The following is a 115,343-nucleotide window of genomic DNA, read 5'->3' as shown; positions in this document are numbered from 1 at the left end:
GAAGACCGTCGCCGGCGTGCTCGTCGGCGCGCTGCTGGTCCTCGGCCTCGTGCCCGGCCCGGTGCTCGACTACGTGCGCGCGCCAGGGGAGAACGCCGTCGAGCTCGTCGGCGAGACCGACCCGCCGCCGGTGGTTGGGCCCGTCGAAACCCGGGCGATGGTCTCGACCCTTCGACAGGCTCAGGACGACGCACGCTCGACCGACGGAAGCATCACCGAGGGGAGCCTGCTGTGACCGAGTTCGTCGCCCCGCCCATCGACTGGGCGGCCGTCTCTCCGGTGCTGATCGTGCTGGCCGCGGGCGTGCTGGGGGTGCTGCTCGAGGCCTTCGTGCCTGCCCGGGCGCGCCGCGCCACGCAGATCACGCTCACCTTCGCGGCGCTCGCGGGCTCCCTCGTCGCGGTGGGGCTGCTGTGGGACCGCGTGCAGGACGGCGCGGTGTCCGTGGTCGGCGGCTCGTACCTGCTGACGCCGTTCGGGCTCGGCGTGCAGGCCGTGGTCGCGATCTGCGCGCTGCTGGGCGTGCTGGTCGTCGCGGAGCGCACCACCACCGGGCAGGACGCGTTCGCCCCGTCCGCCGCCGCGGTGCCAGGCACCGCCTATGAGGACGAGACCCGCCGGGCCGGGCTGGAGCAGACCGAGGTCTACCCGCTGCTGCTCTTCGCCACCGGCGGCATGCTCCTGTTCCCCGCCACGGACGACCTCATCGTCATGTTCGTGGCGCTCGAGGTGCTGTCGCTGCCGCTGTACGTGCTCTGCGCGACGGCGCGACGCCGGCGGCTGCTCAGCCAGGAAGCGGCGTTCAAGTACTTCGTGCTGGGCGCCTTCGCGTCGGCCCTGTTCGTCTTCGGCATCGCGCTGGTCTACGGGTTCGCGGGCACGGTGCGGCTGGAGGGCGTGGTCGCGGTGCTGGCCGACCCGTCGGTCTCGCCGCTGGGCAGCATGCCGTCGCTGGTCGTGGTCGGGCTGCTGCTGGTGCTGAGCGGACTGCTGTTCAAGGTCGGCGCCGCGCCGTTCCACGCCTGGACCCCCGACGTGTACCAGGGCGCGCCCACGCCCGTCACGGGCTTCATGGCGGCCTGCACCAAGGCGGCCGCGATCGGTGCGCTGGTCCGCGTGGTGTTCACGCTGGCGAACGGGCTGAACCCCGAGATCCGGCACGACGTCGAGGTCGCGCTGTGGGCCGTCGCGATCCTCACGATGCTGATCGGCACCGTCGCCGGTGCCGTGCAGACCGACATCAAGCGCATGCTCGCCTACTCCTCGATCGCGCACGCCGGGTTCCTGGTGGTCGGGCTCGTCGGGATGGACGAGGTCGGCTCGCAGGCCGTGCTGTTCTACCTGCTCGCGTACGGCCTGGCCACGGTCGGCGCGTTCGCGGTGGTCACCCTGGTGCGCGAGCGCACGGTCTCGCCGGTCGAGCCTGTCGAGACGCGGGCCTCGACCCATCGACAGGCTCAGGACGGCGCAGGCTCGACCGGCGAGGTGCCCGACGACGGCGTCGTGCTCGGCGAGGCCACCCGGCTGGCGCAGTGGGCCGGGCTGGGGCGGCGCGCCCCGTGGCTCACCGCCGCCTTCTCGCTGTTCCTGCTGTCCATGGCGGGCATCCCGCTCACGGCCGGGTTCGTCGCCAAGTTCGGGGTCTTCTCCGCCGCGGTCGAGGCGGGGGCGTGGCCGCTCGCGCTGCTCGGCGTGCTCGCCTCCGCGGTGGCGGTCTTCTTCTACGTGCGCGTCATCGTGCTCATGGTGCTCACGCCGCCTGCCGACGCCGCGGAGGAGACCGCGCCGTCGGGCCCCGCGTCGTCCGGCTCCGCGTCCGGTTCCGCGTCCGGCTCGGCGGAGGCAGGTGCTGACCCGACGTCCGCGGCGGCCGGCTCCGGCACGGCCACGCTCACCGGTGCCGCGACGCGGACGCTCGTGTCCCGCACGGTCGTGACGGTGGTCGGGTCTCGGGGCCCGGCAGCGTTCGCGATCGCCGTGTGCGCGGTGGGTGTGCTGCTGCTCGGGATCCTCCCCGCGGGGGCGCTGGACCTCGCCGGTCAGGCGGTGCAGTTCCGCCCGTGAGGGCGGGTCCTCACGGTGACGGCTTCACGCGATCAGGGTGATTCGGCGCGGGGCGCGCGGCGGTATTGATGGAGACCGGCGCGTCCGCACCCGTCGCCCGGACCGGGCGGTCGGCCCTCGCGCGCCGTGACGGAAGGATCGGACATGACTCAGCAACCCGCAGCGAGCCCCCGGGCCGACGTCCCGGTGGAGTCGCGCAGCTCCTGGGCGACCGGCTTCATCGTGTTCGCCGCCGTGATGATGATCCTGGCCGGAGGGTTCCAGATCATCGCCGGGCTCGTCGCCCTCTTCCAGGACGACCTCTACCTCGAGACGCCCAACTACGTGCTGCAGTTCGACACCACCACGTGGGGGTGGATCCACCTCGTCCTCGGCGTGCTCGTCCTGCTCGCGGGCTTCGCCGTCCTCACCGGCAAGATGTGGGGTCGCGCCGTCGGTGTGGTCCTGGCCGCCCTCAGCGCCCTGGCGAACTTCGTCTTCATCCCGTACTACCCGCTGTGGTCCATGGTGGTCATCGCCCTGGACGTGTTCGTCATCTGGGCACTCACCGCGCACGGACGCGACGTCGTCGTCAGGTGACGACGAGCGGTCATCGCGCTCACGGTCCTGGTCAGCGTCGACCTCCAGGGTTCACTGCCGGACCACTGGCGAACAGGTTCCCCGCCTCAGCTCACCACGAGGGGTTGCGTGCCACGAGCGTGCCGACGACGTCGGCGCCGCGCCGGTGCGCGCGCCACAGGGTGACGGCGGACTCGCCGAGGAGGCTCAGCCCGATGCTGAGCGTGATCGGCCGCGCCTCCTCGTGCATGCCCGCGGCCGCCCCGAGGAGGCCGAGCCCGGCGCTCGCGGCGAGCGAGACCACCCACACGACGAGCGTGCGCCAGGTGTAACGCTGCACGAGGGCGTGGGGCGGCCCGGTGAGGCGGGTCGTCGTGGCGCGCACGGCTCCCGACGCGACACCGACCACCCCGGTGATCGTGAGCCACAGGACGTCGACGGACGCCAGCTCGATCTCGACGAGGGTGCGACCGCCCAGGAACAGGAGGATCGCGGGGGCGACGACGGCGTCCTTGGGGTCGAGCGGCTCGCCGCGGAACCTGCGCACGACGACCACCACCACGGCCACGACGACGATCACGGGCCACCAGTTTTCTAGCATGCTCATGCTAAATAAAGTAGCAGGCTTGTGCTAGAAAGGCAGGATGCCGAAGATCGTCGACGCCGACCGCCGCCGCTCCGACGTCGTCGACGCCCTGTTCCGCGTGGTGCGGCGGTCCGGGCTGGACGGCGCGTCGCTGCGGAACGTCGCCGACGAGGCGGGCCTCGCAGTGGGCTCGGTGCGGCACTACTTCGACACCCACGACGCGCTGGTCGCGTTCGCGCTCGACGCGATGGTCGACCGCGTCTCGCAGCGGCTGCTCGCGCGGGTGGGCGCGTTCCTGCCGGCCCTGGAGCGGGGGGAGCTGGACGGGTCCGCCGCGCGGGGGGCCGTCGTCGATGTCCTCGCGGAGCTCCTGCCGCTCGACGACGCACGGCGCGACGAGGCCGCCGTGTGGCTGGCGTTCTCCGACGCCGCGCGTACCCGGCCGCCGCTGCGCGACAGGTCGGCGGCCGCGGCGGCGGGCACGTCAGAGCTCGTGCGGCGCGTCCTCGAGGGGGCAGGCGCTCGCGGTGTGCTGCGCGCCGACCTCGACGTCGAGCTGGAGGAGCACCGGCTGTCCGCTCTGCTCGACGGGCTGACGATGCGCGGCGTCCTGCACCCGGAGCTCCTCACCCCCGCGACGGCGCGGCGAGTGCTGGTGCACCACCTCGACGAGCTACGGGCGTGAGCGACCTGACGCGTCCGGAGCCGCTCTCGGTTCAGTGTTCGGTGCCCCGGCCGGATAGGTTCGGACAGTGACCCGCGCACCCTCGCCGACCTTCAGGTCGGCGCCCACGCAGCCTTCGCCGCCGTCGACGGCGATCCCGCTGTCCGACCCCGCGCTCGCCGAGCGGCTCGCGGAGCGGATGGTGCACGTCGACGCCGCGCTCGACGACGCCGTGACCTCGGCAGATGCCCTGGCCGACGACGCCTCGCGGCATCTGGTCGCCGCCGGGGGCAAGCGGTTCCGGCCGCTGATGACGCTGCTCGCGGGCGAGCTGGGCGACGGGACGCGGGCGGAGCTGATCGACGCCGCCGTCGTCGTGGAGCTCACGCAGGTCGCGTCGCTGTACCACGACGACGTGATGGATTCGGCGCCCGTGCGCCGCGGTGCGCCCGCCGCCCACATCGTGTGGGGCAACTCCGTCGCGATCCTCGTGGGCGACGTGCTGTTCGCGCGGGCGTCGGCGCTCGTGGCCGGGCTGGGCACGGAGGCCGTGGTGCTGCAGTCGCGCACGTTCGAGCGCATGTGCCTGGGCCAGCTGCACGAGACGCTCGGCCCGCGGGACGGCGACGACCCCGTGGAGCACTACCTCCAGGTGCTCAGCGACAAGACCGCCTCCCTGCTCGCGACGTCGACGCGCCTCGGGGCGATGCTCGCCGGCTGCGACGCGGCCGTGGTCGAGGCCGTGGCCGCGTACGGCGAGAAGGTGGGCGTCGCGTTCCAGCTCGCCGACGACGTGCTCGACATCGCCTCCACCGGGACCGAGTCCGGCAAGACGACCGGCACCGACCTGCGGGAGCACGTGCCGACGATGCCGGTGCTGCTGCTGCGCCAGCGGCTCGCCCGCGGGGAGGGCACCGCTCAGGACGCCGCGCTCGTCGACCGGCTCGACGGCGACCTCACGGGCGACGACGCGCTCGCCGCCGTCGTCGCCGACCTGCGCGCGCACGACGTGCTCGCCGAGACCCGCGCCCTCGCCGTCCGCTGGGCGCAGGAGGCCGCCGCCGAGCTCGCGCCGCTGCCCGAAGGCCCCGTGAAGCAGGCGTTCGGCGACTTCGCCGGCCTGCTGGCCGACCGGACGGTATAGGGAGACCGTCGGGCGTCGTCAGCTGGGCAGGATCAGCCGGGCAGGATCAGCCGGGCAGGAGCCGGGCGACGGTGAGGGCGATCCCGGCACCCGCGAGCATGTAGGGGCCGAACGCGAGCGCGGTGGTGCGCGACGCGCGCCGGGTGACGAGCAGGACCACGGCGACGAGGCCACCGAGCAGGAACGGCAGCAGCGCGGTCGCCCAGAGCACCGGCCAGCCGTACCAGGCGGTGACCAGGCCGAGCAGGACGGCGAGCTTCACGTCGCCGCGACCGAGCCCGGACGGGCTGACCAGGTGCAGCAGCAGGTAGGCGCCGCCGAGGACGAGCGCGCCGAGCAGCGCGCGGCCCGCGGTGCCCCACGACCTCTGGGCCAGGGCGGCGACCGCCAGCAGGACGGCGACCACGGCGGTGGTCGGGTACGTGAGGGCGTTCGGCAGGCGATGGGTGCGGGCGTCGACCACGAACAGGGCGGCCGCCGCGACCGCGGCGACGACGAGGGCCGGAGTGGACCAGCCGGGCCCGCTCGCCCAGATGGCCCAGACGGCCGCGGCGGAGCCGCCCCAGGCGACGGAGCGGCGGTACGGCGCGACCTCGCCGCGGGCGCGCTGGAGGATCGTGGGCACGTCCCGGATGCTATGCGCAGGCGTGCCGGCCCGCGGGCCGTGGTCCACAGCCGCAGCTCGCCGGCGGGCTCAGCGCGGGACGGCCACGGCGTCGGCCGCCAGCACGAGCTGCACGACGCACACCGCCGCGACCGCCATGCTCAGCGCGAACGGAGCGCGGCTGCGTGGCCGCGCCAGGCCCACGCCGCCGGCGGCGACGGCCAGCGCGACGGCACCCGCCGTCAGCCCTGCCATCAGCCCCGCGGACGCCGGCGCGGACGGGCCGGACGGGCCAGACAGGCCGGACGGGCCGAGGAGGATCACCACGCTCCCGGCCCCCAGCACCACGGGAGCCAGCACGCTCGACGCCCGGCGGCCCAGGCGGTGGGGCAGGCCGCGGATGCCGGTGGCGCGGTCGTCCTCGAGGTCGGGCAGCACGTTGGCGACGTGCGCGCCGACGCCGAGCAGCGCGGCCGCGGCGACGGTCCAGCCCGCGACGACCCGCCCGTCGTCGGCCGCCGCGACGACGAACGCCGGCAGCAGGCCGAACGAGACCGCATAGGGCAGCCACGACACGGGCGTCGCCTTGAGCCAGGCGTTGTACGACCAGGCGCTCGCGACGGCGGCGAGGTGCAGCAGGCCCGGCACGACCCCGGTCGCGAGGGACAGCACGACGCACACGCCGAGCGCGCCGAGGGCGGCCGTCCGCAGCATCCTGGGCGTGATGGCGCCGGTCACGGTCGGCTTGTCCGCGCGCCCCACGCGCCGGTCGCGCCCTGCGTCCAACCAGTCGTTGCTCCACCCCACGGAGAGCTGCCCGGCCGCGACCGCCGCTGTGACGAGCACGGCTCGGCCCGCCGGGAGCCCGACGCCGACGGCGAACACCAGCGCCAGCACCGTGACGACCGCCGCGGGGGCGGCGTGCGTCGCGACCAGCATCCCGCGCACCCGTGCGTCGTCGCCCATGCCAGGCAACCTACGCCGACACAGCGAGTGCCGAACAGGCGGTTGCTGTCGAAATGACCCCGCATTCACCCCGCAATACGGCGTCAACCGCCTGTTCGGCAGGGTGGCGCCCGCGCGGGGGAGCTCCCGCGGTGCCACGATGCGAAGCATGTCGCGCGTCCTCGCCGTCGCACCCGTCCTGCCAGGCCCGGCGCTTCCGCAAGGGCGGATCGCCGACGTCATCGCGCCCCTGCTCGCGGCCGGCCCGCGGCGCGAGCTGACGCGCAGGCTGCACGCGGCCTCCGGGGTGCGCACGCGGCACCTCGCGCTCCCGCTCGACGACTACGCCCACCTCGCGGGGTTCGCGGACGCCAACGCGCACTTCGCGACCCAGGGAACGGAGCTCGCCGAGCGTGCCTGCCGGGCGGCGCTCGCCGCGGCGGAGGTGGTGCCCGAGGACGTCGACCTCCTCTTCTTCACGTCCGTGACGGGCATCGGGGCGCCGTCGATCGACGCGGTGCTGGTGGGTCGCCTCGGCCTGCGGGCCGACGTGCGTCGGGTCCCGTCGTTCGGGCTCGGCTGCGCGGGCGGGGCCGCCGGTCTGGGGCACCTGCACGAGCACCTCGTCGGGCACCCGGACGGCGTCGCGCTGCTCGTCTCGGTCGAGCTGTGTTCGCTCACGTTCCAGCGGGACGACGACTCGACGGCGAACCTGGTCTCCTCCGGCCTGTTCGGCGACGGGGCGAGCGCCGTGGTCGTCGCCGGGGACGACGTCGCGCCCCCGGTGGGCCGGTCCGCGCCGCAGGTGGTGGGCACGCGCAGCCACCTGTACCCGGGCACGGCGCGGCACCTGGGGTGGGATGTGCGGGACACGGGGTTCGGCATCGTCCTGTCGCCCGAGCTGCCGCGGCTGCTGCGCGCCCACCTCGCCGGTGACGTCAAGGACCTGCTCGCGAGCCACGGGCTCGAGCCGGACGACGTCGGCACGTGGGTGGTGCACGCCGGTGGCCCGAAGATCGTCGACGCCGTCCGCGACGCGCTGGGCCTGCCCGAGGACGCCGTCGCCCGCTCCCGCGCGACCCTCGCCGCCGAGGGCAACCTGTCGTCGTCGTCGGTGCTCCACGTGCTCGCCGCGACGCTCGACGACGGCGCGCCGCCTCCCGGCGGGTGGGCGGTGCTCATGGCCTTCGGGCCGGGCGTCGCCGTCGAGCTGGTGCTGCTGCGGGGCACGCATAGGGGCATGCAAGGCGGCGTGCATGGCGGCATGCACGGGGGCACGCACGGGGGCATGGACGGGGGCGCGGCATGAGCGTGGCGCTCTACGTGGCCCTTGTGCTCGCGACGGGCCTGGAGCGGGTGGCCGAGCTGGTGGTCTCGACGCGCCACGCCCGCTGGTCGTTCGCGCGCGGTGGCGTCGAGTCGGGGCGCGGGCACTTCCCGGCGATGGTCGCGCTGCACACGGGGTTGCTCGTGGCGTGCGTGGTGGAGGTGGTCGCGGCGGACCGGCCGTTCCTGCCGTGGCTCGGATGGCCGATGCTCGCGCTCGTGCTCGCGAGCCAGGCGCTGCGCTGGTGGTGCATCGCCACGCTGGGCGAGCAGTGGAACACGCGCGTCATCGTGGTGCCGGGCCTGTCGCTGGTGCGCCGCGGGCCCTACCGGTGGATCCGGCACCCCAACTACGTGGCCGTCGTCGTGGAGGGCATCGCGCTGCCGCTGGTGCACACGGCCTGGATCACCGCGCTCGCGTTCACGGCGTTGAACGCGTGGCTGCTGCTCGGCTTCCGCATCCCCGCGGAGGAGCGCGCGCTCCGGCTCGCCGACGGCGCCCCCGCGGCCCCGTTGCGACGCCCGTGACGCCCGACGCCGACGTCCTCGTGGTGGGCGGCGGGCCGGTGGGGCTGGCCGCGGCGATCGAGGCGCGGCGCGCGGGCCTCGACGTCGTCGTCCTGGAGCCGCGCGGCGCGCCGATCGACAAGGCCTGCGGCGAGGGCCTCCTGCCCGGCGCGCTGGCGGCGGTGCGCCGCCTCGGCGTCGACCCGCCGGGGCACCCGCTGGCCGGGATCTCGTACCGCCAGGGCGACGTCGTGGCGGACCACCGGTTCGCCCGCGGGCCCGGCCGGGGCGTGCGCCGCACCACGCTGCACGCCGGCCTGCACGACGCCGCGCTGGCGGCCGGGGCGGTCCTGCTGCCTCGCCGCGCGTCGGCGGTCGAGCAGGACGACGAGCAGGTGGTCGCCGGCGGCGTGCGCGCGAGATGGCTCCTGGCCTGCGACGGGCTGCACTCCCGGGTGCGCAGGGAGCTCGGGCTGGAGCGGGGAAGCCGCGACCGACGAACGCGCCGGTTCGGGCTCCGCCGGCACTACCGGGTCGCCCCCTGGACCGACCTGGTCGAGGTGCACTGGGGCCCCCGCGTCGAGGCCTACGTGACCCCGGTGGCGGACGACCTCGTCGGCGTGGCGCTGCTGGGCCCGGCCGGCGCGGACTTCGACGCCGAGCTCGCGACGCTGCCCCGCCTGGCCGAGCGGCTCGCGGGGGCCGCGGCGGACGGCCCGGTGCGCGGGGCCGGGCCGCTGCGGGTGCGCTCCGCGGCCCGCACGGCCGGCCGGGTGCGGCTGGTGGGCGACGCGTCCGGCTACGTCGACGCCCTGACGGGCGAGGGGCTGCGGGTGGGGCTCGCGCAGGCGCGCGCCGCCGTCGAGCACCTGGACGACGCGGCCGCGTACGAGCGGGCGTGGGCGCGCGCGACGCGGGACTACCGGGTGCTGACGACCGGGCTCGTCGCGGCCGCGGCGTCCCCGCTGCGACGGCGGGTGGTCCCGGCCGCCGGCCGCGCTCCGCGCCTGTACGGGGCGGTCGTGGAGCGCCTCGCCCGCTGACGGAGGGGGCAGTCACCGTGCCGACGGGATGCCGACGGGATGCCGACGGGATGCCGACGGGTACCTCTCCCCATGACCCGAGGGGAGAAACCCTTGCCTCGGGCGGGTGTCGTCTCGGTATCCTGTCCGGGCGACCGACGGGGGCCGACGCAGCCCCGTGAGCAGCAGCGCTGCATGTCTCGTCGGTCGAACGAATCGAACTCGGGGGAGTCTTGGGCCTGTTCTCGCGCCTGCGCACCGACCGCCGCACGACCGTCTCGACGACGGTCGTGCTCGCGCTGTCCGCGGGGGTGGTCACCGCAGCCGTGCTCTATGACGGCGAGGCGACGGCCGACGTGGACCTCAACGACTCGGGCGTCTGGGTCACGAAGCAGTCGGCGGGGCTGGTCGGGCGCTTCAACACGGAGGCGAAGGCGCTCGACGGCACGCTGCTCGCGGGCAGCTCCGCGTTCGACGTCGACCAACAGGCCGGCCAGGTGCTCGTCGCGGACGACGGTAGCAGCGGGGCCAGCATGGTCGACGTCGCGCGCCTGAAGTTCGCGTCCACGACCAAGCTGCCGGCCGGCGCCGAGGTCTCCATGGGCGGCGACCGCGTCGCGGTGGTCGACGACGAGACGGGCTCCCTGTGGGTCACGACGGTGGAGAAGCTGCAGGGCCTCGACACGGAGAAGGTCGACCCGACGGCGGAGCTCGACGGGGCCGCGCAGGCGGTGGTGTCGCAGGGCGGCACCACGTACGCCGTCGTCCCCGGCCGGGACGTGCTGTGGACCGTGGAGCCGGGCTCCGAGCCCGAGACGTCCGAGCTGGGTGGGTTCCTCAAGGAGGGCGCCGACGTCGTGCTCACGACCGTCGGCGACGACGTCGTGCTCCTCGACCGCACGAGCGCGAAGCTGCGGCTGCCGGGCGGGGACGTCGTGGACGTCGCCGACGCCCAGGGTGCCCGGCTCCAGCAGCCGGGCGAGTCGAGCGACGCGGTCGCGTACGCGACGTCGTCGGCGCTGGTGCGCCAGCCCCTCGGCGGCGGGACGGCGGTGGAGCGGGAGGCGTCCGGGTCGCCTGCGGCGCCGGTGCAGCTCGGCGACTGCCTCTACGCGGCGTGGTCGGGCACGGGCCAGATCGTGCGCGACTGCGAGGGCACCGACCACGACGTGGACGAGACCCTCGAGGGCATCGACCAGACGACCAAGCTCGAGTACCGGCAGAACCGCAACAACGTGGTGCTCAACGACCTCACGGCCGGCACGCTGTGGATGGCCCTCGACGAGTACGAGAAGGTCGACGACTGGGACGTCCAGCTCCCGGAGCAGACCGAGGGTTCCGACGAGGACGCCGAGGATGCCAAGCCGGAGCTGGTGGACCAGACGGTGCTGGACCGCGAGAAGCAGGACCCGCCGGAGGCGAAGGACGACAAGTTCGGCGTCCGGCCGGGCCGCGCGACGGTGCTCGACGTGCTGGCGAACGACCTGGACCCGGACGGCGACGTCATCACCGCGTCGCTCGACGGCGACCAGCCGTCGCCGGTGCGGATCGAGCGGGTGCTGGGCGGCAAGGCGCTGCAGGCCGTCGTGCCCGCGGACGCCACGGGCTCCGTGACGTTCACGTACGACGTGTCGGACGGCCGCGGCGGCCACGACAAGGCCAAGGTCGACGTGCGGATTGCGCCGCCCGACGAGGAGAACCAGACCCCCGTGCAGTCCGGCGAGCCCGTGCTGCGGTTGGAGCAGGGCAAGAGCGCCCAGACCAGGGTGCTGCCCTACTTCAACGACCCGGACGGGGACGACGTCTACCTCGCGACGGCGGCGGCCACGGTGCAGGGCGACGAGGTGCGCGCCTACCCCGACGGCACGATCGAGTTCCGCGACGGAGGGTCCGCCACGGGGCGCAAGAAGGTCACGCTCACCGTCGGGGACGGCCAGGGCGAGGTCGTCGAGGGCACCCTGTGGGTCCAGGTCCTGGGCGACGGCCCGGAACCGCCGGTCGCGGTGGGGGACCACGTGGTCGTGACGGCGGGGCAGCCGATCACGGTCGAGCCGCTGGAGAACGACACCGACCCGAACGGCGACGACCTGCGCCTGGCCAACGTGGCCGAGGCCGCGCCCGCGGAGATCACGCCCAACCTCGACGCGGGCACCTTCACGTTCCTGGCGCAGGAGCCGAAGTCCTACGACGTGCTGTACCAGGTGACCGACGGGCCGAACGTGACCACGGGCGTGGTGCGGGTCGACGTGCAGGACCCGGAGGACGCGAAGGGAGCCCCGATCGCGGTGGCGGACACCGCGATGCTGCCGGCCGGCGGGTCGACCCTCGTGGACGCGCTCGCGAACGACACCGACCCCACGGGCGGCGTGCTCGTGGTGCAGTCGGTCAAGGTGCCCGACGACGCGGGCGTGAGCGTGGCCGTGCTGGGTCACCAGATGCTGCGCATCACCGAGACGCGCCGGCTGTCCGAGCCGATCGTGCTCGAGTACACCGTCTCGAACGGCAACGACACGTCGGTGGGCGAGGTGCGCGTGCTCCCGGTGCCGCCGCCGGACCGGCTGCAGCCGCCGAACGCCGCCCCGGACGAGGTCACGGTGCGCGTGGGCGACTACGTGAACATCGACGTGCTCGGCAACGACACGCACCCGGACGGGCTCGAGCTGACCCTGGACGAGGAGCTGGAGCAGTCCGTCGACCGCGAGCAGGGCGAGGTCTTCATCTCCGAGGACCGGCTGCGGTTCCGCGCCGGCTCGGAGCAGGGCACCGCGTACGCGATCTACAAGGTGCGCGACCCGAACGGGCAGGAGGACTCGGCCCAGGTGACGATCCACATCCGCGGCGGCAAGGAGAACGCCGCCCCCGTGCCGCACGACGTCGACGCCCGCGTCCTGTCTGGCGGTACCACCCGCATCCCGGTCCCGCTCGACGGCATCGACCCCGACGGCGACTCGGTGCAGCTCACGGGCCTGGCCACCGGGCCGGGGCAGGGGCGCGCCGAGGTCGTGGACGGGTACATCGACTACGAGGCGGCGGAGAGCTCCCGCGGCGTCGACTCCTTCCGGTACTCGGTCCAGGACGCCCGCGGCGAGGTCGCCACCGGGATCGTGCGGGTGGGCATCGCGCAGCCGCCGGAGACGAACCAGCCGCCGGTCGCCGCGGACGACGAGGTGACGGTGCGGCCCGACCGCCGGGTGTCGATCCCGGCCCTGCTCAACGACTCGGACCCCGACGGCGACCAGATCGGGCTCGTGCCCGGCTCGCTCGAGGGGGACGACGACCTCGACGCGAAGGTGGCGGAGGACCGGGTGGTGGTCCAGACCCCGGGCGACGAGGGCACCTACACGTTCTTCTACGCCATCGAGGACACGTTCGCGGCGCGCGCCTCCGCCTCGGTGAGCGTGACCGTGGCCGCGGACGCCCCGCTGCAGCGCCCGATCGCGCGCGACGACTCCGTGCCCGTCGCGGACCTGCTGGGCAAGACGTCGGTGACGGTCCCCGTGCTCGACAACGACGAGGACCCGGACGGTGCGGCCGACGATCTCACGGTCGAGACGTCGTCCGACACCGTGGTGGTGTCCCCGGAGGGGGAGGTCGAGGTGACCCTGACCGAGAACCGGCAGGTCATCACCTACACCGTGACGGACGTGGACGGGCTGGAAGCCAAGGCCTTCCTCGTGGTGCCGGGCCTCACCTCCATCGAACCGATCCTCAAGCCCGGCCAGGCACCGCTCGAGGTGCTGTCCGGGGAGTCGCTCGACGTCGACATCACCGACCACGTGCTGGTGGTCGAGGGCCGCACCCCGCGGCTGACGACCGAGGACCAGGTCACGGCGCTCGAGGGCGACGTCCAGGTCACCGGCGAGACGACCATGACCTACACGCCGCGCGGGGACTACGTCGGCCCCGCCGCCGTGACGTTCGAGGTCACCGACGGCGAGAGCCCGGACGACCCCGAGGGCCACAAGGCCGTGCTGACGCTGCCCGTCACGGTGCTGCCGCCGGACAACCTGCCGCCCGAGCCGGGCTCGCCGTCCGGCAAGGTCGCGGCGGGGGAGGAGAGCGTCGTCGACCTGGGGCGGTTCGCCACGGACCCCGACGAGGACGACCTGCGCTACGAGCTGGGCAGCCTGCCCGAGGGGGTCGGCGCCACGATCTCCGGCTCGAAGGTCGTGCTCGAGGCGTCGCCCGACGTGCCGAAGGGCACGATGCTCACCGTGCCGTTCACGGTCACGGACGACGAGCACCCGCCGGTCGACGGCGAGATGAAGGTCGAGGTCGTCGCCTCGACCCGCCCGCTCGCCCGTGCGGTGGACGACGTCGTCGACGACGCGCACCAGGGCGAGGCGGTGTCCGTGCCGGTGCTGGCCAACGACTCCAACCCGTTCGAGGACCGCGGGCCGCTCGAGCTCGTCGGCGACGCGGTCGTCGAGACGGGCCAGGGCGGCACCACGGTGGACGGCGACAAGGTCGTGGTCACGCCGGAGGCCGACTTCGTCGGCACGATGGTGGTGCGGTACACGATCCAGGACGCGACGCAGGATCCCGACCGCCAGGTCGAGGGCCGCATCACCGTCAACGTGCTGGGCGCGCCCGAGGCGCCGGTGACCCCGGTCGTCGAGGAGGTCCGCTCCGAGACGGTGGTGCTGTCGTGGACGCCGCCGTCCAACAACGGCGCGGAGATCACGGGGTACACCGTGACCTCCAGCCAGGGCGACACCTTCGACTGCAACACCACGACGTGCACCCTCAAGCCCCTCACCAACAACGTGACCTACACGTTCACCGTCGAGGCGATCAACGAGGTCGGCCCGTCGGAGAAGTCCCCGCCGTCGGCCGAGGCCCGGCCGGACGAGAAGCCCGACCCGCCGACGGCCCCGACCCTCGAGTTCGGCGACGGTGAGCTGACGGTGACGTGGAAGAACGCGTCCTACTCGGACCGGTCGGCCATCGAGTCGGTGAACCTCGAGATCTCGCCCGCGCCGGGCAACGGCGAGGTGCAGAAGGTCGGCGTCACGGGCAACCGCGTCGTGTGGGAGGGCCTGACCAACGGCGCGGCCTACAAGGTGCGGGTGCAGGCGATCAACCAGGCGCCCGACCCGTCGGAGTGGGGTGAGTGGTCGGCGAGCGAGATCCCGGCCGGCCCGCCGGCCGCGCCCGCGGCGCCGACTGCGTCCCGCGTCGACACCGCCCTGGGCGGCCAGGTGAACGTCTCGTGGACCCCGCCGGCATCCAACGGCGACGAGGTGAAGACGTACGACGTCGACGTCTTCAAGGGCGGCTCCTTGGTGGACACCCGCACGGCCACGAAGTCCTCGACGGTCATCGAGGGGCTGGACACCAAGTCGAGCTACTCGTTCGCCGTCCGGGGCGAGAACAAGGCCGGCGAGGGGAAGACCAGCCCGAAGTCGAACGCGGTGACCCCGTTCGGCACACCGGGCAAGCCGGGCAGCCCGTCCGCCAAGGTCAACGGCACGAGCGGCCAGGCGGACGTGAGCTGGGGCGCGGCCGACGACAACGGCAACGCCGTCATCTATACCGTCGCGAACGACAAGGGCGGCTCGACCACGGCCACCGGGACGTCGACGGCGTACGGCGGCCTGGCGAACGGGACGGCGTACAAGTTCCGGGTCCAGGCGTGCAACGCGGCGGGCTGCTCCGGCTGGACGTCGTACTCCGGCGCGGTCACGCCCTACGGCCCGGTGCCCGCGCCCAGCGTGACCGCGACCGGGCAGAGCAACGCCGTGAAGTTCGTCTGGTCGACGAAGAGCAACGGTCGGGACATCTCGGTGAAGGTGACGGGAGCGATCACAAAGTCGGCGGGCAGCGGGAACGAGTCGGTCTCCGCCAACCCCGGCGAGAACAAGCAGATCTGCGTGACGGCATCGGACACCGCGGGGCAGTCGAAGCAGACGTGCGACAGCGCGGCGGCGCTCGCCGCCAAGGCGTGGGTGACGCGTGGTTCGCAGAAGAACGTGGCCACCTGTGACACCTCGGACTGTCACCAGTTCAACGTGCACGTGGAGAACTTTAAGAAGGGCTCGCACAAGGTGGAGTGCTGGGGCGACGGGTCGAACGGCTGGGAGCCCGTGCTGAACGACGGCTCCGTGTACACCAAGAGCTTCGGCGGGACGACGTCGGTGGAGCTGCCCTGCGTCTTCGGCTATCCCGGCAAGGACGTGGCGGTCAAGATCGACGGCAAGATGTACGAGAAGCACACGTGGTGACCCACCGCTCGGGATCGGCGTGCTCGTTCTGAGTCCCGTCGGGCATGGGTACCTCTCCCCATGCCCGACGGGCGGGAATCGTTGCCCCGGACGGGCGAACTCTGGCTATCCTGTGCTGGCGATGCGCGGGCCCGACGACGGGCCTCGGCCGGCCGTCGCCATCACATCGGGGGAATCTTGAGCGTGCTCACGCGCCTGCGCGGCGACCGCCGCGCGACCCTTTCGACGGCGGTCGTGCTCGCGCTGTCCGCGGGCGTGGTCGCTGCCGCCGTCCTCTATCCGGGCGAGGCCACGGCCGACGTCGACCTCGACGACTCGGGCGTGTGGGTCACCAAGCAGTCCGCGGGGCTGGTCGGGCGCTTCAACACCGAGGCCAAGGCCCTCGACAGCACGCTGCTGGCGGGTAGCTCGGCCTTCGACGTCGACCAGCAGGCCGGCCAGGTGCTCGTGGCGGACGACGGGAACCACCAGGCCAGTGTCGTGGACGTCGCGATGTCGAAGTTCGAGTCCACCACCAAGCTGCCCGCCGGGGCCCAGGTCGCGATGGGCGGCGGCCGGGTGGCCGTCGTCGACGACGAGACGGGTTCGCTGTGGGTGACCACGGTGGAGAAGCTGCCGGGCCTCGACACCGAGAAGATCGACCCGACGGTGGAGCTCGACGGCTCCGGTGAGGTGGCCGTCTCGTCGGGCGGCACCACGTTCGTCGTCGTCCCGTCGCGCAACGTGCTGTACACCGTCGAGCGGGGCAAGGAGCCTGTCACGACGAAGCTCGAGGGGCTCGCCTCCGAGGACGACGTCGTCCTCACCACCGTGGGCGACGACCTCGTGCTCCTCGACCGCACCAGCGGCGACCTCCGGCTGCCGGGCGGCGACGTTCTGGAGGTGGCCGAGGCCCAGGGCGCCCGGCTGCAGCAGGCCGGCGCCGCGTCGGACGTCGTCGCGTATGCCACGTCGTCGGCGCTGGTGCGCCAGCCGCTCGACGGTGGCGCCGCCACCTCCCGCAAGGTGTCCGGGTCGCCCGCGGCGCCGGTGGAGCTCGGCGGCTGCCTGTACGGGGCATGGTCCGGCACGGGCCAGATCGTCCGCGACTGCGAGGGCACCGACCGGGACGTGGACAAGGTGCTCGAGGGCATCGACCAGACGACCAAGCTCGAGTACCGCCAGAACCGCAACAACGTCGTCCTGAACGACCTCACGGCCGGCATCCTGTGGATGGCGCTCGACGAGTACGAGAAGGTCGACGACTGGGACGTCCAGCTCCCCGAGCAGGAGAAGGGCGACGACGAGGACGCCGAGGACGCCAAGCCGGAGCTCGTCGACCAGACCGTCGTGGACCGCGAGAAGCAGGACCCGCCGGTCGCCGAGGACGACACGTTCGGCGTCCGGCCCGGCCGCACCACCGTGCTCGACGTGCTGGCGAACGACCTCGACCCGGACGGCGACGTCATCACCGCCACCTTCGAGGGCGACCAGCCGGAGGAGGTCGCCATCCAGCGGGTGCTGGGCGGCAAGGCGCTGCAGGCGGTGGTGCCGGCGGACGCGACCGGCACCGTGCGGTTCACGTACGACGTCACCGACGGCCGCGGCGGCCACGACCAGGCGAAGGTCACGGTGAAGGTGGTGCCGCCGGACCAGAACGAGGACCCGGAGCAGTCCGGGGAGCCGGTGCTGCGGGTGGAGCAGGGCAAGAGCGCGCAGATCAAGGTGCTGCCGTTCTTCCGCGACCCGGACGGGGACGACGTCTATCTCGCCACCGCGGCGCCGACCGTCCAGGGCGACGAGGTGCGGGCCTACCCGGACGGCACGGTCGAGTTCCGCGACAGTGGGTCCGGGACCGGGCGCAAGAAGGTCACGCTCACGGTCGGGGACGGCCTTGGCGGCGTCGTCGAGGGCACCCTCTGGGTGGACGTGAGCACCAGCCAGCAGCCGCCCGTGGCGGTCGGCGACCACGTGGTCGTGACCGCCGGGCAGCCGATCACGGTCGAGCCGCTGAAGAACGACTCCGACCCGAACGGCGACGACCTGCGCCTGACGAAGGTGGCCGACGCGGCCCCGGCCGAGATCACCCGGAACTACGACGCGGGCAGCTTCACCTTCCTGGCGCAGGAGCCGAAGTCCTACGACGTGCTGTACCAGGTGACCGACGGCCCGTCGTCCACCACGGGTGTCGTGCGGGTCGACGTGCAGGACCCGGACGCCGTCACCGGAGCGCCGGTCGTCGTCTCCGACACGGCCCTGCTGCCCGCGGGCGGCTCGACCCTCGTGGACGTGCTGGCCAACGACACCGACCCGGCCGGGGGCGTGCTGGTGGTGCAGTCGGTCGACGTGCCGGACGACGCGGGGCTGAGCGTGGCCGTCCTCGGCCACCAGATGCTGCGCCTCACCGAGACGCGCCGCATGGCCGAAGCCGTGGTCCTCGAGTACACCGTCTCCAACGGCACCGAGACCGCCACCGGCGAGGTGCGGGTGCTGCCCGTGCCGCCGCCGGACCGGCTGCAGCCACCGAACGCCGCCGCCGACGAGGTCACGGTGCGCGTGGGCGACTACGTGAACATCGACGTGCTCGGCAACGACACGCACCCGGACGGGCTCGAGCTCACCCTCGACGAGGAGCTCGAGCAGACGGTGGACCCGGCGCAGGGCGACCTGTTCGTCTCCGAGGGCAGGCTGCGGTTCCGCGCCGGCGCGGAGCAGGGCACGGCCTACGCGATCTACAAGGTGCGCGACCCGAACAGGCAGGAGGACTCGGCCCAGGTCACGATCCACATCCGTGGCGGCAAGGAGAACGCGGCGCCCGTCCCGCAGGACGTGGACGCGCGCGTGCTGTCCGGCGGCACGGCCCGCATCCCGATCCCGCTGGACGGCATCGACCCCGACGGCGACTCCGTGCAGCTCACCGGGCTCGCGACCGGCCCCGCCCAGGGCCGCGCGGAGGTCGTGGACGGGTACATCGACTACGAGGCGGGCAAGAACGCCAAGGGCAGCGACACGTTCCGCTACACCGTGCAGGACGCCCGCGGCGAGGTCGCCACGGGGATCGTGCGGGTGGGCATCGCGCAGCCGCCGGAGACGAACCAGCCGCCGGTCGCCGCGGACGACGAGGTCACCGTCCGGCCGGAGCGCCGCGTCGCGGTGCCCGCGCTCGCCAACGACGCAGACCCCGATGGCGACGTCATCGGCCTCGTGCCGGGGGCCACCGAGGGCGGCGAGGAGCTCGACCCGAAGGTCGCCGAGGACCGCATCGTCGTGCAGACCCCGGGCGACGAGGGCACTTACACCTTCTTCTACTCGATCGAGGACACCTACGCCGCACGCGCCTCCGCCTCGGTGAGCGTGACCGTGGCCGCGGACGCCCCGCTGCAGCGCCCGATCGCGCGCGACGACTCCGTGCCCGTGGCCGACATCCTCGGCAAGACGGCGATCACCGTGCCGGTGCTCGCCAACGACGAGGACCCGGACGGTGCGGCGGACGACCTCACGGTCACCGTCGACTCCGAGGCCGTCACCGTCACGGAGGACGGCGAGCTCGAGATCCCGCTGGAGCGCTCACGCCAGGTGCATACCTACACGGTGACCGACGTGGACGGCCTCGCCGGCAAGGCGTTCGTCGTGGTGCCGGGCATGGAGTCCACCAAGCCGATCCTCAAGCCCGGCCAGGCGCCGCTCGAGGTACTGTCCGGCGAGACCCTCGACATCGACATCACCGACCACGTGCTCGTGGTCGAGGGCCGCAGCCCGCGCCTGACCACCGAGGACCAGGTCACGGCGACCGAGGGCACGGCGAAGGTCACGGGCGCGACCACCATGACCTACACCCCCCAGGCGGACTACGACGGACCCGCCGGCGTGACCTTCGAGGTCACCGACGGCACGTCCGTCGACGACCCCGAAGGCGCCGTCGCCCTCCTCACGCTGCCGATCACCGTGCTGCCGCCGGAGAACCTGCCGCCGGAGCCGGGCCGCCCGTCGGGCGAGGTCGCGGCGGGGGAAGAGAGCGTCGTCGACCTGGGCCGCTTCGCCACGGACCCCGACGAGGACGACCTGCGCTTCGAGCTGGGCAGCCTGCCCGGCGGGCTCGGTGCCACCCTCGCCGGCTCCCGGGTGACGCTCGAGGCGTCGCCGGACGTGCCGAAGGGCACGGTCCTCACCGTGCCGTACACCGTGTCGGACGACGAGCACCCGCCGGTGGACGGCGAGCTGACCGTCACCGTCGTGGCGTCCACGCGTCCGCTCGCGCGCGCCGTCGAGGACCGCGTGGACGACGCCCACCAGGGCAAGGCCGTCTCCGTGCCCGTGCTGGCGAACGACTCCAACCCGTTCTCCGACCGTGGACCGCTGAAGATCGTGGGGCAGCCGATCATCGAGACCGGCCAGGGCGGCACCGTCGTCGACGGCGACACCGTCGTGGTGACCCCGAAGGACGACTTCGTGGGCACGATGGTGGTGCGGTACACGATCCAGGACGCGACGCGGGACCCGGACCGCGAGGTCGAGGGCCGCATCACGATCAACGTGCTCGGCGTGCCCGAGGCACCGTCCACGCCGCAGGTCGAGGAGGTCCGCTCGGAGACCGTCGTGCTGTCGTGGACGCCGCCGCAGAACAACGGCGCGGAGATCACGGGCTACACCGTGACCTCCAGCCAGGGCGACACCTTCGACTGTTCCACGACCACCTGCACGCTCGCCCCGCTCACCAACAACGTCACGTACACCTTCACCGTGCAGGCCACGAACGTGGTCGGCGACTCCGAGCCGTCCGCGGCGTCCGAGGAGGCCCGCCCGGACCAGAAGCCGGACCCGCCGGCCGCGCCGACCCTCGAGTTCGGCGACGGTTCGCTGACCGTGACGTGGAAGAACGCGACCTACACGGACCGCTCGCCCATCGATTCGGTGAACCTCGAGATCTCGCCCGCGCCGGCGAACGGTGAGGTGCAGAAGGTGGGGCGCACCGGCAACCGCGTCGTGTGGGAGGGCCTCACCAACGGCGCGGCCTACAAGGTGCGGGTCCAGGCGATCAACCAGGCGCCCGACCCGTCCGAGTGGGGCGCGTGGTCTGCCAGCGAGATCCCGGCCGGCCCGCCGGACGCGCCCGTGTCACCCACGGCGACGCGCGCCAGCTCGGAGATCGCGCCCGACGGCGGACAGGTCGACGTGTCGTGGCCGGCCCCGAAGGACAACGGCGACGCGGTGAAGAAGTACCACGTCGACGTCTTCAAGGGCGGCTCGAATGTCGACGCCACCACGGTGTCGGGCACCTCGACCACCTTCGAGGGCCTCGACACCAAGTCGACGTACACGTTCGCCGTCACGGCGGAGAACAAGGCCGGTAAGGGCGACACCAGCGCCCAGTCCAACGCCGTGAAGCCCTACGGCAAGCCGACGAAGCCCGGCGCCGCGAGCGCGAGCGTGAGCGGTGCGAGCGGGCAGGCGAACGTGTCGTGGGGCGGCTCGGACGACAACGGCGACGCGGTCATGTACACGATCCAGACCGACAAGGGCGGCTCGAAGACCGCGACGGGGACGTCGACCACGTACTCGGGCCTGTCGAACGGGACGGCGTACAAGTTCCGGGTGCAGGCGTGCAACGCCGCGGGCTGCTCCGGCTGGACGTCGTACACCGGCGCGGTCACGCCCTACGGGCCGGTGCCGGCCCCGGCCGTGACCGCGACGGGCGGCGACCAGAAGGTCACGTTCGGGTGGTCCACCAGCGCCAATGGCCGGGACATCTCGGTGAAGGTCTCCGGCGCGATCTCGAGCACCGCCAAGTCCGCGAGCGCGCAGAGCGTGAGTGCGGGCTACTCCCAGTCCAAGGAGATCTGCGTGACGGCGACGGACAGCGAGGGCCAGACCAAGCAGACGTGCAAGAGCGCGACCTCGGCCGCCAAGCCCCAGCCCGTCTTCACGGTCGGCAAGGGCAGCAACGCCAACGGGGAGAAGGGCTGCGCCCACACGTCGTGCGCGTGGCTGACGCTCACCATCCGGGACGCGGCGCCGAACACCAGCTTCACGTACACCTGCCGCGACCAGGACGGTGACTTCTCGACGTACACGCAGACCAACATGCACAACGGCTCCCAGGCCAAGACGGACGGGAACGGCAACCTAGGCCCGGTGGAGGCCTGGTGCTACTACGGCCAGCCGGGCAACCCGGCCTATATCCAGACGAGCATCGGGTCGACCAACCGCATCACCTGGTGACACGCACGCAGAAACGACGACGACCGCGACCCTCGCGGTCAGGACAGGACGAGGACACCACTCATGAGCACGATGACCCCCGAGCAGGCGAGCTGGTTCGCCCAGACCTTCGACCGCATCGTCGGAAACGTCGCGCAGGCCGTGCTCGGCAAGGACGACCAGATCCGGCTGGCGCTGACGTGCATGCTGGCCGAGGGCCACCTGCTGCTGGAGGACGCCCCTGGCACCGGCAAGACGATGCTCGCCCGCGCGATGTCCGCGAGCGTGCAGGGCACGAACCACCGCATCCAGTTCACGCCGGACCTGCTGCCGTCGGACGTCACGGGCGTGACCATCTACGACCAGAAGACCGGGACCTTCGACTTCCACAAGGGCCCGATCTTCGCGAACATCGTCCTCGCCGACGAGATCAACCGTGCGTCGCCCAAGACGCAGTCGGCGCTGCTCGAGGTCATGGAGGAGGGCCGGGTCACGGTCGACGGCGTGTCCCACGAGGTGGGCAACCCGTTCATGGTCGTCGCCACGCAGAACCCCATCGAGCAGGCGGGCACGTACAAGCTCCCCGAGGCGCAGCTCGACCGCTTCCTCATGAAGACGTCGATCGGCTACCCCGACCTCGCGTCGACGGTGGAGATCCTCGCGGGCTCCGCGGTCCGCGACCGCAGCGCGGCGCTGCAGCCGGTCATCACCGGCCAGGCCGTGGTGGACATGGCGGCCCTCGCCGCGTCCACCCACGTGGACCCGGCCGTGCTCGAGTACATCTCCCGCCTGGCGGAGGAGTCGCGCGCGGCCGCGGACGTGCACGTCGGCGTCTCCGTGCGTGGCGCGCTGGCGCTGGTGCGCTGCATGAAGGTGTGGGCGTCGGCGCACGGGCGCAACTACGTGCTGCCGGACGACGTCAAGGACCTCGTGCAGCCGGTCTGGGCCCACCGCCTGGTACTGGACGCCGAGGCCGAGTTCGGCGGGGCCACGGCGGAGGGGACGATCGCCCGGCTGCTGACCGACGTCCCGGCGCCGCAGGAACGCCGGACCGCCTGACCGCCTGACCGCGAGACCAGGAGACTCATGACCACGACGACCGAGCGGGAGACCGCGGCCGAGGCCGCGACGCCCGAGCCTGCCCGCGAGCCTGCCCTGGAGCCCGAGGGCGGCCGCCGCCGTAGCGGCGCCACCCGGCGGGTCCGCGCCCGCGCGTCGGCCGCGCTCAGCGGGGTCGGCGGGCGGCTCGCCACGGCCTCGCGGGCGACCGGCCGCGCGACGGGCGGGGTGCTCGCGCGCGCCTGGGCGCGCGTCGCCCCGGTGCTCGGGGTGATCTCACCCTTCGGCTGGGTCGTGCTGGTCCTGGCCGCGGGGGCGTGGGTGGCCGCGCTCGTGCTGCGCTGGGAGGAGTGGGCGGTCCTGGCCGTGACGGTGTCCGTCGCGCTGCTCGCCGCGATCGCCTTCGTCCTGGGCCGGCTGCGCTACGCGGTCACGCTCGACGTCGCCTCGCGCCGCGTGGTCGTCGGGGACCGGGCCGTCGGGCGGCTCCTGGTCCGCAACGACTCGCCGCGGTCCATGCTGCCCGCGGTGATGGAGCTGCAGGTGGGGCAGGGCATCGCCTCGTTCCCTGTGCCGCGCCTGCGCTCCGGGGCGGAGCACGAGGAGATCTTCGCCGTCCCGACGCACCAGCGCGCCGTCATCCCCCTGGGCCCGGTGCGCTCCGTGCGCGCCGACCCGCTGGGTCTGCTGCGCCGCGAGCTGGTCTGGACCGAGCCCGAGGAGCTGTTCGTCCACCCGCGCACGCTGCCGCTGTCGGGCTCCGCCACGGGACTGCTGCACGACCTCGAGGGCCGCGTGACCCCCGACATCTCCGACTCCGACGTGTCGTTCCACGCGCTGCGCGACTACGTGCCCGGCGACGACCGCCGGCACATCCACTGGAAGTCCACGGCGCGCACGGGCCAGCTCATGGTGCGCCAGTTCGAGGAGACGCGCCGCTCCCGGCTCGCCGTGATCCTCTCGACGCGGGCCGAGGACTACGCCGACCCCGAGGAGTTCGAGCTCGCGGTCTCGGCCTGCGGCTCCCTCGGCCTACAGGCGATCCGCGAGGACGGCGGCCTCGCGGTCCTCGTCCCGCAAGGGCGGGTGCGCGGCGACCACCGCACGCGCCTGCTCGACGACCTGACCCGACTCCAGCTCGCCCCCGCCCGCACGAGCCTGTCCGAGATCGCCCGGGTCGCCTCGGCGACGGTCTCCGACGCGTCCGTGGTCGTGCTCGCCGTCGGCACCCGGGTGACGCCGACGGACCTGCGCGGCGCGGCGGTGCGGCTGCCGGTCGACGCGCGCCTCGTCGCGCTGCGGTGCGCCCCCGGCGCGTCCGTGAGCCGTGGGCGGGTCGCGGACATGCAGGTGCTGACCATCGGCGAGCTGGCCGACCTGCCCCACGCGCTGCGGAGGATGCATGACTGACGCGTCGAACCCGGCGCCCGAGGGCCACACGAGCGGCTCCGGCAGCACGGGCCGCACCGGGCGCACCGGCCGGACGGGTGGGACGTCGCGCACGTCGCTGCGCGCCGGCACCACCCGCGCCCGCCGGCGCCCGGGCGACGGCCCGCGCGCGCTGTCCTGGGCGGGCGCCGTCGACGGCGCCGTGCTCGTCGCGCTGCTCGCCGTGGTGGCGCTCGGTTTCGCCCCGGTGTGGGGCACGACGGGGTACCTCGTGCCGGCGCTCGGCGGCGCGGTCGTCGGCCTGGTCATCGCCTGGCTGGGAGCCTGGCGGCGGTGGCCCGTGCTGCTCGTGGCCGGGGCCACCGTGCTCGGCTACTTCCTGTTCGGCGGGGCGCTGGCCCTGCCCGGCGCCTCGATCGGCGGCGTCGTGCCCTCGCTCGAGACGCTGAACGAGCTGGCCGTCGGCGCCGTGCAGGGGTGGAAGGCGTTCGTCACCACCGTGCCGCCGCTGGCCTCGTTCCCGGAGCTGGCCCTCGTGCCGTACCTGCTCCTGCTGGTCGCGGGCGTGCTGGCGGGCACGATCGCCTGGCGTGCGCGCGTCGCCGCCTGGGCGCTGCTGCCGGTCGTGGTGGCGCTGGCCGGGGTCGCGCTCCTCGGGACGATCCTGGCGGCGCTGCCGCTGGTCCAGGGCCTCGTGGTCGCCGTCGTGGGCCTGCTCTGGGCGTCGTGGCGCGCGGCGGAGACCCGCATGGGCGCCAACACGCTGCTCTCCGACGCGAGTCGTTCCGCGACCCGGCGGCTGCGGGCGCAGCGCGTGCGCGGCGGCGCCGTGATGCTCGTGGTCGGCGGGGTCGCCGCCGTGCTCCTTGCCCCGATGATGGTGACGGACGGGCGGGTGGCGCTGCGTGAGATGGTCACGCCGCCCCTGGACCTGCACCAGTACACGAGCCCGCTGGTCGGGTTCCGCACCTACGCCAAGGACGAGACGGACACCGAGCTCTTCACCGTCGACGGGCTGCCCGAGAACGGCCGGGTGCGACTCGCGACGCTCGACACGTACGCGGGCACGGTCTACGACGCGTCGAGCGGCGGCGACGCCGGCGTCTTCAACCGCGCGGGCGAGGTCATCGACACCACGGCGGCGGGCACCCGCGCGCCGGTCGACGTGACCGTCACCGGCTACACGGGCTTCTGGCTGCCCGACGTGGGCCAGCTCGGGGGCGTCCGGTTCACGGGGGAGCGGGCGACCGAGCTCGCGGCGTCCACGTACTACAACGCCACCTCGGGCACGGGCCTGGTCACGTCCGGCCTGCGGCCGGGGGACTCGTACGAGCTGGACGCGATCGTCTCGCCGCGGCCGGACGACGAGGTGCTCGCGAAGACCCCGATCCTCGACGTCGACATGCCCAGCCCGAAGGACGTCGCCGACGCCGTGGACGCCAAGTCCTCGCAGTTCGCGGCCGACGCCACGGAGCCGTTCGAGAAGCTCACGAACATCCAGAACATGCTCATCGCCACGGGCGTCTACTCGAGCGGCCTGGACAACCAGCCCCCGTCGCGGCCCGGGCACTCGGCGGCACGGATCGACGCGCTGCTCGCGCAGGACGAGATGGTGGGCGACGACGAGCAGTTCGCCGTGGCCATGGCGCTCATGGCGCAGCAGGCCGGCGTCCCCGCGCGCGTGGTGATGGGCTTCTACCCGGAGGACGACACCTGGGAGGCCGGCACCCCCTACGTCGTCACCGGGGCGGACGTGCACGCCTGGGTCGAGGTGCCCTTCGAGGAGTACGGCTGGGTGCCGTTCGACGCCATCCCGGACGAGGATAACAAGGTGGAGCCGCTGCCACGCTCCAAGCAGGTGCCGAAGCCGCCGGTGCTCGAGGACCCGGAGTCCCCGGAGGAGCCGCCCCAGGCCGAGGCGGGAGACGTCGAGGACGAGGATGAGGACGACGAGGACGCGTTCGACATCGACTGGCGTCAGGTCGCGATCATCGTCATCACCGTCGTCGTCCCGCTGGCGATCCTCGCCGTGCCGGTGCTGCTCATCCTCGGGTTCAAGTCGCGCCGGCGCGGCCGCCGACGCGCGGCCGCCGAGGCCGTGGACCGGGTCAGCGGCGGCTGGCGCGAGGTCGTCGACGCCGCCACCGACCTCGGGGCCGGGGTGCCCCGCGGCGCGACGCGACGCGAGGGGGCCAAGCTGGTGTCCGAGCAGCTCCCCACGGCGGCGACTCCCGAGACCTCGACGCTCGCGCACCGCGCGGACGCCACCGTCTTCGGGACGGGCGAGCCGACCCTGGAGGAGGTCGACCAGTACTGGTCCGAGGTGGACTCGCTGGTCGGCTCCCTGCGAGAGGGACTGCCGTGGCGTAAGCGCGTGGCGGCCCGGCTCTCGTTGCGCTCGGTGCGCGGCGGCGACGCCCCACCGTTCCGTACGGTGATCCGGCGACGGGTTGCCGCCGTGCCGGCCACCCTGGGCCGGTGGGCGCGCGCCGCGTGGCGCGCGATCAGTGACAGGACGACCCGTGGCCGGCGGCGCGACCGCCGTGCCGGCGGTAGGAGGATCGAGAACCGATGACCACGACGTGCACCGCCTGTGGTGCCCCGCAGCAGTCCGGCGCGTTCTGCGCGGTGTGCGGCACGCCCACCGTGGCGTCCGCCTACGAGGCGCCCGACGGCGTGCGGGAGAGGCTCGAGGTCACGACCGAGCCAGAGATGCGGGAGAGCACCCGCCGCGCGTCCGCGCAGATGCTGCGCGCGGCGGCCGCCTCCGCGCAGTCGAGCGCGCCCGCCGAGCCGCCGCTGGCGGGCGTCGGCCGGCGCGCGGGGGCCTACGTGCTGGACGTGGTGACCGTCGCGCTCCTCGCGGGGGTCGTCGGCGTCGTCGTGGCGCTCGCCTCGGGGGTGCCCGGCAAGCTCGCGGGCGCCGGCGACGCCACGACGACGATGGGGTCGCGGGCGGCGGCCGCCGAGATCGCGGGCGCGCTCGCCACGGTCTACGGCGCGGTCGGGCTCGTGAGCCTGCTCGGCTGGGTCGGGCTCGCGGTCTGGGAGGGCCGGACCGGCCGGACGATCGGAAACAGCCTGCTCGGCATCCGCACGCTGGCCCTCGCGGACGGCGGCGCGATCGGCGTCGGGCGCGGCCTGCTGCGCTGGCTCGTGCTCGCCGCCTGCGGCATCCTGCCGCTGGTGGGCACAATCCTCGTGCTCGTCTCGCCCACCTTCGACGCCTCGGGCCGCCGGCAGGGCTGGCAGGACAAGGCCGCCCGCAGCGTCGTCCACGACGTGCGCGGGCTGCCGCCCCGCACCTTTGCCCCCGCCGGCGGGCCGGCCGGCGTCGCGTCACCCCAGGTCGCCGGTGTGCCGGCGGCGCCGGTCGTGGGCTCGGGCGCGCCGGCGCCCGGCGAGCCCGACCCGTGGGCGTTCCCCGCCGGCCAGCGCGACCGGGGCGGGATCATTACCGGGATCCCGGGCTCGGGTGCGCCCGCGGCGCACCCGTCGCCGACGGAGGAGCCTGCGGGCCCGCCGGTCGCCGACACCCAGCTGTCGGCCCCGCTGCCGCGGGCCACGCCGGCGCCCGCACCTGCGCCCGAGACGACGATGGTGCTGCCCACGCGGCCCACGGCGGTCGCGCCGACCCCGCCGGCGGTGCAGCCGGCGCCGGCGCCGCGGCCCGTGCCGCCATCGCAGCCGGTGAGCCGAGCGCCCGAGCCCGCGCCACAGGCGCCCGCGGGCCCGGGCTCCGACGTCGCGGCGGAGGCCGACGACGACATCGAGGCGACCCGGTTCAGCGTCTCCTCGCGGCGGAGCGCGGGCGACGGCACAGCCCCGTCGCGGATTGTCGTCGAGGTCGCCGCCGGCCGCCGGGTCACCGTCGCGTCGCGCACCCTCGTGGGGCGCAACCCGCAACAGGACGGCGGCGCGCCGGCGGTCCTGCTGAAGATCGACGACCCGAACCGTTCCGTGTCCAAGACGCACCTCGAGCTGTCCCCGTCGGCTGCGGGCCTGCGGGTCACGGACCTCGGCAGCACCAACGGCAGCGCTGCGATCACCCCCGGCGGGGCGGTGCAGGAGCTGACCGCCGGCGCATCGGTGACGGTGACCGCGGGGTGGGTCGTCCAGGCGGGGGCCCAGCGCCTCACGGTGGTCGGGCAGGACGTCAGCGCATGACCGTACCGGTCGCGCTCGGGCTGCTGTGGGGCGCGTCGACGCACCAGGGCGCCAGGCGCACGCTGAACGAGGACTCGTTCCTCGCGGGCGGCTCCGTGTTCTTCGTCGCCGACGGCATGGGCGGGCACGACGCCGGCGAGGTCGCCAGCGCGGCCGCGGTCGAGGCGCTGAGCGCGCTCGCGGTGTCCGACGTCGTCGGGGTGGACGCCGTGCGCTGCCGCGTGCGGGTGGCGCACGACGCGGTGCGGGCGATCGAGACGACGCCCGGCCGCGGCGCGGGCACCACGCTGTCCGGGGTCGCGCTGACGCACCAGGGCGGCGAGCCGTACTGGCTCGTGGTGAACATCGGCGACTCGCGCACGTACCGGCTCGCCGACGGCGAGCTGGAGCAGGTGAGCGTGGACCACTCCGAGGTGCAGGAGCTCGTGGAGGCGGGCGCCATCACGCCCCAGGAGGCGGCGACCCACCCGCGCCGGCACGTGGTGACGCGGGCGCTCGGCGCGCCCGAGGACCCCGAGGCGGACTTCTGGTTCCTGCCCGTGCACGCGGGCGACCGGCTGCTCGTCTGCTCGGACGGCCTGACGAACGAGCTGAAGGACGCCCGCATCGCCGAGGTCCTGCTCGTCGAGCCCGATCCGCAGGTCGCGGCGGACCGGCTGGTACGGGAGGCCCTGGTCGCGGGTGGTCGGGATAACATCACCGTCATCGTGGTGGACGCCACAGGGCTGACGGACGCCCTGGAGAGCACGGCACCCAGGGACGGGCGGTCGGGCCACGATGACAACGAGGACACGGTGCCCCGGCGGTCGCCGTGGAAAGGGGCCCTGACGTGACCGTGCGCTATGTGATCGGACCCGCCTACGCGGTGGTGCGTGGTGGCGCCGTCGTGGTGCTGCCGGAAAGGGTCAGCCCGGAGCTGGTCGACGAGCTGTGGAAGACGCTCGGGGAGCGTGCCGGCGTCGTGCCCGTGCTCGAGGTGCTCACGGGCGCCTTCGGCGCGAGCCTGGCGTCCCTGCCGCCCTTCGCGATGGCCGTCGCCGACGGCCGGCGCGTCCAGATCGCCGCCCGGGGCGCGACCTCGGTGACCGTGGCGCGCGCGGACGGCTGGGACCACGTGTCCGGCGAGGGCGTCACGACCTGGGCCGAGCGGACGTTCGAGGACGTGGTGGACCTCGCGGTGCAGGTCGGCGTGGCCGAGCCCGCCGGCGAGCTCGTGGATGCGCGGGCGCTGCCGCTGGACGCCGGCGTCGTGCTGGTCGCGTCCGTCGGGTCCCGGTTGACCGACGAGGCGGCCCCCGCGGCCCCGACGCACCGGCCCACCCCCGTGCCCGAGCCCTGGATGGCTGACGACGACGCCGACGACGCCGACGCCGACGACGCCGACGCCGACGACGCCGACGACGCGGTGCCTGCCGCCCGGGCCGTCGACCATGCCGTCGACCAGGCGCCCGTGGCATCCGGGATCGGCGTCGCGCGGCTCGGCGGCACCGGGCCGGCGGCCTCCTCCTTCGGGGCGACGTTCGCCCCCGAGGCCACCGTCGCCCCCGAAGCCACCATCGCGCCCGGGTCGACCGTCCTCCCGAGCCTGACGGTCACGGGGGACGACGTGCCGCGGGTCGCGCCGGACGGTGGCGACGACGCCGCGGGCGACGCGACGGGTGACGGTGCCGCGGGCGACGGCGCGGCCGACCTCCCCGTGGAGGAGACCACCGGCTTCGGCCACCTCTGGGGCTCGACCGTGCACCGCGCCGTCGAGGCGGCCGCCGTGCGCCCGCCGGAGGAGGACGAGGAGGACGGGGACGAGCCGGTTGCGGCCGCGCCGCCGCCGTCGTCCGCCCCCGCCCCGACGCCGGTCACCTTGCTTGGCGACCTGCCCGGCGACCTGCCCGGCGACCTGCCCGGCGACCCGCCCGGCGACCTGCCCGGCGACGACGACGGTTCGACGCAGCTGGAGCCGGGCGAACCGGAGGACGCGGCGGACGACGCCGGAGGCTTCGAGGACGAGGTCGAGGGCAGCACCGTGATGTCGTCGGCCATCGCCGACCTGCGTGCGGCCGCCGCGCCCTCGTCCGGCGGCGCGGCCTCCGTCGGTGGCGTCGCGGACGGTCCCGACCTGCCGCCGCCGCCCGGCCCCGCGTTCGCCCCCGGGGCGCTGCCCGGGCGGCCGACGATCCTGGCGCGCTCCTGCACGGCGGGCCACCCGAACCCGCCGCAGCGCGACGACTGCGCGACGTGCGGGCAGGCGCTCCTGGGCGAGGCCCGGCAGGTCCCGCGCCCGGCGCTGGGCGTCATGGCCGTCTCGGGCGGGCCGCGCGTCACGCTCGACCGGCCCGTCGTGGTGGGGCGTCGTCCCCGCTCGCCGCGCGCCGCGAGCGACGACCTGCCGCGGCTGGTGACGGTGCCGAGCCCGCAGCAGGACATCTCCCGCTCGCACGCCGAGGTCCGCCTCGAGGGCTGGCACGTGCTGGTCAGCGACATGAGCACCACGAACGGCACCACCCTGTTGCGCACCGGCCAGCCGCCGTTGCGCCTGCACCCGGGTGAGGCCGTGCTGGTCGTTGCGAAGGACGTCGTCGACCTGGGCGACGGCGTGACGCTCACGTTCGAAGGGATCCTCTGACCATATGAGTCGCAAGCGCCCGCCGTCGCCCCCACCGGAGATCGACGGGTTCGAGTACGTCTCGATCATCGGCTCCGGCGGCTTCTCCGACGTCTTCCTGTACCAGCAGCGCCGACCGCGCCGTCGCGTGGCGGTCAAGGTCCTCCTGCACGAGTGGACCGGCGAGGGCCAGCGCGAGGCCTTCGACGCCGAGGCCGACCTGATGGCGACCCTGTCGACCCACCCGTCGATCGTCACGATGTACGAGGCGGACGTCTCCGCCGACGGCCGCCCGTACCTCGCCATGGAGTTCTGCTCCCGGCCCAACCTCGGTGCCCGGTACCGCGCCGAGCGGCTCAGCGTGCCGGACGTGCTGCGGATCGCCGTCCAGATCGCCGGAGCCGTCGAGACCGCCCACCGGGCCGGCATCCTGCACCGCGACATCAAGCCCGCGAACATCCTCGTCACCGAGTACGGGCACCCGGCGCTGACGGACTTCGGCATCTCCTCCACGCTCGACGACGCGGGCCGGGCCGAGGGCATGTCGATCCCGTGGTCGCCGCCGGAGTCCTTCGCCGAGCCTCCGGGCACGAGCATCGGGACGGACGTGTGGGGGCTGGCCGCCACGACGTACTCGCTGCTCGCCTCCCGCACGCCGTTCGAGGTGCCGGGCGGCACGAACTCGAGCGCCGACCTCGTCGCGCGCATCGAGTCGGCCCCGCTGCAGCAGACCGGGCGCAACGACATCCCAGCCTCGCTCGAGCGCGTGCTGAGCACCGCGATGGCGAAGAACCCCCAGGCGCGGTACTCCACCTCCCTCGAGTTCGCCCGCGCGCTGCAGGCGGTCCAGACGGAGCTGTCGTTCGCCGTCACGCCCATCGACCTGCTCGACGACCGCGGGCAGGTGCGCGACGACGCGCAGGACGCCCCGGACGAGGACGAGGTCGGCACGCGGCTGCGCGAGGTCGTCTCCGTCGACCCGCGCGGCCCCGCCGCGACGGCACCGGCGCTGGCCGGAGCCGCGCCGGCGGCCCCTGCGCGCTCGTGGTCGACGTCCGCGCCGTCGCCCGCGACCACGGGAACGGCGCGACCCTCGACGCTCGCCGAGGACGACCTGGGCGACACGGTGCACCGCTCGCTGCCCGTGGCGGCACCGACGACGACGGCGCCGCCGACCTCGGGGGCCGAGGCGCCCTCGGCCGCGCCGCGCCGCGGGCTCGTCGGCGGGCTCGTGGCCGGGGTCGTGGTGCTCGTGGGGGTGCTGGCCTTCGTGCTCTGGCCCGACGGCGGGACCCCGGAGGACGACCCGACCACCCCGGCCGCGACGGGAGCCGTCAACGAGGGCGCGCCCCCGGCGGACAACCTCAGCGGCCTGGTGCCGTCGGTCACGGAGCTCGCGGGCAAGGCCACGGGCGACAAGGTCGTGTTCACGTGGGAGAACCCCGACCCCGAGGACGGCGACACGTACGGCTGGCGCGCCGCCGCGCAGCTCGAGGAGGGGGCCTACACGCAGGTGGAGCAGCCCTCGGTGACGGTGGACAAGGCCGACGGCGGGCAGACCTGCGTCGAGGTCGTCATCGTCCGCTCGGGCGCGTTCTCCGTCGACTCGAAGGGAGCGTGCGTCGGGTGAGCGAGCTGGCGATGGAGTTCGCGGGGGAGTGGTTCCGCGCCGACCCGGACGGGGTCTTCGAGATCGGGCGCGAGGGCGACCTCGCGCTCGACGACAACCCCTACCTGCACCGGCGCTTCCTGCAGGTCACGCACGCCTCGGGGCTGTGGTGGCTGGGCAACGTCGGCAACCGGCTCTCGGCGACCGTCTGCGACGCGGCGGGCGGGGTGCAGTCCTGGCTGTCGCCGGGCACGTCGCTGCCGATCGTCTTCCCGTCCACCTCGATCGTCTTCACCGCCGGGCCCACCACGTACGAGGTGCTCGCCCGGCTCAGCCCGGCCCCGTACGCGGAGATCCGCTCCGAGGAGCCGGAGGGCGGCGCCACCACGATCGGCCTGATCCCGTTCACGGTGAGCCAGCGGCAGCTCATCGTCGCGCTGTGCGAGCCGATGCTGCGCCGCGACGGCACGGGCCTGTCCGAGCTCCCGTCGTCCGCGGAGGCGGCGGCGCGCCTGGGGTGGACGACGACGCGGTTCAACCGCAAGCTCGACAACGTCTGCGAGAAGCTCGACCGCGTGGGCGTGAAGGGTCTGCGCGGCGGCGGCTCCGGCGGGCTCGCGACCAACCGGCGCGCGCGGCTCGTGGAGTACGCCGTCGCGTCGCGGCTCGTCGCCGCGGAGGACCTGCCGCTGCTCGACCTGACGGCTGCCGACGGGAAGGACGCGGAGTGACTCGTCGCCACCGCCCGGAGCTCTGGCAGCTCGTCGTGGTGGTCGCCGTCGGCGCCGCGGCGATCGCGTTCGTGATCCTCATGGCGGCGGGCGTGCTGCGCGACGGCGTGGGCACCGGGGACCCGCTCGACTACTGGCGGGCGATCGGCCGCGAGCTCACCGACGCCGGCAACTGGCGCGTGATCGCCCTGAGCGCGGCGGCGGGCGCCGCGATCACCGCCGTCGTCGGCGTCCTGGCACGCCGCGGTGCGAAGTAGCGCTACCGACCATCTGACCCAGACGAAACGAACCGAGGAGAGCGATGCGCGTCAAAGTGACGCTCCGACGCCCCGACACCACGCACGACGACGTCGTCGTCACCGCAGACGCGGGGGCGACCATCGGCGAGGTGGCGTCCACCCTGGCCCGCGTGGACCCGGGCGGGGCGGGCGCGGTCGGCGCCGGCAGGCGGACGATCGAGGCGCGGCTGCCCGGCCAGGACCGGCCCACCCGCCTGCCGGTCGACGCCGCGCTCGGCGAGGCGTGGATCGGCTCGGGCGCGGAGGTCGCGCTCGTCGAGCTCGACCGCCCGGGGTTCGACTACCAGCCCTCCCGGGACGTGCGCGCCACCCTCCGGTTCGCGGACGGCAGCGTGATCGACCTGCCCGAGGGCAGCTGGACGCTCGGGCGCGCGCCCGGCTGCGACGTCGTGCTGAGCGACTCGCTCGTGTCGAAGCAGCACCTGCGCCTCGACGTCTCGGACGTCGTCGACGTCATCGACCTGGGCTCGGCCAACGGCCTGCTGGTGGACGGCGACCACGTGCAGCGCCTGCGTGTCGAGGGCAGCCAGCGCGTCACCGTCGGCGACACCGTGATGACGATCGAGCGGCGCAAGCCGCAGACCCTGACGGGCGTGGCGCCCAAGGCGGGGCCCGTGCCGTTCACGCGCTCGCCGCGCGTCGAGGCCCGGTACAAGGGCCAGGAGTTCGAGTCGCCGGACGTCCCCACCGAGACCGAGCCGCAGCCGTTCCCGTTCCTCGCACTCCTGGCGCCGGCGCTCATGGGCGGATTCATGCTCGCCATGGGCCGCGGCCCCATGGGGATGATGTTCATCCTGCTGTCGCCGATCATGCTCGTCGGCAACTTCCTCACCCGCAACATGCAGAACCGCAAGCGCAAGGAGCGCGACATCGCGCGCTTCGAGGAGCGTCTCGACGCGCTGCGCGACGCGCTCGGGGGCGAGGAGGAGACGGAGCGCTCGGTGCGGCTGCGCGAGGCGCCGGCGACGCCGCACGTCTTCGCCGAGGCGATGCGGCACGGGCCGATGCTGTGGACACGCCGCCCGGAGCACTGGAGCTTCCTCAACGTGCGGTTCGGCATCGGCACGATGCCGTCGCGCAACTCGGTCAAGTCAGCGGGCAAGGGACAGCTCATCAAGGAGTACCAGGAGCGTCTGGACGCCGTCGTCGACAAGCACGAGAACATCCCGGGCGTGCCCGTGGTGGAGAACCTGTACGACGCGGGCGCGCTCGGCTTCGCCGGGCCGCCCGCGAAGGTGGCGGGCAGCCTCAACGCCACGCTGCTGCAGCTCACCGGCCTGCACTCGCCGGCGGAGCTGGTCGTCACGGGCATGGTCAGCCCGGTGTGGACCAAGCACCTGCAGTGGCTCACGTGGATCCCGCACACGTCGTCGCCGCAGAGCCCGATCGAGGGCCACCACCTGGCCGACTCGGCGAGCGGCGCGGCGCGTCTGGTCGCCGAGCTCGAGGAGCTCGTCACCACGCGCCTGCGCGTCGCGCGCGGCGGCACCCAGCGGCGCGGCGCGATCGACGACGACGACGCCGCCCTGGAGCGCGGCGGCGACGTCGGCGGCAAGAAGGCGGAGGCCGGGACGAAGTCCGCGGTGCCCGCCGTGGTGGTCGTCGTCTCCGACGACATCGACGTGGAGCGGGCCCGCCTGGTGCAGCTCGCCGAGCAGGGCCCCGACGCGGGCGTCTACGTGCTGTGGATCTCCCCCGACACGGCGTACCTCCCGGCGGCGTGCCGCACGTTCGTGGACCTCGGCGAGCACGGGCCGCGGGTCGGAATGGTGCGGCTGGGTCGCTGGGTGGACGACGTCGAGCTCGAGGAGATCGACGGCACGACGGCGCTCGACTACGGGCGGCGGCTCGCCCCCGTCTTCGACGCCGGCGCGATCGTCGCCGACTCGTCCGACCTGCCGCGCTCGGTGACGATGCCCGCGCTGCTCGGGCACGAGCTGTTCGAGGACCCGCATGCCGTGCTGGAGCGCTGGCGCCAGAACCTGTCGGTCTACGACCGCACGCAGGCGGTGCCGCGCAAGCGCGCCGGGTCCCTGCGCGCCATCGTCGGCTCGGCCGGCCTGGACGCCCAGCACCTCGACCTGCGCAGTCAGGGCCCGCACGCCCTGGTGGGCGGCACCACGGGTGCGGGCAAGTCGGAGTTCCTGCAGGCGTGGGTGCTCGCGATGGCGGCCGAGTACAGCCCGGACCGCGTCACGTTCCTGTTCGTGGACTACAAGGGCGGCTCCGCGTTCGCGGACTGTGTCCAGCTGCCGCACTGCGTCGGCCTGGTCACCGACCTCAGCCAGCACCTGGTGCTGCGCGCCCTCACGTCCCTGCGGGCCGAGCTGCACCACCGCGAGCACCTGTTCAATCGCAAGAAGGCCAAGGACCTGCTTGAGCTGGAGAAGCGCGGGGACCCGGAGACGCCGCCCGCGCTCGTCATCGTCATCGACGAGTTCGCGGCGCTGGTGGGCGACGTGCCCGAGTTCGTGGACGGCGTCGTCGACGTCGCGCAGCGCGGCCGGTCGCTCGGCATCCACCTCATCCTGGCGACCCAGCGCCCGGCGGGCGTCATCAAGGACAACCTGCGCGCCAACACGAACCTTCGCGTCGCGCTGCGGATGGCGGACGAGTCGGACTCCAGCGACGTCGTCGACATCAAGGACGCCGCGCACATCGACCCCGCGATCCCGGGCCGTGGCGTGGTCAAGACGGGTCCGGGCCGGCTGCAGGCCTTCCAGTCCGGGTACGCGGGCGCCTGGAGCACCCGCGCCCCCGAGAACACCGCGATCGAGGTCGCCGGGCTGCACTTCGGCCGCGAGGAGAAGTGGGAGGAGCCGATCGACCCGGCGGCCTCCGTCGACGACGACATGGACCTCGGACCCAACGACCAGCAGCGGCTCGTCGCCCGGGTCGGCGAGGCGTTCCAGGCAGGGCGTCTGCCCACGCCGCGTCGCCCGTGGCTCGACTCCATGGCCGACGCCTACGACCTCACCCGCCTGCACCAGCGCACGGACACCGAGCTGCTGATCGGCGTCGCGGACATCCCCGAGCAGCAGGCGCAGCGCCCGCTGTACTTCAACCCCGACACCGACGGCCACCTGGGCGTGTACGGCACGGGCGGCGCCGGCAAGAGCACCGCGCTGCGCACCATCGCCGCTGCGGCGGGCATCACCCCGCGCGGCGGCCCCGTGCACGTGTACGGCCTGGACTTCGCCGCCGGTGCCCTGCGGATGCTGTCCGCCCTGCCGCACGTGGGCACCATCGCGCGCGGGGACGATGTCGAGCGCGTCGTCGGGCTGATGCGGATGCTGCGCGACGAGCTGCAGCGGCGCGGGGAGGCGTTCGCCGCCGTCTCGGCGTCGAGCGTCAGCGAGTACCGCCAGCTCAGCGGCCGGGCCGACGTGCCGCGCATCCTGCTGCTGGTGGACGGGTTCCCCGGCTTCCGCGACGACTTCGAGGTCGGCGCGGGCCGCTCCGAGTGGTTCGATGTCTTCCGCGACATCCTGGGCGACGGCCGCGCACTCGGCATGCACGTCATCTTCACCGCCGACCGCTCGGGCGCCGTACCGACGTACGTGCGCTCGATGGTGCAGCGCAACCTGCTGCTGCGGATGACCGACGACGGGTACCTGGCGTTCAACGCGCCGCGCGACATCATCACGGCGGACTCGCCTAACGGGCGCGCGATCCTCGACGGGCTCGAGGTCCAGGTCGCCGTCATCGGCGGCACGACCTCCGTCTCGACGCAGGCGGCCGCGACCGAGAAGCTCGGCCAGTCGATGCTGCAGGCCGGGGTGCGTCCTGCGCCTGCGGTGCAGGTGCTGCCCACCGAGTACGGGGTCGACCAGCTCCCGACGCACGTCGACGGGCGGCCCGTGCTCGGCCTCGACGGCATCACCCTGGACGCGGTGCCCTTCGAGGCGTCGGGCACGCTGGTCGTGGCCGGCCCGCCCGGGTCGGGGCGCAGCAATGCGCTCGTCGCGATCGCCCGAGCGGTGCTGCGCGCCAACCCCGACGCGCGGATGTACCTGTTCGCGCAGGGGCGCTCGGCGATCGCCGACAAGCTGCCGTGGACGGAGGTGGCGACCGGGGCGGAGAAGGTCAAGGCGCTCGCGACCGACCTGCTCGCCGCCGTCCAGGACGAGGACGTCGACCCGGGCATCGTGGTCCTGATCGAGGGCATCAACGAGTACCTGCAGTCGCCCGCGGACAAGCCGATCCAGGACCTCACCAAGGCGATCCGCGGCAGCGACCACCTGCTCGTCGCCGAGGCGGAGACGGCGGGCTGGTCGGCGACCTGGCCCCTGCTCGGCGAGGTGAAGAACGGCCGCCGCGGCCTGATCTTGCAGCCGGAGAACCTCGACGGCGACACGATCCTCAAGACGTCGCTGCCGCGCTCGGGCAAGGGCGAGTTCCCCGTCGGCCGCGGCGTGTGGATCGCGCGGGGCAAGCAGGCGCGGGTGCAGCTGCCGCTGGTGCTGGAGGACTGAGCCGGAGCGCAGCGAAGGGTGAGGGCCGAGGAACGAGGCACTCGCCTGGAGCGGAGTGCGGTCTCGGTTCGACCGGGTGACTGGAGGACTGAGCCGGAGCGCAGCGAAGGGTGAGGGCCGAGGAACGAGGCACTCGCCTGGAGCGGAGTGCGGTCTCGGTTCGACCGGGTGACTGGAGGACTGAGCCGAGCGACGAGCCGACCAACCGAGACGGACGCCGATCGATGGGGAGGACTCCCCATCGACGTGTGCTCGGGGCGCCCGCTAGGGTCGTCGCGGACGACGGATCGGCCGCTAGGGGGCCGGCCGGACCACTGATGAGTCGAGGAGCTTTTCATGGCGAACATGAACGTCACGTACGACGAGCTGCGGTCGCAGGCGGGTCAGCTGCGCAACGGTCAGCAGCAGATGCAGGACATCCTGCACAACCTGCAGTCGCAGGTGGACAACCTGGTGTCGTCGGGCTTCGTGACCGATCAGGCGTCGGGTGCGTTCCAGACCTCGTACCAGGAGTTCACGACGGGTACCACGCAGGCCATCGAGGGCCTCGAGGGTATGGCGTCGTTCCTGGAGCAGGCTGCGCAGACGCTGTCCGACGCGGACTCGCAGCTGGCGCAGGGCATCCGCGGCTGACGTCGCACCGATGGGGACTAGTCCCCATCGACGGGTGTCGGCGCGCCCAGTAGGGTCCTCATCGAGGACGACGGATCGGCCGCAAGGGGGCCGGCCGATGGATCGAGAGCTGAGGAGCTTTTCATGGCGAACATGAACGTCACGTACGACGAGCTGCGGTCGCAGGCGGGTCAGCTGCGCAACGGTCAGCAGCAGATGCAGGACATCCTGCACAACCTGCAGTCGCAGGTGGACAACCTGGTGTCGTCGGGCTTCGTGACCGATCAGGCGTCGGGTGCGTTCCAGACCTCGTACCAGGAGTTCACGACGGGTACCACGCAGGCCATCGAGGGCCTCGAGGGTATGGCGTCGTTCCTGGAGCAGGCTGCGCAGACGCTGTCCGAGGCGGACTCGCAGCTGGCGCAGGGCATCCGCGGCTGACGTCGGTCAGCTGTGCCGGCCCTAGGGCTGGTGTCTCGAGGGGCGGTCCGGTTTCCGGGCCGCCCCTCGACGCTGTCGTGCTGTCCCTCCACCCCGACGTCCGGCCGGGAGGCTGACATGGAACCCCGTTCGCGCCGCAGGTTGTACCTCGGCATTCTCGTTGCCTTCTTCGTGATCTCCGTGGCGCGCCTGGTGATCACGGTCCAGCGCGACGGGTTCGAGGACGCCACGCTATGGATCGCGCTCCTGGTGGTCGCGCTGATCGTGGGGGTGACGCTCGCGGTGGTCGTGCGGCGCGCCGGTGCGGTCGCGGCGCACGTCGCGCGTCAGCGGCCCGGTGCCCGCGTCGTCCCGGTGTTCACGACGTCCGAGACGCTCGACGAGGCACGGTCCGTCGGTGCCCACGTGCAGGGGATCGCGGCGATGGGCGGGAGCCCGGCGGCCCTCGCGGTCGCGGGCGGTCAGGTCGAGGTGTGGGTACGCCGCGAGCAGTCTCCGCGCTGGGCGGTGCGCCGGGTGCCGGGCGGGGTGGCCGAGACGCGTGCCGTCTACGGATCCCGCGAGACGGCGGCGCTGCGGGTGGCCGACGACGTCGCGGCCGTCACCGTGGTGCCCGCGTACCGGCCCCTGCGCGCGACCGGTGGCATGGCCGACGAGGACGTCGCGCGCGCCGTGCAGGAGCTCACCCTCGCGCCTTGACCGATAGGCGAGACGGGCCGTTCGTTTGATGAGACGGTTGTGGCATTCTGGGTAAGGCTGGACCCTGAGTAGTGAGGTAACCCTCACCAGTTCGCAGGAGAATTCTCCTAGAATCGAACGCCACGCACCCCCGATCCGGAAGGCGTACCTCGCAGTGAGCAGCATCCGACCTCTGCGCGTCGCGATCGTCGGCGCAGGCCCCGCCGGCACCTACGCCGCGGACATCCTGTCGAAGACCGACCTCGACGTGAGCATCGACCTCTTCGAGCGTCTTCCCGCGCCGTTCGGCCTCGTGCGCTACGGCGTCGCGCCCGACCACCCGCGCATCAAGGGCATCGTCAGCGCCTTGCACAAGGTGCTGTCTCGCGGTGACGTCCGCCTGCTGGCCAACGTCGTCTACGGGATCGACCTCAAGCTCGACGACCTGCGCCAGTTCTACGACGCGGTGGTCTTCTCGACGGGCGCGATCAAGGACTCCGCGCTGACGGTGCCCGGCGTCGACCTGGACGGCTCGTACGGGGCTGCGGACTTCGTGTCTTGGTACGACGGGCACCCCGACGTGCCGCGCACCTGGCCGCTCGAGGCCAAGGAGGTCGCCGTGCTGGGCGCCGGGAACGTCGCCCTCGACGTGGCCCGGATCCTCGCCAAGCACGCCGACGACCTGCTGCCCACGGAGATCCCGGCCAACGTCTACGACATCCTCAAGGCCTCGCCGGTCACGGACGTGCACGTGTTCGCCCGCCGCGGCCCGGCGCAGGTGAAGTTCTCCCCGCTCGAGCTGCGCGAGCTCGGGCACGTGCCGGACGTCGACATCGTCGTCTACCCGGAGGACTACGACTTCGACGAGGGCTCGATGGCCGCCGTCGAGTCGTCCAACCAGACCAAGCAGGTCGTCAAGACGCTCACCGACTGGACGCTCGTCGACCCGTCGACGCAGTCCGCGTCCCGGCGCATCCACCTGCACTTCCTGCACTCGCCCGTGGAGATCACGGGCACCGACGGGAAGGTGACCGGGCTGCGCACGGAGCGCACCGCCTTGCAGGGCGACGGCACCGTCAAGGGCACGGGCGAATTCCACGACTGGCCGGTCCAGGCGGTCTACCGCGCGGTCGGCTACTTCGGGTCGCCCCTGTCGGAGATCCCGTTCGACGAGCGCAAGGGCGTCATTGCCAACCGCGAGGGCCGCGTCGTCGACCTGGACGGCGAGCACCTGCCGGGCGTGTACGCCACGGGCTGGATCAAGCGCGGCCCGGTGGGCCTCATCGGGCACACCAAGTCCGACGCCTCCGAGACGATCCGCCACCTGGTGGAGGACGTCACGGGCGTCGGCGACGCCGGTGACGTGTCCACGGGCGACCTCGGCGGCGGCCGCACCGCCCCGCAGGGGGACCCACAGGCCGTGCTCGACTTCCTCGCCGACCGCGGCGTGGACGTCGTCGAGTGGGCCGACTTCGAGGTGCTCGACGCGCACGAGCGCGCGCTCGGCGAGCCGCACGGCCGCGAGCGCATCAAGGTCGTGCCGCGCACCGAGATGCTGGACGTCGCCAAGCGTCGCGCCTCCTCCGCTGGTTGAGCCTGTCGAAACCCTGTCCGCTGGTTGAGCCTGTCGAAACCCTGTCCGACGGTTTCGACAGGCTCAACCAGCGTCGCGCGGGAACCGGGCGGGGCGCCGGTGCGTTCCACCCGTGGGATCCCGTCGGGCGCGCACGCGTCGGGGACGCGCGGAAGGAGACAGCAGGACACATGGGCCATCAGCACTTCAACGGTCTCAAGACGGCGGCACTCTTCGGTGTCATGTGGGCCGTCGTCCTCGGCCTGTGGGCGATCTTCTTCCGCGGCAGCCAGAGCATGCTGTTCATCTTCGTGGCGATCGGTCTGATCACGACGTTCGTCAGCTACTGGAACTCGGACAAGATCGCGATCCGCGCGATGCACGCGTATCCGGTCACTGAGCTCGAGGCGCCGGAGATGTACCGCATCGTGCGCGAGCTCTCCACCGCGGCACGCCAGCCCATGCCCCGGCTGTTCATCTCGCCCACCCAGGCGCCGAACGCCTTCGCGACCGGGCGCAACCCCAAGAACGCGGCCGTCTGCTGCACGGAGGGGATCCTGCGCCTGCTCGACGAGCGGGAACTGCGCGGCGTGCTCGGGCACGAGCTCATGCACGTGTACAACCGCGACATCCTCACGTCGTCGGTCGCCTCGGCGATGGCGGGCGTCATCACGTCGCTGGCCCAGTTCCTGCTGATCTTCGGCGGCGGCGACCGCCGCAACGGTGGCAACCCGCTCGCGGCGCTCGCGCTCGCGATCCTGGCGCCGTTCGCGGCGATGCTCATCCAGATGGCGATCACCCGGACCCGCGAGTACGACGCGGACGAGGACGGCGCCAAGCTCACCGGTGACCCGATGGCCCTCGCCTCGGCGCTGCGGAAGCTGGAGTCCGGCACGGCCAAGGCGCCGCTACCCCAGACCCGCGAGCTCGAGAACGTCTCGCACCTCATGCTCGCCAACCCGTTCCGCGGCGCGGGCATGGCCAAGCTGTTCTCCACCCACCCGCCGATGGCCGAACGCATCGCGCGCCTCGAGAAGATGGCCGGCGGCAGCGGCTTCGGCCCCGGGGGCATCACCCGGTACTGATGGCCCCGCCCGGCACCCGGCTCGGCACCCTTCGTCGGCACCGGTCGCAGCACGCGCGGGCGCGGGGCCGCTCTGGCAGGCTGACCAGCGATGTCCCAGCCGATGCCCGACGGCGCGCCTGCCGCGCCCGAGCGCCCGCCGTCCGCGTCGCCGGACCCGGACGCCGGCAGGGAGCGCCTGCGGCGCTGGCAGGCCGCGACGGAGTGGCCGCTGACCGCGATCGGGGTGCTGTTCCTGGTGGCCTACGGGGTGCCGATCGCCTTCCCCCAGGCGTCCGCGGGCGTGCGGGCGGCGTGCACCGCCGTCCTCGCGGTCACGTGGCTGGTGTTCGTCGTGGACTACGTGGTGCGCGCGCGGCTGGCCCCGCGCACCTGGGACTACGTGCGCCGGCACCCGCTCGAGCTGGCGGTCGTGGTGCTCCCCGTGCTGCGCCCGCTGCTGCTGATCTCGGTGGTGGCGCGCCTCAACCGCCTCAACGCGATGCGGCTGCGTGGCAAGGTGGTGCGCTTCGCCGTCGCGGGCACGGCGCTCCTCGTGCTCGTCGGGGCGCTGACCGTGACCCAGGCCGAGCGGGGGGCGCCCGGGGCGAGCATCGTGAACCTCGGCGACGGGTTCTGGTGGGCGATGGTGACCATCACGACCGTGGGCTACGGGGACATGGCCCCGGTGACGCCCGCGGGCCGGGTCATCGCGGTCGGCCTGATGCTCGGCGGGGTCGCGTTGCTCGGCGTCGTGACGGCGACCCTGGCGTCGGTGCTGGTCGAGCGGGTCACCAGGATCCCGGACGACGCCGATGACCCTGATGGCGCCGAGGACGCGGGCGCCGCGCTCGCGCCCGGGGACGTGCCGCTCGGCACGGTGGCGTCACCGCAGCAGGTGACGCTCCTGACCGCCGAGGTGCAGGCCCTGCGCGCGGAGCTCGTCGCCGCGCGGCGGCGCGAGGAGCGGCGTCAGCGGGGCGGTTCGACGGGCGCCTGAGGGCGCCGCGCGGCATCCTCGACCGCGTCCTCGGACCGGGGCTCGAGCGCGGCCTCGAGCACATGCTCCAGCGCCGCCGCCACGCCGTCCTCGTCGTTGCCGGGGACGACGGCGTCCGCGCACGCGAGCACGTCGGGGTGCGCGTTGGCGACGGCGTGCCCGCGCCCGGCCCAGCGCAGCATCGGCAGGTCGTTCGGCATGTCGCCGAACGTCCACACGTCGCGTGCGTCCACGCCGAGCCGCCCGCACCAGCGGGCGAGCGCGACGTCCTTCGTGACCCCGGGCGGCAGCAGCTCGGCCAGGCCGGCGGCGCCCGAGTAGTGCAGCTCGGCCCGGCCGTCCACGGCGGCGCGCACGCGGTCGAAGAAGGCGTCCTGTGCGGCGTCGCGCACGGCGCCGCGCTGCACGACGCCGAACCCCTGACGCGGGGTGTCCGGGCGTACGGCGAGGAGCTTGGCGGCGCGGTCGGCGGACGTCCGCAGGGACTCCTCGATCGGGGCCGCGCGCAGGTCCCGGCTCAGGTCCGGCTCGCCGTCGGGGAACCAGGGGTCGAAGGCGGGCCCCGCGACGGTCTCGACGGCGAGCGCGACGCCGGGCACCGCAGCGCGCAGGTCGGCGACCATGGCGTGCAGGACGTCGTCGTCGAACCCGCACACCTCCAGCGCTCCGTCGCCGGCGAGGTCCCAGACCGCCGCCCCGCCGAGGCAGATCACGCGCCCGTGCCCGCCGACGAGGTCCGCGAGGGCGTGCAGCCAGCGCGGTGGGCGCGCCGTGACGAACACGACCTCGACGCCGGCGGCCTCGGCGGCGGCCAGCGCGCGCCGGGTCCGGACGGAGACGGACCCGTCCGAGCGCAGCAGCGTGCCGTCGAGGTCCGTCGCCACCACGCGCGGCAGCGCGCCCGACGTGCGCGCCGCGCCGCCGTCGGTCACCGGTCCGTCACCGGCGGTTCGTGAACTGCAGCGCGATGTCGAGGTCCGCGGCCTTGAGGAGAGCCATCACGGCCTGCAGGTCGTCGCGGGACTTGCTCGTCACGCGCACCTCGTCGCCGGTGATCTGGGTCTTGACGCCCTTGGGCCCCTCCTCGCGGATCACCTTGGTGATCTTCTTCGCGTTCTCGCCGGCCAGGCCCTCCTTGACGGTGCCGGCCAGCCGGTAGAGCTTGCCGGACGCCTGCGGCTCGTTCTCGCCCGTGTCGAGGGCCTTGAGCGAGACGCCCCGCTTGATCAGCTTGGTCTGGAACACGTCCAGCGCCGCGAGCACGCGCTCGGCCGAGTTCGCCTGGATGACGACGGTGTCCTGCCCGCTCCAGGCGATCGAGGCGTCCACGCCCTTGAAGTCGTAGCGCTGGGAGATCTCCTTCGCTGCCTGGTTGAGGGCGTTGTCCATCTCCTGGCGGTCCGCCTTGCTCACGATGTCGAACGACGAGTCGGCCATGACGGTCTCCTTCGGCTCGGGTCAGGGTTCGGGAACCACCGTAGTGCGTGCGCGCGCGACGAGACGCGCGGCCCGCGCCTGCCGGGTGCCGTCGGCGGTGAGGATCACGAGGGCGACCCAGACCAGGGCGAAGCCGGCCCAGCGGGTCGGCGACATGTGCTCGCCGAAGACGAGCAGGCCGAGCAGGAACTGCAGCACCGGGGTCAGGTACTGCAGCATCCCTAGCACGGTCAGCGGTAGACGCCGCGCGGCGCCGGAGAAGAGCAGCAGGGGCAGGCCGGTCACCACCCCGCAGGTGGCGAGGAGCAGGGCGTGCCCGACGCCGTCGGTGGTGAACGTCCCGGCCCCGGTGGCGCTCAGCCAGCAGAGGTAGGCGAGCGCGAACGGCGTCGCCACCGCGGTCTCGGCGGCGAGGCCGGGCAGGGCGCCCACACCGCGGCCCACGCGGTTCTTCACCAGCGAGTAGAGGCCGAACGCCCCGGCGAGGACGAGGGCGATCCAGGGCAGCCCACCCACGCCGGTGGAGATCACGACGACGGCCGCGGCGCCGAAGCCGAGCGCGATCCACTGAGCAACGCGCAGCCGCTCGCGCAGCACGAGCACGCCGAGCAGCACGGTGAGCAGCGGGTTGATGAAGTAGCCGAGCGCGGCGTCCAGCACATGGTCGGCGAGCACCGCGTACACGTACGTGGTCCAGTTCACGACGATCAGCACGGATGCGAGGGCGAGGGCCGCCATCGTCCGGGCGTCTCGGAGCACGGCGACGAAGGAGCCGACGGTCCGGGTGACGACGAGCAGCAGCAGGCAGAACAACAGGCTCCACACGACCCGGTGCGCGATGATCTCCACCGGCCCCGCCGGTACGAGCAGCGGGAAGAACAGAGGCATCGCGCCCCACAGGACGAACGCGGAGAGCCCGAGCGGCAGGCCCCAGCGATCGGGAGAGGAAGGGGTCGTCACGGCCTCACTGTAGGTCGGCGGCGGGGCTCGGCTGCGGCGCCCGGCGGCCGTGACCGGGGCCACGCGGACTGGATTTCCCGGGAGGGTGTCCGGGGCGTTATTGTTCTACCCGCGAGCTCGTCCGCGAGCCCGCACGGCAGGTTGCCCGAGCGGCCAAAGGGATCTGACTGTAAATCAGACGGCACAGCCTTCGTGGGTTCGAATCCCTCACCTGCCACATCGACGGTCGGGGCACCATCTTTCGGATGGTGCCCCGCCCGACGTCTGGGGAAGGTCTTCACGACCCCGGTGCATGGCGCGATCGGGCGGGTATCCCGCTGATTTCGCCAGGTGTCGGGAGCCGTGTAGAGTCTTGCCCGCCGCCCCGATAGCTCAGACGGCAGAGCGTCTCCATGGTAAGGAGAAGGTCAAGGGTTCGATTCCCTTTCGGGGCTCTGTGACGCGACGCGGGAACGTTCTTCGTAGTTCGAAAGAACGGTCTCGTGTTCAGTCACGCGCGGCGGGGTAGCTCAGCTGGTCAGAGCGCACGACTCATAATCGTGAGGTCGCGGGTTCGAGCCCCGCCCTCGCTACCGACACCATCACGGTTCGACGGCCGGCGTCGGACCGGCCTGTTCCTTGACGCACGTTGCGCCTTCCGGGGGCGCGAGAGGTGACACACCATGGCTTCCAAGAGCGCGGACGTCCGCCCGAAGATCACGCTCGCCTGCGTGGACTGCAAGGAGCGGAACTACATCACCAAGAAGAACCGCCGCAACGACCCCGATCGGCTCGAGATGGCGAAGTTCTGCCCGCGCTGCGGCAAGCACACGGCGCACCGCGAGACCCGCTGACCGCGGCCGCTCGAGAGCTTCACACCGACGTGGCGAACGCCGACTTCGCGGGCCGGGAGTACCCGGCCACGGCTCCCTACAGCGTGGGCCGGGAGAAGATCCGTGAGTTCGCCGCCGCCGTCGGTGCCATGCACCCCGCCCACCACGACATCGTGGTGGCGCGGGGTTCTGGCTATCCGGACCTCGTCGCGCCCCCCACGTTCGCTGTCGTCGTGGCGCAGCGCGCCGAGGCGCAGTACGTGCAGGACCCGGAGGCCGGCATCGACTTCTCCCGCGTGGTGCACGCGGACGAGAAGTTCACCCACCACCGCCCGATCGTCGCCGGCGACGAGCTGGTCACGGTGCTGCACGTGGACTCGGTGACCGCGCGGGGGGGCATCGCCATGGTGACCACCCGCTGCGAGATCTTCGCGGTGCTCGACGACGGGTCCGACGAGAGTGCCCGCGAGCCGGTGTCCACCGTGACCTCCAGCCTCGTGATCCGCGGGGAGGGCTCCTGATGCCGCACGAGCAGACCCGGCCCGTTCTCGCGGAGCTGTCCGTCGGCGACGTCGTCGCCACGGGCACGGTGGAGCTCGACCGCGCCCGCCTCGTGCGATACGCCGGGGCAAGCGGCGACTTCAACCCGATCCACTGGGACGAGTCCTTCGCCACCGAGGTCGGCCTCCCGGGCGTCATCGCGCACGGCATGCTCACCATGGGTTCCGTCGTCGGCATCGTCGCCGACTGGGCGGGGGACCCGGGCGCGGTGGTGCAGTACCAGGCCCGCTTCACCAAGCCGGTCCCGGTGCCGTCCCGCGGGGCTGCGTCCGTCGAGGTCACGGCCACCGTCGGCGCGATCGACCCCGCCGCCGGCACGGCCCGCGTCGACCTCACGGTGACCCACGAGGGCGTGAAGGTGCTCGGCCGCGCCCAGGCCGTCGTCCGCATCTGACGGAGACTTTCGCTCTTCCACTTCCCCTGAAAGGGGATTTCACGGTTCGATGACGCTGTACGCCATGACGTACACCGTCCTCGAGAGGAGCACTCCCCGTGAGATCCGTACGACGACGCACCACCGGCCTGGCAGCAGCCGGCCTCCTCATCCCCCTGGTCACGGTCCCCGCCATCACCGCGGGCGCCGGGCCTTCCACCGCGCCCACGTCCGAGGTGGCCTGCGACACCGTCGTCGCGGCCCCCGACCGCGAGTCCGCGTTCACGGCCGCGAGCGAGGCCACCGGCGTGCCGGCGGACCTGCTCAAGGCCGTCTCCTACATGGAGTCCCGCTGGGACCAGCACGCCGGCGAGCCCAGCGCGGACGGAGGCTACGGGCTCTTCAACCTGCTCGACCACGCCCCCGAGACGCCCGACGGGGCCGGCAAGGACACCGGGTCGCGCACAGGCGTGAGCGAGCTGGACCGTGCCGCGGCGCTGACCGGGCTCACGGTCGCCGAGCTGAGGTCGGACGCCGCGGCCAACACGTGCGGCGGCGCCGCGCTCCTCGCCTCGTACCAGGAGGCGGCCGGGGGCGGCGCCGACGGCGCCCTCGTGACCTGGAGCACCGCGGTCGCCCGCATGAGCGACGCCCCGACGTTCGCCGACCGGGTGTTCACCACCCTGCGCCAGGGCGAGGCCAGCACCACCGACGACGGCGGGAGCGTCACCCTCGCCGCAAGGCCGGACGCCGTCCTGCCGGAGTCGACGACCCGGGCCGCGGGTGACTCCGCCGGCGACCCAGCGGCCGACTGCCCGCGCGGCCTCGGCTGCGAGTGGCTGCCCGCGCCGTACGAGAAGGCGAGCGCCGACCTGCCGGACGACACCGGCAGCTACGGCAACCACGACCAGGCCGACCGCACGGGCAAGGGCGGGCCGTCGATCGACTACATCGTCATCCACGACACGGAGACGGCGTACGAGCCGACGGTGAACCTGGTGCAGGACCCGACCTACCTGGCGTGGAACTACACGCTGCGCTCGTCCGACGGGCACGTCGCCAACCACCTCGAGCCGGCCGACGTCGGCTGGCACGCGGGCAACTGGTACGTGAACATGCACTCGATCGGCATCGAGCACGAGGGCTGGGCCGGCTCGTCGGGGTGGTTCACGGAGTCGATGTACCAGTCGTCGGCGGAGCTGGTGCGGTACCTGGGAAAGAAGTACGACGTCCCCCTCGACCGCGCCCACGTGATCGGGCACGACCAGGTTCCCGGCATCCTGCCCGGCTACACCAAGAGCGTGCACTGGGACCCGGGGCCCTACTGGGACTGGGAGCACTACTTCGAGCTGCTCGGCGAGCCGATCGGCGACGGCCTGGACCCGACGACGGACGTCGCACCCGGCGACGTCGTCGAGGTCGTGGCGGGCTACGACGGCAACGCCAACCCGGTCACCGGGTGCGAGCAGGCGTCGCCCGGCTCGGGCGAGTGCGTCGCGGGGGCGGGCACCAACTTCACGCTCGCCTACCAGGGGCCGTCGCTCGACGCGTCGTATGCCCGCGACCCCGGCTGGAAGCCCGACGGTGCCGACGGCACGACGTACGCGAGCGACGTCAGCGCACGCGTGCTGTCCGGACACAAGTTCGTCGTGGCGCAGGTCGAGGGCGAGTGGCTCGGCGTGTGGTGGGCCGGTTCCCTGGCCTGGATCCACAACCCGGCCTCGCGACCTGTCGTCGTGCCCAGCACCGGGCAGACGGTGACCGTGAGCGGGGACGAGGCGGCCGGCATCTACGGCCGGGCGTACCCCGAGGCCGCCGCGTACGAGCCCTACCCGGGCATCACCCCGCAGGCCGTCACACCGATCGAGTACACCGTCGGCGCCGACCAGAGCTACGTGGTGTCCGACGACGACGTGCAGGCGGACTACTACTACGCCACGTCGTTCGACGGCTCCGTCGCCGACGACCGGACCGACGTGCGCGGCGAGGACCCGTACTACCAGCTCTGGTACGCCCACCGGCAGGTGTTCGCCCGGGCCGCGGAGCTGACCCTGCACGACCCGGTGGTCACCGACGTCGAGGGGCCGACGATCGAGGGGAAGGCGAAGATCGGCCGCACACTCACCGTCGACCGGGGCGAGTACCTGCCCGACTCGCGCCGCCTCCACGTCGAGGTCCAGTGGCTGCGCGACGGTGAGCCCGTGCGCGGGGCGGACGGGAAGCGGTACCACCTCACCGGCCGCGACCGGGGTGCCGAGGTCTCGGTCGAGGTGACCGTCTCGGCCCGCGGGTACTCGTCGGCGACGTTCGTCTCCGACACCGTCGGCCCGGTGCGCTCGCACTGACGCCGAGGTAGTCCCAAAATCCGCGAGGTAGTTCCGAATTTGCCGAGGTAGTTCGAGAGTCAGCGAGGTAGTCCACTACCTCACCTGGGTCGAACTACCTCGGCAAATTCGGAACTACCTCGCGGATTTTGGGACTACCTCACCAGTTGGGGGTGGCGCCCGGGACGTTGCGGGGCAGCTTCACGTGGTGCGGGTGGACGACGTACGTGAGGCCGTCGGTGGAGGTCTGCCAGACGCGCTCGAAGTTCTCGCGGGTGTAGATGCTTCGCACGTCGGCGTCGGTGGCCTTGTTGGGGTCGTTGATGATCGGGTCGCCGTCGGCGGTGAAGCCCACGATGGTCACGAGGTGGCCGTCGGTGCCGTAGCCCGCCTCCGGCATCTCCTCCTCGGCGAAGTTGATCGACACGACCAGCGGGATGCCCGCCGCGACGAAGCGCTCCGCCTCGGCCAGCGACCGCAGCCGCGTCACGAACGACTCCAGCCCGAACCGGTGGGCGTACGCGGTGTTGAACGGCCAGTTGCCCGCGCCCTCGTACGTGTAGTCCCACGCGTTGATCGCGGCGTAGGCGACCTGCGGGTCGCCGTTCGGCGCCACGATGTCCGACAGCTCGCGCTGCGGCACCTGGAACCGGCGGCCGTAGGAGTACTGGATCATCGTGGTGGACGTCGGCGAGCACCACACCTGCCCGCCCCCGCCGAACTCGGGGTACTCGCCGATGTGGACCAGCTGCGAGTATCCCGGTACGTCGAGCTCCACATGCCGGCCGAGGGTGAAGGCGCTCGTGCCCTGGTATGCCGAGTCGGGCAGGTACTCGTTGGTCATGGTGGTCACGCCCTCGAGCCGCGGGGTCGCCCTTGACCCGGCCGGGCGCAACAGGGTGACGCGGGTCTGGAACGCCTCGGGTTCGTGGCCGGTCTTCGCCACGAAGGTGTCGGTGTACAGGGCGGCGTCGTCGTCGCCCTGGCCGTCCACCGACGTGCGGTGGATGTCGCCGACCGAGCCGTCGGCGGGCGCGAAGTCGTCCCCGGACGCCCACCTGCCCATGACGAACCACTTGGTCCACGCGCCGTCGGCCTTGCGGCCGCGGAACTCGATCTCCGCCCAGGTGCCGGTGGGCGTGGTCGCGTTCCACGACGTGACGGACTCGTCGAGGGCGTACCCGGTCTCGACCACCGGCGACGTCCATGTGCCCGTCTCGTACTCCACCGGGGTGCCGTCGCCGAACGGGTCGGTGTACTCGGTGGTCGGGCCGCCGTGCCCCCGCACGACGAGCGACCCGCCGGCGCCGGGGCGCAAGTTCTGCAGGTCGCCCTTGCGCAGGTCGGAGGCGCCCTCCCAGTGGGTGGCCGTGATCTTGTTGCCCGAGGGCGCCGGGTCGTCCGGGGGCGTGGCCCCCGCCGCGCCCGCGGTCGGGGCGATCACCGCCCCCGCTGCCAGGGCTGCCGTCGTCGCTCGCATCCAGCTCCCTCGCACCATGCCACTCGTCGTGCCTCTCATGGGTCCTCCCCACAGGCGGGGGCGGTGGACGGTCCCACCGCCCTGATGGCGACGACATTCCCAGATCCTGTGGTGCATGTCACGACTTTGCGGCATCTCGGCGCGCTCCGGGATCTCGTTTGAAGTCACGGATCCAGTCGGCGTCGGCCGCAGGCGGCTGCCCTACTCCTGCGGCCCGCTCGGCGGTGCCGGCCGGACGACGTCCGGCACCGCACCGGTGGTGGTGCCGGGCACGAGCTCGACGGGCAGCGTGGTGCGGGTGGGCTCGGCGCCGGCGAGCACGCCCAGCACGGCGCGGCCGAGCGCCGCGCCCTTGGCCTGGAGCGGCTGGTGGACGCTGGTGAGCACGTCGGGGGAGAGCCACGGCAGGTCGATCCCGTCGAACCCGGCGATCGACACGTCGTCGGGTACGCGCAGCCCGAGCTCGCGCGCGGCGATGACCGCGCCCGCGGCGAGCAGGTCGGAGTGGGCGATGATCGCCGTCGGCCGCTCCGTCTCCGGGACCCAGGCGCCGAGGATCTCGGTGGCGGCGTCCCGCCCGTGCTCCACCAGGGAGGCGGGCGTCTCCCACGAGATCACCGGCTCGATCTCGTCGCGCACGCCCTCGAGTCGGTGCCGCGTCGAGGTGCGGTCCGCCTGCGCGAGGCGGGCCGCGTCGATCGGGCCCGACCGCTCGGCCGCGTCGAGGGGGAGCGTGATCTCCGCGATGCGGGTGTGCCCGAGCTCGCGCAGGTGCCGCACGGCCTGCGCGGTGCCGGCCCGGTCGTCGAGCGCCACGAGCGGGGCGCCGTCGACCCGGCCGCCCTCGCCCACGACGACGGGCACGTCGCGCCGCTGCAGCGCGGCGAGGGTCGCGTCGTCGGTGAGCACGCCCCACACGAGGACGGCGACGTCCATGGCGGCCGACTCCAGCAGCGGGTCGACGGCGGGCACGGGCGCGAGGCGGGCGGCGTCGTCGTCGTGGGAGGTGGCGTCGGTCGTGAGGTGGGAGGCGTCGCCGGAGGCGGGCGGGACGGCGGACGCGGGCGGGACGGCGGCCGCCCGGACGCCCGGGATGAGCAGCACCCCGAGCCCCTCGGCGCCGAGCACGTCGACCAGCCCGTCGAGCAGCTTGACCGCCACGGGGTCGCGGAACGCGCGGCCCGGCTGGTCGCCGATGACGACCCCCACGATCCCGGACCGGCCGGAGCGCAGCTGGCGCCCCAGCGGGTTGGGGCCCGAGTAGCCGAGCTCCGCGGCCGCGGCGAGCACCTTGTCGCGGGTCTCGGCGGTGATCGGCCCGGCGCCGGAGAACGCCAGCGACGCGGTGGAGACCGAGACGCCGGCGAGCCCGGCCACCCGCGCGAGGGTCGGTCGGGTGCCGTGGCTGCGACCCATGGGGCTCCTTCCGGCGATGAGGGGCGCCAGCCTACCTGCGGGGCGAGGCGGTCGCCCGAAACGATTTGACCGGTGGGCCGGGAGCGGGAAGCGTCGGACCGTGACCCCCGCCCCGCGCCCGCCCGCGCCGCCGCACGCCGTGCGCGCCGCCTGGGCCGTCTTCCTCGTCTTCGTCGTGGCCGGGGTCGGCATGGCCACCTGGGCGTCGCGTATCCCCGCCGTCCGGGACGGGCTCGGCTACTCCGAGTCGCAGATGGGGGTGCTGCTGCTCACGGGTGCGATCGGGTCGCTGGTCGCGCTGCCGCTGTCCGGGATGATCGCCTCGCGCATCGGGGCGGCCCGCACCTGCGTGTCGTTCGCCGCGCTGGCGGCCGCCGGGTTCGCCGTCACGACCCTCGCCGTCGACGCCGACCACTCGCTGCTGGTGCGCGTCGGGCTGTTCCTCGGCGGCATGGGCGTGGGCATCTGGGACGCCGCGATGAACCTCGAGGGCGCGGTCGTCGAGCAGCGGCTCGGGCGCTCGATCATGCCGCGCTTCCACGCCGGGTTCTCGCTCGGCACGGTGGTGGGTGCAGGCATCGGCGCGCTCGCCGCCCATGCCGGGGCGTCGCTGTCGGGGCACGTCATCACCGTGATGGTGATCGACCTGCTGGTGGTCGTGGTCTGCGTGCGGTTCTTCGAGCCGACGGCGCACGGTGCCGGCGCGCCCGCGGAGGGCGCGCACGGCGCGGACACGCAGGCCGACCCGGCCACGGCGGTCGACGCCGGCACCGGGCACTCGCTGCGCGACACCCTGGCCACCTGGCGCGAGTCGCGGACGCTGCTCGTGGGGCTCGTCGTGCTCGCGGCCGCGCTCACCGAGGGCGCCGCGAACGACTGGGTGAGCCTCGCCGTCGTCGACGGGTTCGGCACCGGCGACGCCATGGGCGCGGTCGCCCTCGCCGTCTTCCTGTGCGCCATGACGCTCACCCGGCTGGCCGGGACCTCCCTGATCGACCGGTACGGGCGGGTGCCGATGCTGCGCGCGTGCGGGGTGGCCGCCCTCGTGGGCGTCGGCCTCTTCGCGCTCGTGCCGTCGTTGTGGGCGGCCCTGGTCGGCGTCGCGATCTGGGGCGCGGGCGCCGCGCTCGGCTTCCCGCTGGGCATGTCCGCCGCGTCGGACGAGCCGCGCAAGGCGGCCCTGCGCGTGTCCGTGGTCGCGACCATCGGCTACTCCGCCTTCTTCGTCGGCCCGGCCCTCATCGGCTTCCTCGCCGAGCACGTGGGCTACCGCGGCGCCCTGCTGGTGCTGGCCGTGCCCGTCGCGGTGGGGCTGCTGGTGGCCGGGGCCGCCCGCCCGCTGCCGGCCGCCCCTGACCCGGCGCGTACGCTGGGCGAGTGAGCCTGTCGACCCTGCCCACCTCGTCCGCCGACGACAACACCTCGTCGCCCCCAGCGTTCTCCGAGCTCACGACGCTGCGCGTCGGCGGCCCTGTCGACGCCTACGTGGAGGCCGAGTCGGAGGCCGAGCTGATCGACGCCGTGCGGGCCGCGGACGACGCCGGGCAGCCGGTGCTGGTGGTCGGCGGCGGCTCCAACCTGCTCGTCGCGGACGAGGGGTTCGCGGGGCTCGTCGTGCGGGACGCGCGCCAGGGTCTGGACGCCGACCTCGAGGACTCCTGCGGCACCGACGGGGCGTGCGGCGGCGCGAGCCTGAAGCTGCCCGCCGGGCAGGACTGGGACGCCTTCGTGGCCGAGGCCGTGGCCAACGAGTGGGTGGGCGTCGAGGCGCTGTCGGGTATCCCCGGCACCGTCGGTGCCGCCCCGGTGCAGAACATCGGCGCGTACGGCCAGGAGGTCGCCGGCGTCGTCGCGGCGGTGCGCACCTGGGACCGGGCCACGGGCGGCCGGCGCACCTTCCCGCTGAGCGAGCTCGGCTTCGGCTACCGCACGTCGTTGCTCAAGCGGACCATGCGGTCGGACGGCGGCGAGGGCGCACCCTGGTACCCGACGCCCCGGTTCGTCGTGCTCGAGGTGCACCTGCAGATGCGCCTCGGCAGCCTGTCGGCGCCCATCGGGTACGGCGAGCTGGCGCGGCGTCTGGGCGTCGAGGTGGGCGAGCGGGCGCCGTCCGCCGCGGTGCGGGAGGCCGTGCTGGAGCTGCGCGGGGGCAAGGGAATGCTGCTCGATGGCGTCGGCGTCGCCCCTGCCGCCGGCCAGGTGCCCGACCACGACCGGTGGTCCGCCGGGTCGTTCTTCACCAACCCGGTGCTGCCCGTCGAGGCGGCCGACGAGCTGCTGCCCCCGGACGCACCGCGCTTCCCCGTGCGCTCGCCCGCGCCCGAGACGACGACCGGCCCGAGCCTCGGCGTGGTCGACCCCGCGCTGGTCAAGACCAGCGCCGCATGGCTGATCGAGCACGCCGGGTTCACCAAGGGCTTCGGCCTCGCGGGCGAGCACAGCCCGGCTCGCCTGTCGACGCGTCACACCCTGGCGCTCACCAACCGCGGCGGCGCGACGGCGGCCGACCTCGTGGCGCTCGCCCGCGCCGTGCGCGACGGCGTGCGCGACACGTTCGGCATCGAGCTGGAGCCCGAGCCCGTGCTGGTCGGCACCGCCCTCTGACCCGTGTGAGCGCGCGGTCTCAGTAGAGGACGACGGGCGTGCCCGTCGGCATACCCCAGGTGTCCCACAGCCAGTCCATCGCTGCGTTGGACACGCGCACGCAGCCGTGCGACGCCGGGTACGGCGGGATCGACCCGGAGCCGTGCACCGCGAAGCCGCCGGTGAAGTACTTGGGCCGCCACATCTCGCCGAGCTCGAGCGTCGAGGAGTGCATGCCGTTGCGCTCCATGTACACGGCGTACGACCCGCGCGGCGTCGACGCGTGGTAGCTGCGGCCCTTCGCCTCGAACGTCTCGCCGTTGCCCGACGAGGCGTTGACGATCCGGGTGACCTTCCCGCCCTCGACCGTCATGAGGAGCTGCTTGTCGAGGTCGATCTCGATCGCCTTGCCCGACGACGACTGCGCCCGGGGCCGGATCCCGTCGTCCAGCGCGGCCTGCGTCTTCGGCCCGACGACGCCGTCGCGGTACTGCCCCGCCACCTTCTGCAGCGCCCACACGGCCTGCTGCGTCGCGGGCCCGAAGCTCCCGTCCGCGTCCTGGAGGAAGTACTCCAGCTCCTGCAGGCGCTCCTGCAGCGCGACGACCCGGTCACCCGCGTCGCCGTACTCGAGCATCTTGTCGCGCTCCTCGGCCGCCTTCTTCTCCGCGGCCTCCTGCTCGGCGGCTTCCTTCTGCGCCGCCTTCGCGGCGGCCTTCTTCTCGGCCTTCTCCTCGGCTTTCTCCTCGGCGGCCTTCTGCTCCGCCGCTTCCTTCTTCGCCTTCTTCGCGGCGGCCTTCTTCTCCGTGGCCTCCTGGTCGGCGCGCGCCTGGGCCTCGGTGTCGGAGTCCTCGGAGTCCGAGGCGGTCGACCCGGGCGAGGCGGTGGCCTCGTCGGACGTGTCCGGGGAGGACGCCGTGGGCGCGGCGCCGGGAGTGGGCTCGGTGTCGTCCGACAGCGGCGCGCACCCGGCGAGCAGCAGCGCGAGCGCCACCGGCACGGCGACGAGCGACGCCGCACGGCGTCGCGACGAGCTGGGAACCGTACGCATCGCGTCCCTTTCGCGCCGGCGGCAGCGTGCGGAGGGGCGCGCTGCGAGGTACCACCGTGCCCCGCTGTCGCCCCGACCGCGACCGCAGCACTCCGGTCGTGTCCTGATCGTCACCGTCTCGTGACCTGTCACGACTCCTGACGTGCGACGGCGCCGAATCGTTGGGTCAGCACCTTCGGGTCAGCACGGTCGAGAACGCGATCCGTCCCGCCAACCCGGAGGATGACGGGACGGATCGCGTTCTCGACGGGGTGCGTCAGCGCCGGTCCGCCTTCAGGACGGCGAGGCGCTGGCGGTACTCGGCCTCGTCGATCTCGCCGCGGGCGAAGCGCTCGCCCAGGACGTCGACGCCGCCGGCGCCCCCGCGAGCCCACGGCGGGCCGTACCGTCGGGCACGGCGGGCGATGAGGAACACGACGGTGGCGAAGAGCGCGAACCACAGGATCGGGAAGACGATCCACCAGCCCGGCCCCCCGCCGCCGGCGTACGGGTGCCCCATGGCGGCTGCAGAGGCGACCGCGGGGACGGCGATCGCGGTGGCGGTGGTGAGCATCGTGGACTCCTCGTGACGGTGGGTCCGCCCGGTGCGGGCCCTCGACCACCACGGTCGCCCGCCGGGGGCAGGCGCGTCGTCAGCCCGCCGTACCGACCTGTGTCGTCCCCTCGTACTGCACTCGTGCGCCTGTGCGGCGGGGTCAGGCGGACCAGCCCGGCCGCACGACGCCGCCCTCGTACGCGGCGACGACGAGCTGCGCCCGGTCGCGGGCGCCGAGCTTCGCCATCACGCGGGACACGTGAGTCTTGACGGTCGACTCCGACAGGTACAGCGTCCGCGCGATGTCGTCGTTGGACAGGCCGCCCGCGACCTCGACGAGCACCTCGCGCTCGCGGGCGGTCAGGTCGTCGAGGCCGGGCGGTGGCGGCACGTCGCGGGTGGCGTCGGCGACCCGGGCCAGCAGGCGCCGGGTGACGCCGGGGGAGAGCAGCGCGTCGCCCGCCGCGGCGACGCGCACAGCCCGGATGAGGTCGGCCGGCTCGGTGTCCTTCACGAGGAAGCCGGTGGCGCCGCCGCGGATGGCCTCGGCCACGTACTCGTCCAGCTCGAAGGTCGTCACGACCACGACGTGCACCCCGGCGGCGCGCGGCTCGGCCACGATGCGCCGCGTCGCCTCGAGCCCGTCGAGCCCGGGCATGCGCACGTCCATGAGCACGACGTCGGGCAGCAGCTCGAGCGCGAGCCGCACCGCCTCGTCCCCGGTCGCGGCCTCGCCCACGACCGTCATGTCGTCCTCGGCGTCCAGCAGTGCGCGGAACCCGCCGCGCACCAGGGCCTGGTCGTCGGCCAGCAGCACGCGGATCATGCGTGGTCTCCCTCGTCGTGGTGGCGGTCCGGTGCGTCGGGTGGGGTGGCAGCAGGCCCCGAGAGCGGGATGGTGGCGTCGACGACGAACCCGGGGGCGCCGGGCCCCACACGCAGCGTGCCGCCCGCTCCCTCGACCCGCTCGCGCATGCCACGCAGCCCGTACCCGGGGCCGTGCTCGTGGACGCCGGCGGCGAGCGTGCCGTCGTCGGTCACCCGCACGCGCAGGGCGGGCCCGTCGCGCCGCACCCGCACGACGACGGTGCGCGCGTCGGGCGCGTGCCGGCCCACGTTGGTCAGCGCCTCCTGCACCACCCGGTACGCGACGCCTGCCAGGTGGGCCGGCACCGCGCCGTCCGGCTCGAGCGCCGGGTCGACATCGAAACGCACGTCGACGTGGCGGGCGCGCAGCGGGTCCGCCAGGCGGGGGAGCGCGGCGAGGTCCCAGGTGGGCGTCCGCGGCTCACCCGTGGGACCGGAGCCGCCGGAGACGTCCTCTCCCCGCACGACGCCGAGCACCGCGCGCACCTCGTCGAGCGCGTCGCGGCTCGTGGTCTTGATCGACGCGAGCGCCGACCGGGCCTGCTCGGTGTCCCGGTCGAGCAGATGCAGCCCCACCCCGGCCTGCACGTTGATGGCGGACAGCGAGTGGGCGAGGACGTCGTGCAGCTCGCGCGCGATGCGCAGCCGCTCGGTCGCGACGGCCGTGCGCTCGCGCTCGGCGCGGGCGGCCCGCCACGCGGCCGAGCGGGCGAGGCGCTCGCGGATCCCGGTGGCGATCTGCAGCGCGACGGCGGTCCACGCTGCGCCGCCGATGAGCCCGGCGGGGCCCGGGGCGTCGTCCCGCAACGCCGCCGAGGCCAGGACGACCCCCCACATGAGGGCGGCGCCGGACCACGCGAGCACCCGCGCGCGCCCGGCGGGCCCGGTGAGCAGCACCATGACGAGCACGCCGCCCGGCCCCGCGAGGGCCGGCCCCCAGGCGTAGCCGAGCAGCAGGTACGTGCCGATCGCCCCGACGGCCAGCAGGACGGCGAGCACGGGGCGGCGCGGGAGGGTCGCGAGCACCACGGGCCCCACGAGGGCCAGGGCCAGCCCGAGGAGGTCGAGGTCGCGGGCGCCGGGCTGCCAGTGCGAGGCGCCGGCGGTGCCTACCAGGACCACGACGGCCAGCGTCGCGGCGAGGAACAGCCGGGGACGCCATCGGTCGAGGGGCCCGCGGTCCATGTCCGGCACGCTACGCCGCGCCGAGCGCGACCGCGTCCGCCCGTGGTGCCGTCGTGGGTGGTCCTGGGGGACCACGGCGCGCCACCGGCGCCGCACGTCCGATCAGCCTGACCCCATCATCCCGCGGGCGGATGAGACGCAGAGGAGAGGGACTCCGCGCCCGGCACCGGGTCCGGTGTCGCGAGCCAGGCCTCGACGTCGGCCAGCGCGCGGGCCTTGGTCGTGTCGGCCGCCCGGCTCGCCAGCACCGAGGAGCGCGCGAGGGAGGCGAGCTCGGGGTCGGTGAACCCGTGCACCTCGCGCGCGGCGACGTACTGGTCGAGCAGCCGTGAGGAGAACAGGAGCGGGTCGTCGGCGCCCAGCGCCACGCGCGCGCCCGCGTCGACCAGCGGGCGCAGCGGCACCGCGGCCGTGTCGGCGTACACGCCGAGCCCCACGTTGGACGCCGGGCACACCTCGAGGGCGACCTCGCGGTCCACGAGCTCGTGCAGCAGCGCCGGGTCCTCTCCGGCGCGCACCCCGTGGCCGAGGCGGTCCGGGTGGAGCGCGTCGACGACCTCCCGCACGTGCGCCGGTCCGAGGAGCTCGCCGCCGTGCGGCACCGACGCGAGGCCCGCGCGCCGCGCGATCCGGAAGGCGGGGGCGAACTCGGCGGTGTCGCCGCGCCGCTCGTCGTTGCTCAGCCCGAAGCCGACCACCTCGCCGGGGCCGTCCCCCGCGTACCGGGCGGCCAGGCGGGCGAGCGTGCGCGCGTCGAGCGGGTGGCGGGTGCGCGACGCGGCGACCACCACCGCCACCTCGACGTCGTGCGCGGCGCTCGCGGCCTTCGCCGCGTCGAGCACGATCTCGACGGCGGGCGTGATGCCGCCCACGAACGGGGCGTACGACGTGGGATCCACCTGGATCTCGAGGCGCCGCGACCCCTCCGCGGCGTCGTCCGCGGCCGCCTCGTCGACCAGGCGGCGCATGTCCGCCTCCGACCGCACGCAGGCGCGGGCCGCGTCGTACAGGCGCTGGAACCGGAACCAGCCCCGCTCGTCCGCGGGCACCCGCAGCGGGTCGCCGTCGGTGAGGGCGGAGGGCAGCCGCAGCCCGTGCTGCGTCGCCAGGTCGCGCAGCGTGGGCACCCGCATCGAGCCCGTGAAGTGCAGGTGCAGGTGTGCCTTGGGGAGCTTCGCCAGATCGCGCACGGCGCCAGTCTGCCCCGCCACGGCCGCCGACACCCCGGCAGCCGCCGAGGTGGTCCCAGATCTCGCGAGGTAGTGCGGATTTCCGCGAGGTAGTTCGGATCTGGCCGAGGTAGTGCCGAGATCGCCGAGGTAGTGCGGATTCTCGCGAGGTAGTTCGGGAGCGGAGGGCGTCAGGTCAGCCAGCCGCGCTCACGGGCGACGGTGACCGCGGCCGTGCGGTCGTCGACCCCCAGCTTGGCGAACGCCCGCAGCAGGTGGGTCTTGACGGTGGCCTCCGCGATGAACAGCTCCCGCCCGACGGCCGCGTTGGACAGCCCGCGGGCCACGAGCGCGAGTACCTGGGCCTCGCGCGCGGTGGGCCGGTCGGACGCCGTGCGCACGCTGCTCACGAGCCGCGTCGCGACGCCCGGGGCCAGCACGGTCTCGCCGCGTGCGGCGGCGCGCACCCCGGCCACGAGCTGGTCGCGCGGCGTGTCCTTGAGCAGGTACCCGGTGGCCCCCGCCTCGACGGCGCGCAGGATGTCCGCGTCGGTGTCATAGGTGGTGAGCACGACGACGGACGGGCCCGTCCCGACGATCCGGGCGGTCGCGCCCACCCCGTCGAGGCGCGGCATGCGCAGGTCCATGAGCACGACGTCGGGCGCGAGCTCCTCGGAGAGCGCCACCGCGGCCTCGCCGTCCGGGGCCTCGCCCACGACCTCGAGGTCCGGCTCGCCGTCGAGCATGCCGATGATCCCCGAGCGCACCACGGGATGGTCGTCGGCGACGAGCACCCGCACAGTGCCGCTCGCCGTGCCGTCCGCCGCCCGACCGGTCACGACGCGCTCCCGGCCGGCAGGTGCACCTCGACGCGGGTGCCGCCGCGATCGCCCGGCACGACGTCCAGGGTGCCGCCCGCCGCGGACACCCGCTCGCGCATGCCGGCCAGGCCGATGCCGTCGGTGTGGTCGGGCGGCAGGCCGCGTCCGTCGTCGGTCACCTCGAGCCGCACGTCCGCGGAACCCGCGCCGGCGCCCGTCCGCTCCAGCCGGATCGTCACCGCGCCGGCCCCCGCGTGCCTCCGCACGTTGGCCAGCGCCTCCTGCGCGGCGCGCAGCAGCACCACGTCGGCGGCCGCGTCGGTGGCCGCGTCGGTGGCCGCGACGCCGGTCGCCGCGGCGCCGGAGTCGGCCGGGTCGGTCACGCCGCTCACGTCGAGCAGCACCCGGGTGCCGGTCTCGGCGGTGAACCGCTGGGCGAGCCGGCGCAACGCCTCGGCCAGGGTCGAGCCCTGCAGCGGCACGGGGGCGAACGCGGCCACCAGGGCGCGCGCCTCGGCGAGGTTGTCCCGCGCCGTCTGCTCCACCAGCAGCAGGCGCTCGCGGGCACGGTCCTGCTCGCCGCGGTCGAGCGCGGCGGTCGCCGCCTGCGCCTGCGTCACGACGCTCGTGAAGCCCTGCGCCAGCGTGTCGTGGATCTCGCGGGCGATGCGCTCGCGCTCCGCGGCGACGCCGCCGGCGTGGTGCGACTCGGCGAGCTCCGCCTGCGCGTCGCGCAGCTCGCGCAGCAGCCGGGCGCGCTCGTCGGAGCGTCGCATCGTCGTGGCGACCCACATACCCAGCACGATCGCGAAGGCCAGCGCGACCGCCATCTGGGGCGCGGCCTCCAGGAGCGTCGGCAGGTCGAAGCCTTCCTGGAAGGCGATGCCGAAGGAGGTCGCGGCGGCGAGGACCACCGAGGCGACGATCGCCCGGCGCGACGGCTCGAGCAGCATCCACAGCTGCGTGAACGCGCCGAACAGCAGCAGCGTCGCGATGCCGTTCTGGGCAACCGTCACCGCGGTGCCCGCGATCAGGACGACCACGTACGCGGCGGCCTTGCGCTGGTCGCGCGACCGCGTCGCCGGGCCGCCCCAGACGGCGTACGCCAGCAGGATCGCCGCCATCGCGGCGTAGGCCACCCACAGCTCGGCGCCGCGCTGGCCCGCGAGCGGGAGGGCGACGGCCGTCAGCAGGACGATCGCGACGAACGTCCGGTCCCACCAGACCACCTGCCGGTCCCACGCGGCGACGTCCTCGGCGTCGTACGGCTCGCCGGGGTCGCCCGGGGCGTCCTCGCGGGCGCCATCAGCCGTCGTCACGGCGCCGCCAGCGGAAGGTCCGCACCCCGACGACCAGCCCGATCAGCAGCCATGCGACCAGTACACCAGCGGTGGCCGCCAGCTGCCACGACCCGCTCGGCTCCAGCACCACCATCTCCTCGGGCAGGAACACCGACCGCATGCCCTGCGCGATCCACTTCAGGGGGAAGACGGACGCGATCGACTGCATCCACGACGGCAGCGCGTAGAACGCGAAGAACACCCCGGAGATGAACTGCAGCACCAGCACCACCGGCGTCACGACGGCGCTCGCGGACCGGCCCGAGCGGGGCAGGGACGAGAACCCGACGCCGCACACCGTCCCGGTGGCGGTGCCGAGCACGAAGACCCAGGCGAACGTGGCCCAGTCCCCGACGTCCGACGGCATCGGCACGTCGAAGGCGAGCGCCGCGACGGCGAGCAGCAGCGCCGTCTGCACCAGGGAGGTAGTGAGCGTGAGCAGCACCTTGCCGCCGAAGTACGAGGTCGCGGGCAAGGGAGTGGCGCGCAGCCGGCGCAGCGTGCCGTCGTCCCGCTCCACCGCGATGGAGATGGCCAGCGACTGGAAGCTGGTGAGCATGATGCCGGTGGCGATCATGCCCGGCAGGAAGTACCGCGCGAAGTCCACCGAGGCGGCGGCGTCGCCCTGGTTCTCGCCGCTGAACACGGAGGAGAAGATCGCCAGCATGAGGATCGGGTAGGCGAAGACGAAGACGACCGCGTCCCGCTCCCGCCAGAACTGGCGCAGCTCCACCCCGGCGCGTACGAGGGCGAGCCGCACGATGCCGGGCAGGCGCCCGCCGGCTGAGCTCGTCCGTGCGCCGGTCGAGCCCGCCCCGCCGGTCGAGCCTGTCGAAACCTGTCCCGCCGTGGTTGCGCCGGTGGTGCTCATGCGTCGGCCCCCGTCCTGACGAGCCCGAGATAGACGTCCTCGAGGCTCGGGCGTGTGATGGTCAGGTCGGCGACCTCGCCGTCGGGCCCGGCGGCCGTCGCCATGAGGTGGGCCGCGAGCACGGTCGGGGCGTCGGTGTGCTCGGCGTGCCCGACGCCGTCCGCCGTCCAGCTCACCAGCGGCGTGCGCGCCTGGGTCCCGCCGAGCGTCTCGGGCGAGCCCTCGGCCACCACCAGCCCGTCGCGCACGACGACGACCCGGTCGGCCAGGTGGGCCGCCTCGGCGAGGTCGTGCGTGGTGAGCAGGATGGTCGTGCCCGCGTCGCGCAGGCCGAGGATCAGGTCCCAGAAGATGCGCCGTGCCTGCGGGTCGAAGCCCGTGGTGGGCTCGTCGAGGAAGAGCAGCTCGGGGTCGCCGACGACGCCGAGGGCGACGTCGAGCCGGCGCCGCTGGCCGCCGGACAGCGAGCGCACCCGGGCCCCGGCCTTGGCGGTCAGGTCCACCGCGGCGACGACCTCGTCCGGGTCGCGCGGGGCGGGGTAGTAGCGCGCGGTGGAGCGCACGGACTCCGCGACCGTGAGCTCGGCCTGGTCGCGCGAGTCCTGCGCGACGACGCCGATGCGCGACCGCCAGGCGCGCCCGCCACGCGCCGGGTCCTCGCCGAGCACGCTCACCTCGCCGCCGTCGCGGTCGCGGAACCCCTCGAGGATCTCGACGGTCGTGGTCTTGCCCGCGCCGTTCGGGCCGAGGACGGCGACGATCTCGCCCGTGGCGAGGTCGAGGTCGAGCCCGTCGACCGCCTGCTTGGGGCCGTACCGCTTGGTCAGTCCGCGCACGCGGACGGCGGCGGCGCCCGCTGTCCTGGTCGTCGTGCCGGTCCGTGCGTCGCCGGCGCGGGCCGCCGCGGGCGCGGACGGTGGGGAGGGGTTCGTCGTCGGGGTCATGCACCGAGCCTCGCCCCGGCGTGGGCGCCCGCGGGAGCCCCGGTCGGCGGGACCCGGGGTCCACCGTTCGGTGGACGGCTCGGCGGATGGCGAGTGCCGTCGGGCCGTCGCCGGCCGCCCGTCGGGGTCGTCTCCGTACGATGTCTGAGGTGGTTCGACCCACGCTTGCTCGTCGCGTACAGTTGTCCCTCGGTGGTTGATGCCCACCATGCTGGAACGCGCCCTTCCGGGCGGTTCGAGTACGGACGAAGCGGGCGTCGGGCACGTAGGGTAGTGGCGCAATTGGTAGCGCAGCGGTCTCCAAAACCGCAGGTTGCAGGTTCGAGTCCTGTCTACCCTGCCAGCGTGATCCCCCGTGGGGCCGCGCGCAGCGGGGCCAACGTCCGCGTGACCTCGGAACGCCAGGAGTCAGTGCCGTGGGTGCGTCGCCGGCAGGTGGCGTGGCCGCGGTGGGAACGCGAAACGGGGTAGAGCGAGTGAGCGAGTCACCGGCCGAGGCCGTGGGTACGCCCGGCGGCGCCAAGCCGGACACCGGCAAGCGCCCGCACCTGTTCGCGCGCATCGTGCAGTTCGTGCGGCAGGTCGTGGCGGAGCTGCGGAAGGTCGTCACCCCGACCCGCTCGGAGCTGGTCAACTACACGATCGTCGTCCTGGTGTTCGTCGTTGTGGTCATGCTGTTCGTGACGGCGCTCGACTACGTCATCGGACTGGGCGTGCTCGCCATCTTCGGCGACTGACCTGGGCCGACCGCCGGACGTCCGACCACCGAAGCAAGAAGATTCCAGAAAGCAGGTTCTTTCGTGTCCCAGGATCCGCTGGACCAGACGGAGAACGTCGACCCCACCCAGCCCGACGCCGACGGCGTCGCGGCGGACCTCGACGTGCCCGCGGACACCGCCACGGACCCGGCGACGGACGTCGAGCCTGAGGGCGACGCCGAGGTCGCCGAGGAAGCTGCTGCCGACGAGCCCGAGGTCGCAGAGGACGTCGCCGACGAGCCCGAGGTCGCAGAGGACGTCGCCGACGAGCCCGAGGTCGTAGAGGACGTCGCCGACGAGGCCGCTGCCGACGAGGCCGAGGCCACCGAGGCCGCTGCCGACGAGGAGCGTCCCTCGGACGCCGATGGCGACGTCGTCGAGGACCCGGCCGAGGAGTTCCGCCGCACCCTACGCACACAGCTCGGCGACTGGTACGTCATCCACTCGTACGCCGGGTACGAGAACCGCGTGAAGGCCAACCTGGAGAACCGCATCCAGAGCCTGAACATGGAGGACTACATCTTCCAGATCGAGGTCCCCATGGAAGAGGTGACCGAGATCAAGAACGCGCAGAAGAAGACCGTCCGCCGCGTGCGCATCCCCGGTTACGTCCTCGTGCGCATGGACCTCACCGACGAGTCGTGGGGCGCGGTGCGTCACACGCCGGGCGTCACCGGCTTCGTCGGCCACACGCACCAGCCCGTGCCGCTCACGCTCGACGAGGTCTACTCGATGTTGGCGCCGGTGTTCGTCGAGGCGACCCCCGAGTCGGGCAAGTCGGGCGCGGGTGCCGGTGGCGCGACGGCCAAGACCCCGGTCGAGGTCGACTTCGAGGTGGGCGAGTCCGTGACCGTCACCGACGGCCCGTTCGACACGCTGCCTGCCACGATCTCCGAGATCAACGCCGAGGCCCAGAAGCTCCAGGTCCTCGTCTCCATCTTCGGCCGGGAGACCCCGGTCGAGCTGTCGTTCAACCAGGTCGCCAAGATCTGATCGTCTTCGCCGGTTGAGCCTGTCGAAACCTCGCAGGCCTCCGCAAGGCACGACGGCACTGCAACCGGGTCATCGCCCACGGCGTCGGCCCACGAACAGAAAGCAAGGAACGCAACATGCCTCCCAAGTCCAAGAAGGTCTCGGGCCTCATCAAGCTCCAGATCAACGCCGGTGCGGCCACCCCCGCCCCGCCGATCGGCCCCGCGCTCGGTCAGCACGGCGTGAACATCATGGAGTTCTGCAAGGCCTACAACGCGGCCACCGAGTCGCAGCGCGGCAACGTCGTGCCGGTGGAGATCACGGTCTACGAGGACCGCTCCTTCACCTTCATCACGAAGACGCCGCCGGCCGCCGAGCTCATCAAGAAGGCCGCCGGTGTGGCCAAGGGTTCCGCGACGCCGCACACGGTCAAGGTCGCGCAGCTCACCCAGGACCAGGTCCGTGAGATCGCCCAGACGAAGCTCCAGGACCTCAACGCGAACGACGTCGACGCCGCGATGAAGATCGTCACCGGCACCGCTCGTTCGATGGGCATCACCGTCTCGGAGTGATCCGAGGACGCACCGCCCGGGCTGTGACCTGATCGCAGTCCGGGTGGTGCGTGCAAGTCCCGGCGATCGGCGTCGGGCACGTGGCAGGGCCCGCGCGGGCCCGCTCACCACGACTGCAGAAGGAGAAGCAGATGGCAACGCGCAGCAAGGCATACCGCGCCGCGGCGGAGAAGATCGACCGCGACGCCCTGTACGCCCCCCTCGAGGCGATCCGCCTCGCCAAGGAGACCGCGACGGTCAAGTACGACGCGACCATCGAGGTCGCGTTCCGCCTGGGCGTCGACCCCCGCAAGGCCGACCAGATGGTCCGCGGCACGGTCAACCTGCCCCACGGCACCGGCAAGACGGCCCGCGTGCTCGTCTTCGCCAACGCGGCCAAGGCCGAGGAGGCCATCGCGGCCGGCGCCGACGAGGTCGGTGGCGACGAGCTCATCGCGAAGGTGGCCGCCGGATACACCGACTTCGACGCCGCCGTCGCGACGCCGGACCTCATGGGCAAGGTCGGTCGACTGGGCAAGGTGCTGGGCCCCCGCGGTCTCATGCCGAACCCGAAGACCGGCACCGTGACGATGGACGTGGCCAAGGCCGTGACCGACATCAAGGGCGGCAAGATCGAGTTCCGGGTGGACAAGCACTCGAACCTGCACTTCATCATCGGCAAGGCGTCGTTCGACGAGAAGGCGCTGGTGGAGAACTACGCCGCTGCGCTCGACGAGGTCCTGCGTCTCAAGCCGACGTCCTCGAAGGGCCGGTACATCACCAAGGCCACGATGGCGACGACGATGGGCCCGGGCATCCCGCTCGACCAGTCGCGCACCACGCGGCTCCTCGAGGACGCGTGATCCACGCCTGATCGAGGCGTGATCCCGGCAGGGACCCGCTGAACCACCGACGACGGCCCGGCACCCGCGAGGGTGCCGGGCCGTCGTCGTCCCCCAGGGCACAGCGGCCCGGGGGCATACGCGATCTCCCTGACCCAGCGGCGCGCAGGTCACGTGGTATCCCTCATGCCGCCGCGCCCCTCGCGGTCCTAGCGTCGAGTGATCCGGACCACTCGACGAGGGAGCACATCGTGAGACCTGTTTCGAGATCTGCCGTGCGGCCGGTCGACCGAGCGGGCGGCGCGCGCAGCCGCCAGCTGCTCGGCGGGCTGGTCGCCGCGGCGAGCGCGGTCGCGATCGCGCTGACCGGCTCCGTGGTGGCGGCGGCGTCGAGCGCGCCAGCGGACGAGGGGGACGCGGCTGCCGGCGGGCCTTGGCTCACCGGCTACTGGCAGAACTTCGACAACGGGTCGGCGACGCTGCCGCTCTCCGAGGTGCCGGAGGCGTACAACCTCGTGGCGATCGCCTTTGCGGAGAACCTGGCCGACACCCCCGGCGGCATCACGTTCGAGCTCGCGAGCGCGGAGCTCGGCGGGTACACCGAGGCCCAGTTCAACGACGACATCGCGGCGATGCACGCCCAGGGCCGCAAGGTGGTGCTGTCGGTCGGGGGAGAGAAGGGCAACGTGGTCGTCTCGAGCCCGGCGGAGGCGGCGGCCTTCGCCGACTCCGCGTACGGGCTGATGCAGGAGTACGGCTTCGACGGCGTGGACATCGACCTCGAGCACGGGATCGACGCCGAGCACATGGGGGACGCCCTGCACCAGCTGTCGGCGAAGGCCGGCGACGACCTCGTCCTGACGATGGCGCCCCAGACGATCGACTACCAGTCGACGAGCTCCGGGTACTACCAGCTGACCCTGGCGATCAAGGACATCCTCACGATCGTCAACACGCAGTACTACAACTCGGGGTCGATGCTCGGGTGCGACCAGCAGGTCTACCAGCAGGGCACGGTCGACTTCCTCACCGCCCTGTCCTGTATCCAGCTGGAGATGGGGCTGCGGCCGGATCAGGTCGGCATCGGCGTCCCCGCCGTCCCGAGCGCGGCCGGGGGCGGCTACCAGCCGCTCGCGAACGTCGTCAGCGCCCTGGACTGCCTGGAGGCCGGCACCGGCTGCGGCGCCTTCAGCCCGGACGAGCCCTACGGCCCGATCGGCGGCGTCATGACCTGGTCGATCAACTGGGACGCGACGAACGGCTACGAGGTCGCGGACGTCATCGGCGGGCGGCTGGCGACCGGAGGGTGAGGTCCGGCTCGACCGAAGCCGCACGAAACCAGCAGGACACTGGCCCGCGCCGCGTGTATCACGCGGCGCGGGCCGCCCTCTCTCCCGGGCGATGACGAGTACGCCGCACCGGCACGCGCGCGGAGGAGGGACTTGCATGGCGATGCAACCCGGTCGTATTGCGCCGAGGGCGCAGGCCGTAGGCTCGGAGGTTCCGGGGCGCAGCGGCCCCGGACACTCGACGAGCCCTCACGAGGTGCGATCTGCCATGACACGAGCCACGGAGGACCCTCTCGGTGGGACCGACGCCGAGGAGAGCCTGGGTGACCGGGCGGCCCGGGCGCTGCTGGAGTATCGCGACGGCCGCGCTGACGCGCTCACGGACCTGGTCCGTGAGGCCACACCGCTGCTGTGGCACACGGTCCGCGCTCAAGGCGTCGACCGCGACGTGGCCGACGACGTGGTGCAGTCCACGTGGGCGGCCCTCGTGCGGCACGCCGACACGATCGCCGAGCCGAAGGCCGTGCTCAAGTGGTTGCTGGTGACGGCCCGGCGGGCGGCGTGGGAGACGGTGCGTAAGGGGCGCGCCGACCTGCGCCGACGCACCGAGCTGCCGGACGACGTGACGGAGGGGGCCGCGGCCCTGCCGGACGCCGGCCCGGGGCCGGAGGCCGAGGTGCTGAACGACGAGCGCGATCGGATCCTCTGGTCGTCGCTCCGTCGGCTCCCGGCGCGCTGCCAGGAGCTGCTGCGACTCGTCTCGCTCGCCGACCGCCCGGACTACAAGGCGATCTCGGCGTCGATCGGCATGCCGGTGGGAAGCATCGGTGCCACACGGGGACGGTGCCTGGCGAAGCTGCGCGCCGTCCTCACCGAGCAGGGGGAGGCCTCGTGGACATGAGCAGGAAGCACGAGAACGCGTGGGGTGCGCCCGTGCCCGGCGAGGACGAGCCGATGGACGAGCGCGACGTCGCCGTCCTGGACCGCCTGGGTCGCGTCGTCCGGGCGGTGGACCCGGTGCCCGACGGCCTCGTGGAGCGGTCGATGTTCGCGATGACCCTCGCGCGGCTCGAGGCCGAGGTGATGGAGCTGCAGGAGATCGAAGCCCCCGTCGGCTCCGTGCGCGGCGACACCACGCCTCTCGAGGCGCGCACCATCACGTTCACGCACGAGCGGCTGACCGTGATGGTCGCCCTCTCGCTGGACGACGACGGCGCCCACGTGCGCGTGGACGGCTGGGTGGCGCCCGCGGACACGCTGGTCGTCGAGCTGCGCCAGCCCGACGGCGAGCGCACCACGACCACCGACGCCGACGGCCGCTTCGCCTTCACCGCCGTCGACCGCGGCCCCACCAGCCTGCTCGTGCGCCTCGCCGACGGTGACGACGTCACCGTCGCCACCCCGGTCATCGAGCTCTGATCTCGCGAGCGCCTCGGGGCGCTCTCCACTGATGACGCGCCGTTGCGGCGCGCCCGTGACAAGGAGGACACGTGACCGAGACGCCCAGCGGCCCAAACCGGCCGTCGCAGCGACCCGTCGACCCACCGATGCGCTACCTCGACCCGAACGCGCTGCGTGCGCGACCGGGTCGCCGGGCGGTCGACCCCACCTGGTACGTCGCCGATCGCGTGATCGTGCACGGGGAACTGCCGAGCGGCCTGCGCGAGCGTGTTCGACGTCCGGGGAGCGAGGATCCCCGGCCACGGCTCCTCGACGTGCAGTACCCGGACGACGATGCCGCGGCGACACGTGTCGAGCGGGAGGCACGTCGCCAGGGCTGCCGGCTCGGCCTTCAGGTGAGGTACCAGCCTGACGCCCAGGCATCCGAGGACGACCTGTTCGGGGCCGTGGACGAGGAGCACGGATTCGTCCTCCGGCTGCTCCCCGAGCGCCAGGACGCGCAGCCGGACGCGTGGGAGGCGCTCGAGGCCGACGGTGACGACGAGTCGACGGCATGGTCGCTCAGCCTGGACCATGTGATGTCGGCGTTGCCGTTCTCGACGCACCCCTTCTCGACGCACCCCTTCTCGACGCATCCGTTCTCGACGCATCCGTTCTCGACGCATCCGTTCTCGACGCATCCGTTCTCGACCCATCCGTTCTCGACGCACACGTCCGAAGGACTCGCCGAGTACGGGGTGGCGGGATCGGGAGGCCGGACGCCGGTCCGTTGGCTCGGGGGGCCACCGGTCCGGCGGGTACGCGACGACGGTGATGTGTGGCGCGTCCCGGACGGTGCCCGGCGTCCGGTCGTGGCGGTTCTTGACACGGGCATCGGCACTCACGACTGGTTCGGTACCTACAGCGCGGACGGCTCATCTGACGGTAACGACATCGTCATCCGCGACGCCCTGCTCGGGGGCGAGCCGATTGGCACCTATCCAGCCCCCCGGTTCCCGGAGGAAGACGCAGAGATCGGCGGGGCGAGCACTTCCCCGTTGACCGGTCCGCTCGATCCGGTCGCGGGTCACGGGACGTTCATCGCGGGCATCGTGCACCAGATCTGCCCGGATGCCTTGATCCTCCCCGTGCGAACGGTCGGTGGGTCCGGTGTCGCTGCCGAGTCCGACGTCATAGAGTCGCTTCGTCGTCTCGCGCGTTTCCACGACCGTGGGTTGGCAGGAGCCGACGGCTACGTGGCGGTGGACGTGGTGGTGCTTTCCATGGGCTACTACCACGAGCGTCCTGAGGACATGCGGTGGGATCACCCGCTCCGATCGGTGCTCGCCCGGCTGCGGGACTCCGGCGTCGCCGTTGTGGTCGCAGCAGGCAACGACGGCGAGACACGACCGGAGTTCCCCGCGGCCTTCGCTCCCGAGGTCGATCGACGATCCGCACCCCCGACGATCACCGACGCGGGTGACACATCACCCGAGCGCCCGCCGATCCTGACGGTGGGTGCGCTGAACCCCGACGGGACGACTGCGCTCTTCAGCAACGACGGACCGTGGGTGACGTGTTTGCGGCCGGGGGCCGGTGTTGTGAGCACCGTACCGACGACGCTCGACGGCCCCATCACGCCCTCGCTGCGCCTGAAGGAGCGGCACTCGGACCAGTACCGGTCGACCATCGATCCCGAGGGCTTCCAGGGTGGGTTCGCAACCTGGAGCGGCACCTCGTTCGCCGCACCTGTCTTGGCCGGAGAGATCGCTCGTGAACTTCTGGCCTTGCGCCAGGACTCCCGCGCGTTGGGTGACGAGACCGACGCCGATACCCTCGTGACGACGAGGGTGCAGCAGATCTGGTCGGCGATCACCGACGCGACCGGTGGACTGTCGGTCGGAGGTGAGCCGGGCATCCAGGGCGACGACATGAGGTGAGGCGTGGACGGGCTCGATGCCGTGCTGGACCAGGTCGAACGGGCTCGGGCGAGCGCACGAACGCACCGACGCTTCGGAATTGCGCTTCGTACCTACCGAGCTGCGCTACGTCGACTCGATCGCCTGGGCTCCGCGGAGAACCCGGAGATCGTCCGCGTCCGCGCCCGCATCCTCGTCGGGATCGCAACCTGCGAATACGAGCGTGGGGCTACGCGTGACACCGTCACAGACCTCCTCGATACCGCTGAAGCGCTCACGCTGACCGCGCACGACGATTCGATGCTCGCGGTCGTGCGCGGCCACCGGGGGCTTCAGCTGATGCGGATGGGCGATCTCCGGGGCGCGCGGCGCGAGCTCGACGCGGCCCTCGAAGGCGTGGCCGACGACCGTGACCTGATCCCGGTGCTGATCAATAGGGGCTGGTTGTGCCTCGAGACCGGCGAGCTCGAGGTCGCAGTGGGGGATCTGACACGGGGGCGCGACCTCGCCCAGGCAGTCGGCGAGACGGCAGTTCGGCTCATGGCCGAGCACAACCTGGGATATGCATGGTTCCTTGGTGGGGACCTGCCCCTGGCGCTCCGATCAATGGACGCGGCAGCGAAGGACGCGCCGCCCGAGCATGCCGGCATCGGCCTGATGGACAAGTCGGCCGTTCTCTATGAGGCCGGTCTTCTCACGGAGGCCGAGGACGCTCTCGGCATGGCGGCGACGCTCCTCGCGGAGACGCACGGCTGGCGCGACCTGATCGATGCCCAGGTCGGGCAGGCCCGGTGCTTGGTGGGCTTGGGACGCTACGACGAGGCGATGACCATCTCCCGACGGGTACAGGGCCGAGCGCGCCGGGCCGGCCACGACCTCCTCGACCTGCGGGCCGGACTGATCACCGTCGATGCTCGGCATGGTCTCCTCGTGGACGGCGGCGCCTCACCCAGTGCGTTCCTCCGCCTCGCTCAGGACGCGGCACAGCTCGGGGAGCGTGCGCGGGCGTTGCCCGGCGCGGATCGGTTGGCGGTCGACCTCGAGCTGGTCACTGCCGAAGCAGCGGTCCGTGGCGGTGATCGTGGCGATGCGGTCGAACGTCTTGACCATCTCCCTCCCGCGCCCGGCCTGTCCCTGGGCACGCAGTTGCGTGCCCAGGTGGTTCGCGCCCTGTGTGCCTACGAGGACGGGGACCGCCGCGCCGGGCTCGCCGCCGTGCGCAAGGGCCACCGGCTGCTCGCCCGGCAGCGGCAGCGACTGGGAGCCGTCGAGGCGGTCACGGCGGCCTCCGCGCACGGCATCCGCCTGCAGGCCGTCGACCTGGACGCGGCGCTTCGTTCGGGTCGTGCGGACGCGGTCTTCGACGCGGTCGAGCGGGGGCGTGCCACGTTTGCGGGTTCGGGACGCGTTCGACCGCCGGAAGACCCCGAGATGGCCGCGATGGTCGGAGCTGCCCGGCGGCTCGCCGAGCGGGCCCGGCAGCTCGAGGGCGACCCGGACTCTGCGGTCGAGCAGGGGCGGCTCCGGAGGAACGCGCGCCGGCTGCAGAGTCAGGCCCGCGAGCGGTCGTGGCATGCCGACGGCCACGCCAGCGTCCCGCGGCCGACCTCGGCTCGCGAGCTCCGTGCGGTTCTCCGGGCCGAGGAGTCGGACCGCACGGTCCTGGAACTCATGATGATCAGGGATCGCGTGTGTGCAGTACGCATTGACCGCCACACCACGCGCTTTCTCGACCTCGCGCCGCTCGAGCCGACGTTGGAGCAGGTGCGGCGCGTGCGTGCGGACCTCCAGGTGCTCTCCAACCCACTGCTCCCGGCGTCGCTGCGAGTGTCGGCGTCCCAGTCTCTTGCCCGCGGGCTCACGTGGCTGGACGACGCTCTGGTCCGGGGTGCCGGGGTCGAGGGGCCCGCCTATGTCGCCGCCAGAGACCGGTTGGTGTCGGTCCCCTGGTCGCTTCTGCCCTCCCGTCGAGGGGTCTCGACGGTCGTCAACTCGTGGGTGACCCGTGGGGACGCGGGATGGGCCGCGGGCCCAGGGCTGGCCGTGGCTGGACCCGGACTGAGGCATGCGAGCGCCGAGGCAGCCGAGGTGGCACGGGTCTGGGGGAGTGGCGCGAGCGCTCTGGTGGGGAACGACGCGACGTGCGCGGCGGTGTCCGACGCCATCGAGCAAGCCCCTGTCGTGCACCTGGCGGCCCACGGCACCCACGAGCCGGACAACCCGGTCTTCTCCAGCGTCCTGCTCGCCGACGGGCCACTGTTCGCCCACGAGCTCGACGGCAGAGATCTCTCGCGCTCGGTGGTCGTCCTCTCGGCCTGTGACGTCGGGTCGGCGAGCATCCGTCGCGGCGGCGAACCGCTCGGCCTGACGAGCGTCCTGCTTCGCATGGGGGCGCGCGCCGTGATCGCGAGCGTCGCACCCTTGCGAGACGACATCGCGGTGCGTGTCATGCCTGCGCTGCACGAGGGCTTGCGCGACGGCCTGCGACCGGGGGAGGCGCTTGCCCGCGCCGTCGCGGACGAGCCTGAGCCGGTCCCGCTCGTCTGCTTCGGGCCGCTCGTCCTGTGATGTGGACCACCCCTTGCGTCCGAGGGGTGACGTCGGTGTGATGAGCGAGCCGTCTCGGCGGCCCACGGTTCACGGGCGACATCCGACGGAAAGGGCGTTCGATGAAGACACGTACCACCCGCATCATCGCTGGTCTGCTGCTCGCCACTACGGCCGTGGTCGGTGCTGCGGCCACGGCCTCGGCCGTGCCCCCCCAGGGCCCGACCGCCCGTTCACGTCGCAGTGACGGCCGACGCCATGCCGTGACAGGTCGGGGCGGGTGGTGGGTCGTCACCAGGAGCGTGCCGACCCACCACCCGCCGTCGTGTACGCTTCTCGGGTAACCCAAGACCGCCGGTCGTCAGACGCTGCCCGGGCTCGCCCAGGAAGCCGAAGACCGAAGTCCCGTGAACGTACGGGGGCCTGCGCAGGCGAACACGACGACGATCACACAGCTTGACTGTGAGCTCCGAGCCCCGTGCGCACCTGCGCCGGGGCTCTTTCTCGTTTGCGGGTACCGGTGGCACCACCACCGGAAGGATTGCCATGGCGAGGCCGGACAAGGCAGCCGCAGTCGCAGAGGTCGCGGGCAAGTTCCGCGAGTCGAACGCGGCCGTGCTGACCGAGTACCGCGGGCTCACCGTCGCGCAGCTCAAGGAGCTGCGTCGGTCGCTCAGCGGCAACGCAACCTACGCCGTGGTGAAGAACACGCTGACGTCCATCGCGGCCAAGGAGGCCGGCATCGACTCGTTCGAGGCCGACCTCAAGGGTCCTTCCGCGATCGCGTTCGTGACCGGGGATCCGGTCGAGGCCGCCAAGGGCCTGCGTGACTTCGCCAAGGCGAACCCTGCTCTGGTCATCAAGGGCGGTGTCCTCGACGGGAACCCGCTGACCGCTGCAGAGATCACCAAGCTCGCGGACCTCGAGTCCCGCGAGGTCCTGCTGGCCAAGACGGTCGGCGCGATGAAGGCCAAGCTCTACCAGGCTGCCTACGCCTTCAGCGCGAAGCCGGCCCAGGCCGCTCGCGTCATCGATGCCCTGCGTCAGAAGCAGGAATCGGAGGCCGCTGCCGCCTGACGGCGGCGCGGCGAGCACCACCCCCCTCTGCTTCTGCCGGGCCCTCGGGCCCCAGGACGCACCAGACGGATCGCGTGGACGGCCAACAGGCACCACGGGCCACTGATTGAAAGGAACGCCATCATGGCGAAGCTCAGCACCGACGAGCTCCTGTCCGCCTTCGAGGAGCTCACCCTCATCGAGCTCAACGAGTTCGTGAAGGCCTTCGAGGAGAAGTTCGACGTCACCGCCGCCGCTCCGGCCGCCGTGGCCGTGGCCGCCCCCGCCGGCGGTGCCGGCGACGCCGACGCCGCCGAGGAGAAGACGGAGTTCGACGTCATCCTCGAGGCCGCCGGCGACAAGAAGATCCAGGTCATCAAGGAGGTGCGCACGCTCACGTCCCTCGGTCTCAAGGAGGCCAAGGACCTGGTCGACGGCGCACCGAAGCCGGTTCTCGAGGCTGCCGACAAGGACGCCGCCGAGAAGGCCAAGGCCGCTCTCGAGGGCGCCGGCGCCACCGTCACCCTCAAGTGATCGTCGCGGCCTAGCCGCGCATCGCTTCTTGCGAGGCCCGCATCCCCAGGGGTGCGGGCCTCGCTGCGTCCGCGCGCGGAAGCCGATGCGGCAGTTTCGGGACGGTGCGGCAGTTCGAACTGCCGCACCGTCCCCGAACTGCCGCATCGATGGGCATGGCGTCACGCGGATGTGGAGGTGTGGTGTCGTGACGGACGTCGCGCGCCGGCACCTGGCCTGGGCTTGCTAGCACGGGTTAGGGTGGTACGACAACCGTTTCTTGGGCGGCATATGGCGGCCACCGAGAGAACGTCCTCAAAGAGCCAGAACCGAGGGCGTCTGCTCGTGTGCCCGCGCGAGTGGACAAACGTCGAAGTTCTGGCTATGCTAGCGCTTTGCGCTCGCTTGTGCCCCGACGCCTCCCCCGCCGACGAAGCCCCGCCCCTGCGGTCACCCCTTCGTGACCCCTCGGACGGTCCTTCTCCGCGGTCCGGCGCCTGCAGCCTCGCTGAGCGTACAGCGTGCCATCGAACTGCAGGGAAGGACCCCTCTTGGCTGCCTCGCGCACCCCTTCTGTTCCGTCCGCCGACGCCATCGCGAATCGCACCGCTTCCCGCCGCGTCTCCTTCGCCAAGATCTACGAGCCGCTCGAGGTCCCCGACCTCCTCGGGCTGCAGACCGAGAGCTTCGACTGGCTGCTCGGCAGCCCGGCCTGGCAGGCCCGGGTCGAGGCCGCCACCACGGCCGGCCGGGCCGACGTCCCGGCGACGTCGGGCCTCGAGGAGATCTTCGAGGAGATCTCCCCGATCGAGGACTTCGGACAGTCGATGTCCCTCTCCTTCTCGAACCACCGGTTCGAGCCGCCGAAGTACACGGCGGAGGAGTGCAAGGAGAAGGACTTCACCTTCGCCGCCCCGTTGTTCGTGACGGCCGAGTTCGTCAACTACACGACCGGTGAGATCAAGAGCCAGACGGTCTTCATGGGCGACTTCCCGCTCATGACCGCGCGCGGCACGTTCATCATCAACGGCACCGAGCGCGTCGTCGTCTCCCAGCTGGTCCGTTCCCCGGGCGTCTACTTCGAGCGCACGCCGGACAAGACGAGCGACAAGGACGTCTTCTCGGCGAAGGTCATCCCGTCGCGCGGCGCGTGGCTCGAGTTCGAGATCGACAAGCGCGACGCCGTCGGCGTGCGCGTCGACCGCAAGCGCAAGCAGCCCGTCACGGTCCTGCTGAAGGCCCTTGGCCTCACTGAGGCGGAGATCCGCGAGGAGTTCGCGAACTACCCGTCGATCCTCGACACCCTCGAGAAGGACCACGTCCACACCCAGGACGAGGCCCTCGTCGACCTGTACCGCAAGATCCGTCCGGGCGAGCCGCCCACGGTCGAGGCCGGTCGCGCGCTGCTCGAGAACTTCTACTTCAACTCCAAGCGCTACGACCTCGCGAAGGTCGGCCGCTACAAGATCAGCAAGAAGCTCGGCGTCGACGCGCCGCTGGCCGACTCCACGCTGTCCGTGACCGACGTCGTCGCGACGATCAAGTACCTCGCCGCGCTGCACGCCGACCACGCCGCCATGCCCGGCACGAAGGACGGCAAGGCGATCGAGGTCCGCGTCGAGACGGACGACATCGACCACTTCGGCAACCGCCGCATCCGTGCGGTCGGCGAACTCATCCAGAACCAGGTGCGCACGGGCCTGTCCCGGATGGAGCGCGTCGTGCGCGAGCGCATGACGACGCAGGACGTCGAGGCGATCACCCCGCAGACGCTGATCAACATCCGCCCCGTGGTGGCGTCGATCCGCGAGTTCTTCGGCACCTCGCAGCTGTCGCAGTTCATGGACCAGAACAACCCGCTGGCGGGCCTGACGCACAAGCGTCGCCTCAACGCCCTCGGCCCGGGTGGTCTGTCCCGCGACCGCGCCGGCATGGAGGTCCGTGACGTCCACCCGTCGCACTACGGCCGCATGTGCCCGATCGAGACCCCTGAGGGCCCGAACATCGGCCTCATCGGCTCGCTCGCGTCGTTCGGTCGGATCAACCCGTTCGGCTTCATCGAGACGCCGTACCGCAAGGTCGTGAACGGCAAGGTCACCGACGAGATCGTCTACCTCACGGCTGACGACGAGGACCGCCACATCATCGCGCAGGCGAACACGGAGCTCTCCGCCGACGGCACGTTCCAGCGCGAGCGCGTGCTGGTGCGCACCAAGGGCGGCGAGACCGACGACCTGCCGCCGGCCGAGATCGACTACATGGACGTCTCGCCGCGCCAGATGGTGTCGGTCGCGACGGCCCTGATCCCGTTCCTCGAGCACGACGACGCCAACCGCGCGCTCATGGGCGCCAACATGCAGCGCCAGGCCGTGCCGCTGGTGCGCTCCGAGGCGCCGCTGGTCGGCACCGGCATGGAGCGTCGCGCGGCCGTGGACGCGGGCGACGTCATCATGGCCACCAAGCCCGGTGTCGTCACCGAGGTCTCCGCGGACCTGGTCCTGGTCGCGAACGACGACGGCACCACGGGCTCGTACCGCGCTGCGAAGTTCCGCCGCTCGAACCAGGGCACCAGCTACAACCAGCGCGTGCTCGTGGACGAGGGCCAGCGGGTCGAGGTCGGCTCCGTGCTGGCCGACGGCCCGGCGACCGACGAGGGTGACCTCGCGCTCGGCCGCAACCTGCTCGTGGCATTCATGTCGTGGGAGGGCCACAACTACGAGGACGCGATCATCCTGTCGCAGCGCCTCGTGGAGGACGACGTGCTGTCCTCGATCCACATCGAGGAGCACGAGGTCGACGCCCGCGACACGAAGCTCGGGCCCGAGGAGATCACGCGGGACATCCCGAACGTCTCCGAGGACGTCCTGGCGGACCTCGACGAGCGCGGCGTGATCCGCATCGGCGCCGAGGTCGGCGCCGGCGACGTGCTGGTCGGCAAGGTCACCCCGAAGGGCGAGACCGAGCTGACCCCGGAGGAGCGCCTGCTGCGCGCGATCTTCGGCGAGAAGGCGCGCGAGGTGCGCGACACCTCGCTCAAGGTGCCCCACGGTGAGTCCGGCACGGTCATCGGCGTGCGCGAGTTCAACCGGGAGGACGGCGACGAGCTGCCCGCCGGCGTGAACCAGCTGGTGCGCGTCTACATCGCCCAGCGCCGCAAGATCACCGTGGGCGACAAGCTCGCGGGTCGCCACGGCAACAAGGGCGTTATCTCGAAGATCCTGCCGCAGGAGGACATGCCGTTCCTGCCCGACGGCACGCCGGTCGACGTCATCCTGAACCCGCTGGGCGTGCCCGGCCGTATGAACGTCGGTCAGGTGCTCGAGACCCACCTGGGCTGGGTCGCCAGCCGTGGATGGGACATCGACCTGGCGGAGGGCAAGGACCTCTCCTGGAAGGAGACCCTGCCCGAGGTCGCGTCCAAGTCGGAGCCGGGGACGCCGGTGGCGACGCCGGTGTTCGACGGCCTGGAGGAGGTCGCTCTGCGCGGTCTGCTCGGCACGACCCTGCCGAACCGCGACGGTGACCGCATGGTCGCCATGGACGGCAAGGCGCGGATGTTCGACGGCCGCTCCGGCGAGCCGTTCGGCGACCCGGTGGCCGTGGGCTACATGTACATCCTCAAGCTCCACCACCTGGTCGACGACAAGATCCACGCGCGTTCGACCGGTCCGTACTCGATGATCACGCAGCAGCCGCTGGGTGGTAAGGCGCAGTTCGGCGGTCAGCGTTTCGGCGAGATGGAGGTGTGGGCCCTCGAGGCGTACGGCGCGGCCTACACGCTGCAGGAGCTGCTCACCATCAAGTCGGACGACGTCCCGGGCCGCGTCAAGGTCTACGAGGCGATCGTCAAGGGCGAGAACATCCCCGACTCGGGCATCCCGGAGTCGTTCAAGGTGCTCCTCAAGGAGATGCAGTCGCTGTGCCTGAACGTCGAGGTGCTCTCGAGCGACGGGACCTCCATCGAGATGAAGGAGTCCGACGACGAGGTGTACCGCGCCGCGGAGGAGCTGGGCATCGATCTGTCCCGCCGCCCCAACTCTGCCGCCACGGTCGACGAGATCTGATCCAGCGACCAGCTGAACTAGCGGACATTCCACAAGTTTTGAGGAAGTAGGACATCTTGCTCGACGTCAATGTCTTCGACGAGCTGCGTATCGGCCTGGCCACGGCCGACGACATCCGTGCCTGGTCGCACGGTGAGGTCAAGAAGCCCGAGACAATCAACTACCGCACCCTGAAGCCGGAGAAGGACGGGCTCTTCTGCGAGAAGATCTTCGGCCCCACCCGGGACTGGGAGTGCTACTGCGGCAAGTACAAGCGCGTGCGCTTCAAGGGCATCATCTGCGAGCGCTGCGGCGTCGAGGTGACGCGCTCGAAGGTGCGCCGTGAGCGCATGGGCCACATCGAGCTCGCCGCCCCGGTCACGCACATCTGGTTCTTCAAGGGTGTGCCTTCCCGCCTCGGCTACCTGCTCGACCTGGCGCCGAAGGACCTCGAGAAGGTCATCTACTTCGCGGCCTACATGATCACGTGGGTCGACGACGAGGCGCGGCACGAGGACCTCCCGAACCTTCAGAACGAGATCGACCTGGAGAAGAAGGAGATCGGGGACCGCCGCGACAACGACATCAACATCCGTGCCACGAAGCTCGAGGGCGACCTGGCTGAGCTCGAGGCCGAGGGTGCCAAGGCGGACGCGCGCCGCAAGGTCCGCGACTCCGCCGAGCGTGAGATGGCTCAGCTGCGCAAGCGCGCGGACGCCGAGCTGGACCGCCTCGAGCGGGTCTGGGACCGGTTCAAGAACCTGAAGGTCGCCGACCTCGAGGGCGACGAGATGCTGTACCGCACGCTCGTCGACCGCTACGGCACGTACTTCGAGGGCTCGATGGGCGCCGCGGCGATCCAGAAGCGCCTCGAGAGCTTCGACCTGGTGGCCGAGTCCGCGTCGCTGCGCGAGACCATCCGCTCCGGCAAGGGTCAGCGCAAGACGCGCGCGCTCAAGCGCCTGAAGGTCGTCAACGCGTTCCTCACGACGACCAACTCGCCCACGGCGATGGTGCTCAACGCCGTGCCGGTCATCCCGCCGGACCTGCGCCCCATGGTGCAGCTCGACGGTGGCCGCTTCGCCACGAGCGACCTGAACGACCTGTACCGCCGCGTGATCAACCGCAACAACCGGCTCAAGCGCCTGCTCGACCTGGGCGCGCCGGAGATCATCGTCAACAACGAGAAGCGGATGCTCCAGGAGGCCGTCGACTCGCTGTTCGACAACGGCCGCCGCGGCCGTCCGGTCACCGGGCCGGGCAACCGCCCGCTGAAGTCGATCTCCGACATGCTCAAGGGCAAGCAGGGGCGGTTCCGCCAGAACCTGCTCGGCAAGCGCGTCGACTACTCGGGCCGTTCGGTCATCGTGGTCGGCCCGCAGCTCAAGCTGCACCAGTGCGGCCTGCCCAAGCAGATGGCGCTCGAGCTGTTCAAGCCGTTCGTCATGAAGCGGCTCGTGGAGCTCAACCACGCGCAGAACATCAAGAGCGCGAAGCGCATGGTGGAGCGCACCCGCGGCGAGGTGTGGGACGTGCTGGAGGAGGTCATCCAGGAGCACCCCGTGCTGCTGAACCGTGCCCCCACGCTGCACCGTCTCGGCATCCAGGCGTTCGAGCCGCAGCTCGTCGAGGGCAAGGCCATCCACCTGCACCCGCTCGTGTGCGCCGCGTTCAACGCGGACTTCGACGGCGACCAGATGGCGGTCCACCTGCCCCTGAGCGCGGAGGCGCAGGCAGAGGCCCGCATCCTCATGCTCTCGAGCAACAACATCCTCAAGCCGTCGGACGGCCGTCCGGTCACCATGCCCTCGCAGGACATGATCATCGGTCTGCACCACCTCACGTCCGACCGCCCGGAGGCCGACGGCGAGGGCCGCGTGTTCTCGTCGCAGGCCGAGGCGATCATGGCCCTCGACCGCGGGTCGCTCGACCTCAACGCGAAGATCCGGCTGCGGATGGACGACCTCGTGCCGCCGACCAGCGGTTTCGAGGCCCCCGACGGCTGGGAGCCCGGTCAGACGCTCCTGTTCGAGACGACGCTGGGGCGCACGATCTTCAACGAGGCCCTTCCGGTCGACTACCCGTTCCAGAACGGTGTCGTCGGCAAGAAGGAGCTCTCGACGATCGTCAACGACCTGGCGGAGCGCTACCCGAAGGTCGACGTCGCGACGTCGCTCGACGCGCTGAAGGACGCCGGCTACAAGTGGGCCACGCGTTCGGGCGTCACGATCGCGATCTCCGACGTCGCGATGCCGGACGTCAAGAACAAGATCCTGGACGAGCACGAGCAGCGTGCGCTCAAGGTCCAGGACCAGTTCGACAAGGGCCTGATCACCGACGACGAGCGCCGTCAGGAGCTCATCGAGATCTGGACCCAGGCCACCGACAAGATCGCGTCGGTCATGCGCGAGAACCTCGAGAGCGACGCGCGGAACACCCTGTACCGCATGGTGTCCTCGGGTGCTCGTGGTAACTGGATGCAGGTCCGCCAGATCGCCGGTATGCGCGGCCTCGTGGCGAACCCGAAGGGCGAGATCATCCCGCGCCCGATCAAGTCCAACTACCGCGAGGGCCTGTCCGTCCTCGAGTACTTCATCGCCTCGCACGGTGCCCGCAAGGGTCTGGCCGACACGGCGCTGCGTACCGCGGACTCCGGCTACCTGACCCGTCGCCTCGTCGACGTGTCGCAGGACGTCATCATCCGCGAGGAGGACTGCGGTACCGAGCGCGGGCTCGCGCTGCCCGTCGCCGAGCGCATCGGCGACGTGCTGGTGCCGCACCCGCGCGTCGAGACGAGCATCTACTCGCGCACGTTCGCGATGGACGTCGTGGACGCGGACGGCAACGTCGTGGCCGAGGCGGGCTCGGACGCCGGCGACGTGATCATCGACAAGGTGATCGCCGCCGGGATCGAGAGCGTCAAGGTGCGCTCGGTGCTGACCTGCGAGTCGCGCGTCGGGACCTGCGCCAAGTGCTACGGCCGTTCCCTGGCCACCGGCAAGCTGGTGGACATCGGCGAGGCCGTCGGCATCATCGCGGCGCAGTCCATCGGTGAGCCTGGTACCCAGCTGACCATGCGTACCTTCCACACCGGTGGTGTCGCCTCCGCGGAGGACATCACGCAGGGTCTGCCGCGCGTCACGGAGCTCTTCGAGGCCCGCACCCCCAAGGGTGAGGCGCCGATCGCGGAGTACACCGGCACGGTGGCCATCGAGGACTCGGACCGCACGCGGCACCTGGTCCTCACGCCGGCCGACGGTGGCGAGGAGATTCGCTACCCCGTCACCAAGCGCGCGCGTCTGCTGGTGTCGGACGGCGACCAGGTCACGGTGGGCATGCAGCTCGTCGTGGGCGCCGTCGACCCGAAGAAGGTGCTGCGCATCCTCGGGCCCCGCGCGACGCAGAAGCACCTGGTGGACGAGGTCCAGGAGACCTACCGTTCGCAGGGTGTGGACATCCACGACAAGCACATCGAGGTCATCGTGCGGCAGATGCTGCGGCGCGTGACCGTGCTCGACTCGGGTGACTCGCACCTGCTGCCGGGTGAGCTCGCGGAGCGCACCCGCTTCGAGGACGCGAACCGCCGTGCCGTGGCGGAGGGTGGCCAGCCGGCCTCCGGCCGTCCGGAGCTCATGGGCATCACGAAGGCGTCGCTCGCCACCGACTCGTGGCTCTCGGCCGCCTCCTTCCAGGAGACGACCCGCGTGCTCACGGAGGCGTCGATGAGCGGTCGTCGTGACCCGCTGCTGGGCCTCAAGGAGAACGTCATCCTCGGTAAGCTCATCCCCGCCGGAACGGGCCTGCCCCGGTACGGCAACATCAAGGTCGAGCCGACCGAGCAGGCCAAGGCCGAGCTCTACCCGAGCTTCGGCTACGACGAGATCGACTTCCCGACGCTCGGCATGGGCTCGGGCGAGGCGATCCCGCTGGAGGACCTGGACTTCGGCGACTTCCGCTAGACCCCACGGGTTCCTCGCTTCGCTGCGGGGACCCGCGGGGACCCTAGCTCCGCTGATCCGGCCTCGACGTCGTCGCGAGGTAGATGCAAGGTAGGACGGGAGGGGCGCACGTCACAGCGTGCGCCCCTCCCATTCCTTTGACCCCGCTTGCTTCCGCGGGTAATCTTGGGAGCCGTGCCCGTGCCGTCGCGCGCGCGTCCCGCTGTCAGCCCGAGCCTCCCGGTTCGGAACGGCTGCCGGACGCGTCGCCGATCTGAGCGTACGAGTACCCCGGAAGACCGTTCGGACTGCCCGTCAGGGCGGGGGAGCGGAACCGGGCCATCGAGCCGGTGGTAAGTGGCGTTGCGGTCCGCAAGGGCCGCCTGTGCCGCATGCGATCGGCACACAAGCCAGACAGACCACCGTCGAGGGCCAGCCGGCCCTCGTGAGCTCGAGAAGACGACGGAGACGTAGTGCCTACGATCCAGCAGCTCGTCCGCAAGGGCCGGAGCACGAAGGTCACGGCGTCCAAGACGCCGGCCCTCCGCGCATCCCCCCAGCGGCGCGGCGTGTGCACCCGTGTGTACACCACCACCCCCAAGAAGCCGAACTCGGCGCTCCGTAAGGTCGCGCGCGTGAAGCTCTCCTCCGGTACCGAGGTCACGGCGTACATCCCCGGTGTCGGCCACAACCTGCAGGAGCACTCGATCGTGCTCGTGCGCGGCGGCCGTGTGAAGGACCTCCCGGGCGTGCGGTACAAGATCGTGCGCGGCGCGCTCGACACCCAGGGTGTCAAGAACCGCAAGCAGGGTCGCAGCAAGTACGGCGCGAAGAAGGAGAAGGCCTGATGCCTCGCAAGGGTCCGGCCCCCAAGCGGCCGCTCATCGTCGACCCCGTCTACGGGTCGCCCGTCGTGACGCAGCTGATCAACAAGGTCCTGCTCGACGGCAAGAAGTCCACCGCCGAGGCAATCGTCTACGGCGCCCTCGAGGGCGTCCGTGCCAAGACGGATCAGGACCCGGTCGTCGTGCTCAAGCGCGCGCTGGAGAACGTCCGCCCCGCGCTCGAGGTTCGCTCCCGCCGTGTCGGTGGCGCCACCTACCAGGTGCCCGTCGAGGTGCGCCCGGTGCGCTCGACGACGCTCGCGCTGCGCTGGCTCACCGACTTCTCGCGCGCCCGTCGTGAGAAGTCGATGACGGAGCGTCTGATGAACGAGATCCTCGACGCCTCGAACGGCCTCGGTGCCGCGGTCAAGCGCCGCGAGGACATGCACAAGATGGCCGACTCGAACAAGGCCTTCGCGCACTACCGCTGGTGATGCGCACGGACGGCCCCGGGCGACCCCCGGGGCCGTCCGCGGATCCGGAACCGGCCGGCAGCCGGCCCTCCGGCCCGGCTTCCGACCTTCCACCGACAAGGGGTAACGCACCGTGGCACTCGACGTGCTGACCGACCTGAACAAGGTCCGCAACATCGGCATCATGGCCCACATCGATGCCGGCAAGACCACCACCACCGAGCGCATCCTGTTCTACACGGGTGTGAACTACAAGATCGGTGAGACGCACGACGGTGCGTCGACGATGGACTGGATGGAGCAGGAGCAGGAGCGCGGCATCACGATCACGTCCGCCGCGACGACCTGCTACTGGAAGAACAACCAGATCAACATCATCGACACCCCCGGTCACGTGGACTTCACCGTCGAGGTGGAGCGTTCCCTGCGCGTGCTCGACGGCGCGGTCGCGGTGTTCGACGGCAAGGAGGGCGTAGAGCCCCAGTCGGAGACCGTGTGGCGCCAGGCGGACAAGTACGACGTCCCGCGCATCTGCTTCGTCAACAAGATGGACAAGCTCGGCGCCGACTTCTACTTCACGGTCGACACCATCATCAACCGCCTCAAGGCGAAGCCGCTCGTCATCCAGCTGCCGATCGGTGCTGAGAACGACTTCGCGGGCGTCGTGGACCTTCTCGAGATGAAGGCGCTCACGTGGCGCGGCGACACCAAGATGGGCGAGGAGTACGAGGTCGAGGAGATCCCCGCCGACCTCGTCGAGAAGGCCGAGCAGTACCGGGCCGAGCTCGTCGAGGCCGTCGCGGAGGCTGACGACGACCTGCTCGAGAAGTTCCTGAGCGGCGAGGAGCTCACGGTCGCCGAGATCAAGTCCGGTATCCGCAAGCTCGTCATCACCTCGCAGGCCTTCCCGGTGCTGTGCGGTTCGGCGTTCAAGAACAAGGGCGTGCAGCCCATGCTCGACGCCGTCATCGACTACCTGCCGACCCCGCTCGACGTCCCGGCCGTCCAGGGTCACGACGTCAAGGACGCGGAGAAGATCGTCGAGCGTCGTCCTGACGAGGCGGAGCCGTTCTCGGGCCTCGCGTTCAAGGTCGCCACGCACCCGTTCTTCGGCAAGCTCACCTACGTCCGCGTCTACTCGGGCAAGGTGGCGCAGGGCGCGCAGGTCCAGAACTCGACCAAGGGGAAGAAGGAGCGCATCGGGAAGCTCTTCCAGATGCACTCCAACAAGGAGAACCCGGTCGAAGAGGCTCACGCCGGGCACATCTACGCGTTCATCGGGCTCAAGGACGTCACCACCGGTGACACCCTGTGCGACCCGGCGAACCCGGTCATCCTCGAGTCGATGACCTTCCCGGAGCCGGTCATCGACGTGGCCATCGAGCCGAAGACGAAGGCCGACCAGGAGAAGCTCTCGACGGCGATCCAGAAGCTCGCGCAGGAGGACCCCACCTTCCGCGTCAGGCTCGACGAGGAGACCGGTCAGACCGTCATCGGCGGCATGGGCGAGCTCCACCTCGACATCCTCGTCGACCGCATGCGTCGCGAGTTCCGCGTCGAGGCCAACGTCGGCAAGCCGCAGGTGGCGTACCGCGAGACGATCCGCCGCGCCGCGGAGAAGGTCGACTACACGCACAAGAAGCAGACCGGTGGTTCGGGTCAGTTCGCCAAGGTCCAGGTGACCTTCGAGCCGCTCGAGACGACCGAGGGCGAGCTCTACGAGTTCGTCAACGCCGTCACCGGTGGACGCATCCCGCGCGAGTACATCCCGTCCGTCGACGCCGGCATCCAGTCGGCGATGCAGCAGGGCGTGCTGGCAGGGTTCCCCGTGGTCGGGGTGAAGGCCACGCTGCTCGACGGCGCCTACCACGACGTCGACTCCTCGGAGATGGCGTTCAAGATCGCCGGCTCGATGGTCTTCAAGGAGGGCATCAAGCGGGCCGACCCGGTCATCCTCGAGCCCGTCATGGCCGTCGAGGTCCGGACGCCCGAGGAGTACATGGGCGACGTGATCGGCGACATCAACTCGCGTCGTGGGATGATCCAGTCCATGGAGGACGCGACCGGCGTCAAGGTCGTGCGCGCCCAGGTACCGTTGAGCGAGATGTTCGGGTACATCGGTGACCTGCGTTCCAAGACGCAGGGCCGCGCGGTGTACTCGATGCAGTTCGACAGCTACGCCGAGGTTCCTCGGAACGTTGCTGACGAGATCATCAAGAAGACCCGGGGCGAGTGAGTCCCCACAGGTCGACGACCAGCAGAACCATCAACCTGTAGGAAACCCCGTCGCCCCGCGGGATGTAGGCTTCTTGGCCGAGTCTCGCAACGTTCGGGAACATCTACCCAAGTCCCAGGAGGACCCCAGTGGCTAAGGCCAAGTTCGAGCGGACCAAGCCGCACGTCAACATCGGCACGATCGGGCACGTCGACCACGGTAAGACGACGCTGACGGCTGCGATCTCGAAGACGCTTGCGGACACGTACCCCGACCTTCCGGCGAACACGCAGCGCAACTTCGACGAGATCGACGCCGCGCCGGAGGAGAAGCAGCGCGGCATCACGATCAACATCGCGCACATCGAGTACGAGACGCCCAAGCGTCACTACGCGCACGTCGATGCTCCGGGTCACGCCGACTACATCAAGAACATGATCACCGGTGCCGCCCAGATGGACGGCGCGATCCTGGTGGTCGCGGCGACCGACGGTCCGATGGCTCAGACGCGCGAGCACGTGCTCCTGGCCCGTCAGGTGGGCGTGCCCTACCTGCTCGTCGCGCTGAACAAGGCCGACATGGTCGACGACGAGGAGATCCTCGAGCTCGTCGAGATGGAGGTCCGTGAGCTGCTGTCGTCGCAGGAGTTCGACGGCGACAACGCCCCGGTCGTCCGCGTCTCGGGGCTCAAGGCTCTCGAGGGCGACCCGGAGTGGACCAAGAAGGTCCTCGAGCTCATGGAGGCCGTGGACGAGAACGTCCCCGACCCCGTCCGCGAGCTCGACAAGCCGTTCCTCATGCCGATCGAGGACGTCTTCACCATCACCGGCCGCGGCACCGTCGTGACCGGCAAGGTGGAGCGTGGCACGCTCGACGTCAACTCCGAGGTCGAGATCGTCGGTATCCGCCAGCCGCAGAAGACCACGGTCACCGGTATCGAGACGTTCCACAAGCAGATGGACCAGGCCCAGGCCGGCGACAACACCGGTCTGCTCCTGCGCGGCATCAAGCGCGAGGACGTCGAGCGCGGTCAGGTCGTCGTGAAGCCGGGTTCGATCACGCCGCACACCGACTTCGAGGCCCAGGTCTACATCCTGGGCAAGGACGAGGGTGGGCGTCACAACCCGTTCTACTCGAACTACCGTCCGCAGTTCTACTTCCGTACCACGGACGTCACCGGCGTCATCACGCTGCCCGAGGGCACCGAGATGGTCATGCCGGGCGACAACACCGAGATGTCGGTCGAGCTGATCCAGCCGATCGCCATGGAAGAGGGCCTCGGCTTCGCCATCCGTGAGGGTGGCCGCACGGTCGGTTCCGGCCGTGTCACCAAGATCGTCAAGTGATCTGACCGGCTGAGCAGCACCGGAGGCTCGGGCCCCGCACGGGCCCGAGCCTCCGATGCGTCCGGCGTCACACGGATCGGGCAGGCTTCGGCTTGGATTCCCGGGGTTCCGTGTGGCAAGATGTTCAGGTTGCCTGTCAAGGGCGCGTTCTTTCTCGTGTCGAACAGTGTGTAGCACCACGGTGCACGCGTCGGCTCCGAAGTTTCTTCGGAGGCCCGGCCTGTGTCGCCTGGAGCGGTCCCCCTCCGTAGAGAGGGGTTCGCGGGGTTGCCGGCTGTCGACGCGCATGAGCGCCCCGTGAGACACATGTTTCGACAGGCTCGACAAACGTCGTGGTCCGCGCTGCGGACCACATCCAACGGCCCCACGCCGATCAGGTGTGTGCCCGAGTTTGTCGCTGGTTGTGCCAACAACGGCGACACGCCCGAGCGCGGGGGTCGGACAGTAGCGGTTCGAGAGAGAGAGTCAGACGACGCCATGGCGGGACAGAAGATCCGCATCCGGCTCAAGTCCTACGACCACGAGGTCATCGACAGCTCGGCGCGCAAGATCGTCGACACGGTGACGCGCGCTGGTGCGACGGTCGTGGGTCCGGTGCCGCTGCCGACGGAGAAGAACGTCTTCACCGTCATCCGGTCGCCTCACAAGTACAAGGACAGCCGCGAGCACTTCGAGATGCGTACGCACAAGCGGCTCATCGACATCATCGACCCCACGCCGAAGGCCGTCGACTCGCTCATGCGTATCGACCTGCCGGCGGACGTGAACATCGAGATCAAGCTCTGAGGCTGGGGGAGATCATGACCAACCAGCAGAAGAACGTGACCGCGGTGCTCGGCACCAAGCTCGGCATGACCCAGCTGTGGGACGACGCCGGTCGTCTGGTCCCCGTCACGGTCGTGGCTGTGCCCACGAACGTCGTGACGCAGGTCCGCGCCGCGGACGCCGACGGCTATGCCGCCGTGCAGCTCGCCGCCGGGCAGATCGACCCGCGCAAGGTCACCAAGCCGCTCAAGGGCCACTTCGAGAAGGCCGGCGTGACCCCGCGCCGGCACCTCGCCGAGGTGCGCACCGAGGACGCCGCCGAGTTCACGCTCGGCCAGGAGATCACCGCCGCCGCCTTCGAGGCCGGCACCGTGGTCGACGTCGTCGGCACCACCAAGGGCAAGGGCACCGCCGGTGTGATGAAGCGTCACGGCTTCTCCGGCGTCGGTGCCTCGCACGGTGCCCACCGCAACCACCGCAAGCCCGGCTCGATCGGCGGCGCCTCGACGCCGTCGCGCGTCTTCAAGGGCATGCGTATGGCCGGTCGCATGGGCCACGAGCGCCAAACCGTCCAGAACCTGACCGTGCACGCGGTCGACGCCGAGAAGGGTCTGCTGCTCGTCAAGGGCGCGGTCCCCGGGCCCAAGGGTGGCGTCGTCGTCGTGCGTACCGCCGCGAAGGGAGCGTGAACACGATGGCCGCTCTGACCGTCGATGTCCTGGATGCCCAGGGCAAGAAGACCGGCACCGCCGAGCTCCCCGCCGAGGTGTTCGACGTCGCCACGAACGTCCCGCTGATCCACCAGGTGGTCGTCGCCCAGCGCGCCGCCGCCCGGCAGGGCACGGCGTCCACCAAGACCCGCGGCGAGGTCCGCGGCGGTGGCCGCAAGCCGTACAAGCAGAAGGGCACCGGCCGCGCCCGCCAGGGTTCGACGCGCGCCCCGCAGTTCGCCGGTGGTGGCGTCGTCCACGGCCCGCAGCCGCGCTCGTACGACCAGCGCACGCCGAAGAAGATGAAGGCCGCCGCCCTGCGCGGTGCCCTCTCCGACCGCGCCCGCGCCGGTCGCGTGCACGTCGTGGCGGGCTTCGGCCTGGCCGGCGCGCCGTCGACCCGGACCGCGGTGAAGACGCTCGAGTCGCTCACCGAGCGCACGCACGTCCTCGTGGTCACCGAGCGTTCGGACGAGCTGACGCTCATGTCGCTCCGCAACGTGGAGCGGGTCCACATGATCACCGCGGACCAGCTCAACACCTACGACGTGCTCGTCTCTGACGACGTCGTCTTCACCGAGGCCGCACTCGCTGCGTTCCTCGCCGGCCCGCCCACGGGCAAGTCGGTGAAGGCTGTCGCCACCGAGTCGGAGGCGGCCGAGGCCGAGACCACCGAGGAGGCCACGAAGTGACCGCCGTGACGAAGGACCCGCGCGACATCCTGATCGCGCCGGTCGTCTCCGAGAAGTCCTACAACCTCCTCGACGAGGGTAAGTACACCTTCGTCGTGGACCCGCGGGCCAACAAGACCGAGATCAAGATCGCGGTCGAGCAGGTCTTCGGCGTCAAGGTCGACTCGGTGAACACGATCAACCGGAAGGGCAAGGCGCGTCGCACGCGCTTCGGCCTGGGCAAGCGCAAGGACACGAAGCGTGCGATCGTCACCCTCCGCGAGGGCACGATCGACATCTTCGGTGGTCCGGTCGGCTGAGCCGGACGAGAGCAGATCGAGGACATCTTCCATGGGAATCCGTAAGTACAAGCCGACAACGCCCGGACGCCGTGGCGCCAGCGTCGCCGACTTCGTCGAGATCACGCGCTCGCAGCCGGAGAAGTCTCTGGTCCGGCCGCTGTCCAAGACGGGTGGGCGCAACAACTCGGGTCGAATCACTACCCGTCACAAGGGCGGCGGGCACAAGCGTGCCTACCGTGTGATCGACTTCCGTCGACACGACAAGGACGGCGTGCCCGCCAAGGTCGCGCACATCGAGTACGACCCGAACCGCACGGCTCGGATCGCGCTGCTGCACTACGCGGACGGCGCGAAGCGCTACATCCTCGCGCCGAACAAGCTGTCGCAGGGTGACGTCGTCGAGGCCGGTGCCGGTGCCGACATCAAGCCCGGCAACAACCTGCCGATGCGCAACATCCCGACCGGTACGGTCATCCACGCTGTCGAGCTCCGGCCCGGCGGCGGTGCGAAGATCGCGCGTTCGGCGGGTGCGTCGGTGCAGCTCGTCGCGAAGGACGGGCCGTACGCGCAGCTGCGCATGCCGTCCGGCGAGATCCGCAACGTCGACCTGCGCTGCCGCGCGACGGTCGGCGAGGTGGGTAACGCCGAGCAGTCCAACATCAACTGGGGCAAGGCCGGCCGTAAGCGGTGGCTGGGCGTTCGCCCGACCGTCCGTGGCGTGGTCATGAACCCGGTCGACCACCCGCACGGTGGTGGCGAGGGCAAGACGTCCGGTGGTCGTCACCCGGTCAGCCCGTGGGGCCAGCCCGAGGGCCGGACCCGCCGCCCGAACAAGCCGAGCGACAAGCTGATCGTCCGCCGTCGCCGTACCGGCAAGAAGCGCTGATAGGAGCCTGACAGATGCCTCGTAGCCTGAAGAAGGGCCCCTTCGTCGACGACCACCTGCAGAAAAAGGTGGACGCTCAGAACGAGAAGGGGACCAAGAACGTCATCAAGACCTGGTCCCGTCGGTCGGTCATCACGCCCGATTTCCTCGGTCACACCCTCGCCGTGCACGACGGCCGGAAGCACACCCCGGTCTTCGTCACCGAGTCGATGGTCGGCCACAAGCTCGGCGAGTTCGCTCCCACGCGAACCTTCCGCGGCCACGTGAAGGATGACAAGAAGGGTCGCCGCCGCTGACCTCGGTCAGCCAGGTGGAGACCCCGACGGTCTGAGAAAAGGAAGCAGGACAGCAATGGAAGCCAAGGCGCAGGCGCGGTTCGTCCGTGTCACGCCCCAGAAGGCCCGGCGCGTCGTGGATCTCATCCGTGGCAAGCAGGCCGCTGAGGCCGTCGCGGTGCTGAAGTTTGCGCCGCAGGCGGCGAGCGAGCCCATCCGCAAGGTTGTGGAGAGCGCCGTCGCCAACGCCCGGGTGAAGGCAGACCGCGCCAGCGAGCGCTTCGACGAGACGGAGCTTTTCGTCTCGGCGGCGTTCGTGGACGAGGGTCCGACCCTCAAGCGGTTCCGCCCGCGGGCTCAGGGGCGTGCGAGCCAAGTTCTCAAGCGCACCAGCCACATCACCGTGGTCGTCGCACCGCGTGATCAGAAGGAAGGGGCCCGATAGTGGGGCAGAAGGTTCACCCGCACGGGTACCGCCTCGGCATCACCACCGACCACCGGTCGCGTTGGTTCGCCGACAGCACCAAGCCCGGTCAGCGGTACCGCGACTACGTCCGCGAGGACGTGGCGATCCGCAAGCTCATGAGCACCGGTCTCGAGCGGGCCGGCATCTCCAAGGTCGAGGTCGAGCGCACTCGCGACCGCGTCCGCGTGGACATCCACACGGCGCGTCCGGGCATCGTCATCGGTCGCCGGGGAGCCGAGGCCGACCGCATCCGCGGCGAGCTCGAGAAGCTCACGGGCAAGCAGGTCCAGCTCAACATCCTCGAGGTCAAGAACGCGGAGATCGACTCGCAGCTCGTCGCGCAGGGTATCGCCGAGCAGCTCGCGAGCCGCGTCTCGTTCCGCCGTGCCATGCGCAAGGGCATTCAGTCCGCGCAGCGTGCCGGCGCGAAGGGGATCCGCGTGCAGGTCTCCGGCCGCCTCGGCGGCGCGGAGATGAGCCGTTCGGAGTTCTACCGCGAGGGTCGTGTGCCGCTGCACACGCTGCGCGCGTACATCGACTACGGCTTCTATGAGGCCCGCACCACCTTCGGCCGCATCGGCGTGAAGGTGTGGATCTACAAGGGCGACATGTCCGAGAAGGAGTTCGCCGCGCAGCAGGCCACTGCCGGGCCCCGTCAGGGTCGCGGTCGTGGAGGCGAGCGTGGCGGCGAGCGTGGTGGGGACCGCCGTGGTGGCGGTCGTCGCCCCGAGCGTCCGGCGCAGCCGGCCGGTGAGAGCGCCCCCGCGCCCGACGCGGCTCCGGCGCCGGCCGAGCAGGCTGCGGCCCCCGAGTCCGGAACGGAGGCCTGAGTCATGCTGATCCCCCGCAGGCTCAAGCACCGCAAGCAGCACCACCCGTCGCGCTCCGGCGCGGCGAAGGGTGGCACCACGATCGCGTTCGGCGACTACGGCATCCAGGCTCTCGAGCCCGCCTACGTCACCAACCGTCAGATCGAGGCTGCTCGTATCGCGTTGACCCGCCACATCAAGCGTGGCGGCAAGGTCTGGATCAACATCTACCCGGACCGTCCCCTGACCAAGAAGCCCGCCGAGACCCGCATGGGTTCCGGTAAGGGCTCACCCGAGTGGTGGGTCGCCAACGTCAAGCCCGGTCGGATCATCTTCGAGCTGGCCGGTGTCGAGGAGGAGCTGGCTCGCGAGGCCATGCGCCGTGCGATCCACAAGCTCCCGATGAAGTGCCGTTTCGTGGCGCGCGAGGGTGGTGCGAACTGATGGCAGTCGGAACCAAGGGCATGTCCCCCGCTGACCTGGACGGCTTCGACGACGAGAAGCTCGTCGCCGAGGCGAAGAAGGCCAAGGCGGAGCTCTTCAACCTCCGCTTCCAGTCGGCCACCGGCCAGCTGGAGTCCCACGGTCGGATCAAGGCCGTCAAGCGCGACATCGCGCGGATCTACACGGTCCTGCACGAGCGTGAGCTCGGTATCCGCACGGCCCCGAGCGTGAGTGAGTGAGGCATCGATGAGCGAGAACACCAACGCGGTGACCGCCGAGGAGACCGCGCGCGCCACGCGCAAGGTCCGCCGCGGCTACGTCGTCAGCGACAAGATGGATAAGACCATCGTCGTCGAGGTCGAGGACCGCAAGAAGCACCCCCTGTACGGGAAGGTCCTGCGCACCACCACCAAGGCGAAGGCGCACGACGAGCAGAACTCCGCCGGTATCGGCGACCTGGTCGAAATCATGGAGACCCGCCCGCTGTCCGCGTCCAAGCGGTGGCGACTGGTGGAGATCCTCGATAAGGCCAAGTGATCCAGAAGGTCGTCTGACCTTCGGCCGGGGCGGGCCGTGACACACGTATGCGGCCCTCCCTGGCCACCTCAGCAACTATCCGTTCGGCAAGGCTCGCCCGGGACATCCCGGGACGAGAACCAGCTCGACGACAGGAGATCAATCGATGATCCAGCAGGAGTCGCGACTGCGGGTCGCCGACAACACGGGTGCCAAGGAGATTCTCTGCATCCGTGTTCTCGGTGGATCCGGCCGTCGCTACGCCGGTATCGGCGACACGATCGTCGCCACCGTCAAGGACGCGATCCCCGGCGGCAACGTGAAGAAGGGCGACGTGGTCAAGGCCGTCATCGTCCGGACCGCCAAGGAGCGCCGTCGTCCCGACGGTTCCTACATCAAGTTCGACGAGAACGCCGCCGTGATCCTCAAGAGCGACGGCGAGCCCCGTGGCACCCGCATCTTCGGCCCGGTGGGCCGCGAGCTGCGTGACAAGCGGTTCATGAAGATCGTCTCGCTCGCGCCGGAGGTGCTCTGACCATGGCGAAGATCAAGAAGGGCGACCAGGTGATCGTGGTCGCCGGTCGTGACAAGGGCAAGACCGGTCGCGTGCTCGAGGTGCTGACCGAGACCGACCGCCTCGTGGTCGAGGGCGTGCAGCGCGTCACCAAGCACGTCAAGGCCGGCCAGACGGCGCGTGGCACCCGTACGGGTGGCATCGAGACGGTCGAGGCGTCCATCCACGTCTCGAACGTGATGCTCGTCGACCCGGAGACCAAGAAGGGCACGCGCGTCGGGTTCCGCACCGAGCAGGTCGAGCGCGACGGCCGTACCCGCACCGTTCGCGTGCGCGTCGCCAAGCGTTCCGGGAAGGACATCTGATGACCGAGACCACTCTCGAGGCCCCGGCCCTGCCGCGCCTCAAGCAGAAGTACCGCGAGGAGATCATCGCGGCCCTGCTCGAGGAGTTCGGCCACCAGAACACCCAGCAGGTTGCCGGTCTGACCAAGATCGTCGTGAACATGGGTGTCGGTGACGCTGCCAAGGACTCCAAGCTCATCGAGGGCGCGATCCGCGACCTCACCGCGATCACCGGGCAGAAGCCCCAGGTGAACCGGGCCAAGAAGTCCATCGCGCAGTTCAAGCTGCGCGAGGGCATGCCGATCGGCGCGCACGTCACACTGCGCGGCGACCGCATGTGGGAGTTCCTGGACCGCCTGCTCGCGACCGCGCTGCCGCGCATCCGCGACTTCCGCGGCCTGAGCCCGAAGCAGTTCGACGGGCACGGCAACTACACCTTCGGCCTCACGGAGCAGTCGATGTTCCACGAGATCGACCAGGACAAGATCGACCGCGTCCGCGGTATGGACATCACGGTCGTGACCACGGCGACGACCGATGACGAGGGCCGCTCTCTGCTGCGCCGTCTCGGCTTCCCCTTCAAGGAGAACTGACATGGCGAAGAAGGCCCTGATCAACAAGGCGAACGCCAAGCCGAAGTTCGCCGTCCGCGCCTACACCCGGTGCCAGCGCTGCGGCCGTCCGCACTCGGTCTATCGCAAGTTCGGCCTGTGCCGGATCTGCGTGCGGGAGATGGCCCACCGGGGCGAGCTTCCCGGTGTCACCAAGAGCAGCTGGTAAAACCACTACGTCGTAGGTCCGCGAGGCACGCACGTGCCGCCTGGATACCTCGGCGAGGAAGGGCTGGAGCCCAATGACCATGACAGACCCGATCGCAGACATGCTGACGCGTCTGCGGAACGCGAACTCGGCACACCACGAGACGGTGACCATGCCGCACTCGAAGCTGAAGTCGCACATCGCGGAGATCCTGCAGGCGCAGGGTTACATCACCGGCTGGAACGTCGAGGACGCGACGGTGGGCAAGTCCCTCACGCTGTCCCTCAAGTACGGCCCGACCCGTGAGCGCGCCCTGACCGGCGTGCGGCGCGTCTCGAAGCCCGGCCTCCGCGTCTACGCGAAGTCCACCAATCTGCCTCAGGTCCTCGGCGGCCTGGGCGTGGCGATCCTGTCCACGTCCTCCGGCCTGCTGACCGACCGTCAGGCCCAGGCCAAGGGTGTCGGCGGGGAAGTCCTCGCCTTCGTCTGGTAATCCGGAAAGGAGAATCGCCATGTCTCGAATCGGCAAGCTCCCCGTTCCGGTCCCGGCCGGCGTGGACGTCACCATCAGTGGTGCGCTCGTGACCGTCAAGGGCCCGAAGGGGACCCTGGAGCACACGGTGCCCGCACCCATCACCGTCGCCCAGAACGACGGCACCCTCGTGGTGTCGCGCCCGGACGACGAGCGTGAGTCCCGTGCGCTGCACGGCCTCACCCGCACCCTCCTGGCCAACATCGTCACCGGTGTGACCCAGGGCTACGAGAAGAAGCTCGAGATCGTCGGCACGGGTTACCGCGTCGCTGCCAAGGGTCAGATCCTGGAGTTCGCCCTCGGCTTCTCGCACCCGGTCGTCGTCTCGGCGCCGGAGGGCATCGCCTTCGCGGTGGAGAGCCCCACCAAGTTCTCGGTTGCCGGCATCGACAAGCAGCAGGTCGGTGAGGTCGCCGCGAACATCCGCAAGATCCGTAAGCCCGAGCCCTACAAGGGCAAGGGCGTGCGTTACGCCGGCGAGGTCGTCCGCCGCAAGGTCGGAAAGGCTGGTAAGTGATGGCTCTCAAGATTCTGGGCAAGGGCAAGGCCGTTGCTCGCCAGCGCCGTCACCTGCGCCTGCGCAAGAAGATCCGGGGCACCGCGGTGCGCCCGCGCCTCGTCGTGACCCGCTCCTCGCGCCACATGGTGGCGCAGGTCGTGGACGACACGGTCGGCAAGACCGTCGCCTCCGCCTCGACCCTCGAGGCGGACCTGCGTGCTCTCGACGCCGACAAGACGGCGAAGGCGCACAAGATCGGCGAGCTCGTCGCCGCGCGTGCCAAGGCCGCCGGCATCGAGTCCGTGGTCTTCGACCGCGGTGGCAACAAGTACCACGGTCGCGTGGCTGCGGTCGCCGACGGCGCACGGGAAGCAGGGCTGGAGCTGTGATGGCCGACGTCCGCGAGTTCGCACGGAAGATGAGGATCCTCTGATGGCTGCAGGGCAGCGCACCGGCGCCCCCCAGGGCGCCAACGAGTCCAACAAGACTGACGGGCGCCGCGGTGGCAGCGGCGGCGGTCGTCGCGACGACCGCCGCGGCGGTGGCCGTGACCAGGCCGACAAGAACGCCTTCGTCGAGCGCGTGGTGACGATCAACCGCGTCTCGAAGGTCGTCAAGGGTGGCCGCCGCTTCAGCTTCACCGCGCTGGTCGTGGTGGGCGACGGCGACGGCACGGTCGGGGTCGGCTACGGCAAGGCCAAGGAGGTGCCCGCGGCGATCGCCAAGGGTGTCGAGGAGGCGAAGAAGAACTTCTTCCGCGTCCCGCGCATCCAGGGCACCATCCCGCACCCGATCACGGGTGAGGAGGCCGCCGGCGTCGTGTTCCTGCGCCCGGCCTCGCCGGGTACCGGTGTGATCGCTGGTGGTCCGGTCCGCGCCGTGCTGGAGTGCGCAGGCATCCACGACGTGCTGAGCAAGTCGCTCGGCTCGTCGAACTCGATCAACATCGTGCACGCCACCGTCGCGGCCCTCAAGGGCCTCGAGGAGCCGGCCGCCGTGGCCGCCCGCCGTGGTCTGCCGCTGGAGGACGTGGCCCCGGCCGCGCTCCTGCGTGCGCAGGCCGCCGGGCGCGCCGACAAGGCGGAGAAGTCCGGCGCGAAGGTGGGTGCGTGATGCCTCGACTGAAGGTCACACAGGTCAAGTCCGCCATCGGCGGCAAGCAGAACCAGCGTGACACGCTGCGGACCCTCGGCCTCAAGCGGATCGGCGACACCGCCGTGAAGGAGGACCGCCCGGAGATCCGTGGCATGGTCACCACGGTGGCGCACCTCGTCACCGTCGAGGAGGTCGAGTGAACATGGCCGACAAGGCTGAGAAGGCGGCCCAGCCGCTGAAGGTCCACCACCTGCGTCCGGCCCCCGGCGCCAAGACCGCCAAGACCCGCGTGGGTCGTGGCGAGGCGTCGAAGGGCAAGACGGCGGGTCGCGGCACCAAGGGCTCGAAGGCTCGCTACCAGGTGCCCGCCGGCTTCGAGGGTGGGCAGATGCCTCTGCACATGCGCCTCCCGAAGCTGCGCGGGTTCACGAACCCGTTCCGCGTCGAGTACCAGGTCGTCAACCTGGACAAGCTCGCCGCGCTGTACCCCGAGGGTGGCTCCGTCACCGTCGAGGGTCTCGTCGCCAACGGCGCGGTCCGCAAGGGCCAGCCGGTGAAGGTGCTCGGGACGGGCGAGATCACCGTCAAGCTGGACGTCACGGTCGACCGCGTCTCCGGCTCCGCCAAGGACAAGATCCTGGCGGCCGGCGGCACGGTCTCCGAGGACTGACATCCGCATCAGGGCCGGCGGCGCACCATGCGCTGCCGGCCCTGTGTGCTCCCGGCGTGCCTCGGGCGACGACCGCCCCGGCGGCGTGTGGTCTGGATCACGCGTCGCAGGCACGTAGAATCCGTCACGGTCCGCGCCGCGCACCCGATCCGGGTGAGCGGCGAGCCCGGGGCAACCGGCCGGACCGACGACCCAGTCGGCGCGACGGCGACGGGGCCCACGGGCCGCGGCTCCGGGAGCTCGCGCCACACCTCGCCGGCCCCGGCGACACGACAACCCGCCGCGGCGGGTCAGGAGGATAGGTGCTCAGCGCATTCGGCCGGGCTTTCCGGACACCGGACCTGCGGCGCAAGCTGCTGTTCACGATCGCGATCATGGCCCTCTTCCGGGTGGGGTCGCTCGTGCCAACACCCGGCGTCGACTACGGCAACGTGCAGCAGTGCGTGGCGGCCCTCGAGGGCAGCACCTCGTTGCTCGGGCTCGTCAACGTGTTCAGCGGTGGCGCGCTCCTGCAGCTGTCGATCTTCGCGCTCGGCATCATGCCGTACATCACCGCGAGCATCATCGTGCAGCTGCTGCGTGTGGTCATCCCTCGCTTCGAGGCCCTCCACAAGGAGGGGCAGTCGGGGCAGACCAAGCTCACGCAGTACACGCGCTACCTGACGATCGCCCTGGCGATCCTGCAGTCGACGACGATCATCACGACGGCACGCACCGGGATGCTGTTCCCGGGCTGCGGCGTCGACGTCATCGCCGACGACAGCTTCGCGACGGCGGCCCTGATGGTCATCACGATGACCGCGGGCACCGGCCTGGTCATGTGGCTCGGCGAGATGATCACCGAGCGCGGTGTCGGCAACGGCATGTCGCTGCTCATCTTCACGTCGATCGCGGCCAGCTTCCCGTCCGCACTGTGGTCGATCGCCGGCGGCGCCAACGGTCCGCTCAACTTCATCGTGATGATCGCGGTCATCGTGCTCGTCGTCGGGCTGGTCGTCTTCGTCGAGCAGTCGCAACGGCGCATCCCCGTGCAGTACGCGAAGCGGATGGTGGGCCGCCGCATGTACGGCGGCACCAGCACCTACATCCCGATCAAGATCAACATGGCCGGCGTCATCCCGGTCATCTTCGCGGCGTCGATCCTGGCGATCCCCGGCCTGCTCGCCCAGTTCGGCGACCAGTCCGCGGACTGGGTGGTCTGGATCTCCCAGAACCTCGTCCAGCAGTCCGACCCGCTGTACATCGTGCTGTACGTGCTGATGGTCATCTTCTTCGCGTTCTTCTACACCTCGATCACGTTCAACCCGGACGAGGTCGCGGACAACATGAAGAAGTACGGCGGCTTCGTGCCGGGTATCCGTGCCGGGCGGCCCACCGCCGAGTATCTGGACTACGTGATCACGCGGATCACAGCCGCGGGCTCGGTGTACCTGGCGGTCGTCGCGCTCATCCCGACGATCGTGCTCGTCGTGCTGGACGTCTCCACGAACATCCCGTTCGGCGGCACGTCGATCCTCATCATCGTCGGAGTCGGTCTCGAGACCGTGAAGCAGATCGACTCCCAGCTCCAGCAGCGTCATTACGAAGGGTTCCTCCGTTGACCGAGACGAACGGCGGCAGCGCCGCCCCGACCACCCGTCGCGAGCTCCACGGCACGCGCAGCGCGGAGGCGCGAGTCACGCGCCTGGTGATCATGGGTCCGCAGGGCGCGGGCAAGGGCACGCAGGCCGCCCGGCTCGCCGAGCTGTTCGACATCCCCGCGATCTCGACGGGCGACATCTTCCGCGCCAACATCAAGGGCGGTACGGAGCTGGGCAGGCTCGCGCAGGAGTACAGCGCCAAGGGCGAGCTCGTGCCCGACGAGGTCACGGACCAGATGGTGCGCGCGCGCCTCGGCGAGGACGACGTGAAGACCGGCTTCCTGCTCGACGGCTACCCGCGCAACGCGCACCAGGTCGAGGCGCTGGACGACATCCTGGGCGACCTCGGCTGGGAGCTGGACGGCGTCATCGAGCTGACCGCCGCGCGCGACGAGCTGCTGGCCCGGATCGCCAAGCGGGCAGAGACCGAGGGCCGCGAGGACGACACCCCCGACGCGATCGCCCGTCGCCTCGACATCTACGACGAGCAGACGGCCCCCCTGACCGAGGCGTACGCCGAACGCGGCCTGCTGGCCAAGGTCGACGGCATCGGTCAGGTCGACGAGGTCACGGAGCGCATCGTGCAGGCGCTGGCCGCCGAGCTGGGCTGAGGGCTCGGCCGACATGATCTTCGGAACGCGTGAGCGCGTCGAGCTCAAGACTGTCGAGCAGGTGCGCGTCATGCGCCGTGCCGGCCTCGTCGTCGCGTCCGCGCTGGACGCCGTGCGCGCGGCCGCGGCGCCGGGCATGACGACGTCCGACCTCGACGAGGTCGCCGCACGGACGATCGCCGACGCGGGCGCCACGCCCTCGTTCCTGGGCTACCTGGGGTACCCGGCGACGGTGTGCGTGTCCGTGGGTGACGAGGTGATCCACGGGATCCCGGGTGGCCGCGTCCTCGAGGTCGGGGACGTCGTCTCGATCGACTGCGGCGCGATCGTCGACGGCTGGCACGGCGACTCGGCGACGAGCCTCGTGCTCGGCCCGGGGGGCGCCCTGGACGTCGACGTGCCGGGCGCGGAACCCGCGGTGGACCCCGCCGACCTCGCGCTAGTGCGCGCGACGCGGACGGCGATGTGGGCGGGGATCGCGGCGCTGGCCGGCGGCCGGCGCCTGAACGACGTCGGCGCTGCCGTCGAGGCCGCCGTGGAGCTGGCGGGCGGGGCGACAGGGGTCGAGTACGGCATCGTCGAGGACTACGTCGGGCACGGCATCGGCACCGCGATGCACCAGCCGCCCGACGTCGTGAACTTCCGTACCTCCGATCGCGGACCGCGGCTGCGGCCGGGCATGTGCCTGGCCGTCGAGCCGATGGTCACGCGGGGGAGCGGCGCCACCCGCGTGCTCGACGACGACTGGACGGTCGTGACGGAGGACGGGTCACGGGCGGCACACTGGGAGCACACGGTGGCCGTCCTGGAGGACGGCATCAGCGTGCTCACCGCGGTCGACGGCGGGCGGGCCGGCCTCGCTCCGTTCGAGATCGAGCCGGTGATGATCACCACCTGAGCACCCGTTCGCAGCTGATGGTGCGAAGGGGTACGATGTTCTGTCGGGTGTAGTCCGTTCGGCAGTTCCTCGATGCAGTCGCGAGATGGTGGCGCTGCAGACCAGCACGACCTGGCTCGATCGCGGGTCGGCCGGGCCGAGGGTGAGCAGGCGGCACGCACGACATTCGGGCATTCGTCAGTTGCTGACGGGCGCCCGGGGCCAGACGACAGTTAGCGGAGGACATGGCAAAGAAGGACGGCGTCATCGAGATCGAGGGCAGCGTGATCGAGGCCCTGCCGAACGCGATGTTCCGTGTGGAGCTCGCGAACGGCCACAGGGTCCTCGCGCACATCTCGGGCAAGATGCGTCAGCACTACATCCGGATCCTCCCGGAGGACCGTGTCGTGGTCGAGCTCAGCCCGTACGACCTGTCCCGCGGTCGGATCGTCTACCGCTACAAGTAACCACCACCCCATCGAGCGCCGTCGGGGCGCCGGCACCTGCCGGCGTGCGTACGGCGGCGGAGGAACACTGATGAAGGTCAAGCCGAGCGTCAAGAAGATCTGCGACAAGTGCAAGGTGATCCGCCGGCACGGTCGCGTCATGGTGATCTGCGAGAACCTGCGCCACAAGCAGCGCCAGGGCTGATCGCAGCCACCTGCTGACGGCGAGTTCGCCGTCACGCACAAGCGCACCACCACGAACCCGACGTCCCGCGAGGGGCGGCGGGGGAACCCTCGGCCCAGGGGCCGGGGCCCGCGGTCTTCGCGGGAGGGCGGTGCGGCAGACCTCTGGAAGAAGTACAGGAGCCGGACGACACATGGCACGTCTTGTCGGCGTCGACCTCCCCCGCGACAAGCGGCTCGAGGTTGCGCTCACCTACATCTACGGCGTCGGCCGTACCCGCGCCCAGCAGACGCTGGCCGCCACCGGGATCAGCCCGGACCTGCGCGTCAAGGACCTCGGCGACGCCGAGCTCGTCGCGCTCCGTGACCACCTCGAGGGCACCTACCAGCTCGAGGGCGACCTGCGTCGCGAGGTCGCTGCCGATATCCGCCGCAAGGTCGAGATCGGCACCTACCAGGGCCTGCGTCACCGCCGGGGCCTGCCGGTGCGCGGTCAGCGCACCAAGACCAACGCGCGCACCCGCAAGGGCCCGAAGCGCACCGTGGCGGGCAAGAAGAAGACCCGCTGACGCCAGCAGTCCGGCATGCGGGCGCACATCGCTGACGCCCGCACCGGTCCGACGACCTCAGACCAGGAGAGAACGAGCACACATGCCTCCCAAGACTCGCGCCACCGCCGCTGGGCGGAAGCCGCGCCGCAAGGACAAGAAGAACGTCCCGCTCGGCCAGGCGCACATCAAGAGCACCTTCAACAACACGATCGTCTCGATCACCGACCCCTCGGGCGCCGTGATCTCGTGGGCGTCCGCCGGCCACGTCGGCTTCAAGGGCTCCCGCAAGTCCACGCCGTACGCCGCGCAGCTCGCTGCCGAGTCGGCGGCGCGCCGCGCCCAGGAGCACGGTGTCAAGAAGGTCGACGTCTTCGTCAAGGGCCCGGGTTCCGGTCGTGAGACCGCGATCCGCTCCCTCCAGGCGACCGGCCTCGAGGTCGGCTCGATCCAGGACGTGACGCCCCAGGCGCACAACGGCTGCCGCCCCCCGAAGCGTCGCCGCGTCTGACCCTCCCGACGTCGTCGGGCCCGGGTGCCGAGGGATCGGCACCCAGCCCGGTACGACGCCGCAGCCTGCCCGGGCGGGTGGACAGAGTCCCGCCCAGGACCGCGAGAGTTCGCGGATCCGTGATGCGTCATATGGCGGACGCACACTGAAAGGACCAGATCGTGCTGATCGCACAGCGCCCCTCCCTGACCGAAGAGGTCATCTCGGAGTACCGTTCGCGCTTCTCCATCGAGCCGCTCGAGCCTGGCTTCGGCTACACGCTCGGCAACTCGCTGCGCCGGACCCTGCTGTCGTCCATCCCGGGCGCAGCCGTCACCTCCATCCGTATCGACGGTGTGCTCCATGAGTTCTCCACCGTGCCGGGTGTCAAGGAAGACGTCACCGAGATCATCCTCAACATCAAGAACCTCGTCGTCTCCTCGGAGAACGACGAGCCGGTCGTGATGTACCTGCGCAAGACCGGCGCAGGCGTGGTCACCGCCGCGGACATCGTGCCGCCGGCGGGTGTCGAGGTGCACAACCCCGACCTGCACGTCGCCACGCTCAACGACAAGGGCAAGCTCGAGATCGAGCTGACCGTCGAGCGTGGTCGTGGCTACGTGTCGGCCGCGCAGAACAAGTCCGACGAGGCCGAGATCGGCCGTATCCCCATCGACTCGATCTACTCGCCGGTCCTCAAGGTCACCTACAATGTCGAGGCCACCCGAGTCGAGCAGCGTACGGACTTCGACAAGCTGATCGTCGACGTCGAGTCGAAGTCGGCCATGGCGCCGCGCGACGCGCTCGCTTCGGCCGGCAAGACGCTCGTCGAGCTGTTCGGCCTCGCCCGCGAGCTGAACGTCGAGGCCGAGGGCATCGAGATCGGCCCGTCGCCGACGGACTCCGCGCTGGCTGCGGACCTGGCGCTGCCGATCGAGGAGCTCAACCTCACGATCCGGTCGTACAACTGCCTCAAGCGCGAGGGCATCCACCAGGTGGGTGAGCTGGTCGCGCGCAGCGAGGCCGACCTGCTCGACATCCGCAACTTCGGTGCGAAGTCGATCAACGAGGTCAAGGAGAAGCTCGCCGAGCTGGGCCTGTCCCTCAAGGACTCGCCGCTCGACTTCGACCCGTCCAGTGCCGCGTACTTCAGCGGTGGGGACGACGAGGCCACGTACACCGACGAGCAGTCGTACTGACGTCTCCGCGCCCGCAGCGGCCCGCTCGACCTGACCGGGCCGCGCGGCGTGGAACCACCCTCAAGGAGAACCAGAAATGCCTACCCCCACCAAGGGTCCGCGGCTCGGAGGCGGCCCGGCTCACGAGCGCCTGATCCTCGCGAACCTGTCGACGGCGCTCTTCGAGCACGGCCGCATCACCACCACCGAGACCAAGGCGAAGCGACTGCGCCCCCTGGCGGAGCGCCTCATCACCTTCGCCAAGCGTGGTGACCTGCACGCCCGTCGTCGCGTCCTGACCGTCGTGCGCGACACGTCCGTGGTGCACACGCTGTTCACCGAGATCGCCCCGGCCATGGCCGAGCGCAACGGTGGCTACACGCGTATCACCAAGGTCGGCAACCGCAAGGGCGACAACGCGCCGATGGCGGTCATCGAGCTCGTCACCGAGCCGGTGAGCCCCAAGCAGGCCGTCGTCAAGGAGGCCACGAAGGCCGCCGAGAAGGCTGCCAAGCCGGCCGACGAGAAGCCCGTCAAGGACGAGGCTCCGGAGACCACCGAGGCGCCCGAGGCTCCGGCCGAGGCCGCCGAGGAGAAGGCCACCGCCACCGAGGAGACCAAGGAGGCCTGACCTCCCGCAGCTCCGGCTCACGACGCAGCCCCGTGCCACCCGAGGTGGTGCGGGGCTGTGTCGTCCCCGCGGTGGGCACGTGGCACGGCGGGGGGCATGGTGGGAGCATGGTCGCTCGCACCGTACCGCCCGCCGTATCTGACGCGCCTGACGCGCCTGGCGTGCCTATCGCGCCTGTCGCGCCCGTCGTGCTCGTCCACGGGTCGAGGACGTCGGCCACGATGTGGCGCCGTCAGCTGGCGGCACTGGGCGCCGCGGGGGTCCGGGTGGTCGCCGTGGACCTGCCGGGCCACGGCGGGCGCACCGCCGAGCCGTTCACCCTGGACGGGGCGGTCGCGACGATCCGGGAGGGCGTCGACGAGGTCGGCGGCCGGGGGCTCGTGGCAGGGCTCTCCCTGGGCGGGTACCTCGCCATCGAGCACCGTGCGCGGCACCCCGAGCAGAGCCTGGGTCTCGTCGCGGCCTCGTGCAGCACGCCCACGTCGTCCGGGTTGCGCCCCGCCTGGTTGCGGATCGCCCGCTGGATCGAGGGCTGGCCGGACCAGGGCGCGCGGCTGAACGGTGCCTTCGTCCGGGCGGTGCTCGACGCCGAGAGCGCCCGCGACCTGGGTGCCGGCGGCTTCGCGCTCCGGGTGATGAGCCAGATGCTGCGCGAGCTGGAGCCCACCGACACCCTCGGGGCGTTGGCCGCGGGGCGCAGCCTGGTGTGGGTCGTCAACGGGCGGTACGACCATTTCCGCGCCCAGGAGCGCGCGCTCGTCGCGGCGGCCCGGTCGGGCGGGGCGCCCGCGCGGCTCGTCGTGGTGCCGCACGCCCGGCACCTCGTCAGCCTGGACGCGCCCGTCGCGTTCACGCGGGTGCTGCTGGAGGCCTCGGCCGAGCTGGGGCCGGCCGCGCCGCGACCGGGCGGAGCGCGGTCAGCCGAGCGGCAGGTCCCAGGCCCGGGCACCGCCCACGAGCGCGGCGGAGTTCGGGACGACGACGACGTCGTCGCCCAGGCGGTCGAGCGCGGTCGGGGTGATCCTGCGGGAGTTGCCGCCGCCCAGGTAGAGGCGGTCCCAGCGGAACACCGGTCGCAGGCCGTCGACCATGGCGACCACGCGTCGTGACCACAGCCCGTCCCCGAGCCGGCGCCGCTCGGGCTCCCCGATGTACTGGTCGTACGTCGCGCCGCGACGCAGCGGGGCGTGCGACCACTCGAGGTGCGGCGCGAGCCGGCCGCCGTCGAAGAGGGCCGAGCCCAGCCCGGTGCCGAGCGTGAGCACCAGCTCGACCCCGGAACCCGCCACCACGCCGGCGCCGTGCACCTCCGCGTCGTTGAGCACCATCGCCGGCACGCCGAGCCGGCGGGCGAGCGCGCCACGGACGTCGAAGCTCTCCCAGGCCGCCACGAGCTCGGGCAGCACGCGGGAGCGTGGGCCCGAGCGGGTGATGTAGTGCGGCGTGTGCACCACGACGCCGTGCCGGATCATGCCCGGCATCCCGAGGGTCACTCGGTGCGCGGCCGGGAGGCGGGCCGCGATGTCGGCCACGGTGTCCAGGAGCAGCCTCGGGGGCAGCGGGTAGGGCGTCGGCACCCGGACGGGGGTGGCGTGCGCGGTGCCCGCCGAGTCGAGGACGGCGGCCTTGATGCCGCCGCCACCGCAGTCGACGGCGAGGGTCAGCACGTCCGAGGGGGCGGGGGGCCGGGGGCCCGTCGTCGTCCCGGGGCGGGTTTCTGGGGTGCGCGCGGAGGCGCCTGCGTCGGTCATCAGGGGACATCATCCGGCCACAATGGTGCGGTGAGCACGCCGACACCCCCCGACGCCTTCGTCCCCGGCCCGACCGCAGACACCCTCCGGGTGCGCCTCGACCTCGCCTACAACGGCACGCGCTTCGCCGGATGGGCCACGCAACCCCGGCTGCGCACCGTGCAGGGCGTGCTCGAGGACGCGCTCGCGACGGTGGTGCGCGCCGGCCCGCTGGGGCTGCCGCGGCCGCGCCTCACCGTCGCCGGGCGCACGGATGCGGGGGTGCACGCCCGAGGGCAGGTCGCGCACGTCGACGTCTCGCGCGAGCGCTGGGAGGCGCTGCCGGGGCGGTCCGACCGCGCCCCCGGTGCGGCGCTGACGGACCGGCTCACGGGCCTGCTGCCGCCCGACGTGGTGGTGCACCGCGCCTCCGAGGCGCCTGCCGGCTTCGACGCGCGGTTCTCCGCGCTGCACCGCCGATACGCGTACCGGGTGGCCGACGCCCCGGCGCTGCGCGATCCGTTGCGCCGCGACTGGATGTTGTGGCACCGCCGTACGCTCGACGTGGAGGCGATGCACCGGGCGATGCAGCCGCTGATCGGCCTGCACGACTTCGCCGCGTTCTGCAGGCCCCGCGAGGGTGCCACGACGATCCGCGAGCTCACCCACCTGGTTTGGGAACGGCCCGCCGCGGGACAGGACGCTGGGCTCGCCGTCGCCACCGTGCAGGCGGACGCGTTCTGCCACTCGATGGTGCGGTCGCTCGTCGGGATGTCCCTCGCCGTGGGGGAGGGCCGCCGGGACGAGGACGCGCCGTCCGCCGTCCTGGCCGAGCGTGTCCGGTCGGCCGCCGCCGGCGTGGTCGCGGCGCGCGGGCTCGTCCTGGAGCACGTCGAGTACCCGGACGACGACGAGCTCGCCGCCCGGGCCGAGCGCATCCGCGCCAGGCGTGACCCGGGCGAGGTCGGTGGTTGAGCCGCAGGCTCGACCATCGGAACGCTAGGGCTCGTCGACCCAGTGGACGGCGGCCTCCTCGGCGCTGGCGCCGGCGCCGTCGATGCCCGCGTCCTCGCCGTAGATGTCGTTGTGGCGGTCGCCGTCCTCGCCGGGGTCCGCCTCCGGGTCCTCGGCAAGTCGTCCGGCGCGGGTGGTGTCGGGCCGTTCGAGGGGGTCCCGCTCCCAGACGTCCGGCTGCTCCTCGCGGAGCCGGCGGTCGAGGGGCTCGCCGGCGGACTCCTCCCAGGCGGTCTCGCCCCAGTGGTTGGACCGCGAGCGCTCCAGCGGGGAGTAGCCCTCGTCGAGGAGGTCGTCGAGGTCGGGGTCGGCCAGGGTGTCCTCGTTGGGCAGCTGGTCCGCGTCGCCCTCGGCGCCGGTGAGGGGGTCGGGGGAGGTGCCTGGGGTGTCGGTCATGGTCCTACGGTGCCTCCGTGGGCAGGCTCCCGCATCCCCGCCCGAGGGCCGCGGAGCTGGCCGCCGCAGGAGGGTGACAGGCGCCATTTTGACCGCGGGGGCACTCGGTCGCTAAACTGACCAGTCGTTGTGCTTTGCCTCCGGTGTCCTGCGTCGTCAGCGCGCCCACTCGCCCCCGACGACGCCTCGGCCAGGGACACCAGCATGGAGCCCCGCGCACAACATCCTGACTCATCGGGCGCCGCTTCTCGCCCGACGACACCGAACACGAAAAGGTGACGCAACCGTGCGTACTTACACCCCCAAGCCCGGCGACGTCCAGCGTGACTGGTACGTGGTCGACGCGACCGACGTCGTCCTCGGCCGCCTGGCGAGCCAGGTCGCCACCCTTCTGCGCGGGAAGCACAAGCCGACCTTCGCCCCGCACGTCGACGGTGGTGACTTCGTCATCGTCATCAACGCGGACAAGGTCGCCCTGAGCGGCAACAAGCGGGAGACCAAGCTGGCCTACCGCCACTCCGGTTACCCGGGCGGTCTCCGCTCGGTCAACTACGGGGAGTTCCTCGAGAAGAACCCCGAGCGGGCCGTGGAGAAGGCCGTGCGCGGCATGCTCCCGAAGACCTCCCTCGGGACGCAGCAGCTCGGCAAGCTGAAGGTCTACCGTGGCGCGGAGCACCCGCACGCGGCCCAGCAGCCCAAGCCGTTCGAGATCATTCAGGTTTCGCAGCAGGCCTGAGCCGCTGCCGGATGCAAAGCGAAGGAATCCCAGTGGCCGAGACCACCGTCGACACCGAGCTGGACGAGAACACGCCCAGCTCCTACACCACCGAGACCGCCGCGCCCGTCGCGGACGGCGGCCAGTCCATCACCGCTCCCGGCCAGGCCGTCGGCCGCCGCAAGGAGGCCGTGGCGCGCGTGCGCCTCGTCCCCGGCACCGGGCAGTGGAAGATCAATGGGCGCACCCTCGAGGACTACTTCCCGAACAAGGTGCACCAGCAGCTCGTGAACTCGCCGCTGAAGCTGGTCGAGGTCGAGGGCCGCTTCGACGTCATCGTCCGCCTCACCGGCGGTGGCCCCTCGGGCCAGGCCGGTGCGGTGCGCCTGGGCATTGCCCGCGCGCTCATCGCGATCGACACCGAGGCGAACCGCCCCGCGCTGAAGAAGGCCGGCTACCTCACGCGTGACCCGCGTGCGGTCGAGAGCAAGAAGGCCGGTCTCAAGAAGGCCCGCAAGGCCCCGCAGTACTCGAAGCGCTGATCGAGAGCTCCTGATCGACAAGCATCGACAGGAGCGTGCAGCGCACGGACGGCCCCGTCGGAACACTCCGGCGGGGCCGTCCGCACGTCCGGCTACGATCGGTGCGGCGCCCGTCCGGGGTGGCCGTGGTGGCGCGCAGGCCGAAGGGTGCCGCGTGCTCGGAGGAGGAGACATCGTGCGACTGTTCGGCACGGACGGGGTCCGTGGACTGGCCAACCGGGACGTCACGGCGGAGCTGGCCCTCGGGCTCGGCAGCGCTGCGGCGCACGTCCTGGGCAGCTCCGGCGAGTTCACCGGCCACCGGCCCCGCGCGGTCGTCGGGCGTGACCCGCGGGCGTCCGGCGAGTTCCTCTCCGCCGCCGTCGGTGCGGGGCTGGCCAGCTCCGGCGTCGACGTCGTCAACCTCGGCGTGATCCCGACGCCGGCGCTCGCCCACCTCGTCGGGGCAATGGACATGGACCTCGGCGTGATGATCTCCGCCTCCCACAACGCGATGCCGGACAACGGGATCAAGTTCTTCGCCCGCGGGGGCCACAAGCTCGCCGACACCGCCGAGGACGAGATCGAGGCGCGCCTGGGCCAGGACTGGGAGCGCCCCGTCGGCGCGGACGTCGGGCGCATGCGCTCCGACGCGGGCGTGGCCGCCCAGCAGTACGTGGAGCACCTCGTGGCCAGCGTCGGCACGACGCCGGACTTCCGGCCCCTGGACGGCCTGCGCATCGCCGTCGACGCGGCCAACGGCGCGGCGAGCCAGGTAGGTCCCGACGCGCTGCGGGAGGCCGGCGCGGACGTCGTCGTCATCAACGCCAGCCCGGACGGGCGCAACATCAACGAGAAGGCCGGCTCGACCCACCCCGAGCAGCTGCAGGCCGTGGTCGTGGCGGCCGAGGCGGACTTCGGGGTCGCCTTCGACGGCGACGCGGACCGCTGCCTCGCCGTCGACCACGGTGGCGTACTCGTGGACGGCGACCAGATCCTCGGAATCCTCGCGCGGGGGCTCAAGGACGAGGGGCGGCTCCCGTCCGACACGCTGGTCGTGACGGTGATGAGCAACCTGGGCCTGCTGCTCGCCATGCGCGACGCCGGCATCGCGACGGTGCAGACGGGCGTGGGCGACCGACACGTGCTCGAGGAGATGCGCGCGCACGGGTACGGGCTGGGCGGTGAGCAGTCGGGCCACATCATCCTGGCCGACCACGCCACGACCGGCGACGGCGTGCTCACGGCGCTGCACCTGGCGGCCCGCGTCAAAGCGACCGGCCGCCGTCTGGCCGACCTCGCCGTCGAGGTCCCGCGGCTGCCCCAGACGCTCGTCAACGTCAAGGGCGTGGACAAGGACCGGGCGGGCGACGACGAGGGCGTGCGCGCCGCGATCCAGAAGGCGGAGACGCACCTCGGCGAGACCGGCCGGGTGCTGCTGCGTCCGTCCGGCACCGAGCCGCTCGTCCGCGTCATGGTCGAGGCCGCGACGCAAGCCCAGGCCGACAGCGTGGCGGACCGGCTCGCCGCCGTCGTCCGCGACCGGCTGGCCCTGTGACCGACGGCCTGCCGGCCGCGGACGAGGCCTCGGGTGACGCCGCCCTGCGCGCCGCCGTCGTCGACCTGCTCGACCGCGCCGACGCCGCGGCCGACGGGCCCGGCACGGGCATCCTGCCGATCGTGCAGGCCGGCGCGCCGGTGCTGCGCACCCCGGCCGCGCCGTACGCGGGCGGGCTCGGCGACGTGCTGCCGCGGCTGATCGACGCGATGCGGCGCACGATGCACGCCGCATCCGGCGTCGGCCTCGCCGCGCCCCAGGTCGGCATCGGGCTCGCGATCGCCGTGGTCGAGGACGCCGGAACGGACGTCGACGACCCGCGCGAGCGGACGCCGCTGCCGTTCCGGGTGCTGATCGACCCGCGGTACGAGCCGGTGCCCGGCCCGGACGGCGAGCCCGAGCGGGTCGCGTTCCACGAGGGCTGCCTGTCCGTCAGCGGGTGGCAGGCCGTCGTGGCGCGGCACCGCCGGGTGCGGCTGACTGGCCGCGACGAGACCGGCGCGCCGATCGACGAGGTGCTCACCGGCTGGCCCGCCCGCATCGCGCAGCACGAGACCGACCACCTGGCCGGCGAGCTCTACCTCGACCACGCGCGGCTGCGCACGCTGACCTCGAACGAGAACCTCGTGCGCTACGGCCCGGTCGTGGAACAGGGGTTCGTGGAACTGAGGTGAACATTCGGCGTTCAGGGTGGAACCGGGGGAAATCCCCATGCAGCCTGTGCGGCGACTCTGCCTAGGCTGGAGTCGTGACGCCGTTCGGCGTCGTGCGACCGCCGGAGGCATCCTCCCGGCCGACGAACCGAGGGACCGTGCTGGAGACTCTGTCGACGATGCTGGGTCAGCTGGAGAGTTGGATCCTCGACCTGGGCGCGTCCGTGTGGATCTACCCGGCGATGTACGTCTCCGCGACCGTCGACGGCTTCTTCCCGCCGATCCCCAGCGAGTCCGTCATCATCACGCTGACCGTGCTCTCGCACTCCACGGGCATGCCCTGGCTGCCCGGTGTGCTGGCTCTCGCCATCGCCGGCGCCTGGACGGGCGACCAGATCGCCTATCAGATCGGGCGCGTCGTCGGCACCGACCGGATCCGCATCCTGCGCAGCCCGCGCGGGCGCAAGTCCGTCGCCTGGGCGCGGCACGCGCTCGACCACCGGGGGGCGTCGTTCATCCTGGCGGCCCGCTACGTCCCGATCGGCCGGGTGGCGGTCAACATGACCGCCGGGGCTGTGGGTTACCCCCGGCGCCGCTTCATGGTCTACTCCGCGATCGCCGCCGTCACGTGGGGCATCTACTCGATGCTGATCGGCCTGGCCGCCGCGTCGTGGCTCGGCCACAACACGCTGCTCGCGATGGCCGTCGGGGTGGGAGCGGGCGTGCTGATCGGCGTCCTCGTGGACCAGGTGGTGCAGCGCGTCACCGGGCCGGCGAAGGTCCGGGCGGTGCCTGCCGACCAGCACGACCAGGCGGACGACGAGTCCACGCGCCGGGCCGCCTGAGCGCCCTCACAGCTTGCGCAGCCGCACCCGCTGCACGGAGTGGTCCGGGCCCTTCGTGAGCACCAGCGTGGCGCGGCCGCGCGTGGGCAGCACGTTGTGCTCGAGGTTGGGCGCATTGATCGACTCCCAGATGGACAGCGCCCGCTCCGTCGCCTCGGCGTCGGACAGGTCGGCGTAGCGCCGGAAGTACGACTCGGGCTTGCTGAACGCCGTCTTGCGCAGCTGCAGGAAGCGTTCCACGTACCACTGCCGGATGTTGCGGGTACGGGCGTCGACGTAGATGGAGAAGTCGAAGAAGTCGCTCACCGCGACCGTCGACTCGTCCACCGCCGAGGGACGCGCGGGCTGGAGCACGTTCAGACCCTCGACGATCAACACGTCGGGCTTGCGGACCACGACCTCCTCGCCCGGCACGATGTCGTACGTGACGTGCGAGTAGACGGGGGCCCGCACCTCCGCCTGCCCGGCCTTGATGCGCGACAGGAAGCGGATGAGGGCCCGGCGGTCGTAGGACTCCGGGAAGCCCTTGCGGTCCATGATCCCGCGGCGCTGCAGCTCGGCGTTGGGGTAGAGGAACCCGTCGGTGGTGACCAGCTCGACGTGCGGCGTGTCCGGCCAGCGGGCCATCATCTCGCGCAGCACGCGCGCCGTCGTCGACTTGCCCACGGCGACCGACCCGGCGACGCCGATGACGTACGGGGTGCGCGGGGGGTCCTCGTGCAGGAACGTCGAGGTGGCGCGGTGCAGGCCGGAGCTCGCCGCGACGTACAGGTTGAGCAGCCGGGACAGGGGCCGGAAGACGGCGTCCACCTCGGCCAGGTCGATCGGGTCGCCCAGCCCGCGGAGGCGTACGACGTCGGCGTCGGTGAGCGGGAGCGGGGTCGACGAGGACAGCCGGCTCCACGCCGCACGGTCGAGGTCGACGTACGGCGAGGCCGGCGCGAGCCGGGTCAGATGCTCGCCCAGGGGCGGGATGCCGGGAGCGGTGTCGGAGGACTGCGGTGCCACCCGCACGATTCTGCCCGAGCCACCGGTCGCTCCTGCAACTCGGGCGGGTCAGGGGTGCTCGCACCCTCGTCATCGCGGAGGACGGCGACGACCAGGTGAGCCGGTCCGCGGCGGGGATCTTCTGGATCCCGAAGGCCCCGACGCTGCTGCAGCCGCTGCTCGCCGTCGTGCTCCTGCAGATCTTCGCCATGGCGCTCGCCGGTGCCGAGGGGCTCGACGTCGACCAGCCCCGCAACCCGGCGAAGTCCGTCACCGTCGAGTGAGCCGACCTCCGGGCGCCGACCACCTGGCCGACCGTCGAAGGGGCATGATCGGCGCATGGACCTGGCGGAGCTGAGCGACGAGGTCGAGATCATCTCGCGGGTGTACGAGCGGCGCTTCGGCATCGAGCGCACCGACGACTGGCTGGTGCTCAAGCTGCACGAGGAGGTCGGCGAGCTGACGCAGGCGTACCTCGCCCGATCGGGGCGGTCGCGCGACCGCGGGGACGGGCGTGAGGTCGACGGGGCGTTCCGGGCCGAGCTCGCCGACGTGCTGGCGCAGCTGCTGCTCGTGGCGCGCCGGTTCGACGTCGACCTCGAGGCCGAGGTGGATCGCAAGTGGTTCCGGTACCGGCACCTGGTGGAGCCGCAGGACGAGGCCGGAGTGCGGGCGCCGCGCTGAGCACCCGCCGCTAAGCCGCCTGACCGGCTGCCTCCTCGACGCGGTCTAGCCACTCGCCCACGAGGGCGTCGAACAGCGCCGGCTGCTCGATCTGTAGGTTGTGCCCCGCCCGGTCGAGGACGGCGAACGTGGCGTGCGGGTAGTGCTCGAGGACGCGCCAGGCGTCGCGATAGCCGGTCGAGGAGTCCTGGCGGCCGAGCAGGAAGAGCGTGGGGCTCCCGAAGGGGCGAGGCTCGAGCGGGAACGTCCCGGCGTAGTGCGACCCGACCCGCCGGACCGTGTCCGGGTCGGCCGCGGCGAGACCGGGCGCCACCTCGGCCTCGGTGCGCCGCCACGTCTCGTGCGTCTGCACCACGCCGACGTCGTCCGCGTCGAGGGCGTCGGCGCCGACCTCGCGCAGCAGCTCTGGGTCACGGACCAGCACCCGGTGCTGCGGAACGTCGCGCTGCGCGTGCTCGGGCACGATCA

At 72.0% G+C, this 115,343-nt stretch carries 107 protein-coding genes, 4 tRNA genes and 2 pseudogenes (2 of these 113 cut by a window edge); 92 read left to right on the top strand and 21 right to left on the bottom strand.

Translation table 11 applies throughout. The features are described from left to right. From AC1C2V_RS06090 to AC1C2V_RS06080, 3 genes are all read left to right on the top strand, one after another. Positions 1-235 carry the 3' end of an NADH-quinone oxidoreductase subunit M gene (locus AC1C2V_RS06090; protein ID WP_495388687.1) on the top strand. It extends 1,433 nt beyond the left edge of the window, so the window shows 235 of its 1,668 coding nt (coding positions 1,434-1,668); its start codon lies off the left edge, out of view; its stop codon occupies positions 233-235. Then, complete coding sequence (nuoN, locus tag AC1C2V_RS06085) at positions 232-2,064, top strand: NADH-quinone oxidoreductase subunit NuoN (protein ID WP_495388686.1); 1,833 nt, start codon at positions 232-234, stop codon at positions 2,062-2,064. Before AC1C2V_RS06090 ends, nuoN begins: the two co-directional genes overlap by 4 nt. Before the next feature lie 144 nt (positions 2,065-2,208). Then, positions 2,209-2,643: a DUF7144 family membrane protein gene (locus AC1C2V_RS06080; RefSeq protein WP_495388685.1), complete on the top strand. Its 435-nt coding sequence runs from the start codon at positions 2,209-2,211 to the stop codon at positions 2,641-2,643. Positions 2,644-2,734: 91 nt separating this feature from the next. On the opposite strand, the gene AC1C2V_RS06075 is transcribed toward AC1C2V_RS06080, so the two are convergent. Beyond that, entirely contained in the window at positions 2,735-3,229 is a 495-nt protein-coding gene (locus AC1C2V_RS06075) for a hypothetical protein (RefSeq protein WP_495388684.1), read from the bottom strand. A 37-nt stretch (positions 3,230-3,266) separates the two neighbouring features. On the opposite strand from AC1C2V_RS06075, the gene AC1C2V_RS06070 reads away from it, so the two are divergent. Beyond that, positions 3,267-3,893 (top strand): TetR/AcrR family transcriptional regulator, encoded by a 627-nt coding sequence (locus tag AC1C2V_RS06070; protein ID WP_495388683.1) that lies wholly within the window; start codon positions 3,267-3,269, stop codon positions 3,891-3,893. A gap of 178 nt (positions 3,894-4,071) precedes the next feature. Further along, a complete protein-coding gene (locus AC1C2V_RS06065) occupies positions 4,072-5,016 on the top strand; it encodes a polyprenyl synthetase family protein (RefSeq protein WP_495389128.1) in 945 nt (314 codons plus the stop codon). Positions 5,017-5,062: 46 nt separating this feature from the next. Here AC1C2V_RS06065 and AC1C2V_RS06060 read toward each other — a convergent pair whose 3' ends face one another. Both AC1C2V_RS06060 and AC1C2V_RS06055 read right to left on the bottom strand, forming a co-directional pair. Then, entirely contained in the window at positions 5,063-5,641 is a 579-nt protein-coding gene (locus AC1C2V_RS06060; RefSeq protein WP_495388682.1) for a prepilin peptidase, read from the bottom strand. A gap of 69 nt (positions 5,642-5,710) precedes the next feature. After that, positions 5,711-6,586 carry a UbiA family prenyltransferase gene (locus AC1C2V_RS06055; RefSeq protein ID WP_495388681.1) on the bottom strand — a complete coding sequence of 292 codons (876 nt, stop codon included), beginning with the start codon at positions 6,584-6,586 and terminating at the stop codon, positions 5,711-5,713. A gap of 148 nt (positions 6,587-6,734) precedes the next feature. Here AC1C2V_RS06055 and AC1C2V_RS06050 point away from each other — a divergent pair, with 148 nt between their 5' ends. From AC1C2V_RS06050 to AC1C2V_RS05950, 21 genes are all read left to right on the top strand, one after another. Then, positions 6,735-7,874 (top strand): type III polyketide synthase, encoded by a 1,140-nt coding sequence (locus AC1C2V_RS06050; protein ID WP_495388680.1) that lies wholly within the window; start codon positions 6,735-6,737, stop codon positions 7,872-7,874. Then, on the top strand, positions 7,871-8,419 hold the full coding sequence (locus AC1C2V_RS06045) for an isoprenylcysteine carboxyl methyltransferase family protein (RefSeq protein ID WP_495388679.1): 549 nt from the start codon (positions 7,871-7,873) through the stop codon (positions 8,417-8,419). The genes AC1C2V_RS06050 and AC1C2V_RS06045 overlap by 4 nt, the downstream gene beginning before the upstream one ends. Further along, complete coding sequence (locus tag AC1C2V_RS06040) at positions 8,416-9,441, top strand: NAD(P)/FAD-dependent oxidoreductase (RefSeq protein WP_495388678.1); 1,026 nt, start codon at positions 8,416-8,418, stop codon at positions 9,439-9,441. Before AC1C2V_RS06045 ends, AC1C2V_RS06040 begins: the two co-directional genes overlap by 4 nt. A gap of 212 nt (positions 9,442-9,653) precedes the next feature. Next, positions 9,654-15,644, top strand: a complete 5,991-nt coding sequence (locus AC1C2V_RS06035) for an Ig-like domain-containing protein (protein ID WP_495388677.1) — start codon at positions 9,654-9,656, stop codon at positions 15,642-15,644. Positions 15,645-15,827: 183 nt separating this feature from the next. After that, complete coding sequence (locus AC1C2V_RS06030; RefSeq protein WP_495389127.1) at positions 15,828-21,842, top strand: Ig-like domain-containing protein; 6,015 nt, start codon at positions 15,828-15,830, stop codon at positions 21,840-21,842. A 63-nt stretch (positions 21,843-21,905) separates the two neighbouring features. After that, positions 21,906-22,880 carry an AAA family ATPase gene (locus AC1C2V_RS06025; protein WP_495388676.1) on the top strand — a complete coding sequence of 325 codons (975 nt, stop codon included), beginning with the start codon at positions 21,906-21,908 and terminating at the stop codon, positions 22,878-22,880. 27 nt (positions 22,881-22,907) lie between these two features. Continuing rightward, positions 22,908-24,290, top strand: coding sequence for a DUF58 domain-containing protein (locus tag AC1C2V_RS06020; RefSeq protein WP_495388675.1), 1,383 nt, complete (start codon positions 22,908-22,910; stop codon positions 24,288-24,290). Further along, positions 24,283-26,844, top strand: a complete 2,562-nt coding sequence (locus tag AC1C2V_RS06015) for a transglutaminase-like domain-containing protein (RefSeq protein ID WP_495388674.1) — start codon at positions 24,283-24,285, stop codon at positions 26,842-26,844. The genes AC1C2V_RS06020 and AC1C2V_RS06015 overlap by 8 nt, the downstream gene beginning before the upstream one ends. Beyond that, a complete protein-coding gene (locus tag AC1C2V_RS06010; protein ID WP_495388673.1) occupies positions 26,841-28,436 on the top strand; it encodes an RDD family protein in 1,596 nt (531 codons plus the stop codon). The genes AC1C2V_RS06015 and AC1C2V_RS06010 overlap by 4 nt, the downstream gene beginning before the upstream one ends. Further along, the gene (locus AC1C2V_RS06005; protein ID WP_495388672.1) at positions 28,433-29,269 is read left to right on the top strand and encodes a PP2C family protein-serine/threonine phosphatase; all 837 of its coding nucleotides are present in this window, start codon (positions 28,433-28,435) and stop codon (positions 29,267-29,269) included. The genes AC1C2V_RS06010 and AC1C2V_RS06005 overlap by 4 nt, the downstream gene beginning before the upstream one ends. Beyond that, on the top strand, positions 29,266-31,056 hold the full coding sequence (locus AC1C2V_RS06000) for an FHA domain-containing protein (protein ID WP_495388671.1): 1,791 nt from the start codon (positions 29,266-29,268) through the stop codon (positions 31,054-31,056). The genes AC1C2V_RS06005 and AC1C2V_RS06000 overlap by 4 nt, the downstream gene beginning before the upstream one ends. A 4-nt stretch (positions 31,057-31,060) precedes the next feature. Further along, positions 31,061-32,665: a serine/threonine-protein kinase gene (locus tag AC1C2V_RS05995; RefSeq protein ID WP_495388670.1), complete on the top strand. Its 1,605-nt coding sequence runs from the start codon at positions 31,061-31,063 to the stop codon at positions 32,663-32,665. Further along, complete coding sequence (locus AC1C2V_RS05990) at positions 32,662-33,375, top strand: hypothetical protein (RefSeq protein ID WP_495388669.1); 714 nt, start codon at positions 32,662-32,664, stop codon at positions 33,373-33,375. Before AC1C2V_RS05995 ends, AC1C2V_RS05990 begins: the two co-directional genes overlap by 4 nt. Beyond that, positions 33,372-33,632 carry a hypothetical protein gene (locus AC1C2V_RS05985; RefSeq protein WP_495388668.1) on the top strand — a complete coding sequence of 87 codons (261 nt, stop codon included), beginning with the start codon at positions 33,372-33,374 and terminating at the stop codon, positions 33,630-33,632. The genes AC1C2V_RS05990 and AC1C2V_RS05985 overlap by 4 nt, the downstream gene beginning before the upstream one ends. Positions 33,633-33,676: 44 nt before the next feature. Then, entirely contained in the window at positions 33,677-38,149 is a 4,473-nt protein-coding gene (locus AC1C2V_RS05980) for a type VII secretion EssC family protein (RefSeq protein WP_495388667.1), read from the top strand. 336 nt (positions 38,150-38,485) lie between these two features. Continuing rightward, the gene (locus AC1C2V_RS05975; protein ID WP_495388666.1) at positions 38,486-38,782 is read left to right on the top strand and encodes a WXG100 family type VII secretion target; all 297 of its coding nucleotides are present in this window, start codon (positions 38,486-38,488) and stop codon (positions 38,780-38,782) included. Positions 38,783-38,905: 123 nt separating this feature from the next. After that, entirely contained in the window at positions 38,906-39,202 is a 297-nt protein-coding gene (locus AC1C2V_RS05970) for a WXG100 family type VII secretion target (protein ID WP_495388665.1), read from the top strand. Between the two features lie 117 nt (positions 39,203-39,319). Continuing rightward, on the top strand, positions 39,320-39,901 hold the full coding sequence (locus AC1C2V_RS05965; protein ID WP_495388664.1) for a hypothetical protein: 582 nt from the start codon (positions 39,320-39,322) through the stop codon (positions 39,899-39,901). Between the two features lie 154 nt (positions 39,902-40,055). Further along, entirely contained in the window at positions 40,056-41,474 is a 1,419-nt protein-coding gene (locus tag AC1C2V_RS05960; protein ID WP_495388663.1) for an FAD-dependent oxidoreductase, read from the top strand. Between the two features lie 170 nt (positions 41,475-41,644). Continuing rightward, a complete protein-coding gene (gene htpX / locus AC1C2V_RS05955; RefSeq protein ID WP_495388662.1) occupies positions 41,645-42,538 on the top strand; it encodes a zinc metalloprotease HtpX in 894 nt (297 codons plus the stop codon). Between the two features lie 90 nt (positions 42,539-42,628). After that, a complete protein-coding gene (locus tag AC1C2V_RS05950) occupies positions 42,629-43,516 on the top strand; it encodes a potassium channel family protein (protein ID WP_495388661.1) in 888 nt (295 codons plus the stop codon). Here the strand turns inward: AC1C2V_RS05950 and AC1C2V_RS05945 are convergent. Genes AC1C2V_RS05945 through rarD form a run of 3 tightly spaced genes read right to left on the bottom strand, consistent with a single transcriptional unit; the run spans position 43,489 to position 45,913 of the window. Further along, a complete protein-coding gene (locus AC1C2V_RS05945) occupies positions 43,489-44,448 on the bottom strand; it encodes an HAD family hydrolase (protein ID WP_495388660.1) in 960 nt (319 codons plus the stop codon). The genes AC1C2V_RS05950 and AC1C2V_RS05945 overlap by 28 nt on opposite strands. A gap of 7 nt (positions 44,449-44,455) precedes the next feature. Continuing rightward, positions 44,456-44,953 carry a YajQ family cyclic di-GMP-binding protein gene (locus tag AC1C2V_RS05940; RefSeq protein WP_495388659.1) on the bottom strand — a complete coding sequence of 166 codons (498 nt, stop codon included), beginning with the start codon at positions 44,951-44,953 and terminating at the stop codon, positions 44,456-44,458. Positions 44,954-44,974: 21 nt separating this feature from the next. Next, positions 44,975-45,913, bottom strand: a complete 939-nt coding sequence (rarD, locus tag AC1C2V_RS05935) for an EamA family transporter RarD (RefSeq protein WP_495388658.1) — start codon at positions 45,911-45,913, stop codon at positions 44,975-44,977. A gap of 135 nt (positions 45,914-46,048) precedes the next feature. Here rarD and AC1C2V_RS05930 point away from each other — a divergent pair. The 7 genes from AC1C2V_RS05930 to AC1C2V_RS05900 all read left to right on the top strand — a co-directional run bounded on the left by AC1C2V_RS05930 (position 46,049) and on the right by AC1C2V_RS05900 (position 50,004). Further along, positions 46,049-46,130, top strand: a tRNA-Tyr gene (locus tag AC1C2V_RS05930). Between the two features lie 144 nt (positions 46,131-46,274). Next, positions 46,275-46,347, top strand: a tRNA-Thr gene (locus AC1C2V_RS05925). A 64-nt stretch (positions 46,348-46,411) separates the two neighbouring features. Further along, positions 46,412-46,485, top strand: a tRNA-Met gene (locus tag AC1C2V_RS05920). A gap of 90 nt (positions 46,486-46,575) precedes the next feature. After that, a complete protein-coding gene (gene rpmG / locus AC1C2V_RS05915) occupies positions 46,576-46,746 on the top strand; it encodes a 50S ribosomal protein L33 (RefSeq protein WP_495388657.1) in 171 nt (56 codons plus the stop codon). 29 nt (positions 46,747-46,775) lie between these two features. Continuing rightward, complete coding sequence (locus tag AC1C2V_RS05910) at positions 46,776-47,246, top strand: FAS1-like dehydratase domain-containing protein (protein ID WP_495388656.1); 471 nt, start codon at positions 46,776-46,778, stop codon at positions 47,244-47,246. Further along, entirely contained in the window at positions 47,246-47,680 is a 435-nt protein-coding gene (locus AC1C2V_RS05905; protein ID WP_495388655.1) for a MaoC/PaaZ C-terminal domain-containing protein, read from the top strand. Before AC1C2V_RS05910 ends, AC1C2V_RS05905 begins: the two co-directional genes overlap by 1 nt. A 98-nt stretch (positions 47,681-47,778) precedes the next feature. Next, positions 47,779-50,004, top strand: a complete 2,226-nt coding sequence (locus tag AC1C2V_RS05900) for an N-acetylmuramoyl-L-alanine amidase (RefSeq protein WP_495388654.1) — start codon at positions 47,779-47,781, stop codon at positions 50,002-50,004. A 139-nt stretch (positions 50,005-50,143) separates the two neighbouring features. Here the strand turns inward: AC1C2V_RS05900 and AC1C2V_RS05895 are convergent, their stop codons facing one another. Beyond that, positions 50,144-51,463: a C39 family peptidase gene (locus AC1C2V_RS05895; protein ID WP_495388653.1), complete on the bottom strand. Its 1,320-nt coding sequence runs from the start codon at positions 51,461-51,463 to the stop codon at positions 50,144-50,146. Positions 51,464-51,664: 201 nt separating this feature from the next. Then, positions 51,665-52,879, bottom strand: coding sequence for a LacI family DNA-binding transcriptional regulator (locus tag AC1C2V_RS05890; RefSeq protein WP_495388652.1), 1,215 nt, complete (start codon positions 52,877-52,879; stop codon positions 51,665-51,667). A gap of 100 nt (positions 52,880-52,979) precedes the next feature. On the opposite strand from AC1C2V_RS05890, the gene AC1C2V_RS05885 reads away from it, so the two are divergent. Both AC1C2V_RS05885 and AC1C2V_RS05880 read left to right on the top strand, forming a co-directional pair. After that, positions 52,980-54,260, top strand: a complete 1,281-nt coding sequence (locus AC1C2V_RS05885; RefSeq protein ID WP_495388651.1) for an MFS transporter — start codon at positions 52,980-52,982, stop codon at positions 54,258-54,260. A 2-nt stretch (positions 54,261-54,262) separates the two neighbouring features. Next, a complete protein-coding gene (locus AC1C2V_RS05880; RefSeq protein ID WP_495389126.1) occupies positions 54,263-55,483 on the top strand; it encodes a UDP-N-acetylmuramate dehydrogenase in 1,221 nt (406 codons plus the stop codon). Positions 55,484-55,502: 19 nt separating this feature from the next. Here the strand turns inward: AC1C2V_RS05880 and AC1C2V_RS05875 are convergent, their stop codons facing one another. From AC1C2V_RS05875 to AC1C2V_RS05835, 9 genes are all read right to left on the bottom strand, one after another. Then, positions 55,503-56,513 (bottom strand): L,D-transpeptidase family protein, encoded by a 1,011-nt coding sequence (locus AC1C2V_RS05875; protein ID WP_495388650.1) that lies wholly within the window; start codon positions 56,511-56,513, stop codon positions 55,503-55,505. 256 nt (positions 56,514-56,769) lie between these two features. After that, on the bottom strand, positions 56,770-57,066 hold the full coding sequence (locus AC1C2V_RS05870) for an SHOCT domain-containing protein (RefSeq protein ID WP_495388649.1): 297 nt from the start codon (positions 57,064-57,066) through the stop codon (positions 56,770-56,772). A 142-nt stretch (positions 57,067-57,208) separates the two neighbouring features. Then, positions 57,209-57,874 (bottom strand): response regulator, encoded by a 666-nt coding sequence (locus AC1C2V_RS05865; protein WP_495388648.1) that lies wholly within the window; start codon positions 57,872-57,874, stop codon positions 57,209-57,211. After that, positions 57,871-59,100 (bottom strand): sensor histidine kinase, encoded by a 1,230-nt coding sequence (locus AC1C2V_RS05860; RefSeq protein WP_495388647.1) that lies wholly within the window; start codon positions 59,098-59,100, stop codon positions 57,871-57,873. The genes AC1C2V_RS05865 and AC1C2V_RS05860 overlap by 4 nt, the downstream gene beginning before the upstream one ends. Positions 59,101-59,216: 116 nt before the next feature. After that, entirely contained in the window at positions 59,217-60,290 is a 1,074-nt protein-coding gene (locus AC1C2V_RS05855; RefSeq protein ID WP_495388646.1) for an adenosine deaminase, read from the bottom strand. Positions 60,291-60,460: 170 nt separating this feature from the next. Further along, positions 60,461-61,108: a response regulator gene (locus AC1C2V_RS05850; protein WP_495388645.1), complete on the bottom strand. Its 648-nt coding sequence runs from the start codon at positions 61,106-61,108 to the stop codon at positions 60,461-60,463. Further along, positions 61,105-62,409: a sensor histidine kinase gene (locus AC1C2V_RS05845; protein ID WP_495388644.1), complete on the bottom strand. Its 1,305-nt coding sequence runs from the start codon at positions 62,407-62,409 to the stop codon at positions 61,105-61,107. The genes AC1C2V_RS05850 and AC1C2V_RS05845 overlap by 4 nt, the downstream gene beginning before the upstream one ends. Next, entirely contained in the window at positions 62,396-63,301 is a 906-nt protein-coding gene (locus AC1C2V_RS05840; RefSeq protein ID WP_495388643.1) for an ABC transporter permease, read from the bottom strand. The genes AC1C2V_RS05845 and AC1C2V_RS05840 overlap by 14 nt, the downstream gene beginning before the upstream one ends. Next, a complete protein-coding gene (locus AC1C2V_RS05835; RefSeq protein ID WP_495388642.1) occupies positions 63,298-64,245 on the bottom strand; it encodes an ABC transporter ATP-binding protein in 948 nt (315 codons plus the stop codon). Before AC1C2V_RS05835 ends, AC1C2V_RS05840 begins: the two co-directional genes overlap by 4 nt. Positions 64,246-64,512: 267 nt before the next feature. Between AC1C2V_RS05835 and AC1C2V_RS05830 the strand changes: the two genes are divergently transcribed. From AC1C2V_RS05830 to AC1C2V_RS05590, 49 genes and pseudogenes are all read left to right on the top strand, one after another. Next, a tRNA-Trp gene (locus AC1C2V_RS05830) sits at positions 64,513-64,588 on the top strand. A gap of 133 nt (positions 64,589-64,721) precedes the next feature. Next, positions 64,722-64,982 carry a preprotein translocase subunit SecE gene (secE, locus tag AC1C2V_RS05825; protein WP_495388641.1) on the top strand — a complete coding sequence of 87 codons (261 nt, stop codon included), beginning with the start codon at positions 64,722-64,724 and terminating at the stop codon, positions 64,980-64,982. Positions 64,983-65,045: 63 nt separating this feature from the next. Further along, positions 65,046-65,996 carry a transcription termination/antitermination protein NusG gene (gene nusG / locus AC1C2V_RS05820; protein ID WP_495388640.1) on the top strand — a complete coding sequence of 317 codons (951 nt, stop codon included), beginning with the start codon at positions 65,046-65,048 and terminating at the stop codon, positions 65,994-65,996. Positions 65,997-66,112: 116 nt separating this feature from the next. Then, the gene (gene rplK / locus AC1C2V_RS05815; protein ID WP_495388639.1) at positions 66,113-66,547 is read left to right on the top strand and encodes a 50S ribosomal protein L11; all 435 of its coding nucleotides are present in this window, start codon (positions 66,113-66,115) and stop codon (positions 66,545-66,547) included. 131 nt (positions 66,548-66,678) lie between these two features. Beyond that, on the top strand, positions 66,679-67,389 hold the full coding sequence (gene rplA / locus AC1C2V_RS05810) for a 50S ribosomal protein L1 (RefSeq protein WP_495388638.1): 711 nt from the start codon (positions 66,679-66,681) through the stop codon (positions 67,387-67,389). A gap of 254 nt (positions 67,390-67,643) precedes the next feature. After that, the gene (locus AC1C2V_RS05805; RefSeq protein ID WP_495388637.1) at positions 67,644-68,678 is read left to right on the top strand and encodes a chitinase; all 1,035 of its coding nucleotides are present in this window, start codon (positions 67,644-67,646) and stop codon (positions 68,676-68,678) included. A 247-nt stretch (positions 68,679-68,925) separates the two neighbouring features. Next, positions 68,926-69,558 (top strand): RNA polymerase sigma factor, encoded by a 633-nt coding sequence (locus AC1C2V_RS05800; protein WP_495388636.1) that lies wholly within the window; start codon positions 68,926-68,928, stop codon positions 69,556-69,558. Continuing rightward, complete coding sequence (locus AC1C2V_RS05795; protein ID WP_495388635.1) at positions 69,555-70,076, top strand: hypothetical protein; 522 nt, start codon at positions 69,555-69,557, stop codon at positions 70,074-70,076. Before AC1C2V_RS05800 ends, AC1C2V_RS05795 begins: the two co-directional genes overlap by 4 nt. Positions 70,077-70,147: 71 nt before the next feature. Continuing rightward, the gene (locus AC1C2V_RS05790) at positions 70,148-71,977 is read left to right on the top strand and encodes a S8 family peptidase (protein ID WP_495388634.1); all 1,830 of its coding nucleotides are present in this window, start codon (positions 70,148-70,150) and stop codon (positions 71,975-71,977) included. 3 nt (positions 71,978-71,980) lie between these two features. Continuing rightward, positions 71,981-74,524 carry a CHAT domain-containing protein gene (locus AC1C2V_RS05785; protein ID WP_495388633.1) on the top strand — a complete coding sequence of 848 codons (2,544 nt, stop codon included), beginning with the start codon at positions 71,981-71,983 and terminating at the stop codon, positions 74,522-74,524. Positions 74,525-75,049: 525 nt separating this feature from the next. Then, positions 75,050-75,580 carry a 50S ribosomal protein L10 gene (gene rplJ, locus AC1C2V_RS05780; protein WP_495388632.1) on the top strand — a complete coding sequence of 177 codons (531 nt, stop codon included), beginning with the start codon at positions 75,050-75,052 and terminating at the stop codon, positions 75,578-75,580. Between the two features lie 123 nt (positions 75,581-75,703). Next, positions 75,704-76,093 (top strand): 50S ribosomal protein L7/L12, encoded by a 390-nt coding sequence (rplL, locus tag AC1C2V_RS05775; protein WP_495388631.1) that lies wholly within the window; start codon positions 75,704-75,706, stop codon positions 76,091-76,093. Between the two features lie 530 nt (positions 76,094-76,623). After that, a complete protein-coding gene (gene rpoB / locus AC1C2V_RS05770) occupies positions 76,624-80,136 on the top strand; it encodes a DNA-directed RNA polymerase subunit beta (RefSeq protein WP_495388630.1) in 3,513 nt (1,170 codons plus the stop codon). Positions 80,137-80,192: 56 nt separating this feature from the next. Then, the gene (locus AC1C2V_RS05765; RefSeq protein WP_495388629.1) at positions 80,193-84,074 is read left to right on the top strand and encodes a DNA-directed RNA polymerase subunit beta'; all 3,882 of its coding nucleotides are present in this window, start codon (positions 80,193-80,195) and stop codon (positions 84,072-84,074) included. A gap of 452 nt (positions 84,075-84,526) precedes the next feature. After that, positions 84,527-84,901 carry a 30S ribosomal protein S12 gene (gene rpsL / locus AC1C2V_RS05760; RefSeq protein WP_495388628.1) on the top strand — a complete coding sequence of 125 codons (375 nt, stop codon included), beginning with the start codon at positions 84,527-84,529 and terminating at the stop codon, positions 84,899-84,901. Beyond that, positions 84,901-85,371, top strand: coding sequence for a 30S ribosomal protein S7 (gene rpsG, locus AC1C2V_RS05755; RefSeq protein ID WP_495388627.1), 471 nt, complete (start codon positions 84,901-84,903; stop codon positions 85,369-85,371). The genes rpsL and rpsG overlap by 1 nt, the downstream gene beginning before the upstream one ends. A gap of 112 nt (positions 85,372-85,483) precedes the next feature. Then, positions 85,484-87,586 (top strand): elongation factor G, encoded by a 2,103-nt coding sequence (gene fusA, locus AC1C2V_RS05750; protein ID WP_495388626.1) that lies wholly within the window; start codon positions 85,484-85,486, stop codon positions 87,584-87,586. 128 nt (positions 87,587-87,714) lie between these two features. After that, positions 87,715-88,911: an elongation factor Tu gene (tuf, locus tag AC1C2V_RS05745; protein ID WP_495388625.1), complete on the top strand. Its 1,197-nt coding sequence runs from the start codon at positions 87,715-87,717 to the stop codon at positions 88,909-88,911. Positions 88,912-89,388: 477 nt separating this feature from the next. Beyond that, entirely contained in the window at positions 89,389-89,697 is a 309-nt protein-coding gene (gene rpsJ, locus AC1C2V_RS05740; RefSeq protein WP_013837837.1) for a 30S ribosomal protein S10, read from the top strand. A gap of 14 nt (positions 89,698-89,711) precedes the next feature. Further along, complete coding sequence (rplC, locus tag AC1C2V_RS05735) at positions 89,712-90,365, top strand: 50S ribosomal protein L3 (protein ID WP_495388624.1); 654 nt, start codon at positions 89,712-89,714, stop codon at positions 90,363-90,365. Positions 90,366-90,370: 5 nt separating this feature from the next. Next, positions 90,371-91,078, top strand: coding sequence for a 50S ribosomal protein L4 (gene rplD / locus AC1C2V_RS05730; RefSeq protein WP_495388623.1), 708 nt, complete (start codon positions 90,371-90,373; stop codon positions 91,076-91,078). Then, complete coding sequence (rplW, locus tag AC1C2V_RS05725; protein WP_495388622.1) at positions 91,075-91,377, top strand: 50S ribosomal protein L23; 303 nt, start codon at positions 91,075-91,077, stop codon at positions 91,375-91,377. Before rplD ends, rplW begins: the two co-directional genes overlap by 4 nt. A gap of 31 nt (positions 91,378-91,408) precedes the next feature. Then, positions 91,409-92,245 carry a 50S ribosomal protein L2 gene (rplB, locus tag AC1C2V_RS05720; RefSeq protein WP_495388621.1) on the top strand — a complete coding sequence of 279 codons (837 nt, stop codon included), beginning with the start codon at positions 91,409-91,411 and terminating at the stop codon, positions 92,243-92,245. A gap of 14 nt (positions 92,246-92,259) precedes the next feature. Further along, entirely contained in the window at positions 92,260-92,541 is a 282-nt protein-coding gene (gene rpsS / locus AC1C2V_RS05715) for a 30S ribosomal protein S19 (RefSeq protein WP_495388620.1), read from the top strand. A 55-nt stretch (positions 92,542-92,596) separates the two neighbouring features. Next, complete coding sequence (rplV, locus tag AC1C2V_RS05710; RefSeq protein WP_495388619.1) at positions 92,597-92,965, top strand: 50S ribosomal protein L22; 369 nt, start codon at positions 92,597-92,599, stop codon at positions 92,963-92,965. Further along, positions 92,965-93,816, top strand: coding sequence for a 30S ribosomal protein S3 (gene rpsC / locus AC1C2V_RS05705; RefSeq protein ID WP_495388618.1), 852 nt, complete (start codon positions 92,965-92,967; stop codon positions 93,814-93,816). The genes rplV and rpsC overlap by 1 nt, the downstream gene beginning before the upstream one ends. Positions 93,817-93,819: 3 nt before the next feature. After that, positions 93,820-94,239, top strand: a complete 420-nt coding sequence (gene rplP / locus AC1C2V_RS05700; RefSeq protein WP_495388617.1) for a 50S ribosomal protein L16 — start codon at positions 93,820-93,822, stop codon at positions 94,237-94,239. Continuing rightward, entirely contained in the window at positions 94,239-94,478 is a 240-nt protein-coding gene (gene rpmC / locus AC1C2V_RS05695; RefSeq protein ID WP_495388616.1) for a 50S ribosomal protein L29, read from the top strand. Before rplP ends, rpmC begins: the two co-directional genes overlap by 1 nt. Before the next feature lie 7 nt (positions 94,479-94,485). Further along, entirely contained in the window at positions 94,486-94,776 is a 291-nt protein-coding gene (gene rpsQ, locus AC1C2V_RS05690) for a 30S ribosomal protein S17 (RefSeq protein ID WP_495388615.1), read from the top strand. 145 nt (positions 94,777-94,921) lie between these two features. Continuing rightward, the gene (rplN, locus tag AC1C2V_RS05685) at positions 94,922-95,290 is read left to right on the top strand and encodes a 50S ribosomal protein L14 (protein ID WP_495388614.1); all 369 of its coding nucleotides are present in this window, start codon (positions 94,922-94,924) and stop codon (positions 95,288-95,290) included. Between the two features lie 2 nt (positions 95,291-95,292). Further along, positions 95,293-95,634, top strand: a complete 342-nt coding sequence (rplX, locus tag AC1C2V_RS05680; protein ID WP_495388613.1) for a 50S ribosomal protein L24 — start codon at positions 95,293-95,295, stop codon at positions 95,632-95,634. Then, complete coding sequence (gene rplE / locus AC1C2V_RS05675; RefSeq protein ID WP_495388612.1) at positions 95,634-96,206, top strand: 50S ribosomal protein L5; 573 nt, start codon at positions 95,634-95,636, stop codon at positions 96,204-96,206. The genes rplX and rplE overlap by 1 nt, the downstream gene beginning before the upstream one ends. 1 nt (position 96,207) lies before the next feature. Next, entirely contained in the window at positions 96,208-96,393 is a 186-nt protein-coding gene (locus tag AC1C2V_RS05670; protein WP_079572442.1) for a type Z 30S ribosomal protein S14, read from the top strand. 73 nt (positions 96,394-96,466) lie between these two features. Beyond that, positions 96,467-96,865: a 30S ribosomal protein S8 gene (gene rpsH, locus AC1C2V_RS05665; RefSeq protein ID WP_495388611.1), complete on the top strand. Its 399-nt coding sequence runs from the start codon at positions 96,467-96,469 to the stop codon at positions 96,863-96,865. Between the two features lie 19 nt (positions 96,866-96,884). Further along, a complete protein-coding gene (rplF, locus tag AC1C2V_RS05660) occupies positions 96,885-97,421 on the top strand; it encodes a 50S ribosomal protein L6 (RefSeq protein WP_495388610.1) in 537 nt (178 codons plus the stop codon). Then, complete coding sequence (gene rplR / locus AC1C2V_RS05655; RefSeq protein WP_495388609.1) at positions 97,421-97,792, top strand: 50S ribosomal protein L18; 372 nt, start codon at positions 97,421-97,423, stop codon at positions 97,790-97,792. Before rplF ends, rplR begins: the two co-directional genes overlap by 1 nt. 43 nt (positions 97,793-97,835) lie before the next feature. Next, positions 97,836-98,516: a 30S ribosomal protein S5 gene (gene rpsE / locus AC1C2V_RS05650; RefSeq protein WP_495388608.1), complete on the top strand. Its 681-nt coding sequence runs from the start codon at positions 97,836-97,838 to the stop codon at positions 98,514-98,516. Continuing rightward, on the top strand, positions 98,516-98,698 hold the full coding sequence (gene rpmD / locus AC1C2V_RS05645) for a 50S ribosomal protein L30 (protein ID WP_079573239.1): 183 nt from the start codon (positions 98,516-98,518) through the stop codon (positions 98,696-98,698). Before rpsE ends, rpmD begins: the two co-directional genes overlap by 1 nt. 2 nt (positions 98,699-98,700) lie before the next feature. Beyond that, the gene (rplO, locus tag AC1C2V_RS05640) at positions 98,701-99,168 is read left to right on the top strand and encodes a 50S ribosomal protein L15 (RefSeq protein ID WP_495388607.1); all 468 of its coding nucleotides are present in this window, start codon (positions 98,701-98,703) and stop codon (positions 99,166-99,168) included. A 302-nt stretch (positions 99,169-99,470) separates the two neighbouring features. Next, entirely contained in the window at positions 99,471-100,769 is a 1,299-nt protein-coding gene (gene secY / locus AC1C2V_RS05635) for a preprotein translocase subunit SecY (protein WP_495388606.1), read from the top strand. Between the two features lie 92 nt (positions 100,770-100,861). Continuing rightward, a complete protein-coding gene (locus AC1C2V_RS05630) occupies positions 100,862-101,419 on the top strand; it encodes an adenylate kinase (RefSeq protein ID WP_495389125.1) in 558 nt (185 codons plus the stop codon). 13 nt (positions 101,420-101,432) lie between these two features. Further along, entirely contained in the window at positions 101,433-102,317 is an 885-nt protein-coding gene (gene map / locus AC1C2V_RS05625) for a type I methionyl aminopeptidase (protein WP_495388605.1), read from the top strand. A 224-nt stretch (positions 102,318-102,541) separates the two neighbouring features. Further along, positions 102,542-102,763, top strand: coding sequence for a translation initiation factor IF-1 (gene infA, locus AC1C2V_RS05620; RefSeq protein ID WP_135973020.1), 222 nt, complete (start codon positions 102,542-102,544; stop codon positions 102,761-102,763). 70 nt (positions 102,764-102,833) lie between these two features. Beyond that, positions 102,834-102,947: a 50S ribosomal protein L36 gene (gene rpmJ / locus AC1C2V_RS05615; RefSeq protein WP_009740505.1), complete on the top strand. Its 114-nt coding sequence runs from the start codon at positions 102,834-102,836 to the stop codon at positions 102,945-102,947. A 172-nt stretch (positions 102,948-103,119) separates the two neighbouring features. Beyond that, positions 103,120-103,494 carry a 30S ribosomal protein S13 gene (gene rpsM / locus AC1C2V_RS05610; protein ID WP_495388604.1) on the top strand — a complete coding sequence of 125 codons (375 nt, stop codon included), beginning with the start codon at positions 103,120-103,122 and terminating at the stop codon, positions 103,492-103,494. 82 nt (positions 103,495-103,576) lie between these two features. Further along, positions 103,577-103,984, top strand: a complete 408-nt coding sequence (gene rpsK, locus AC1C2V_RS05605) for a 30S ribosomal protein S11 (RefSeq protein WP_495388603.1) — start codon at positions 103,577-103,579, stop codon at positions 103,982-103,984. Between the two features lie 161 nt (positions 103,985-104,145). Continuing rightward, positions 104,146-105,162, top strand: a complete 1,017-nt coding sequence (locus AC1C2V_RS05600) for a DNA-directed RNA polymerase subunit alpha (protein WP_495388602.1) — start codon at positions 104,146-104,148, stop codon at positions 105,160-105,162. Between the two features lie 76 nt (positions 105,163-105,238). Continuing rightward, entirely contained in the window at positions 105,239-105,772 is a 534-nt protein-coding gene (rplQ, locus tag AC1C2V_RS05595; protein WP_495388601.1) for a 50S ribosomal protein L17, read from the top strand. A 107-nt stretch (positions 105,773-105,879) separates the two neighbouring features. Then, positions 105,880-106,563: pseudogene (locus AC1C2V_RS05590) on the top strand (alpha/beta fold hydrolase); the annotation flags it as partial. A gap of 126 nt (positions 106,564-106,689) precedes the next feature. On the opposite strand, the gene AC1C2V_RS05585 reads toward AC1C2V_RS05590, so the two are convergent. Beyond that, entirely contained in the window at positions 106,690-107,523 is an 834-nt protein-coding gene (locus tag AC1C2V_RS05585; protein ID WP_495388600.1) for an ROK family protein, read from the bottom strand. 30 nt (positions 107,524-107,553) lie between these two features. Between AC1C2V_RS05585 and truA the strand changes: the two genes are divergently transcribed. Next, a complete protein-coding gene (gene truA / locus AC1C2V_RS05580) occupies positions 107,554-108,477 on the top strand; it encodes a tRNA pseudouridine(38-40) synthase TruA (RefSeq protein ID WP_495388599.1) in 924 nt (307 codons plus the stop codon). A 24-nt stretch (positions 108,478-108,501) separates the two neighbouring features. On the opposite strand, the gene AC1C2V_RS05575 is transcribed toward truA, so the two are convergent. Next, on the bottom strand, positions 108,502-108,912 hold the full coding sequence (locus AC1C2V_RS05575) for a DUF5709 domain-containing protein (protein ID WP_495388598.1): 411 nt from the start codon (positions 108,910-108,912) through the stop codon (positions 108,502-108,504). A 286-nt stretch (positions 108,913-109,198) separates the two neighbouring features. Between AC1C2V_RS05575 and rplM the strand changes: the two genes are divergently transcribed. From rplM to AC1C2V_RS05550, 5 genes are all read left to right on the top strand, one after another. Next, positions 109,199-109,648, top strand: a complete 450-nt coding sequence (gene rplM, locus AC1C2V_RS05570) for a 50S ribosomal protein L13 (RefSeq protein WP_495388597.1) — start codon at positions 109,199-109,201, stop codon at positions 109,646-109,648. A gap of 32 nt (positions 109,649-109,680) precedes the next feature. After that, positions 109,681-110,169 carry a 30S ribosomal protein S9 gene (gene rpsI, locus AC1C2V_RS05565; RefSeq protein WP_495388596.1) on the top strand — a complete coding sequence of 163 codons (489 nt, stop codon included), beginning with the start codon at positions 109,681-109,683 and terminating at the stop codon, positions 110,167-110,169. Between the two features lie 172 nt (positions 110,170-110,341). Then, entirely contained in the window at positions 110,342-111,706 is a 1,365-nt protein-coding gene (glmM, locus tag AC1C2V_RS05560; RefSeq protein WP_495389124.1) for a phosphoglucosamine mutase, read from the top strand. Beyond that, positions 111,703-112,380 (top strand): peptide deformylase, encoded by a 678-nt coding sequence (locus AC1C2V_RS05555; protein ID WP_495388595.1) that lies wholly within the window; start codon positions 111,703-111,705, stop codon positions 112,378-112,380. The genes glmM and AC1C2V_RS05555 overlap by 4 nt, the downstream gene beginning before the upstream one ends. Positions 112,381-112,454: 74 nt before the next feature. Continuing rightward, positions 112,455-113,204 (top strand): DedA family protein, encoded by a 750-nt coding sequence (locus tag AC1C2V_RS05550; protein ID WP_495388594.1) that lies wholly within the window; start codon positions 112,455-112,457, stop codon positions 113,202-113,204. 6 nt (positions 113,205-113,210) lie between these two features. Here AC1C2V_RS05550 and coaA read toward each other — a convergent pair whose 3' ends face one another. After that, complete coding sequence (gene coaA, locus AC1C2V_RS05545; protein ID WP_495389123.1) at positions 113,211-114,179, bottom strand: type I pantothenate kinase; 969 nt, start codon at positions 114,177-114,179, stop codon at positions 113,211-113,213. A 59-nt stretch (positions 114,180-114,238) separates the two neighbouring features. Between coaA and AC1C2V_RS05540 the strand changes: the two are divergent. Then, positions 114,239-114,475, top strand: a pseudogene (locus AC1C2V_RS05540) (glutamine--fructose-6-phosphate transaminase (isomerizing)); the annotation flags it as partial. Between the two features lie 55 nt (positions 114,476-114,530). Further along, positions 114,531-114,875, top strand: a complete 345-nt coding sequence (locus tag AC1C2V_RS05535; protein ID WP_495388593.1) for a pyrophosphatase — start codon at positions 114,531-114,533, stop codon at positions 114,873-114,875. A 10-nt stretch (positions 114,876-114,885) separates the two neighbouring features. Here the strand turns inward: AC1C2V_RS05535 and AC1C2V_RS05530 are convergent, their stop codons facing one another. After that, positions 114,886-115,343 carry the 3' portion of an alpha/beta fold hydrolase gene (locus AC1C2V_RS05530; RefSeq protein WP_495388592.1) on the bottom strand. It continues 373 nt past the right edge of the window, so 458 of the gene's 831 nt are visible here — the last part of the coding sequence; its start codon lies beyond the right edge, outside the window; the stop codon is at positions 114,886-114,888.

This window comes from Isoptericola sp. Y541 (assembly GCF_059445465.1).
Note: the sequence above shows the minus strand (reverse complement) of the source record. Positions and strands in the feature narration are given on the sequence as shown.

What these genes read in the sequence shown, in the direction of transcription:
- AC1C2V_RS05875 (WP_495388650.1), bottom strand. Translation starts at nt 56,513, where the DNA reads ATGCGTACGGTTCCCAGCTCGTCGCGACGCCGTGCGGCGTCGCTCGTC.
- AC1C2V_RS06055 (WP_495388681.1), bottom strand. Translation starts at nt 6,586, where the DNA reads ATGGGCGACGACGCACGGGTGCGCGGGATGCTGGTCGCGACGCACGCC.
- AC1C2V_RS05965 (WP_495388664.1), top strand. Translation starts at nt 39,320, where the DNA reads ATGGAACCCCGTTCGCGCCGCAGGTTGTACCTCGGCATTCTCGTTGCC.
- AC1C2V_RS06050 (WP_495388680.1), top strand. Translation starts at nt 6,735, where the DNA reads ATGTCGCGCGTCCTCGCCGTCGCACCCGTCCTGCCAGGCCCGGCGCTT.
- AC1C2V_RS06010 (WP_495388673.1), top strand. Translation starts at nt 26,841, where the DNA reads ATGACCACGACGTGCACCGCCTGTGGTGCCCCGCAGCAGTCCGGCGCG.
- rplR (WP_495388609.1), top strand. Translation starts at nt 97,421, where the DNA reads ATGGCTCTCAAGATTCTGGGCAAGGGCAAGGCCGTTGCTCGCCAGCGC.
- AC1C2V_RS05575 (WP_495388598.1), bottom strand. Translation starts at nt 108,912, where the DNA reads ATGACCGACACCCCAGGCACCTCCCCCGACCCCCTCACCGGCGCCGAG.
- AC1C2V_RS05865 (WP_495388648.1), bottom strand. Translation starts at nt 57,874, where the DNA reads ATGATCCGCGTGCTGCTGGCCGACGACCAGGCCCTGGTGCGCGGCGGG.
- AC1C2V_RS05970 (WP_495388665.1), top strand. Translation starts at nt 38,906, where the DNA reads ATGGCGAACATGAACGTCACGTACGACGAGCTGCGGTCGCAGGCGGGT.
- rplJ (WP_495388632.1), top strand. Translation starts at nt 75,050, where the DNA reads ATGGCGAGGCCGGACAAGGCAGCCGCAGTCGCAGAGGTCGCGGGCAAG.
- rplX (WP_495388613.1), top strand. Translation starts at nt 95,293, where the DNA reads ATGGCGAAGATCAAGAAGGGCGACCAGGTGATCGTGGTCGCCGGTCGT.
- AC1C2V_RS06080 (WP_495388685.1), top strand. Translation starts at nt 2,209, where the DNA reads ATGACTCAGCAACCCGCAGCGAGCCCCCGGGCCGACGTCCCGGTGGAG.
- AC1C2V_RS05800 (WP_495388636.1), top strand. Translation starts at nt 68,926, where the DNA reads ATGACACGAGCCACGGAGGACCCTCTCGGTGGGACCGACGCCGAGGAG.
- htpX (WP_495388662.1), top strand. Translation starts at nt 41,645, where the DNA reads ATGGGCCATCAGCACTTCAACGGTCTCAAGACGGCGGCACTCTTCGGT.
- rpsH (WP_495388611.1), top strand. Translation starts at nt 96,467, where the DNA reads ATGACCATGACAGACCCGATCGCAGACATGCTGACGCGTCTGCGGAAC.
- map (WP_495388605.1), top strand. Translation starts at nt 101,433, where the DNA reads ATGATCTTCGGAACGCGTGAGCGCGTCGAGCTCAAGACTGTCGAGCAG.
- rpsJ (WP_013837837.1), top strand. Translation starts at nt 89,389, where the DNA reads ATGGCGGGACAGAAGATCCGCATCCGGCTCAAGTCCTACGACCACGAG.
- rplB (WP_495388621.1), top strand. Translation starts at nt 91,409, where the DNA reads ATGGGAATCCGTAAGTACAAGCCGACAACGCCCGGACGCCGTGGCGCC.
- rplC (WP_495388624.1), top strand. Translation starts at nt 89,712, where the DNA reads ATGACCAACCAGCAGAAGAACGTGACCGCGGTGCTCGGCACCAAGCTC.
- AC1C2V_RS05975 (WP_495388666.1), top strand. Translation starts at nt 38,486, where the DNA reads ATGGCGAACATGAACGTCACGTACGACGAGCTGCGGTCGCAGGCGGGT.
- rpmC (WP_495388616.1), top strand. Translation starts at nt 94,239, where the DNA reads ATGGCAGTCGGAACCAAGGGCATGTCCCCCGCTGACCTGGACGGCTTC.
- infA (WP_135973020.1), top strand. Translation starts at nt 102,542, where the DNA reads ATGGCAAAGAAGGACGGCGTCATCGAGATCGAGGGCAGCGTGATCGAG.
- AC1C2V_RS05940 (WP_495388659.1), bottom strand. Translation starts at nt 44,953, where the DNA reads ATGGCCGACTCGTCGTTCGACATCGTGAGCAAGGCGGACCGCCAGGAG.
- AC1C2V_RS05860 (WP_495388647.1), bottom strand. Translation starts at nt 59,100, where the DNA reads ATGGACCGCGGGCCCCTCGACCGATGGCGTCCCCGGCTGTTCCTCGCC.
- AC1C2V_RS05950 (WP_495388661.1), top strand. Translation starts at nt 42,629, where the DNA reads ATGTCCCAGCCGATGCCCGACGGCGCGCCTGCCGCGCCCGAGCGCCCG.
- rplA (WP_495388638.1), top strand. Translation starts at nt 66,679, where the DNA reads ATGGCAACGCGCAGCAAGGCATACCGCGCCGCGGCGGAGAAGATCGAC.
- AC1C2V_RS05890 (WP_495388652.1), bottom strand. Translation starts at nt 52,879, where the DNA reads ATGGGTCGCAGCCACGGCACCCGACCGACCCTCGCGCGGGTGGCCGGG.
- AC1C2V_RS05535 (WP_495388593.1), top strand. Translation starts at nt 114,531, where the DNA reads ATGGACCTGGCGGAGCTGAGCGACGAGGTCGAGATCATCTCGCGGGTG.
- rpmJ (WP_009740505.1), top strand. Translation starts at nt 102,834, where the DNA reads ATGAAGGTCAAGCCGAGCGTCAAGAAGATCTGCGACAAGTGCAAGGTG.
- rplE (WP_495388612.1), top strand. Translation starts at nt 95,634, where the DNA reads ATGACCGAGACCACTCTCGAGGCCCCGGCCCTGCCGCGCCTCAAGCAG.
- AC1C2V_RS06020 (WP_495388675.1), top strand. Translation starts at nt 22,908, where the DNA reads ATGACCACGACGACCGAGCGGGAGACCGCGGCCGAGGCCGCGACGCCC.
- rplL (WP_495388631.1), top strand. Translation starts at nt 75,704, where the DNA reads ATGGCGAAGCTCAGCACCGACGAGCTCCTGTCCGCCTTCGAGGAGCTC.
- AC1C2V_RS05995 (WP_495388670.1), top strand. Translation starts at nt 31,061, where the DNA reads ATGAGTCGCAAGCGCCCGCCGTCGCCCCCACCGGAGATCGACGGGTTC.
- rplK (WP_495388639.1), top strand. Translation starts at nt 66,113, where the DNA reads ATGCCTCCCAAGTCCAAGAAGGTCTCGGGCCTCATCAAGCTCCAGATC.
- AC1C2V_RS05630 (WP_495389125.1), top strand. Translation starts at nt 100,862, where the DNA reads ATGGGTCCGCAGGGCGCGGGCAAGGGCACGCAGGCCGCCCGGCTCGCC.
- AC1C2V_RS05895 (WP_495388653.1), bottom strand. Translation starts at nt 51,463, where the DNA reads ATGCGAGCGACGACGGCAGCCCTGGCAGCGGGGGCGGTGATCGCCCCG.
- AC1C2V_RS06065 (WP_495389128.1), top strand. Translation starts at nt 4,072, where the DNA reads ATGGTGCACGTCGACGCCGCGCTCGACGACGCCGTGACCTCGGCAGAT.
- AC1C2V_RS06015 (WP_495388674.1), top strand. Translation starts at nt 24,283, where the DNA reads ATGACTGACGCGTCGAACCCGGCGCCCGAGGGCCACACGAGCGGCTCC.
- rplN (WP_495388614.1), top strand. Translation starts at nt 94,922, where the DNA reads ATGATCCAGCAGGAGTCGCGACTGCGGGTCGCCGACAACACGGGTGCC.
- rplD (WP_495388623.1), top strand. Translation starts at nt 90,371, where the DNA reads ATGGCCGCTCTGACCGTCGATGTCCTGGATGCCCAGGGCAAGAAGACC.
- rplP (WP_495388617.1), top strand. Translation starts at nt 93,820, where the DNA reads ATGCTGATCCCCCGCAGGCTCAAGCACCGCAAGCAGCACCACCCGTCG.
- AC1C2V_RS06070 (WP_495388683.1), top strand. Translation starts at nt 3,267, where the DNA reads ATGCCGAAGATCGTCGACGCCGACCGCCGCCGCTCCGACGTCGTCGAC.
- rpsE (WP_495388608.1), top strand. Translation starts at nt 97,836, where the DNA reads ATGGCTGCAGGGCAGCGCACCGGCGCCCCCCAGGGCGCCAACGAGTCC.
- rpsG (WP_495388627.1), top strand. Translation starts at nt 84,901, where the DNA reads ATGCCTCGCAAGGGTCCGGCCCCCAAGCGGCCGCTCATCGTCGACCCC.
- AC1C2V_RS05840 (WP_495388643.1), bottom strand. Translation starts at nt 63,301, where the DNA reads ATGAGCACCACCGGCGCAACCACGGCGGGACAGGTTTCGACAGGCTCG.
- AC1C2V_RS05795 (WP_495388635.1), top strand. Translation starts at nt 69,555, where the DNA reads ATGAGCAGGAAGCACGAGAACGCGTGGGGTGCGCCCGTGCCCGGCGAG.
- AC1C2V_RS06025 (WP_495388676.1), top strand. Translation starts at nt 21,906, where the DNA reads ATGAGCACGATGACCCCCGAGCAGGCGAGCTGGTTCGCCCAGACCTTC.
- rpsS (WP_495388620.1), top strand. Translation starts at nt 92,260, where the DNA reads ATGCCTCGTAGCCTGAAGAAGGGCCCCTTCGTCGACGACCACCTGCAG.
- AC1C2V_RS05870 (WP_495388649.1), bottom strand. Translation starts at nt 57,066, where the DNA reads ATGCTCACCACCGCCACCGCGATCGCCGTCCCCGCGGTCGCCTCTGCA.
- rpsK (WP_495388603.1), top strand. Translation starts at nt 103,577, where the DNA reads ATGCCTCCCAAGACTCGCGCCACCGCCGCTGGGCGGAAGCCGCGCCGC.
- AC1C2V_RS06045 (WP_495388679.1), top strand. Translation starts at nt 7,871, where the DNA reads ATGAGCGTGGCGCTCTACGTGGCCCTTGTGCTCGCGACGGGCCTGGAG.
- AC1C2V_RS05835 (WP_495388642.1), bottom strand. Translation starts at nt 64,245, where the DNA reads ATGACCCCGACGACGAACCCCTCCCCACCGTCCGCGCCCGCGGCGGCC.
- rplF (WP_495388610.1), top strand. Translation starts at nt 96,885, where the DNA reads ATGTCTCGAATCGGCAAGCTCCCCGTTCCGGTCCCGGCCGGCGTGGAC.
- AC1C2V_RS05980 (WP_495388667.1), top strand. Translation starts at nt 33,677, where the DNA reads ATGCGCGTCAAAGTGACGCTCCGACGCCCCGACACCACGCACGACGAC.
- rpmG (WP_495388657.1), top strand. Translation starts at nt 46,576, where the DNA reads ATGGCTTCCAAGAGCGCGGACGTCCGCCCGAAGATCACGCTCGCCTGC.
- AC1C2V_RS05670 (WP_079572442.1), top strand. Translation starts at nt 96,208, where the DNA reads ATGGCGAAGAAGGCCCTGATCAACAAGGCGAACGCCAAGCCGAAGTTC.
- rplQ (WP_495388601.1), top strand. Translation starts at nt 105,239, where the DNA reads ATGCCTACCCCCACCAAGGGTCCGCGGCTCGGAGGCGGCCCGGCTCAC.
- AC1C2V_RS06005 (WP_495388672.1), top strand. Translation starts at nt 28,433, where the DNA reads ATGACCGTACCGGTCGCGCTCGGGCTGCTGTGGGGCGCGTCGACGCAC.
- rpsQ (WP_495388615.1), top strand. Translation starts at nt 94,486, where the DNA reads ATGAGCGAGAACACCAACGCGGTGACCGCCGAGGAGACCGCGCGCGCC.
- AC1C2V_RS05585 (WP_495388600.1), bottom strand. Translation starts at nt 107,523, where the DNA reads ATGACCGACGCAGGCGCCTCCGCGCGCACCCCAGAAACCCGCCCCGGG.
- rpsM (WP_495388604.1), top strand. Translation starts at nt 103,120, where the DNA reads ATGGCACGTCTTGTCGGCGTCGACCTCCCCCGCGACAAGCGGCTCGAG.
- rpmD (WP_079573239.1), top strand. Translation starts at nt 98,516, where the DNA reads ATGCCTCGACTGAAGGTCACACAGGTCAAGTCCGCCATCGGCGGCAAG.
- rplV (WP_495388619.1), top strand. Translation starts at nt 92,597, where the DNA reads ATGGAAGCCAAGGCGCAGGCGCGGTTCGTCCGTGTCACGCCCCAGAAG.
- AC1C2V_RS05905 (WP_495388655.1), top strand. Translation starts at nt 47,246, where the DNA reads ATGCCGCACGAGCAGACCCGGCCCGTTCTCGCGGAGCTGTCCGTCGGC.
- rplO (WP_495388607.1), top strand. Translation starts at nt 98,701, where the DNA reads ATGGCCGACAAGGCTGAGAAGGCGGCCCAGCCGCTGAAGGTCCACCAC.
- AC1C2V_RS06075 (WP_495388684.1), bottom strand. Translation starts at nt 3,229, where the DNA reads ATGAGCATGCTAGAAAACTGGTGGCCCGTGATCGTCGTCGTGGCCGTG.